At 71.6% G+C, this 109,677-nt stretch carries 116 protein-coding genes and 1 pseudogene (2 of these 117 cut by a window edge); 64 read left to right on the forward strand and 53 right to left on the reverse strand.

Annotated elements, in window-relative coordinates:
• A protein-coding gene (locus ABZU76_RS12130) for an AMP-binding protein (protein ID WP_354868420.1) crosses the window boundary here: on the forward strand, positions 1-562 show its final stretch. The gene continues 995 nt to the left of window position 1, outside the view; 562 of the gene's 1,557 nt are visible here — the last part of the coding sequence; its start codon lies off the left edge, out of view; its stop codon occupies positions 560-562.
• A 4-nt stretch (positions 563-566) separates the two neighbouring features.
• Here ABZU76_RS12130 and ABZU76_RS12135 read toward each other — a convergent pair whose 3' ends face one another.
• From ABZU76_RS12135 to ABZU76_RS12155, 5 genes are all read right to left on the reverse strand, one after another.
• Entirely contained in the window at positions 567-1,616 is a 1,050-nt protein-coding gene (locus ABZU76_RS12135) for a methyltransferase domain-containing protein (protein WP_354867900.1), read from the reverse strand.
• Positions 1,617-1,702: 86 nt separating this feature from the next.
• The gene (locus tag ABZU76_RS12140; protein WP_354868422.1) at positions 1,703-2,929 is read right to left on the reverse strand and encodes a glycoside hydrolase family 18 protein; all 1,227 of its coding nucleotides are present in this window, start codon (positions 2,927-2,929) and stop codon (positions 1,703-1,705) included.
• 208 nt (positions 2,930-3,137) lie between these two features.
• Positions 3,138-3,452 (reverse strand): hypothetical protein, encoded by a 315-nt coding sequence (locus tag ABZU76_RS12145; RefSeq protein WP_354867903.1) that lies wholly within the window; start codon positions 3,450-3,452, stop codon positions 3,138-3,140.
• An 86-nt stretch (positions 3,453-3,538) separates the two neighbouring features.
• Complete coding sequence (locus tag ABZU76_RS12150) at positions 3,539-4,156, reverse strand: hypothetical protein (protein ID WP_354867906.1); 618 nt, start codon at positions 4,154-4,156, stop codon at positions 3,539-3,541.
• The gene (locus ABZU76_RS12155; protein ID WP_354867909.1) at positions 4,153-4,485 is read right to left on the reverse strand and encodes a helix-turn-helix transcriptional regulator; all 333 of its coding nucleotides are present in this window, start codon (positions 4,483-4,485) and stop codon (positions 4,153-4,155) included. Before ABZU76_RS12155 ends, ABZU76_RS12150 begins: the two co-directional genes overlap by 4 nt.
• A gap of 141 nt (positions 4,486-4,626) precedes the next feature.
• Here ABZU76_RS12155 and ABZU76_RS12160 point away from each other — a divergent pair, with 141 nt between their 5' ends.
• Complete coding sequence (locus tag ABZU76_RS12160; protein WP_354867912.1) at positions 4,627-6,399, forward strand: glycoside hydrolase family 18 protein; 1,773 nt, start codon at positions 4,627-4,629, stop codon at positions 6,397-6,399.
• 89 nt (positions 6,400-6,488) lie between these two features.
• A complete protein-coding gene (locus ABZU76_RS12165; RefSeq protein ID WP_354867915.1) occupies positions 6,489-7,238 on the forward strand; it encodes a short-chain dehydrogenase/reductase in 750 nt (249 codons plus the stop codon).
• A 1-nt stretch (position 7,239) separates the two neighbouring features.
• Here the strand turns inward: ABZU76_RS12165 and ABZU76_RS12170 are convergent, their stop codons facing one another.
• On the reverse strand, positions 7,240-7,899 hold the full coding sequence (locus tag ABZU76_RS12170) for a helix-turn-helix domain-containing protein (protein ID WP_354867918.1): 660 nt from the start codon (positions 7,897-7,899) through the stop codon (positions 7,240-7,242).
• A gap of 134 nt (positions 7,900-8,033) precedes the next feature.
• Between ABZU76_RS12170 and ABZU76_RS12175 the strand changes: the two genes are divergently transcribed.
• Entirely contained in the window at positions 8,034-8,849 is an 816-nt protein-coding gene (locus ABZU76_RS12175; protein WP_354867921.1) for a class I SAM-dependent methyltransferase, read from the forward strand.
• Between the two features lie 119 nt (positions 8,850-8,968).
• Here ABZU76_RS12175 and ABZU76_RS12180 read toward each other — a convergent pair whose 3' ends face one another.
• Together ABZU76_RS12180 and ABZU76_RS12185 are read right to left on the reverse strand one after the other, a co-directional pair.
• Positions 8,969-10,927, reverse strand: a complete 1,959-nt coding sequence (locus ABZU76_RS12180; protein ID WP_354867924.1) for a hypothetical protein — start codon at positions 10,925-10,927, stop codon at positions 8,969-8,971.
• Positions 10,928-11,010: 83 nt separating this feature from the next.
• Positions 11,011-11,835, reverse strand: coding sequence for an oxidoreductase (locus tag ABZU76_RS12185; RefSeq protein WP_354867927.1), 825 nt, complete (start codon positions 11,833-11,835; stop codon positions 11,011-11,013).
• A gap of 69 nt (positions 11,836-11,904) precedes the next feature.
• Here ABZU76_RS12185 and ABZU76_RS12190 point away from each other — a divergent pair, with 69 nt between their 5' ends.
• Complete coding sequence (locus tag ABZU76_RS12190; protein WP_354867929.1) at positions 11,905-12,444, forward strand: MarR family transcriptional regulator; 540 nt, start codon at positions 11,905-11,907, stop codon at positions 12,442-12,444.
• A 7-nt stretch (positions 12,445-12,451) separates the two neighbouring features.
• On the opposite strand, the gene ABZU76_RS12195 is transcribed toward ABZU76_RS12190, so the two are convergent.
• Together ABZU76_RS12195 and ABZU76_RS12200 are read right to left on the reverse strand one after the other, a co-directional pair.
• The gene (locus tag ABZU76_RS12195) at positions 12,452-12,628 is read right to left on the reverse strand and encodes a hypothetical protein (protein WP_354867932.1); all 177 of its coding nucleotides are present in this window, start codon (positions 12,626-12,628) and stop codon (positions 12,452-12,454) included.
• 46 nt (positions 12,629-12,674) lie between these two features.
• Positions 12,675-13,439 (reverse strand): annotated as a pseudogene (locus tag ABZU76_RS12200) (aldo/keto reductase); the annotation flags it as partial.
• Positions 13,440-13,529: 90 nt separating this feature from the next.
• Between ABZU76_RS12200 and ABZU76_RS12205 the strand changes: the two are divergent.
• Positions 13,530-13,931: a MerR family transcriptional regulator gene (locus tag ABZU76_RS12205; protein WP_354867935.1), complete on the forward strand. Its 402-nt coding sequence runs from the start codon at positions 13,530-13,532 to the stop codon at positions 13,929-13,931.
• 47 nt (positions 13,932-13,978) lie between these two features.
• Here the strand turns inward: ABZU76_RS12205 and fdhA are convergent, their stop codons facing one another.
• Positions 13,979-15,193, reverse strand: a complete 1,215-nt coding sequence (gene fdhA / locus ABZU76_RS12210) for a formaldehyde dehydrogenase, glutathione-independent (RefSeq protein ID WP_354867937.1) — start codon at positions 15,191-15,193, stop codon at positions 13,979-13,981.
• Positions 15,194-15,395: 202 nt separating this feature from the next.
• Here fdhA and ABZU76_RS12215 point away from each other — a divergent pair, with 202 nt between their 5' ends.
• Both ABZU76_RS12215 and ABZU76_RS12220 read left to right on the forward strand, forming a co-directional pair.
• Positions 15,396-16,394 carry an acetamidase/formamidase family protein gene (locus ABZU76_RS12215; protein WP_354867940.1) on the forward strand — a complete coding sequence of 333 codons (999 nt, stop codon included), beginning with the start codon at positions 15,396-15,398 and terminating at the stop codon, positions 16,392-16,394.
• Between the two features lie 11 nt (positions 16,395-16,405).
• Positions 16,406-17,167 carry an SDR family oxidoreductase gene (locus ABZU76_RS12220; RefSeq protein ID WP_354867942.1) on the forward strand — a complete coding sequence of 254 codons (762 nt, stop codon included), beginning with the start codon at positions 16,406-16,408 and terminating at the stop codon, positions 17,165-17,167.
• Between the two features lie 3 nt (positions 17,168-17,170).
• Here the strand turns inward: ABZU76_RS12220 and ABZU76_RS12225 are convergent, their stop codons facing one another.
• The 4 genes from ABZU76_RS12225 to ABZU76_RS12240 form a co-directional block, all read right to left on the reverse strand.
• Positions 17,171-18,109 (reverse strand): alpha/beta hydrolase, encoded by a 939-nt coding sequence (locus tag ABZU76_RS12225; RefSeq protein WP_354867945.1) that lies wholly within the window; start codon positions 18,107-18,109, stop codon positions 17,171-17,173.
• A gap of 139 nt (positions 18,110-18,248) precedes the next feature.
• Positions 18,249-18,524 carry a YggT family protein gene (locus ABZU76_RS12230; RefSeq protein ID WP_354867948.1) on the reverse strand — a complete coding sequence of 92 codons (276 nt, stop codon included), beginning with the start codon at positions 18,522-18,524 and terminating at the stop codon, positions 18,249-18,251.
• A gap of 88 nt (positions 18,525-18,612) precedes the next feature.
• On the reverse strand, positions 18,613-20,907 hold the full coding sequence (locus ABZU76_RS12235; RefSeq protein ID WP_354867951.1) for a glycoside hydrolase family 3 N-terminal domain-containing protein: 2,295 nt from the start codon (positions 20,905-20,907) through the stop codon (positions 18,613-18,615).
• Entirely contained in the window at positions 20,904-21,923 is a 1,020-nt protein-coding gene (locus ABZU76_RS12240; RefSeq protein ID WP_354867953.1) for a LacI family DNA-binding transcriptional regulator, read from the reverse strand. Before ABZU76_RS12240 ends, ABZU76_RS12235 begins: the two co-directional genes overlap by 4 nt.
• A 133-nt stretch (positions 21,924-22,056) precedes the next feature.
• Between ABZU76_RS12240 and ABZU76_RS12245 the strand changes: the two genes are divergently transcribed.
• The 4 genes from ABZU76_RS12245 (at position 22,057) to ABZU76_RS12260 (ending at position 26,940) form a co-directional block, all read left to right on the forward strand.
• Positions 22,057-23,349, forward strand: a complete 1,293-nt coding sequence (locus ABZU76_RS12245) for an extracellular solute-binding protein (RefSeq protein ID WP_354867955.1) — start codon at positions 22,057-22,059, stop codon at positions 23,347-23,349.
• The gene (locus ABZU76_RS12250) at positions 23,349-24,314 is read left to right on the forward strand and encodes a sugar ABC transporter permease (protein ID WP_354867958.1); all 966 of its coding nucleotides are present in this window, start codon (positions 23,349-23,351) and stop codon (positions 24,312-24,314) included. The genes ABZU76_RS12245 and ABZU76_RS12250 overlap by 1 nt, the downstream gene beginning before the upstream one ends.
• 1 nt (position 24,315) lies before the next feature.
• Positions 24,316-25,140 (forward strand): carbohydrate ABC transporter permease, encoded by an 825-nt coding sequence (locus ABZU76_RS12255; RefSeq protein ID WP_354867961.1) that lies wholly within the window; start codon positions 24,316-24,318, stop codon positions 25,138-25,140.
• Positions 25,141-25,206: 66 nt separating this feature from the next.
• Positions 25,207-26,940, forward strand: a complete 1,734-nt coding sequence (locus ABZU76_RS12260; protein ID WP_354867963.1) for an IlvD/Edd family dehydratase — start codon at positions 25,207-25,209, stop codon at positions 26,938-26,940.
• Positions 26,941-26,969: 29 nt separating this feature from the next.
• On the opposite strand, the gene sigJ (ABZU76_RS12265) is transcribed toward ABZU76_RS12260, so the two are convergent.
• The 4 genes from sigJ (ABZU76_RS12265) to ABZU76_RS12280 form a co-directional block, all read right to left on the reverse strand.
• Entirely contained in the window at positions 26,970-27,863 is an 894-nt protein-coding gene (gene sigJ / locus ABZU76_RS12265; RefSeq protein ID WP_354867965.1) for an RNA polymerase sigma factor SigJ, read from the reverse strand.
• A gap of 149 nt (positions 27,864-28,012) precedes the next feature.
• Positions 28,013-28,501, reverse strand: a complete 489-nt coding sequence (locus tag ABZU76_RS12270) for a cupin domain-containing protein (RefSeq protein WP_354867967.1) — start codon at positions 28,499-28,501, stop codon at positions 28,013-28,015.
• Positions 28,498-29,415: an NADP-dependent oxidoreductase gene (locus ABZU76_RS12275; RefSeq protein WP_354867970.1), complete on the reverse strand. Its 918-nt coding sequence runs from the start codon at positions 29,413-29,415 to the stop codon at positions 28,498-28,500. Before ABZU76_RS12275 ends, ABZU76_RS12270 begins: the two co-directional genes overlap by 4 nt.
• A 123-nt stretch (positions 29,416-29,538) precedes the next feature.
• On the reverse strand, positions 29,539-31,704 hold the full coding sequence (locus ABZU76_RS12280; protein ID WP_354867972.1) for a LuxR C-terminal-related transcriptional regulator: 2,166 nt from the start codon (positions 31,702-31,704) through the stop codon (positions 29,539-29,541).
• A gap of 159 nt (positions 31,705-31,863) precedes the next feature.
• Between ABZU76_RS12280 and ABZU76_RS12285 the strand changes: the two genes are divergently transcribed.
• The 7 genes from ABZU76_RS12285 to crcB (ABZU76_RS12315) all read left to right on the forward strand — a co-directional run bounded on the left by ABZU76_RS12285 (position 31,864) and on the right by crcB (ABZU76_RS12315) (position 37,051).
• Positions 31,864-33,204 (forward strand): alginate lyase family protein, encoded by a 1,341-nt coding sequence (locus tag ABZU76_RS12285; RefSeq protein WP_354867975.1) that lies wholly within the window; start codon positions 31,864-31,866, stop codon positions 33,202-33,204.
• Between the two features lie 109 nt (positions 33,205-33,313).
• Complete coding sequence (locus ABZU76_RS12290) at positions 33,314-34,339, forward strand: 4Fe-4S binding protein (protein ID WP_354867977.1); 1,026 nt, start codon at positions 33,314-33,316, stop codon at positions 34,337-34,339.
• 95 nt (positions 34,340-34,434) lie between these two features.
• Positions 34,435-34,716: an isoamylase gene (locus ABZU76_RS12295; RefSeq protein WP_354867980.1), complete on the forward strand. Its 282-nt coding sequence runs from the start codon at positions 34,435-34,437 to the stop codon at positions 34,714-34,716.
• A 60-nt stretch (positions 34,717-34,776) separates the two neighbouring features.
• The gene (locus ABZU76_RS12300; RefSeq protein ID WP_354867982.1) at positions 34,777-35,415 is read left to right on the forward strand and encodes a helix-turn-helix domain-containing protein; all 639 of its coding nucleotides are present in this window, start codon (positions 34,777-34,779) and stop codon (positions 35,413-35,415) included.
• Between the two features lie 14 nt (positions 35,416-35,429).
• Positions 35,430-36,101: an enoyl-CoA hydratase/isomerase family protein gene (locus ABZU76_RS12305; RefSeq protein ID WP_354867984.1), complete on the forward strand. Its 672-nt coding sequence runs from the start codon at positions 35,430-35,432 to the stop codon at positions 36,099-36,101.
• 120 nt (positions 36,102-36,221) lie between these two features.
• Positions 36,222-36,689: a fluoride efflux transporter CrcB gene (crcB, locus tag ABZU76_RS12310; RefSeq protein ID WP_354867986.1), complete on the forward strand. Its 468-nt coding sequence runs from the start codon at positions 36,222-36,224 to the stop codon at positions 36,687-36,689.
• A complete protein-coding gene (gene crcB / locus ABZU76_RS12315) occupies positions 36,686-37,051 on the forward strand; it encodes a fluoride efflux transporter CrcB (protein ID WP_354867989.1) in 366 nt (121 codons plus the stop codon). Before crcB (ABZU76_RS12310) ends, crcB (ABZU76_RS12315) begins: the two co-directional genes overlap by 4 nt.
• Before the next feature lies 1 nt (position 37,052).
• On the opposite strand, the gene ABZU76_RS12320 is transcribed toward crcB (ABZU76_RS12315), so the two are convergent.
• The 3 genes from ABZU76_RS12320 to ABZU76_RS12330 form a co-directional block, all read right to left on the reverse strand.
• Positions 37,053-37,649, reverse strand: a complete 597-nt coding sequence (locus ABZU76_RS12320; protein ID WP_354867992.1) for a class F sortase — start codon at positions 37,647-37,649, stop codon at positions 37,053-37,055.
• Positions 37,650-37,653: 4 nt separating this feature from the next.
• Positions 37,654-38,526 (reverse strand): hypothetical protein, encoded by an 873-nt coding sequence (locus tag ABZU76_RS12325; protein WP_354867994.1) that lies wholly within the window; start codon positions 38,524-38,526, stop codon positions 37,654-37,656.
• Between the two features lie 257 nt (positions 38,527-38,783).
• Entirely contained in the window at positions 38,784-40,019 is a 1,236-nt protein-coding gene (locus ABZU76_RS12330) for an alpha/beta fold hydrolase (protein ID WP_354867996.1), read from the reverse strand.
• A 662-nt stretch (positions 40,020-40,681) separates the two neighbouring features.
• Here ABZU76_RS12330 and ABZU76_RS12335 point away from each other — a divergent pair.
• Complete coding sequence (locus ABZU76_RS12335; RefSeq protein WP_354867998.1) at positions 40,682-41,278, forward strand: nucleotide disphospho-sugar-binding domain-containing protein; 597 nt, start codon at positions 40,682-40,684, stop codon at positions 41,276-41,278.
• A 5-nt stretch (positions 41,279-41,283) separates the two neighbouring features.
• Here ABZU76_RS12335 and ABZU76_RS12340 read toward each other — a convergent pair whose 3' ends face one another.
• Complete coding sequence (locus tag ABZU76_RS12340) at positions 41,284-41,586, reverse strand: hypothetical protein (RefSeq protein ID WP_354868000.1); 303 nt, start codon at positions 41,584-41,586, stop codon at positions 41,284-41,286.
• Between the two features lie 229 nt (positions 41,587-41,815).
• Here ABZU76_RS12340 and ABZU76_RS12345 point away from each other — a divergent pair, with 229 nt between their 5' ends.
• Positions 41,816-43,642: a coagulation factor 5/8 type domain-containing protein gene (locus ABZU76_RS12345; protein WP_354868002.1), complete on the forward strand. Its 1,827-nt coding sequence runs from the start codon at positions 41,816-41,818 to the stop codon at positions 43,640-43,642.
• Positions 43,643-43,708: 66 nt separating this feature from the next.
• On the opposite strand, the gene ABZU76_RS12350 is transcribed toward ABZU76_RS12345, so the two are convergent.
• Entirely contained in the window at positions 43,709-44,326 is a 618-nt protein-coding gene (locus tag ABZU76_RS12350; protein WP_354868005.1) for an RraA family protein, read from the reverse strand.
• 101 nt (positions 44,327-44,427) lie between these two features.
• Positions 44,428-45,081, reverse strand: coding sequence for a GPR1/FUN34/YaaH family transporter (locus tag ABZU76_RS12355; protein ID WP_354868007.1), 654 nt, complete (start codon positions 45,079-45,081; stop codon positions 44,428-44,430).
• 404 nt (positions 45,082-45,485) lie between these two features.
• Here ABZU76_RS12355 and ABZU76_RS12360 point away from each other — a divergent pair, with 404 nt between their 5' ends.
• Genes ABZU76_RS12360 through ABZU76_RS12370 form a run of 3 tightly spaced genes read left to right on the forward strand, consistent with a single transcriptional unit; the run spans position 45,486 to position 47,872 of the window.
• Positions 45,486-46,790 (forward strand): histidine kinase, encoded by a 1,305-nt coding sequence (locus tag ABZU76_RS12360; RefSeq protein ID WP_354868010.1) that lies wholly within the window; start codon positions 45,486-45,488, stop codon positions 46,788-46,790.
• A complete protein-coding gene (locus ABZU76_RS12365) occupies positions 46,787-47,410 on the forward strand; it encodes a response regulator transcription factor (protein ID WP_220241784.1) in 624 nt (207 codons plus the stop codon). The genes ABZU76_RS12360 and ABZU76_RS12365 overlap by 4 nt, the downstream gene beginning before the upstream one ends.
• Before the next feature lie 48 nt (positions 47,411-47,458).
• Positions 47,459-47,872, forward strand: coding sequence for a hypothetical protein (locus ABZU76_RS12370; protein ID WP_354868012.1), 414 nt, complete (start codon positions 47,459-47,461; stop codon positions 47,870-47,872).
• Positions 47,873-47,879: 7 nt separating this feature from the next.
• Here the strand turns inward: ABZU76_RS12370 and ABZU76_RS12375 are convergent, their stop codons facing one another.
• From ABZU76_RS12375 to ABZU76_RS12385, 3 genes are read right to left on the reverse strand one after another with little or no spacing between them, the layout of a single operon-like run.
• Complete coding sequence (locus tag ABZU76_RS12375; protein ID WP_354868015.1) at positions 47,880-48,383, reverse strand: chromate transporter; 504 nt, start codon at positions 48,381-48,383, stop codon at positions 47,880-47,882.
• Positions 48,373-48,999: a chromate transporter gene (locus tag ABZU76_RS12380; RefSeq protein ID WP_354868017.1), complete on the reverse strand. Its 627-nt coding sequence runs from the start codon at positions 48,997-48,999 to the stop codon at positions 48,373-48,375. Before ABZU76_RS12380 ends, ABZU76_RS12375 begins: the two co-directional genes overlap by 11 nt.
• A 41-nt stretch (positions 49,000-49,040) precedes the next feature.
• The gene (locus ABZU76_RS12385; protein ID WP_220241780.1) at positions 49,041-49,436 is read right to left on the reverse strand and encodes a VOC family protein; all 396 of its coding nucleotides are present in this window, start codon (positions 49,434-49,436) and stop codon (positions 49,041-49,043) included.
• Between the two features lie 128 nt (positions 49,437-49,564).
• On the opposite strand from ABZU76_RS12385, the gene ABZU76_RS12390 reads away from it, so the two are divergent.
• The 5 genes from ABZU76_RS12390 (at position 49,565) to ABZU76_RS12410 (ending at position 54,955) form a co-directional block, all read left to right on the forward strand.
• Complete coding sequence (locus tag ABZU76_RS12390) at positions 49,565-50,341, forward strand: IclR family transcriptional regulator (RefSeq protein WP_354868020.1); 777 nt, start codon at positions 49,565-49,567, stop codon at positions 50,339-50,341.
• 115 nt (positions 50,342-50,456) lie between these two features.
• On the forward strand, positions 50,457-50,996 hold the full coding sequence (locus ABZU76_RS12395; protein ID WP_220241778.1) for a tripartite tricarboxylate transporter TctB family protein: 540 nt from the start codon (positions 50,457-50,459) through the stop codon (positions 50,994-50,996).
• 22 nt (positions 50,997-51,018) lie between these two features.
• Positions 51,019-52,572: a tripartite tricarboxylate transporter permease gene (locus tag ABZU76_RS12400; protein WP_354868023.1), complete on the forward strand. Its 1,554-nt coding sequence runs from the start codon at positions 51,019-51,021 to the stop codon at positions 52,570-52,572.
• The gene (locus ABZU76_RS12405) at positions 52,572-53,567 is read left to right on the forward strand and encodes a tripartite tricarboxylate transporter substrate binding protein (RefSeq protein WP_354868026.1); all 996 of its coding nucleotides are present in this window, start codon (positions 52,572-52,574) and stop codon (positions 53,565-53,567) included. Before ABZU76_RS12400 ends, ABZU76_RS12405 begins: the two co-directional genes overlap by 1 nt.
• A complete protein-coding gene (locus ABZU76_RS12410) occupies positions 53,564-54,955 on the forward strand; it encodes an MmgE/PrpD family protein (protein ID WP_354868029.1) in 1,392 nt (463 codons plus the stop codon). The genes ABZU76_RS12405 and ABZU76_RS12410 overlap by 4 nt, the downstream gene beginning before the upstream one ends.
• Before the next feature lie 6 nt (positions 54,956-54,961).
• Here ABZU76_RS12410 and ABZU76_RS12415 read toward each other — a convergent pair whose 3' ends face one another.
• Complete coding sequence (locus ABZU76_RS12415) at positions 54,962-55,873, reverse strand: DMT family transporter (RefSeq protein ID WP_354868032.1); 912 nt, start codon at positions 55,871-55,873, stop codon at positions 54,962-54,964.
• A gap of 70 nt (positions 55,874-55,943) precedes the next feature.
• On the opposite strand from ABZU76_RS12415, the gene ABZU76_RS12420 reads away from it, so the two are divergent.
• Positions 55,944-56,828: a LysR family transcriptional regulator gene (locus ABZU76_RS12420; protein ID WP_354868034.1), complete on the forward strand. Its 885-nt coding sequence runs from the start codon at positions 55,944-55,946 to the stop codon at positions 56,826-56,828.
• Between the two features lie 54 nt (positions 56,829-56,882).
• Here ABZU76_RS12420 and ABZU76_RS12425 read toward each other — a convergent pair whose 3' ends face one another.
• The 5 genes from ABZU76_RS12425 to ABZU76_RS12445 form a co-directional block, all read right to left on the reverse strand.
• Positions 56,883-57,737: an LLM class flavin-dependent oxidoreductase gene (locus ABZU76_RS12425; RefSeq protein ID WP_354868037.1), complete on the reverse strand. Its 855-nt coding sequence runs from the start codon at positions 57,735-57,737 to the stop codon at positions 56,883-56,885.
• Positions 57,738-57,844: 107 nt separating this feature from the next.
• Complete coding sequence (locus ABZU76_RS12430; protein ID WP_354868040.1) at positions 57,845-59,275, reverse strand: alpha/beta fold hydrolase; 1,431 nt, start codon at positions 59,273-59,275, stop codon at positions 57,845-57,847.
• A 104-nt stretch (positions 59,276-59,379) separates the two neighbouring features.
• Positions 59,380-60,636 (reverse strand): bifunctional 3,4-dihydroxy-2-butanone-4-phosphate synthase/GTP cyclohydrolase II, encoded by a 1,257-nt coding sequence (locus ABZU76_RS12435; protein ID WP_354868042.1) that lies wholly within the window; start codon positions 60,634-60,636, stop codon positions 59,380-59,382.
• Positions 60,637-60,743: 107 nt separating this feature from the next.
• On the reverse strand, positions 60,744-61,649 hold the full coding sequence (locus ABZU76_RS12440; protein ID WP_354868044.1) for a hydroxymethylglutaryl-CoA lyase: 906 nt from the start codon (positions 61,647-61,649) through the stop codon (positions 60,744-60,746).
• 9 nt (positions 61,650-61,658) lie between these two features.
• Positions 61,659-62,876 (reverse strand): CoA transferase, encoded by a 1,218-nt coding sequence (locus ABZU76_RS12445; protein ID WP_354868046.1) that lies wholly within the window; start codon positions 62,874-62,876, stop codon positions 61,659-61,661.
• Between the two features lie 161 nt (positions 62,877-63,037).
• Between ABZU76_RS12445 and ABZU76_RS12450 the strand changes: the two genes are divergently transcribed.
• A complete protein-coding gene (locus tag ABZU76_RS12450; protein ID WP_354868049.1) occupies positions 63,038-63,544 on the forward strand; it encodes a flavin reductase family protein in 507 nt (168 codons plus the stop codon).
• 7 nt (positions 63,545-63,551) lie between these two features.
• On the opposite strand, the gene ABZU76_RS12455 is transcribed toward ABZU76_RS12450, so the two are convergent.
• Positions 63,552-64,559: an AraC family transcriptional regulator gene (locus tag ABZU76_RS12455; RefSeq protein WP_354868052.1), complete on the reverse strand. Its 1,008-nt coding sequence runs from the start codon at positions 64,557-64,559 to the stop codon at positions 63,552-63,554.
• 313 nt (positions 64,560-64,872) lie between these two features.
• On the opposite strand from ABZU76_RS12455, the gene ABZU76_RS12460 reads away from it, so the two are divergent.
• The 3 genes from ABZU76_RS12460 (at position 64,873) to ABZU76_RS12470 (ending at position 68,541) form a co-directional block, all read left to right on the forward strand.
• Positions 64,873-66,363 (forward strand): aldehyde dehydrogenase, encoded by a 1,491-nt coding sequence (locus tag ABZU76_RS12460; RefSeq protein WP_354868054.1) that lies wholly within the window; start codon positions 64,873-64,875, stop codon positions 66,361-66,363.
• A 30-nt stretch (positions 66,364-66,393) separates the two neighbouring features.
• A complete protein-coding gene (locus ABZU76_RS12465) occupies positions 66,394-67,572 on the forward strand; it encodes an LLM class flavin-dependent oxidoreductase (RefSeq protein ID WP_354868057.1) in 1,179 nt (392 codons plus the stop codon).
• Between the two features lie 120 nt (positions 67,573-67,692).
• Positions 67,693-68,541: a helix-turn-helix domain-containing protein gene (locus ABZU76_RS12470; protein WP_354868060.1), complete on the forward strand. Its 849-nt coding sequence runs from the start codon at positions 67,693-67,695 to the stop codon at positions 68,539-68,541.
• A gap of 3 nt (positions 68,542-68,544) precedes the next feature.
• Here ABZU76_RS12470 and ABZU76_RS12475 read toward each other — a convergent pair whose 3' ends face one another.
• Positions 68,545-70,008: an amidase gene (locus ABZU76_RS12475; RefSeq protein WP_354868063.1), complete on the reverse strand. Its 1,464-nt coding sequence runs from the start codon at positions 70,006-70,008 to the stop codon at positions 68,545-68,547.
• Positions 70,009-70,183: 175 nt separating this feature from the next.
• Here ABZU76_RS12475 and ABZU76_RS12480 point away from each other — a divergent pair, with 175 nt between their 5' ends.
• The 3 genes from ABZU76_RS12480 to ABZU76_RS12490 are packed head-to-tail and all read left to right on the forward strand — an operon-like array spanning position 70,184 to position 71,771.
• On the forward strand, positions 70,184-70,684 hold the full coding sequence (locus ABZU76_RS12480) for a methylated-DNA--[protein]-cysteine S-methyltransferase (protein ID WP_354868066.1): 501 nt from the start codon (positions 70,184-70,186) through the stop codon (positions 70,682-70,684).
• Positions 70,681-71,175, forward strand: a complete 495-nt coding sequence (locus tag ABZU76_RS12485) for a sigma-70 family RNA polymerase sigma factor (protein ID WP_354868424.1) — start codon at positions 70,681-70,683, stop codon at positions 71,173-71,175. Before ABZU76_RS12480 ends, ABZU76_RS12485 begins: the two co-directional genes overlap by 4 nt.
• Positions 71,172-71,771 carry a methylated-DNA--[protein]-cysteine S-methyltransferase gene (locus ABZU76_RS12490; protein WP_354868069.1) on the forward strand — a complete coding sequence of 200 codons (600 nt, stop codon included), beginning with the start codon at positions 71,172-71,174 and terminating at the stop codon, positions 71,769-71,771. The genes ABZU76_RS12485 and ABZU76_RS12490 overlap by 4 nt, the downstream gene beginning before the upstream one ends.
• Positions 71,772-71,781: 10 nt before the next feature.
• Here ABZU76_RS12490 and ABZU76_RS12495 read toward each other — a convergent pair whose 3' ends face one another.
• Complete coding sequence (locus ABZU76_RS12495) at positions 71,782-71,964, reverse strand: hypothetical protein (protein WP_354868072.1); 183 nt, start codon at positions 71,962-71,964, stop codon at positions 71,782-71,784.
• Positions 71,965-72,483: 519 nt separating this feature from the next.
• On the opposite strand from ABZU76_RS12495, the gene ABZU76_RS12500 reads away from it, so the two are divergent.
• On the forward strand, positions 72,484-72,705 hold the full coding sequence (locus ABZU76_RS12500; RefSeq protein WP_354868075.1) for a hypothetical protein: 222 nt from the start codon (positions 72,484-72,486) through the stop codon (positions 72,703-72,705).
• A gap of 147 nt (positions 72,706-72,852) precedes the next feature.
• Positions 72,853-73,158: a hypothetical protein gene (locus ABZU76_RS12505; RefSeq protein ID WP_354868078.1), complete on the forward strand. Its 306-nt coding sequence runs from the start codon at positions 72,853-72,855 to the stop codon at positions 73,156-73,158.
• A 6-nt stretch (positions 73,159-73,164) separates the two neighbouring features.
• Here ABZU76_RS12505 and ABZU76_RS12510 read toward each other — a convergent pair whose 3' ends face one another.
• Positions 73,165-73,557, reverse strand: a complete 393-nt coding sequence (locus ABZU76_RS12510) for a hypothetical protein (RefSeq protein ID WP_354868080.1) — start codon at positions 73,555-73,557, stop codon at positions 73,165-73,167.
• 107 nt (positions 73,558-73,664) lie between these two features.
• Here ABZU76_RS12510 and ABZU76_RS12515 point away from each other — a divergent pair, with 107 nt between their 5' ends.
• Entirely contained in the window at positions 73,665-74,315 is a 651-nt protein-coding gene (locus ABZU76_RS12515; RefSeq protein WP_354868428.1) for a response regulator transcription factor, read from the forward strand.
• 229 nt (positions 74,316-74,544) lie between these two features.
• On the opposite strand, the gene ABZU76_RS12520 is transcribed toward ABZU76_RS12515, so the two are convergent.
• Positions 74,545-75,381 (reverse strand): hypothetical protein, encoded by an 837-nt coding sequence (locus ABZU76_RS12520; protein ID WP_354868083.1) that lies wholly within the window; start codon positions 75,379-75,381, stop codon positions 74,545-74,547.
• A 134-nt stretch (positions 75,382-75,515) separates the two neighbouring features.
• On the opposite strand from ABZU76_RS12520, the gene ABZU76_RS12525 reads away from it, so the two are divergent.
• The 5 genes from ABZU76_RS12525 (at position 75,516) to ABZU76_RS12545 (ending at position 80,722) form a co-directional block, all read left to right on the forward strand.
• Complete coding sequence (locus tag ABZU76_RS12525) at positions 75,516-77,066, forward strand: GAF domain-containing protein (protein WP_354868085.1); 1,551 nt, start codon at positions 75,516-75,518, stop codon at positions 77,064-77,066.
• Positions 77,067-77,330: 264 nt separating this feature from the next.
• A complete protein-coding gene (locus ABZU76_RS12530; RefSeq protein ID WP_354868088.1) occupies positions 77,331-78,866 on the forward strand; it encodes a DUF4389 domain-containing protein in 1,536 nt (511 codons plus the stop codon).
• Complete coding sequence (locus tag ABZU76_RS12535) at positions 78,863-79,462, forward strand: hypothetical protein (RefSeq protein WP_354868090.1); 600 nt, start codon at positions 78,863-78,865, stop codon at positions 79,460-79,462. The genes ABZU76_RS12530 and ABZU76_RS12535 overlap by 4 nt, the downstream gene beginning before the upstream one ends.
• A gap of 64 nt (positions 79,463-79,526) precedes the next feature.
• The gene (locus ABZU76_RS12540; protein ID WP_354868093.1) at positions 79,527-79,811 is read left to right on the forward strand and encodes a hypothetical protein; all 285 of its coding nucleotides are present in this window, start codon (positions 79,527-79,529) and stop codon (positions 79,809-79,811) included.
• 140 nt (positions 79,812-79,951) lie between these two features.
• On the forward strand, positions 79,952-80,722 hold the full coding sequence (locus ABZU76_RS12545; RefSeq protein ID WP_354868095.1) for a GAF and ANTAR domain-containing protein: 771 nt from the start codon (positions 79,952-79,954) through the stop codon (positions 80,720-80,722).
• Here the strand turns inward: ABZU76_RS12545 and ABZU76_RS12550 are convergent, their stop codons facing one another.
• Both ABZU76_RS12550 and ABZU76_RS12555 read right to left on the reverse strand, forming a co-directional pair.
• Entirely contained in the window at positions 80,723-80,941 is a 219-nt protein-coding gene (locus ABZU76_RS12550; RefSeq protein ID WP_354868097.1) for a hypothetical protein, read from the reverse strand.
• A 186-nt stretch (positions 80,942-81,127) separates the two neighbouring features.
• Complete coding sequence (locus ABZU76_RS12555; RefSeq protein WP_354868099.1) at positions 81,128-81,745, reverse strand: helix-turn-helix domain-containing protein; 618 nt, start codon at positions 81,743-81,745, stop codon at positions 81,128-81,130.
• Positions 81,746-81,836: 91 nt separating this feature from the next.
• Here ABZU76_RS12555 and ABZU76_RS12560 point away from each other — a divergent pair, with 91 nt between their 5' ends.
• Entirely contained in the window at positions 81,837-82,676 is an 840-nt protein-coding gene (locus ABZU76_RS12560; protein WP_354868102.1) for an SDR family NAD(P)-dependent oxidoreductase, read from the forward strand.
• A gap of 3 nt (positions 82,677-82,679) precedes the next feature.
• Here the strand turns inward: ABZU76_RS12560 and ABZU76_RS12565 are convergent, their stop codons facing one another.
• Positions 82,680-83,246, reverse strand: coding sequence for a helix-turn-helix domain-containing protein (locus ABZU76_RS12565; protein WP_354868105.1), 567 nt, complete (start codon positions 83,244-83,246; stop codon positions 82,680-82,682).
• A 95-nt stretch (positions 83,247-83,341) separates the two neighbouring features.
• On the opposite strand from ABZU76_RS12565, the gene ABZU76_RS12570 reads away from it, so the two are divergent.
• Positions 83,342-84,295: an SDR family NAD(P)-dependent oxidoreductase gene (locus ABZU76_RS12570; protein ID WP_354868107.1), complete on the forward strand. Its 954-nt coding sequence runs from the start codon at positions 83,342-83,344 to the stop codon at positions 84,293-84,295.
• A gap of 54 nt (positions 84,296-84,349) precedes the next feature.
• Here the strand turns inward: ABZU76_RS12570 and ABZU76_RS12575 are convergent, their stop codons facing one another.
• Positions 84,350-85,186 (reverse strand): alpha/beta hydrolase, encoded by an 837-nt coding sequence (locus ABZU76_RS12575; RefSeq protein WP_354868110.1) that lies wholly within the window; start codon positions 85,184-85,186, stop codon positions 84,350-84,352.
• A 156-nt stretch (positions 85,187-85,342) separates the two neighbouring features.
• Positions 85,343-85,855, reverse strand: a complete 513-nt coding sequence (locus ABZU76_RS12580; protein WP_354868112.1) for a hypothetical protein — start codon at positions 85,853-85,855, stop codon at positions 85,343-85,345.
• 196 nt (positions 85,856-86,051) lie between these two features.
• Between ABZU76_RS12580 and ABZU76_RS12585 the strand changes: the two genes are divergently transcribed.
• The 5 genes from ABZU76_RS12585 to ABZU76_RS12605 all read left to right on the forward strand — a co-directional run bounded on the left by ABZU76_RS12585 (position 86,052) and on the right by ABZU76_RS12605 (position 91,366).
• Positions 86,052-87,161 (forward strand): zinc-binding dehydrogenase, encoded by a 1,110-nt coding sequence (locus tag ABZU76_RS12585; RefSeq protein ID WP_354868115.1) that lies wholly within the window; start codon positions 86,052-86,054, stop codon positions 87,159-87,161.
• 34 nt (positions 87,162-87,195) lie between these two features.
• A complete protein-coding gene (locus ABZU76_RS12590) occupies positions 87,196-88,485 on the forward strand; it encodes a Rieske 2Fe-2S domain-containing protein (protein ID WP_354868117.1) in 1,290 nt (429 codons plus the stop codon).
• A 29-nt stretch (positions 88,486-88,514) separates the two neighbouring features.
• Positions 88,515-89,030 (forward strand): hypothetical protein, encoded by a 516-nt coding sequence (locus tag ABZU76_RS12595; protein WP_354868120.1) that lies wholly within the window; start codon positions 88,515-88,517, stop codon positions 89,028-89,030.
• Entirely contained in the window at positions 89,027-89,995 is a 969-nt protein-coding gene (locus tag ABZU76_RS12600; protein ID WP_354868123.1) for a PDR/VanB family oxidoreductase, read from the forward strand. Before ABZU76_RS12595 ends, ABZU76_RS12600 begins: the two co-directional genes overlap by 4 nt.
• Before the next feature lie 93 nt (positions 89,996-90,088).
• On the forward strand, positions 90,089-91,366 hold the full coding sequence (locus ABZU76_RS12605) for an MFS transporter (RefSeq protein WP_354868126.1): 1,278 nt from the start codon (positions 90,089-90,091) through the stop codon (positions 91,364-91,366).
• Here the strand turns inward: ABZU76_RS12605 and ABZU76_RS12610 are convergent.
• Entirely contained in the window at positions 91,341-92,099 is a 759-nt protein-coding gene (locus ABZU76_RS12610; RefSeq protein WP_354868128.1) for an IclR family transcriptional regulator, read from the reverse strand. The two genes, ABZU76_RS12605 and ABZU76_RS12610, sit on opposite strands and share 26 nt — an antisense overlap.
• A 114-nt stretch (positions 92,100-92,213) precedes the next feature.
• Between ABZU76_RS12610 and ABZU76_RS12615 the strand changes: the two genes are divergently transcribed.
• The 4 genes from ABZU76_RS12615 to ABZU76_RS12630 all read left to right on the forward strand — a co-directional run bounded on the left by ABZU76_RS12615 (position 92,214) and on the right by ABZU76_RS12630 (position 95,201).
• Positions 92,214-92,804: a helix-turn-helix domain-containing protein gene (locus ABZU76_RS12615; RefSeq protein WP_354868131.1), complete on the forward strand. Its 591-nt coding sequence runs from the start codon at positions 92,214-92,216 to the stop codon at positions 92,802-92,804.
• A 910-nt stretch (positions 92,805-93,714) separates the two neighbouring features.
• Positions 93,715-94,083, forward strand: coding sequence for a roadblock/LC7 domain-containing protein (locus ABZU76_RS12620; protein WP_220247833.1), 369 nt, complete (start codon positions 93,715-93,717; stop codon positions 94,081-94,083).
• A 52-nt stretch (positions 94,084-94,135) separates the two neighbouring features.
• Positions 94,136-94,507 (forward strand): hypothetical protein, encoded by a 372-nt coding sequence (locus ABZU76_RS12625; RefSeq protein ID WP_326835412.1) that lies wholly within the window; start codon positions 94,136-94,138, stop codon positions 94,505-94,507.
• Between the two features lie 25 nt (positions 94,508-94,532).
• Positions 94,533-95,201, forward strand: a complete 669-nt coding sequence (locus ABZU76_RS12630) for a hypothetical protein (protein WP_354868134.1) — start codon at positions 94,533-94,535, stop codon at positions 95,199-95,201.
• Between the two features lie 12 nt (positions 95,202-95,213).
• Here ABZU76_RS12630 and ABZU76_RS12635 read toward each other — a convergent pair whose 3' ends face one another.
• Complete coding sequence (locus ABZU76_RS12635) at positions 95,214-96,188, reverse strand: zinc-binding dehydrogenase (protein ID WP_354868136.1); 975 nt, start codon at positions 96,186-96,188, stop codon at positions 95,214-95,216.
• A 55-nt stretch (positions 96,189-96,243) separates the two neighbouring features.
• Between ABZU76_RS12635 and ABZU76_RS12640 the strand changes: the two genes are divergently transcribed.
• Complete coding sequence (locus tag ABZU76_RS12640; RefSeq protein ID WP_354868138.1) at positions 96,244-97,044, forward strand: helix-turn-helix transcriptional regulator; 801 nt, start codon at positions 96,244-96,246, stop codon at positions 97,042-97,044.
• Positions 97,045-97,092: 48 nt separating this feature from the next.
• On the opposite strand, the gene ABZU76_RS12645 is transcribed toward ABZU76_RS12640, so the two are convergent.
• Positions 97,093-97,272 (reverse strand): hypothetical protein, encoded by a 180-nt coding sequence (locus ABZU76_RS12645; RefSeq protein WP_354868140.1) that lies wholly within the window; start codon positions 97,270-97,272, stop codon positions 97,093-97,095.
• A gap of 119 nt (positions 97,273-97,391) precedes the next feature.
• Here ABZU76_RS12645 and ABZU76_RS12650 point away from each other — a divergent pair, with 119 nt between their 5' ends.
• Positions 97,392-97,871 (forward strand): hypothetical protein, encoded by a 480-nt coding sequence (locus ABZU76_RS12650; RefSeq protein ID WP_354868142.1) that lies wholly within the window; start codon positions 97,392-97,394, stop codon positions 97,869-97,871.
• A gap of 74 nt (positions 97,872-97,945) precedes the next feature.
• Here the strand turns inward: ABZU76_RS12650 and ABZU76_RS12655 are convergent, their stop codons facing one another.
• On the reverse strand, positions 97,946-99,211 hold the full coding sequence (locus tag ABZU76_RS12655) for a heavy metal translocating P-type ATPase (RefSeq protein ID WP_354868144.1): 1,266 nt from the start codon (positions 99,209-99,211) through the stop codon (positions 97,946-97,948).
• 317 nt (positions 99,212-99,528) lie between these two features.
• On the opposite strand from ABZU76_RS12655, the gene ABZU76_RS12660 reads away from it, so the two are divergent.
• Both ABZU76_RS12660 and ABZU76_RS12665 read left to right on the forward strand, forming a co-directional pair.
• Positions 99,529-100,968, forward strand: a complete 1,440-nt coding sequence (locus tag ABZU76_RS12660; RefSeq protein ID WP_354868146.1) for an aldehyde dehydrogenase — start codon at positions 99,529-99,531, stop codon at positions 100,966-100,968.
• Positions 100,969-101,057: 89 nt separating this feature from the next.
• Positions 101,058-102,365, forward strand: coding sequence for a helix-turn-helix domain-containing protein (locus ABZU76_RS12665; protein ID WP_354868148.1), 1,308 nt, complete (start codon positions 101,058-101,060; stop codon positions 102,363-102,365).
• 4 nt (positions 102,366-102,369) lie between these two features.
• Here ABZU76_RS12665 and ABZU76_RS12670 read toward each other — a convergent pair whose 3' ends face one another.
• Positions 102,370-103,005: a TetR/AcrR family transcriptional regulator gene (locus ABZU76_RS12670; RefSeq protein ID WP_354868151.1), complete on the reverse strand. Its 636-nt coding sequence runs from the start codon at positions 103,003-103,005 to the stop codon at positions 102,370-102,372.
• Between the two features lie 44 nt (positions 103,006-103,049).
• Positions 103,050-104,237, reverse strand: coding sequence for an oxygenase MpaB family protein (locus tag ABZU76_RS12675; protein WP_354868153.1), 1,188 nt, complete (start codon positions 104,235-104,237; stop codon positions 103,050-103,052).
• A 250-nt stretch (positions 104,238-104,487) separates the two neighbouring features.
• Here ABZU76_RS12675 and ABZU76_RS12680 point away from each other — a divergent pair, with 250 nt between their 5' ends.
• Complete coding sequence (locus tag ABZU76_RS12680) at positions 104,488-105,894, forward strand: PLP-dependent aminotransferase family protein (RefSeq protein WP_354868155.1); 1,407 nt, start codon at positions 104,488-104,490, stop codon at positions 105,892-105,894.
• Between the two features lie 207 nt (positions 105,895-106,101).
• On the opposite strand, the gene sigJ (ABZU76_RS12685) is transcribed toward ABZU76_RS12680, so the two are convergent.
• Both sigJ (ABZU76_RS12685) and ABZU76_RS12690 read right to left on the reverse strand, forming a co-directional pair.
• Entirely contained in the window at positions 106,102-107,001 is a 900-nt protein-coding gene (sigJ, locus tag ABZU76_RS12685; RefSeq protein WP_354868157.1) for an RNA polymerase sigma factor SigJ, read from the reverse strand.
• Between the two features lie 40 nt (positions 107,002-107,041).
• A complete protein-coding gene (locus ABZU76_RS12690) occupies positions 107,042-107,371 on the reverse strand; it encodes a cupin domain-containing protein (RefSeq protein WP_354868159.1) in 330 nt (109 codons plus the stop codon).
• A 371-nt stretch (positions 107,372-107,742) separates the two neighbouring features.
• On the opposite strand from ABZU76_RS12690, the gene ABZU76_RS12695 reads away from it, so the two are divergent.
• From ABZU76_RS12695 to ABZU76_RS12705, 3 genes are read left to right on the forward strand one after another with little or no spacing between them, the layout of a single operon-like run.
• A complete protein-coding gene (locus tag ABZU76_RS12695; RefSeq protein ID WP_354868161.1) occupies positions 107,743-108,303 on the forward strand; it encodes a hypothetical protein in 561 nt (186 codons plus the stop codon).
• 11 nt (positions 108,304-108,314) lie between these two features.
• Positions 108,315-108,791: an Rrf2 family transcriptional regulator gene (locus tag ABZU76_RS12700; RefSeq protein ID WP_354868163.1), complete on the forward strand. Its 477-nt coding sequence runs from the start codon at positions 108,315-108,317 to the stop codon at positions 108,789-108,791.
• Between the two features lie 59 nt (positions 108,792-108,850).
• Positions 108,851-108,979, forward strand: a complete 129-nt coding sequence (locus tag ABZU76_RS12705) for a hypothetical protein (protein WP_354868165.1) — start codon at positions 108,851-108,853, stop codon at positions 108,977-108,979.
• A gap of 202 nt (positions 108,980-109,181) precedes the next feature.
• Here ABZU76_RS12705 and ABZU76_RS12710 read toward each other — a convergent pair whose 3' ends face one another.
• Positions 109,182-109,677: the 3' end of an FAD-dependent monooxygenase gene (locus ABZU76_RS12710; protein ID WP_354868167.1), read on the reverse strand. Its footprint extends 1,295 nt past the window's final position; only the last 496 of its 1,791 coding nucleotides appear in the window; its start codon lies beyond the right edge, outside the window; its stop codon occupies positions 109,182-109,184.

The following is a 109,677-nucleotide window of genomic DNA, read 5'->3' on the forward strand; positions in this document are numbered from 1 at the left end:
CCAGGGCGTGGGCAACATGATCTCCTGCACCGCCCGCGTGATCGCCGACGACGGCACCGACGTCCCCGCCGACGGCGCCACCATCGGCCAGATCGCCTTGCGCGGCAACAACGTCATGCTCGGCTACCTCGACGATCCCGAAGCGACGCGCGCCGCCGTGCCCGACGGCTGGTTCCGCACCGGCGACCTCGGCGTCGTGCACCCGGACGGCTACGTCGAACTGCGCGACCGCAGCAAGGACGTGATCATCTCCGGCGGTGAGAACATCGCGTCGGTGGAGGTGGAACAGGCGATCGCCGAGCACCCGGCCGTGCTGGAGGTGGCCGTGGTGGCCGTGCCGGACGAGCGCTGGGGCGAGGTGCCCGCCGCGTACGTGACCTTGCGCGACGGTGAGAGCGCCACGGAGGCGGAGATCGTCGAGTTCGTGCGCGAGCGGCTGGCACGGTTCAAGGCGCCGAAGTCGGTGACGTTCGGGGACCTGCCGAAGACGTCGACCGGGAAGATCCAGAAGTACGTGCTGCGCGAGAAGGCCTGGGCCGGCGTGGAGCGGCGTATCCAGTGAACGCTCAGCCCAGCCGGTAGAAGCGCCACATGTCGTGGTCGATCGGCAGGGTCTCGACGCGGTCGAACCCGGCTTCGCGCGCATAGGCCTCGACGGTCGAGCGGCGGATCGCGGTGCCGGTGGCGGCCGAGCTCGGGCTGCTCATGCTGTCGGGCAGGCAGATCGACACGCTGAACCCGTACATCAGCCGCTCGACGGCGTCGCCGGGTGCGGTGAACTCGTCGGCGACCTTCATGTCGGCCACGAGCACCGTCCCGCCGAGGCCGCGCATCGCCGCGAGCGCTTGGACGGGGTAGGGCAGGTCGTGGAGGCATTCGAAGGCCATCACGAGGTCGTACGGCTCGGCCTCGACCGTGCCGATGTCCTGGCGGTGCACGGTGATCCGGTCGGCGAGGCCGGTTTCGGCGACGTTGGTCCGGGCGAGATCCACCGAGGCTTGGTCGAGGTCGTACGCGTCGACGTGGGTCTGGGGGAATGCGCGCGCCAGGGCGATCGCGGCCCAGCCGCCACCGCAGCCGATGTCGGCGACGCGCGACGGTCCGTCGGCCAGGCGTGCGAGCACGTCGGGCATCGCGGGCAACCACTGGGGTGCCAGCAGGTGCAGGAAACCCGGACGGTTGAGCGCCGCCTGAGATTCGCGCATGTCGGCGCCGTAGCCTGCCCACGGGAAGCCGTGGCCGGTGCGGAACGCCTCCGCGACCTCGGGCACGTGCCCGGCAGCGCTCACGAGCTGGCGCGCGAGCGGGCTGAGGTAGGCGAGTGAGTCCTCGTCGGCGAGCACCGTCTCGGCGCCGGGGGCGAAGCGGTAGTGCCGTTCGGTGTCGGTGCCCGTGACCTCCAGGAACCCCGACACCGCCTGCTGTTCGAGCCATTCGCGGGCGCATCGCTCGTCAGTGCCGGTCGTCTCCGCGAGCTGGGCGGGCGTGCGGTCGCCGCCGGCGAGGGAGCGGTAGTAGCCGAGGCGGTCGCCGAGCGCGATGGCGATGACGTCGGAAGTCGCGACGGCGGCGTCGAACACGCGCGCGGCCATGACTTCGGCGGGGTCTTCGGGCATCACCCAGTATTTGCAGAGCCGCCCGAACCGGACAACGACGGGCTTTTCACCGGGGCCCGGGCTCGTGGCCCGGGCCCCGGCGGCGATCAGCGGGCGATCGCGGTGAGCAGTTCGGCGTTCGTGGTGTCGCCGGAGAGCTCCCACGCGAAGACGCCACCGAGCCCCTGTGACTTCGCGTAGCCGGCCTTGGCCGACGCCGTCGCGGGAGTGTCGTAGCTCCACCACTGCGAGCCGCACTTCGCGTAAGCGGTGCCGGCGACGAGACCGTTGGACGGGCACGTGGTCTTGAGGACCTTGTAGTTCTCCACGCCGTCCTCACCCGTGGTGGTGCCCTTCACCGGGCCGGTCGCGGTGCCGCCGGGCTGCTTCTGCGTGACGCCGTCCCAGCCGCGGCCGTAGAACCCGAGGCCCAGCAACAGCTTCGCCGACGGCACGCCGTCACGACGCAGCTTCTGGACGGCGGCGTCGGCGTAGAACCCCGCGGTGGGGATGCCGTAGTACGACCGCAGCGGCGAATGCGGCGCCGTGGGACCGGTCGGGGTGGCGCCGGCGACGAAGTAGTCGTAGGTCATCACGTTGTACCAGTCGAGGTAGCGGCTCGCGCCCGCGTAGTCGGTGGCGTCGATCTTGCCGCCGGGCGTGCCGTCCGCGGTGATCGCCGCGGTCACGAGCTGCTTCCCGAACTTGGCGCGCAGCGCCTGGACGACCTTGGTGAAGGCGTCCGGGCCGCTGGCGTCGCACTCGAGGCCGCACCCGTTGGGGTACTCCCAGTCGACGTCGATGCCGTCGAAGAGCCCGGCCCAGCGCGGGTCGTTCACGAGGGCGTAGCAGGAGTCCGCGAACTTCGCGGGGTCTTTGGCCGCCTCGGTGAAGCCGGGGGAGAACGTCCAGCCGCCGAACGACCACAGGATCTTCAAGTTCGGGTGCAGCTTCTTGAGCTGCAGGAGCTGGTTGAAGCTGCCGTGCAACGCGCCGGGTTCCGCGCTGTCGGCCTGCCCGTCGACGCTCGTGGCGGCGTCGTAGGGCTGATCGGCGTCGGCCCACTCGTCACCGAACGCGCACTGGCCCGCGGAGACGGTGCCGAACGCGTAGTTGATGTGGGTGAGCTTCGCGGCGGAGCCTGAGGTCTCGATGTCCTTGACGTGGTAATTGCGGGCGTACACGTCCCAGTCGGCGAAGTAGGCCATGACCTTGTGGTCTTGCCCGTGGTTCGCCGCGGCTGGGGTAGGTGCCAGTGTGGTCGCCGAGCTCGGCGCCGCGAGCGAGGCGAGCACCAGGGCCACCCCGGCCCCGGCCGTGACCAGACGTCTCAGCACGATCGTTTTCCCTTCGACGGGGGAAGAAGACCGCCGGACGCTAACAGGTCCAGACCAATGGGGACAGGGTTCGCCGTGAGAGCGGGCAGCAACGCGGCCCGTTTTGACCAGGCCGACGCGTGGGCACGGGTGGGGCTCCTGGTTCTGGCCCCGCTCGGGAACAGGCCGCCGCTCGAACGTGCCGCGGACGACTCCCCGGCTCGGATCAGGCGGGCTTGACCTCGCAGCGCCACGCGCCGCCGGCGCCGCGGGTGCACGTGAGCTGCTGCTCGTCGGTCGCGCCACCGGGCCGGAGCCACGGCATCACGGTGTCGCCGGCGATGAGCGCGTCGAGCGTCTGCAGCTGCGGGTCGCGCGGCTCGGGGTGGTGCTCGTACCCGGCCCGCCCGAGCGCCAGCGCGATGGCCATCCCGAGCAGGTTGACGTCGTTCGCGTCGGTCGGTAGCTCGCCGCCCTCGGGGCGCAGCCGCACCCCGGCCTCGGGCGAGGGGACGATCGCTGCGGTGTAGCTGTCGGACATCAGCCGGCACTCTCCGTTCGTGGACCTTCGGACGGGGTTCAGCCTATTTCGCCCGCTCACCGGTGTCACCGGCGACCCGCCGGGGCTCAGCCCAGCGCGCGCCGCAGCCGGGGTGCGCGCACCAGGACCCGGCACGCGTAGCGGATCTGCGCCCAGCGGCCGCTCCTGGTCCGGGCGAGGTCGTGTAGCTCCGAGAGGAACAGCTCGGCGTACTCGGCCCGGCTCCCGGCCGGCAGCAGCGCCGCCGCGCACGTGGCCGTCACGCGGGAGAACGCGATCACCTGCGCCGGGCTCGCCGCCGGTCCCGCCCACCCGCGCCAGCGGGGACTCCACGAGCCGAACCCGTGGTCGCAGAGCACGGCGGCCACGTCCGTGCGCGCCGCGCAGAGCTGGTCCACCACCTCGATCACGCAGCGGCGCGCAAGGTCGTGGTCGTCGCGCCCGCTGCCCTCGCCGACCAGCGCCAGCGCGCGCCACGCGTAGGCGCGGGCGTTGCCGAGCGCGGGTCCCAGCTCGGCGGCGCCCGCGAGGTCGCCCGTCACGTCGAGCTCGCGGCACAGGTCGTCCAGCCGCCCGCCGACGAGCGGCAGGTCGATCACGCGGTGCGAGCTGCTCAGGTGGGGGAGCAGCGTCGCCGCGACGCGATCGTGGGTCCGGCCGAGCATCCGGTCCAGCCCCAATAGCAAGTCGAGCGGCGGGTTCACCGCGCATCCCCGGCCAGGCCCGGGCGCAGCCGCGTCAACGCGCGCGCCGAGGTTTCCGCGCGGTGCAACGCTTCCCGCGCGGCCTCGAGGCCGTCGGGGTCGAGCCGGTAGTAGCGCCGCCGCGGCCGGCCCGCCTCCGACGGATCCGCTTCCTCCCACCGCGACCGCAGCCAGCCCGCCTTCTCAAGGCGCGCGAGGATCGGGTGGATCGTGCCGCTGGGCAGCCCGGCGGCAGCGCAGATCTCGAGCCCGTACAGCTCCTGGGCGGGTTCCCGCAGCAGCGCGTGGAGCACCAGCTGGGTCGGGAGGGTCATCCGGGGACCGGCCATGCAAGAACTCTACCTAGCCCCCGTGCCCGGGGGAAGCCCCGGCCGCGGCTCGGCGTCCGGGTGGGCTTCGGGAAGTGGTCTGGACATTTCGCACATTGGTCCAGACAATAGGCATCTCCCCGCCGAAGCCGGAGGTACGCGATGAGGCGTTCCCGACTGTCCGTGTTCCTGGCCGCGTTCGCCGTGGCCCTGGGTGGGCTCGTGGCCGTGCCCGGCAGTGCCGGGGCCGCGAACCTGCTGGTCAACCCCGGGTTCGACGCCGGGTCGACGGCCGGGTGGGAGTGTGCGGGCGGGGCGGTCACCGTGGCCTCGCCGGTGCGTTCGGGGGCGGGGGCGTTGGCCGTGACGGCGTCCGCGGCGGACACCGGGCAGTGCAGCCAGACGGTGTCCGTGCGGCCGAACATGACCTACGCCGTCGAGGCGTGGGTGCGGGGCAATCCGGTGTACCTGGGGGTCACCGGAGGGCCTTCGACGTGGACGGGCTCGGGTGACTACACGCGCCTGGCGCTGTCGTTCACCACAGGCGCGAGCCAGACGTCCGCGCAGCTCTACCTGCACGGCTGGTACGGCGGCGGCACCTACTACGCCGACGACGTCAGCCTCGACGGCCCGGGCGGCGGGACCCCCGGCGCACCCGCCGCGCCGGCAGCGCCCAAGCTCGGCGCGGTCACCAGCACGTCGATCGGCCTGACGTGGACCGCGCCGGCGGGCACCGTGACCGGCTACCGCGTTTATGAGGACGGCACGCTGCGCACGACCGTCACCGGCACTTCGGCGACGTTGACCGGGCTGTCGCCGTGCACCTCGCACAGCTACACGATCGCCGCGTACAACACGGCGGGGGAGTCGCCGCGCAGCGCCACCGTTTCGGGCAGCACCGGAGGCTGCACCAACGCCGGCCTGCCGAAGCACGCCCTCATCGGCTACCTGCACGCCAGCTTCGCCAACGGCTCCGGCTACGTCCGCATGGCCGACGTTCCCGACGCGTGGGACATCATCGACCTCGCGTTCGGCGAGCCGACCACGCCCACGTCCGGCGACATCCGATTCAACCGCTGCCCGGCGACCGAATGCGCCGGCGTGGAGAGCGACGCCGACGTCATCGCGGCGATCCGCGCGAAGCAGGCGCAGGGCAAGAAGGTGCTCATCTCCATCGGCGGCGAGAAGGGCCAGGTGCAGCTCACCACCACGGCCGCGCGCGACGCGTTCGTCAGCTCCGTCTCCGCGATCATCGACAAGTACGGCCTCGACGGGCTCGACGTCGACTTCGAGGGCCACTCGCTGTCGCTGAACGCGGGCGACACCGACTTCCGCAACCCGACCACCCCCGTCGTGGTCAACCTGATCTCCGCCCTCAAAACGCTGAAATCCCGCTACGGCAGCGGGTTCGTGCTCACGATGGCGCCCGAGACGTTCTTCGTGCAGGTCGGCTACCAGTTCTACGGCGGCTCGTCGGCCGGTGACCAGCGCACCGGCGCGTACCTGCCGGTGATCAACGCCCTGCGCGACTCGCTGACCGTGCTGCACGTCCAGGACTACAACTCCGGGCCGGTCATGGGCCTGGACAACCAGTACCACACCATGGGCGGCGCCGACTTCCACATCGCGATGACCGACATGCTCAAGGCCGGCTTCCCCGTCGCCGGCGGTGCGTTCTTCCCCGGCCTGCGCGACGACCAGATCGCGCTCGGCGTCCCGGCGACCGTCAACGCGGGCAACGGCTACACCGCCCCCGCCGACGTGCAGACCGCCCTGACCTGCCTGGCGAAGGGCACGGGCTGCGGCGGCTACACCCTGCGCGGCGGCACCGTGCCGGGCCTGCGGGGGCTCATGACGTGGTCGATCAACTGGGACCACTTCTCGGGCTGGGCGTTCCAGAACGCGCACGCGCCGTTCCTGGACACGCTCCCCTGAGACACCCTGCCTGAGACGAACGAGACATGGCAGGCCGCCGGCGATCTTCGGCAGACTGGGAACCACCCCGAAGATCGTGAGGACAACCGATGGACCTGAAACTCCGCGGCAGGCGCGCCCTGGTGACCGGCGCGTCGAAGGGCATCGGCGCGGCCGTGGCCGAGGTGCTCGCCGCCGAGGGCAGCCACCTGCACCTGGCCGCGCGCAGCGGCGAGGCGCTCGAAGCCCTCGCCCGGAGGCTGCGGGAGGCGCACGGGGTCGAGGTGACCGTGCACGTCGTCGACCTGCGCGAAACGGCCGATCTCGAACGGCTCGCCGAGGCCACGGCCGACGCCGACATCCTCGTGAACAACGCCGGCGACATCCCGGCCGGCACGCTCGACCAGGTCGGCCCCGACCGGTGGCGGCACGCGTGGGACCTCAAGGTCTTCGGCTACGTCGACCTCACCCGGCTCGTCTACGCGCGGCTTCGTGAGCAGGGCCGCGGTGTGATCGTCAACGTGATCGGTGCCGGCGGTGAGCGGCCGAAGCCGGAGTACATCGCCGGCGGCGCGGGCAACGCGGCGCTGATGGCCTTCACCCGGGCGCTCGGCGCCGAGGGCCCGCGCGACGGCGTGCGCGTGGTCGGCGTGAACCCCGGTCCGGTCGCGACCGAGCGGATCACCACCATGCGCGCGGCCAACGACGACGTCGACGCGAGCTTCGCCGCGCTGCCCTCGCGCCGGGTCGCCGAGCCGGGCGAGGTCGCAGACCTGGTGGCGTTCCTGGCCTCGGCCCGCGCGGACTACATCAGCGGCACCATCGTGACCATCGACGGCGGGATGTCCGCCGCGTCCTGATTCACCCCGCGGCGAAGACGTGCCGCCACCGTTCGGCCGAGTCGGCGAGGTCGCGGCCGACGTGGTCGAAGTAGTCGCCCATCGCGGCCAGCCGCGCGGCGGCGGGGGAGCCGGCCAGCAGGCCGGCGCCTTTGCGCGCCGAGGTGGCCCACGCGGTGCAGATGTCGGCTTCGCGGCGGCACGAGCGGTACCACGCGTCGTCGTCGACCCGGTAGTGCTCGCGGCTGCCGGGCTCGCTGACGCGGCGGACGAGCTCCAGTTGCTCCAGGTACGCGATCGCCTTGGACACCGACGCCGGGCTCACGCGCACGCGCGCCACGAGGTCCGTCGCGGAGAGCGTGCGCCGGTCGCTGGTGAGGAGCGTGGCGAGGACGCGGGCCGGCATGCGCGGGAGTCCGGTGTGGACCATCATCTCCGTGAACCGCTCCTCGAACCCGCTCACCGCCGGCGCGCCCGCGGGCACGCGCCGGCCCCGCTCGTGCGTGGCCTCCTGGGCGTGGTCGGCCCGGTAGCCGCGCGGGCCGCCGTTGCGCCGGACTTCCCGGCTCACGGTCGACGTCGGTCGCCCGAGCAGCCGCGCGATCTCGGCGTAGGAGAGCCCGGCTTTCAGCCCCTCGGCGACGCCTTGACGGTCCTCGTGGGTCAGACGGCTTCCCGGCATGCGCCCGAGCGTACCCCGTCATTGCAACAAAGGTGCCCCGTTGCACTCGTGCCAGCCATTGCAACACAAGGAAAACCCGAGTTGACGGACCCGGTGATCAGTCGTAGTTTCCGGATCGGGAAAAGGGGGTCACCATGGACACGACGGCGTTCACCGCGGTGGAGAACAGCCTGTACCTCACGCTCGACGGCCGCGCGCTCGACGCCCGCGCACCCCGCCCGGTGCTCGGCGACCCCACGGCCGCGGGCGTCGTGGCGGCGCTCGGGCACGACCCCGCCGCGGGGCCGCTGGTGAAGAGCCAGGTGTTCGACATCGCCGTGCGCTCGCGCATGCTCGACGACGTGGTGCGCTCGTTCGTCGGCCGCCACCCCGACGCCGTGGTGCTGGAGCTCGGCTGCGGCCTCGACGGCCGGATCGAACGCGTGCGGCCACCCTCCACAGTGGACTGGTACGACCTCGACCTGCCCGCCGTCGTCTCGGTGCGCGAACGGCTCCTGCCGCCGCCCGCGAACGTCCACCCGGTGGCCGCCGACCTCACCGACCCGGCGTGGCTCGAGCGGATCCCGGCCGACCGGCCCGCCGTCGCGGTCGCCGACGGGCTCGTCGCCTTCCTGCCGCAGGACGCGTTCGTCGCCCTGCTCGCCGGGATCGCCGGGCGCTTCCCGACGGGCGAGATCGCGTTCAACAGCTACACGCGCTTCCACGTCTGGGCCATCAAGCACTACCGCGGCACCGGTTCCATCGCGGGCGTCGTGACCAACCCCGGCTTCGACGACCCGCGCGCCCCGCAGCGCTGGGTGCCGCAACTGGAGCTGGTCGACGAGCAGTTCGCGTCCCGCGCGCCCGAGGTCGCGTTGCAGCCGCCGGCGCTGCGCTGGTTCACCCGGCTGGCGGCCCGCAGCACGGCGGTGGCCAGGCGGGGGACGTGCGTGCTGCGCTACCGCTTCTGACTCACGCGTCCGGGGTCGATGTGGCTCTGCCCGATGGTGGTTCGGATCATGGCCATGCTTCTGACCGGGTGATCTGGGGCTCTGGTGGGAGGTTGCCGGCATCGGGGCGAGGCCCTCGATCAGGCGAGCATCGGTTCGATCAGGAACGGCCGGTATCCAGCGATCTCGGGCAGGTCGAAGTGCTCGAACGCCTCTCGCCGCAGGTGCCACCGGATGATGCGGCGGGTCGACGCGTGGTGTGGCTGGGAAAAGACGAGCGTGTCGGGGGTTTCCCAGATCGGGGCGGTCGGCGGGATTTCGCCGACCTCGCAGCCCTCGGGGAGCGGGTGTTCGGTGATGGTCCCGGTGGTCAGGTCGAGCAGCATCAAAGTGAGCGGGTTGTGCTGGAACGAATACATGCTCGCGCCACCCGGGACGAAGCGGCCGCGCGGGGTGTCCACCGTCCGCTGCCGCTCGCCCGACGCGGTGAACACCGCCAATCCCTGCGCGTCTTCGCGCACGTCGGCGCCAGACAGAGGATCGAGTCGATGCACCGGCGAGGCGAGATCCACGGGTTCTCGGCCCGGAACCCAGCGAGAGGTGGTGAACACCGCTCCGCCCGACCTGGTGAAGAAGTAGACAGCGCCGTCGTGGATGCCCAGGACGTGGCGCGTGAGGTTTTCCGATCTCGGCAGGCTCCACGCTTCCTCCGTTGTCACGTCGAAGAAGTGCACTTGATCCCACGGTTGCCGGCCGGTGTGCATCTGCACTCCGGCCAAGTGCTGTCCGTCCGCGCTGCGAACGGGCTGGAAGCCCAGGTCCACCGGAAGCCGGGTCCCGGCCCCGGCCCAGGTCATCAGTTGTCCTTGCCCGGCTGAGGCGGTGACGTAGATGCCTGCCGGGGTCTCGAACGCGCGGTAGCGGTAGTCGCTGTCGACCCGGCCCAGGACGACAGGTTCCCCGGCGCGCCACACGACGACCGTGCCATCGGCGGCGATGAACCCCGCACGCGGCGGAGCACCGGCCACGGTCACCGGTTCTTCCCTGCGAACGCTCCGGGGGGCGACCCGCGGTACCAGCCCGGTTCGCAGCGGCGGGCGAGGAAGTGCTGTGACAGTGCCGTTTCCCCGTCGGATCAGTTTGTCTTCGGCCGCGTACTCGAGTAGCGGTTCGATCGTTTCCCCAGGGACAGCCAGCAATGCGGCCAGGTCCTCGATGCGCGCCGGATTCGACCAGGCGGCGATGCCGGTGACATCGGCGGCGAGCCAGATGTACGCGCTGCGCACCGCGTCGGCATTCACCCGGGCCGCCAGTTCACCTGGTAAGTCGAGCGCTTCCGTGGCCCGCCGTGGCGCGCCCGGGGAGAATCTTCCGGCACCGTCGTCCACGATCAGCCCCGCGGCGACCAGCAGCGGGATCGCGTCCCGGCGCGTGCGCGGCGGATCGACACCCAGCTGGGCGCACACCCCGGCCGACCGCCGTGGCTCGTCGGGCAGCGGTTCGTCGAGCCAGCCGTCCGGACGTTGCATACCGGCGAGCGTGAGGAACCACGACACCTCGATGACGTGATAACCGAGCACCTGCTGCCACCCCGGGTTCGCCGAGCGAACCGCCGCACGTGTGCGTTTCAGCCACCGCGGTGCCTCCGGGGTGCCCGGCACCGGCCAGGACTGGATCAGCCAGACGTCTCCTTCTTCGCCGCCGTCCGCGGCTTTTCGGCACACCCGGACGCGAAAGAGTCCCTTCGCACCGAGACTCAGTTCGTCGCCGAAGGTCCCACCCGTCAGCGTTCCCAGGCTCACGACCCCCGAGCGGCTGTGAAACGGCGTCTCGACGATGTCTTCCCAGTCCCCGAGCCGCACGTCGGGCGGCTCGTCGTGCGCTTCCCAGCGAACCGCTTGGTAGGGATCGCCGGCCGTGCCGTGCAGCCACCCGTCGCCCGCAGTCGCGACCGTGCCGGACAACGCGTTGGTCGCGAGCTCGCCGAGCAGCTCGGTGCTCAGCGAGGGCAGACCGTCCTCGCGGTACACGTCGCGGAACACAACGGTCCCGTATTCGGGCAGGTACTCGTCGTCCTCACAGAACCCCAGAATCGTCACGCCGGGCACGTTAGCGCCCGGCACCGACAATTCCGGTGGCGATCGCTTTCACCGGAAGTGCGCGGCTCGGCAGAAGGAACGACTCACGCGTCCGGATAGCGGGTGTCGAGTGCCAGAGCCTCCCACTCCGCCAAGTCCGCCAGCTGTTTCTCCAGCTTCGCCCTGATTCGCGTGACCGCTTCGGGCCCGAGTGGCAGCCGCAGCGGTGCGTCGGGGGTGTCGACGAGCTTCAGGATGGCCGCGGCGGCGCGGGCGGGGTCGTTGGGCTGGTGGCCGTCCTGTCCGGAGAACTGCGAGCGCAGCCGGCCGGCAGGGGTGTCGGCGTAGTCGGCGATCGGGTCGGCGAACGTCATGGACCGGCCGGCGAACTCGGTGCGGAACGGGCCCGGCTCGACGATGCTGACGCGGATCCCGAGCGGCCCCACCTCGCCGGCGAGGGCTTCGGACAGGCCTTCCAGCGCGAACTTCGACGTCGCGTAGATCGCGTGGCCCGGGTTGCCGACGACGCCGCCCACCGACGAGAGCTGCACGATGTGCCCGCTGCGCCGCGCGCGCAAGTGGGGCAGGGCGGCGCGCGTCACGGCGAGCACGCCGAACACGTTGGTCTCCATGACCTTGCGCGTCTGCTCGTCGGTGAGCTCTTCGAGCGCGCCGATGAGGCCGTGGCCCGCGTTGTTCACGAGGACGTCGATCTGCCCGTACTCGGCGAGCGCGGCGTCGACGGCCGAGCGGATCGACGCGGGGTCGGTCACGTCGAGGCGCGCGACGAGCGCACGGTCGGCGAAGTCCTTCACCGACTCGACGTCTCGCGCGGTGGCCACGACCCGCTCGCCCCGCGCGAGCACCGCCTCGGCGAGCACCCGCCCGAAACCGGCGCTCGTGCCCGTGATGAACCAGACCCGGCTCATGTCCGTCTCCTCGATTCGCGGTATCTTGATACTCAAACCAAACTACCTTGAGACTCAAGGGAGTGTCCAGTGGACCAGGACTCGGTCGGCGCCGGCCTCGCGGCGTGGCTGCGCGTGATGCCCACCGGGGTCGACGCGGACGTCGAGGCCGCGCGCCAGCGGATCGGCCGGCTGTCGCGGCAGTTCGAGCAGGTGCTGGGCCGCGCGGCCGCCGCCCACGACCTCACCCCCGGCGACTGGCAGGCACTCTCGGCCCTGCACCGCTCCGGAGAACCGCCGGTGCTCACGCCCAAGGAGCTCGGTGACCTGCTGGGGGTCACGTCGGGCACCGTGAGCGTCCGCATCGACCGGCTCGCCCGCGCGGGGCTGGTCGAACGCGTCGCGGCCGCCGACGGACGCAGCCGCCCGATCCGTCTCACCCGCAAGGGCCGCGCCCGCTGGGCCGCCGCCACGAAGCAGCGCACCGACGACGAACGCGGCCTCTTCGCCGGCGCACTCGAACCCGACCGCCTGACGGCCCTCAACACGCTGCTGGCCGATCTCCTGGCCCGCTTCGAATCGGAGTTCGGACCGGCGTCCACAGTGGACCGGATCGGCGGCGAGGGCTGACCGGCCCTTACGAAAACCGGGCGAGGATGTTGTGCGGGAACGGCAGCTCGGGCGCGCTCACCTCCGTGAGCCGGTCGAGCACCGCGGCCGGCAGGTCCAGCGCCAGCGCCCCGAGCGTGTCCGTGAGCTGCCGCGCCGAGCGCGCCCCGACGAGGGTGCCCGCGATTCCGGGCCGCCGCAGCACCCCAGTGCAGCGCGACCTGCGCCGGCGTGTGGCCGGTCTCCGCGGCGACCTCACGGACAGCGTCGAGCACCGCCCAGCGCCGTTCGGAGTGCTTCGTGCCGTCGAGCCGGCCGGACCCGGCGCCGTCGCGAGAGTACTTGCCGGTGAGGAAGCCGCCGGCCAGCGCGCTCCAGGGCTGTACCGCGATGCCGAACTCCGCGGCGAGCGGGAGGTGCTCGGTCTCGATCGCGCGCTCCACCAGCGAGTACTCCAGCTGCATCGCCGTGATCGGCGGGCCGCCGAGCATCGCGGCCTTCGTGGCGTACCACGCGGGCACATCGCTCAGCCCCACCGCGCGGATCATGCCCGCGCGCACGAGGTCGTCGAAAGCCGCGACGACCTCCTCCGCCGGGGTGAACCCGTCCCACACGTGCAGCCAGTACAGGTCCACGTGGTCCACGCGCAGGCGCCGCAGCGACCGCTCCAGCGACGCGATCATGTTCTTGCGCCCGTTGCTGCGCCCCAGGACTTCGCGCACCGGCTCGCCGTCGACGAACCGCGGGCCCGAGTACTTCGTGGCCAGCACCAGCTCGTCGCGGTCGGGCACCTCGCGCAGGAACTCGCCGACGAGCTCCTCGCTGCGCCCGTCGCTGTAGTTGTCGGCTGTGTCGACGTAGTTGCCACCGGCGCCGACGTAGGTGCGGAACACGTCGCGCGAGGTCGCGTCGTCGGAGGAGAGGCCGCTCGGGCCGAACGTCATCGCACCCAGGGCCAGCGGCGAGACCCGCAGCCCGGAACGGCCCAGGGGCCGGTAGTCGTCCAAACCAGTCATGCCCCGAGCGAACAACCCGGACCGAGGTCCGGGTCAAGTCCCGGACCCGGAGCTTGACCTGGAGCGCGCTCCAGGTGGGAGTCTGGACGGGTGGATTCCTACTCACCCTCCGAAGTGACCGCCCGGACCGGCTTCAGCATCGACACGCTCCGCTACTACGAACGCATCGGCCTGCTGCGCGACGTCCACCGCACCGCGGGCGGGCGCCGCCGCTTCACCGAGGACGACCTGCGGTTCCTGCACCTGCTGCGCTGCCTGCGCGACACCGAGATGCCGATCGCGCAGATGCTGCGTTACGTGGAGTTGCTGCGCGAGGGCGACGACACCCAGGCCGAACGCCTCGCCGTGCTGCAGGACCACGAGACGCGCGTGACCGAGCAGATCGACCGGCTGCGCGGGCACCAGGAGCACATCCGGATGAAGATCGCCTTCTACGGTGCCGCGGTCGACCAGACGCCGCTGGAACAGACCGAAAACCTGGTTAAGGTCTGAGCCGAGCCGGTGGAGCGGCGTCGCGACGCCACCCCACCGGATGGTGCTCAGTTGAGCAGACCGTGCGGGTCCAGCACGTACTTGCGCGCCGCGCCCTGGTCGAACTCGTGGTAGCCGCGCGGCGCCTCGGTGAGCGCGATCGGTGTCGCGTTCACAGCCTTCGCGATCTGCACGCGGTCGTTCAGAATCGCCATCATCAGCTGCCGGTGGTACTTCATCACCGGGCACTGGCCCGTGGTGAACGAGTGCGATTTCGCCCAGCCAAGCCCGATCCGGATCGACAGCGAGCCCTGGCGCGCTGCCTCGTCGGCGGCACCGGGATCGCCCGTCACGTACAGGCCGGGAATGCCCAGCGCCCCGCCGGCGCGCGTGAGGTCCATCAGCGAGTTGAGCACCTCCGCGGGGTGCTCGGTGGCCGACTCCCGGCCGTGCCCCCGCGCCTCGAACCCGACGGCGTCGACCGCGCAGTCGACCTCCGGCTCACCCACGATGGCGGCGAGCTGGTCCTTCGGATCGCCCTGCGACACGTCGACGGTCTCGCAGCCGAAGCTGCGCGCCTGGGCGAGCCGCTCGGCGTTGAGATCGCCCACGATCACGACCGCGGCCCCGAGCAGCTGCGCCGACGCGGCGGCGGCCAGCCCTACCGGGCCGGCTCCCGCCACATAGACCGTCGAGCCCACCGTGACACCCGCCGTGACGCAGCCGTGGAAGCCGGTCGGGAAGATGTCCGACAGCATCGTGAGGTCCAGGATCTTCTCCATCGCCTGGTCACGGTCGGGGAACTTCAGCAGGTTCCAGTCCGCGTACGGCACCATCACGTACTCGGCCTGGCCGCCGACCCAGCCGCCCATGTCGACATAGCCGTAGGCCGAACCCGGCCGGTCCGGGTTCACGTTCAGGCAGATCCCGGTCTTGCCCTCCTTGCAGTTGCGGCACCGGCCGCACGCGATGTTGAAGGGCACCGAAACCACGTCGCCCTGCTTGATGAATTCCACGTCGCGACCGACTTCGACCACTTCGCCGGTGATCTCGTGGCCCAGTACCAGTCCCTGCGGTGCCGTCGTGCGCCCGCGGACCATGTGCTGGTCGGAGCCGCAGATATTGGTCGCGATGTTCTTCAGGATCACCCCGTGCTGGGTTTCTCGGCCCACGTTGGCCGGGTTCACCCCGGGCCCGTCCCGGAGCACGAAGCCGGGGTATTCGATCGACTCGACCTCGACCTTGCCCGGTTCCACGTAGCTGACCGCTTTGTTGCCTGCCATGAATTTCTTGCCGCCTTTCCTTGTTCGCCGGTGAACAGGTGGCGCGGCGTGGGACGTTCCCCCCGTCACGTCAGGCGGTCCATGCTAGGAAAGCGAACCATCTGCGTGAAGGGCCCGGCGCGCTGACTTGCCTGCGGACGCCCGGGTGGGCAAGATCGACCGCGGCGGGGGGCCGGGAATGCCACTGTCTTGAGGAGCCGCGGTGGAGATCGTCGAGTTCACCCCCGAACGCGAGCAGTACGCGTGGACTTTCGGTGGGGCGCAACCAATTCGCCGGGTCAAACCCGGCACTCTGATGAAGCTCTGGACGGAGGACGCGTTCAGCGGCCGGTTGCAGAGCGCGTCGGACAAGCCGAGTGAAAAACTCGACATGCGGGAGGTCAATCCGCAGACGGGACCGTTCTTTGTGGACGGCGCGGAACCCGGTGACACACTGGCGCTGCACTTCGTGGACCTGGAACCGGCGCGCGACTGGGCCGCGTCGGCGACCATCCCGTTCTTCGGCGGGCTCACCGCCACCGACCGCACGGCGATGCTGCACGAGCCGCTGCCCGAGCTGACCTGGATCTACCAGCTCGACCGCGAGAAGCAGGTCGTGGTGTTCGAGGCGCTGCGCGGCGACTTCCGCGTGGACCTGCCTGTGGAGCCGATGCTCGGCACGGTCGGCGTCGCCCCGGCGGGGCGTGAAGTGCGCACGTCGTTGGTGCCGGACATGTTCGGCGGCAACATGGACACGCCCGAGATGAAGGCGGGCGCCACCTGCTACCTCGGCGTGAACGTGCCGGGCGCGCTGTTCTCGGTCGGCGACGGGCACTACCGCCAGGGCGAGGGCGAGGCTTGTGGCACGGCCGTGGAAGGCGCCATGAACGTGACGCTGATCGTCGAGCTGATCAAGGGCGGTGCGCCGGTGTGGCCGCGCATCGAGCAGGACGAGAACTACGTGGTGGTCGCTTCCTCACGCCCGCTGGAAGACGCGTGGCGCTCGAGCCAGCACGGCATGATCGGCTGGCTCGGCGAGCTCTACGGGCTCGACCCGCTCGACGCCTACCAGCTGCTCACGCAGATCAGCCAGGCCCCGCTGGCCAACGTCGTCGACGCGAACTACAGCGCCGTCACCAAGATCGCCAAGCGCTTGCTGCCCACGGGCGAGGCGTACGGCGGAATGCACCGGTACCTGCGCGAGCAGGCCGCGAAGCTCTAGGAGGAAAACGCATGGATCTGCGGCTGGCCGGGCGCAAAGCCCTGGTGACCGGCGGTACCAAGGGGATCGGGCGCGCGGTCGTCGCCTCGCTCGCGGGTGAGGGCGCCGCGGTGGCGTTCTGCGCGCGTACCGAATCCGAAGTGCGCGCCACGGAGAAGGAGTTTCGCGACGCCGGCGCGACGGTGTCGGGCGAGGCCGTGGACGTCGCCGACGGCGCGGCGCTGACCGCGTGGGTCGAGCGTGCCGCGGCCGACCTGAACGGCCTCGACATCGTCGTGGCGAACGTCAGCGCCCTGGCCATCGGCCCGACCGAGGAGAACTGGCGCGCCAGCTTCGAGGTCGACCTCATGCACACGGTGCGCGTCGCCGAGACCGCGCTGCCGCACCTGGAACGCAGCGAGGCCGCCTCGATCATCGCCATCTCGAGCGTCTCGGGCCGCGAGATCGACTTCGCCGCCCCCGCGTACGGGACGATGAAGGCCGCCGTCGTGCACTACATCCAGGGCCTGGCGCTGCAGCTGGCGCCGAAGGGCATCCGCGCCAACACGGTGTCGCCCGGCAACACCTACTTCGAGGGCGGCATCTGGCACAGCACCGAGAGCGGCAACCCGGAGCTGTTCAACCAGGCACTGGGCCTCAACCCGATGGGCCGCATGGGCACGCCGGAGGAGATTGCCTACGCGGTGACCGTGCTGGCGAGCCCGCTGGCCTCGTTCATCACCGGCACCAACCTGGTGGCCGACGGCGCTCTCACGCGGGGTGTGCAGCTGTAGGTCTCAGTTCTGTCCGGCGCTGTGGTGTTCGGCGCTCCGCGTCCTCGGGCTCGGAGCGCCGAGCCGTTCGCGGAGGAAGTCGATGCCCGCGGTGGTCATGGTTTCGCGGGTACCGAGACCGTAGATGTGGCCGGCGTCCTCGAGCCACTTGAACTCGGCATCGGCGCCTGCCTGCCAGTACGTGGCGACGAGGGTTTCGCTCTGGGTGATGGGCACGACGTCGTCGGCGGTGCCGTGCACGACCAGCAACGGCGCGGCGGACTCGCTCACGTGCGTGAGCGGGCTGGCCGCGGCGGCGAGCGCCGGGTGCTGCGCGGGCGCGCCTCCGAGCAGCCACGCGTGCGGGTCTTCGCCGGTGGCGTGGAACGGTGAGCTCGGCGGAGGCGGCGGCAGCCGCGTGAAGTCCGACGGCGGGCTCCACGCCACAGCCGCCTGAACGTCGCTGTCCGGGCCGAGCACGCCGATGTCGCCTTCCAGCTCCGGCCGGCCGCCGGTCACGGCGAGCATCACCGCGAGGTGCCCGCCCGCGGCGTGGCCCCAAGCGGCGAACCGCTCCGGGTCCAGCGCCAGCGCCGGGTGATGGTGACGCAGCCAGCGAACCGCGGCCTTCACGTCGTGCAGCTGCGCCGGGTACACCGCTTCGCGGCTGTGTCTGAAGTGGACCAAGGCCACGGCGAACCCGGCCGCGGGCAAGCGTTCCGCGAGGTACCGCCCGAGCGGCGCGTGCTTGGGCGAACCCACGGCGAACGCGCCGCCGTGCACGAACACGACCACCGGCCACCCGGTGGGCGGCGGCGGACCGGCCGGCACGGCGAGGTCGAGCAGCAGCGGCCGGTAGCCGAGCAGGGGAGCGACCACGGCGTCGCGGTAGAGCACCCGGCCGGCGGCAGGCTCGGGGTCCGGCGGGGCCGTCTGCGGGAGAACGGGGAGCACCTGGGTCACGAGCCGACTATCACCCACCCCGGCCCCCGACCGGTAGCCGTACCAGGAAGCGGGACGAGGTGGTGTTTTCCCGGCATCCGGACCGATTTCGCGCAGGCCGTGAGGTGCTGCCCCTCGCCCGGGCGGTGAGGGGCAGCCGTCACAGGGCGAACGCGATCGACCGCACGATCACCGCCGCGAAGAACACCACGGTGAACGCGAGATCGATCGACAGCCCGCCGGCGCGCACGGGCCGCAGCACGCGGCGCACGGGCGCGATCACGGGCTCGGTCGCGCGGTGGCTGTAGTAGCGCGCTTTCCCGAGCCAGGGCGGCCCGGTCGTCGCCAGGCGCGTCCAGTCCAGGATCATGCGCGCGATCAGCAGCAGGATGAACAGGGTCAGCACGTACCCGACCAGCGTTCCGATCAGGCTCATCACACACTCCTCAGGGTGGGTCGTTCACCTGGTTCAACGCCGGGCAGGCCCAAGGAGTGTCCCGTTTGCCGGACTTCTCAGCGAGTTATCAGCCGGGGACCACCGTGACCAGCGGTTGGAGCACGCGGTCGAATCCCACGAGCCTTCGCGCGCCCGTGATCGGCACCGTCAGCACGGAGTGCGCGACGGCGCTCGACGGCCCCACGAGCAGCTCCACCGGCCCGGTGTCGACGATCCGGTCGCCGGCCCGCCCGGTGTAGGAGGCGAGGTCCGCGTGCAGGTCCAGGTGCACCACGCGGGTCTGCCCGGGCGGGAGCGTCAAGCGCGGGGCGGCGATCAGCTGCCGCAGCGGGCGCGCGACCTCGGCGACCGGATCGTGGAGGTAGACCTGCACGACTTCCGACGTCTCCGTGTCGTGCGGGTTGTACAGCGTCACGCTCACCCGGCACAAGCCGTCGGCCGGCCACACGGGCCCGCCGGCCACCGAGACCCACGTGGCCGGGTGGTAGGTGAGACCGTGCCCGAACGGGAACACGGGCGTGGGGTCGACCGAACTGACGTCGCTGCGCGCGGCCAGCGCCGCGCCGAGGTAGGTCGACGGCTGGCTCGCCCCGGCGGCGGGGAAGCTCACCGGCAGGCGGCCCGACGGCTCGATCCGGCCCGTGAGCACCCCGGCGAGCGCCGCCGCGCCCTCTTCACCCGGGTAGAACCCGCACACGACGGCCGCCAGGCGCTCGACCTGGCGCGAGAGCTCATAGGGCCGGCCGGACAACAGCACCAGCACCACGGGTGTGCCCGTCGCCAGCACCGCTTCGAGCAGTTCCTCCTGCCGGCCGGGCAGCCGCAGGTCGGCAGCGTCGCAGCCTTCGCCGGACGTGCCGCCGCCGAACAGGCCCGCCCGGTCGCCGAGTACGGCGACGCAGACCTCCGCCGCCGCGGCCGCCTCGACGGCCGCGGCGAGGTCTTCGTCCGTGCCGCCGGTGACGCCGCAGCCCTCGGCGAAGGTGACGTCGAACGACTCCCGCAGTACCTCGGCGACGGTGGGCACGTCGAGGCCGAACGGCACGTCCGGGTGGTGGACGCCGACGTGCATCGGGAACGAGTAGCAGCCGAGCATCGCGCCCGGTTCGTCCGCGCGCGGGCCCACGACCGCCAGCCGAACACCGGAACGCAGCGGCAACGCTCCGGTGTTCGACAGCAGCACCACCGACCGCTCGGCGAGCTCTCGCGCGAGCGTCCGCGACTCGGCGTCGTCCAGCTCGGTCACGGCCGGGTGGGGCGACCACTCGGGATCCAGCAGGCCCAGCTCGAACTTCTGCGTCAGCACGCGGTGCAGTGCACGGTCCACAAGAGACTCTTCGACGCTGCCGTCGGCCAGCGCGGCCAGGAGCGGCGTGCCGTAACAGTCCACTGTGGGCAGTTCGACGTCGATGCCCGCGCTCAGCGCCTGCCCCGCCGCGTCCGCCGCTCCGGTGGCGACGTGGTGCAGGGCGTGCAGGAACGCCACGGAGAAGTAGTCGGACACCACCGTGCCGGTGAATCCGTAGCGCTCGCGCAGCAGCGTGGTGAGCAGTTCCGGGTCGGCCGCGGCCGGCAGCCCGTCGAGGTCGGTGTAGGAGTTCATCACCGACCGCGCCCCGGCGCGCAGCGCGTGCTCGAACGGGGGCAGCAGCACGTCGGCGAGCTCGCGTGGCCCGACCGACACCGGCGCGAGGTTGCGCCCGGCCTTCGACGCGGAGTAGCCCGCGAAGTGCTTGAGCGTCGCGACGATCCCGGCCGACTCGAGCCCGGCGACGTAGGCCGCGCCGATCGTGCCCACGAGGTACGGGTCCTCGCCGATGGTCTCCTCGACGCGGCCCCAGCGCAGGTCCCGCGTGACGTCCAGCACCGGCGCCAGCCCCTGGTGCACGCCGAGGGCCCGCATCGTCCGCCCGATCTTCTCGGCCATGCGCCCCACGAGGTCCGGGTCGAAGCTCGCGCCCCAGCACAGCGGCGCCGGATACACCGTGGCCTGCCACGCCGCCAGGCCCGTGAGGCACTCCTCGTGCACCACGGCAGGGATGCCGAAGCGCCCGCGCGCCACGATCTCCTCCTGCGTCCGCGCGAGTCCCCGCGCGCCGATCTCCGGGTCGACCGGCCGCGTGCCGAACGCACGGGTCAGCTGCCCGACCCCGTGCGGCACGAGCGCGTCCCAGTCCGGCGGGTCGTGGGCGAAGTCGTGCTGGTGCGGCGCGACCTCGCCACCGGAGTCCATGCCGACCCAGATTCCCGACAGCTGCGCCACTTTCTCGCGCGTGGTCATCCGGGCCACGAGATCGCGGACCCGCTCGGCCACAGGCAGCCGCGGGTCGCGCCAGGGCTCGGGCGCGGTCTCGGTCGTCACGAGCCGGCCCGCGGCGCGGCGCTCGACGAGCGCACCACCAGTTCCGTGTCGAGCACCACGGGCTCACGCTCCTCGGGGTCGCCGTTGATGAGTCCGATGAGGACGGTGATGGCGCGGTGGCCCATCTCGCGGATGGGCTGTTGCACCGTGGTGAGCGGGGGAGTGCACAGCGCCGACTCGGGGATGTTGTCGAAGCCGACCACCGACACGTCGTCCGGTACGCGCAGGCCCAGTGCCGCGGCGGCGGCCAGGGTCGCGATCGCGGAGGTGTCGTTGGCGGCGAACACGGCCGTCGGCCGGTCGGGGCGGGTCAGCAGCTCCCTCGCCGACGTGGCCGCCAGCTCGCCGTCGTAGTCACCGGCCACGACGAGGGATTCGTCCACCTCGACGCCGGCCGCGGCCAGCGCGCGCCGGTAGCCGGTTTCGCGCAGCTGGGCGGACTGCAGGTCCGGCCGGCCCGCGAGCAGCGCGATCCTCCGGTGCCCGAGCTCCAGCAGGTGCTCGGTCGCCAGCTGCGCGCCGCGCAGGTTGTCGGAGACGATCGCCGGCAGCGGCGAGCGCCCGGTGTGCGGATCGACCGCGACGACCGGAGTTCCGGGCAGGCCTTCGAGTTCGGCCGCGGGCGTCACGAGCACCGCGCCGTCGACGAGCGTGCCGCTCAGCCGCGACAGGTACCGGCGCTCCCAGCCCACCGGGTCGCCGGTGCGCCCGCCCGCGGAGTACACGACGAGCTCGAACCCGGTGCCGCGTATCGCGTCGGCCGCGCCCTTGAGCAGTTCGGTGCTGAACGGCTCGAGGTCGGCCACGAGGATGCCGATCACGTTGGTCTTGTGGTTGCGCAGGCTCTGCGCCACGAGGCTCGCTTCGTACCCCAGCTCGTCGATCACGGCGCGGACGCGCGCGAACGTGTCGGCGGCGACGCCGTAGCGCTGGTTGATCACCTTGGACACCGTCGCGACCGATACTCCGGCACGGGCGGCGACGTCACGGATCGTGACACGGGAACGGGGCTGCACCGGCTCAGCCTAGCGATGTAAAACGTTATCGACAACGATTGACACGGGAATTTCGGGCGCGCAGACTCTTCGCCATCCCGGGTGCCGTCACGCCCCGTCCAACTCGGCCGAAGTCGTCAGGAGTGGATTCGTCATGCGTCCCAGCCGGAGATTTCCCCTCGCCGCGCTCGTCGCGGCAGCCGCGCTCGTGCTGTCCGCGTGCGGGGGAGGTGGCGACGAAGGCCCGGCCGCCGCGTCGGGACCGGTCACACTGACCTGGTGGCACAACGGCACCGCGGAACCCGTGCGGTCGCTGTGGCAGCAGGTCGCCGACGACTACCACAAGGCGCACCCCGACGTGTCGTTCACGGTGCAGCCGATCCAGAACGAGGAGTTCCCGACGAAGGTGCCGCTGGCGCTGCAGTCGAACACGCCACCGGACCTCTACCAGCAGTGGGGCGGCGGGGACGAGGCTTCGCAGGTTGACTCGGGTCGCGTGGCCGACCTGACGTCGTCGGTGCAGAGCTGGATCGGGAGCGTCGGTCCGACGGCGCAGGGCTGGCAGGTCGGCGGGAAGCAGTACGGCGTGCCGTACGTGCAGCACGTCGTCGGGTTCTGGTACCGCAAGGACCTGTTCGCGCAGGCCGGGATCACGGCTCCGCCGACGACCATGGCGGACTTCAACGCCGCCATCGGCAAACTGAAGGCCGCGGGCATCGCGCCCATCGCGCTCGGGGGCAAGGACCGCTGGCCTGACGCGTTCTACTACGACTACTTCGCCGTGCGCGCGTGCTCCGCGCAGGTGCTCAAGGACGAGATCACGGCCGTAAAACTGCAGAACCCGTGCTGGGTCAAGGCCGGCCAGGACCTGCAGGGCTTCCTCGCGACGCAGCCCTTCCAGACCGGCTTCAACGGCACGCCGGCGCAGCAGGGCGCCGGCAGCTCGGCCGGGCTCGTCGCCAACGGCAAGGCCGCGATGGAGCTGCAGGGCGACTGGGACCCGAGCACGATGTCCTCGCTCACCGACGACAAGGACCTCGACTCGAAGCTCGGCTGGTTCCCCTTCCCGTCGGTGCCCGGCGGCGCGGGTGACCCCGCCGTGCTGCTCGGTGGCGGCGACGGGTTCTCGTGCACGACGCGCGCCGCGGCCGCGTGCGCCGGGTTCCTGCAGTACCTCACGAGCACGCCGGTGCAGCAGAAGATCGCCGAGGCCGGCTCGGGCCTGCCGGTGAACGCCGACGCCGTGGCGTCGTTGAAGAGCGAGTCACTCAAGGCCGTGGCCGAGCAAACGCGCAAGGCGTCGTACGTGCAGATGTACTTCGACCGCGCGTTCCCGACCGCCGTCGGGCAGGCGCTCAACGACGCCGTCGCGAACCTGTTCGCGGGGCAGGGCAACCCGGAAGCGGTGGTGCAGGCCGTGAACCAGGCCGCCACCGGGAACAAGTGATGGCGGCTCCCGCTCCGCCGCGGCCGCTCGCGCGGACCGTCCACAGTGCACCCCGGCGCCCGTCGCGGCGCCGGGGCCGCACCCGGCTCGAGCTGGCGCTGCTGCTCGGCCCCGCGCTGGTGCTGTTCGCCGGGTTCGTGCTCGTGCCGATCGGCATCGCGGTGTACTACAGCTTGTACTCGTGGAACGGGTTCGGCCCGCTCACGGACTTCGTCGGGTTCCAGAACTACGCCGACGCGTTCGGCGGCGCGGTGTTCCGTGGCGCGATCGCGCACAACGTGGTCATCGCCGTGCTCTCGATCGTGATCCAGCTGCCGCTGAGCATCGGCATCGCGCTGCTGCTGGACCGCAAGCTCAAGGGCCGCACGTTTTTGCGGATGGTCGTGTTCGCGCCGTACGTGCTGTCGGAGGCGATCACCGCCGTGATCTGGCTGCTCATGCTGCAGCCCAACGGGTTCGTGGACGAGCTGCTGCGCGGCGTGGGCCTGGGCGGGCTCGTGCACCAGTGGCTCGCGGACCCGGGCATCGTGCTGTACACGCTGTTCGTGGTCATGACCTGGAAGTACCTCGGCTTCGGCATCATCCTGCTGCTCGCGGGCCTACAGGGCGTGCCGCCGGAGCTGCGGGAAGCCGCCGCGCTCGACGGTGCCACCGCGTGGCAGACCACGCGGCACGTGGTGCTGCCGCTGCTCGGCCCGACGATCCGGATCTGGGTGTTCCTGAGCGTGATCGGTTCGCTGCAGCTGTTCGACCTCGTGTGGATCATGACGCTGGGCGGTCCGGCCAACGCGTCGACCACGATGGCCAGTTATCTGGTGGACCACGGGTTCAAGCGCTACGAGTTCGGCTTCGGCAGCGCGGTCGCCGTGGTGCTGTTCGCGGTCTGCTTCGTGTTCGCGTTGCTGTACCAGCGGTTCGCGCTTCGCCGTGACACCGCGGGTGCGCTGACCAGGGTGGTGGGCTGACGTGGCGGGGCGGCGCTGGGGCCTGGTCGCGGGCTACGCGGCCGCGGTCGTCGTCGTGGTGGTCACGGTGGTGCCGCTGCTGTTCGTGGTGCTCGGCGGCTTCCGCACCAACGGCCAGCTCAACACCGACCCGGCCGGCCTGCCGGGGCCGTGGGTGTGGAACAACTACCGCAGTGTGGTCACCTCCCCGGACTTCTGGCGGTTCCTCGGCAACAGCGCGCTGATCGCGGTGATCGCGACGGTGCTGGCCGTGGGCCTGGGTTCGATGGCGGCGTTCGCCTTGTCCCGCTACGCCTTCAAAGGCCGCGAAGTCGTGTATGTCCTGTTCACGCTCGGCCTGCTGTTCCCGCTGGGCGTCGCCACGCTGCCGCTGTACCTGTGGTTGCGCCAGCTCGGGCTGCTGGAGAACCCGCTGGGCGTCGCGATCCCGGAGGCGGCGTTCTCGCTGCCGGTGACGATCGTGATCCTGCGGCCGTTCATGCACGCCGTGCCCGGGGAGCTCGAGGACGCGGCCGTGCTCGACGGCGCGAGCCGGCTCGGGTTCTTCTGGCGGATCATGCTGCCGCTCTCGGCGCCCGCGCTGACCACGGTGGCGGTGCTCGCGTTCGTCACGAGCTGGAACGCGTACCTGCTGCCGCTGCTGGTGTTCAACGACAGCGCGCACTTCACGCTGCCGCTGGGCGTGGCGACGTTCCAATCGCAGTATTCGCAGGACACAGCGCGGGTGCTGGCGTTCACCGCGCTGTCGATGGTGCCGGCGCTGGGGTTCTTCGTGGTGGCGCAACGCCGGATCGTCGGTGGGCTGACCGGGTCGGTCAAGGGCTGATCACTTGCCCCCGCCGCGTGGTCTGCGGTGGAGTGGGGGTTCGGGCACCGGGCACGGGAGGTTCGTGTGGAGCAACGGCAGGGCGAGCGACGCAGCGCGGCTTGGTTCGGCGCGTCGGGCCGCGCCGGGATGATCCACCGGTCGTGGATGCGGTCGCAGGGCTTCGGCTCGGACGTGTTCGACGGCCGGCCCGTGATCGGGATCGCGACGAGCGCGTCGGAGCTGGCGCCGTGCAACGTGCACCTCACGCGCGTGGCCGAGGCGGTGAAGCGCGGCGTGTGGCAGGCCGGTGGGTTCCCGTTGGTGTTCCCGACGATGGCCACCGGCGAGACGCTCATGCGCCCTACCGCCATGCTCTACCGCAACCTGATGGCGATGGAGGTCGAGGAGCTCATCCGCGCCAACCCGCTCGACGGTGTGGTGCTGCTGTCCGGTTGCGACAAGACCACCCCGGCGATGCTGATGGGCGCGGCGAGCGTGGACCTGCCCGCGGTGATGGTGACCGGCGGGCCGATGCTCAACGGCAAGTTCCGCGGTGAGGACGTGGGGTCCGGCACGCACGTGTGGAAGTTCGAGGAGGAGCTCAAGGCCGGGCGGATGAGCCAGGAGGAGTGCTTCTTCGCCGAGGGCTGCATGGCAAGGTCCAACGGCCACTGCATGACCATGGGCACCGCGTCCACCATGGCGTGCCTCGCCGAGGCGCTCGGCATGCAGCTCCCCGGCTCGGCGACGTGGCCGGCCGTCGACGCGCGCCGCTTCGAGACGGCGCAGGCGGCGGGGCAGCGGATCGTGGCGATGGTGGACGAGGAACTGCGCCCGTCGTCGATCCTGACCCGTGAGGCGTTCGAGAACGCGATCCGGGTGAACGCGGCCATCGGCGGCTCCACCAACGCGATCATCCATCTGCTGGCGCTCGCCGGCCGCGTCGGCGTGCCGCTGGAGATGGCGGACTTCGACGCGCTCGGCCGCGACGTGCCGACGCTCGTGAACCTCATGCCGTCGGGCAAGTTCCTGATGGAGGACTTCTGCTACGCCGGCGGCCTGCCCGTCGTCGTGCGGCGCTTGGCCGAAGCCGGTCTGCTGCACCGCGGCACGGTCACGGTGACCGGGAAGTCCTTGACCGACAACGTGTCCGACGCCGAGTGCTGGAACGACGAGGTGATCACCCCGGTGGCCGAGCCGTTCCAGCCCACGGGTTCGGGCACGGCCGTGCTCACCGGGAACCTCGCGCCCGACGGCGCGGTGATCAAGCAGTCGGCCGCCTCACCGGAGCTGCTCACGCACACCGGCCCGGCTCTGGTGTTCGACACCGCGGAGGACTACCACCGCGTCGCCGACGACCCGGATCTCGACGTCACGGCCGACACCGTCCTGGTGATCCGCGGCGCCGGCCCGAAGGGCTACCCGGGCATGCCGGAGGTCGCCAACGTGCCCCTGCCGGCCAAACTGCTCAAGGACGGCGTCACCGACCTCGTGCGCATCTGCGACGGCCGCATGTCCGGCACCGGCTACGGCACGGTCGTGCTGCACGTCAGCCCCGAGTCCGCCGCGGGTGGCCCACTCGCCCTGGTGCGCACGGGCGACCGGATCACGCTGGACACTCCGGCGCGTTCACTGACGCTGCACGTGTCGGACGAGGAGCTGGCGGCCCGGCGTGCGGAGTGGTCGGCGCCGGAATCGCCTTACGTCAGCGGGTACACGTGGCTGTACACGCACCACGTGACCCAGGCGCACCAAGGTGCGGACTTCGACTTCCTGCACGGCTCCCGCGGCCCGGGTGTGCCGCGCGATTCGCACTGAGATCCACGCCCGCGGGTACGACGCCGAGCTCAGACGTGAGAAAGCTTGTCGGGGTTGATCACCCTGCGGTACGCGGTGATCAGGCCGTCGGTGATCTGCACGGTGTCGACGGAGTAGACGCGGCCCTGCCAATGGCACACGAGGGCGAGCTCGCCGCCCACCTCGATGAACCCGATGTGGTCCGGTCGCCACATCCGGCCCACTCGCACCATCACGTCGGCCATGCGCTCGGCACCGCGGAGGATCTTGCGTGCCGCCGTGACCTTGCCGCCGCCGTCGGTGATGTAGACGGCGTCCGGGTGCAGGAGCCGGACCAGGCCGGTCAGGTCGCCGGATTCGTAGGCGGTGCGAAAGGTCGTCAGCAGCCGTTCGCGTTCCTCCTTCGGTGCGTCCGGAGTGGACTGCTTCGCCTGGGCCACTCGCCGTCGCGCCCGGGAGGCGAGCTGGCGGGAGCCGGGTACGGAGACGTCGAGCACTTCGGCGATCCGGCCGAACTCGAAGCCGAAGACGTCGTGCAGGACGAAGGCCACCCGCTCCGGTGGGCTCAGCTCCTCCATGATCAGCAGCATCGCCGTGCTCACGGACTCGTCGACGAGCACCGGTTCCGAGGCGTCCGGCCCGGTCAGCAGCGGTTCCGGCAGCCACGGCCCCACATAGGATTCCCGGCGCGACCGCGCGCTCTTGAGGATGTCGTACGACCGTCGTGCGGCGACTGTGACCAGCCAGGCCCGCAGGTCGGCGACCTCGTGCAGATCCGCCCCGGCGGCGGCCCGCAGCCACACGTCCTGGGCCACGTCCTCGGCATCGGCCACGCTCCCCAGCAGCCGGTAGGCCACGCCGAAGACCGCGGGCCGGTGCGTCTCCCACTCGGCAGCGAGCGTGTCCTGTTGTCCGGACCTTCGGGACGCGTGCCCGTCACCCATGCAGATCGCATCCTCCTCCGTACGGGTCCAGCGTAGGGCCGCGCAGCGTCGCCGGCATCCGTGCGTGGCGCACGTCCCGCGACCGTGGACGACCCGGCTGTCCCGCCGCTTCGAGGCACGCGAACCTCGTGCTGCGCGTGGGGAACTCGTCAGTGCGGGTCGTCGGTCTTGAGCGGGTCTCCGGTGTTGGAGACGGAAACCGTGAGGAGCTTGGCGGGTGACGTCGCGCTGGTGTTCTCGGCGAAGACGTGGTGGGAGCCCGGCGGCTCGACCCAGCCCTGGCCCTGCTGGTAGGTCTGCATGGGCTGGCCTTCGAGCTGGCTGCGGATGGCGCCCTCGAGGACGTAGGCGTAGATGAACGCCGCACCGTGCCGGTGTGGCACGCCCTTCCCGTTGGGCGGGAAGTCGACGACGGCCGAGGTGAACGTCTTGCCCGGCACGTCCGGCAGGGCCTGCTCGATCAGCGGCGTCAACTTGTCGGTGGGACGTTGCGCCGCGCCGGAATCGGCTGCCGCGGAACTGGCCGGCGGGGGCGTCGACGTGGCGCCCGCGGCGGGCCGGTCCGAGTTGCCGCAGGCGGTGGCCCCGGCCAGCGTGACGACGGCCAGCACAACACCGGCGATCTTGGCGTGCTTCATGATTGCTCCTCGGTGACGCGGATGATCGTTTTGCCGGGTCCGCGCTTGGAGCCGAACGCCTCGGGCGCCTCGGCCAGCGGGCGCACTTCGCCGACGGCCACCTCGAGCCGGCCGTCGCGGACCCGCTGCGCGAGGTCGGTGAGCCGTGCTCGGTCGGCCTCGACGATGAAGAACAGGGCCCGGCCGTCCACGGGCTGGATCTCGGGTGGTGTGGCGATGGAGACGAGCGTGCCGCCGGCGCGCACCAGAGTGGTGGAGCGGTCGAGGATCTCCCCGCCGAACACGTCGAACACCACGTCGACCTCACCGGCGTCCTCCAGCCGGTCCGTCTCGAGGAACGTGTCCACGCCGAAGCCGAGGGCGCGTTCGCGGTCGCGGGCCCGGCCGGTGCCGATGACCCGGGCACCCGCCTCGCGGGCCAGCTGCACCGCGAGGGAGCCGACCGCTCCGGCGCACCCGTGGATCAGGATGGTCTGCCCGGCGGCGAGCCGCGCGTGGTCGAACAGGCCCTGCCACGCGGTCAGCCCGGAAATCGGCAACGCGGCCGCCAAGGTGTGGTCGAGGTCCGCCGGCAGTGGTGCGAGGTTGCGGGCTTCCACCGCGATGTACTCGGCGAGCGCGCCGTCGCGGGTGTCGTCGGCGAACCCGAACACCCGCTGGCCCACGGTCAGGCCGGTGGTGCCGTAGCCCAGTTCGACCACGACACCCGACACGTCGTGGCCCGGCACGCTCGGCGTCCGATCCCGGCCGGCACGGTCGTTCCACGTGCCAGGCCAATCCAGCTCGCCGGTGGTGAAGCCGGCCGCGTGCACCCGCACGAGGACGTCGTTCTCCGCCGTGCGTGGGCAAGGTATGTCCTCAACGGACAGTCCGGTGACACCGGCGTCACGTTCGCGGACGGTGATGGCCTGCATGGGGGTCCTCATCTGGTAGCCCGGTTGTCGTCAGGGAGACGAGGCAGCCCCGGCGCGTGTGACAGCCAGAGAGGTCCGAGTTGATCACCCGATCGTGGGCACGCTCTCCACCCGACACGCGCTCTAGTAGTCGGTTTCGGCTGTCGTGCGGGTGAACCACGCGGCCAGCGCCGAGCGGGGGCGCACGCCCAGTTTGGCCCGGATGCGTTCCAAGTGGGTGGCGACCGTGCGGGGCGCGATGCCGAGGCGGCGCGCGATCTGCTGGTTGGTCAGCCCGTCGGTCACCAGGGCGGCGACGGTGTGCTCCTGGGGGGTCAGCCCGCCGTGGCCCGTGGCGTGGAAGTGCGCGCTCGCGTCGAGGGCGTGGGCGACGGCGGCGGCGAGGGAGACGCGGGCGCCCGCGCGGGTGGCCGCCCGAACACGGCGCGGGTCCAGACCAGCGGTCGCGGTGTCCAGGGCGTCGCGGACCCGCCGGCGCCACGCGGGTTCCGCCACGGCGCCCAGGCTCCGGCGGACGGCGTCGGCGCAGGCGAAGAGGCTCAGGGCGCGCTCGTGTTCGCCTCGGGTCGTGAGGACGACGGCGACGCCTTCGGTGAAGTAGGGCACTTTGAGGCCGTCCGTGGGATTCGTGACGAGCAGAGCCTCCACGAACCGCGCCTCGGCCGTGGCGTGGTCGCCGGCGGCGAGGGCGACGGCGCCGGCGGTGTGCAGCACGCTCGCGAGCCGGCCGGGTGTCGCGTGGGTGCGGGCGAGGGGCAGGCCTTCGGCCAGCACTTCGCGGGCCCCGTCGAGGTCGCCCGATTCCAGGGCGCTCCACGCGAGGTCGTTGAGCAGCAACGAGATCACGGCCGGATCGGCGAGGTCACGCGCGATCGCCAAGGCCTCGTGGTAGCGCGCGGCGGCGTCCGCTCCCGACGCGCGCAGCCCGGCGGCGAGCAGGTCGAGGACCGAGGCGAGCCGAGCAGGGCGGTCCAGTGTGGACTCCAGCGCCAATGCCGCTTCCCCGAAGCGCAGCTGCTCGGCGTACCGGCCGGCGCGGTGCGCGGCCTTGCACAGCCCGGCCAGCAGTGACGCGGTGAGGTCCGGCCGATCGGCGACGTGCGGCAGTGCTTCGCGCAGCAACCGTTCGCTGTCGGCGAGGTTGCGGCCCAGCGCGAGCCACGACCTCGCGAGCCCGCACGCCAGCACCGCGAGCCGGGCGTCGCCGCGGCCGGTGAGCCGGCGGATCACCGCGAGCACGGGCTCGGCGCGCGCGACGAGCCGCCGGCAGAGACCGTCGGGCAGGAGGAACGCCGGCAGGTGCGGCTCGACCTGCGCCACGAGGTGGGCCGTCAGCAGTTCGAACGCGGCGTCGGTGCCACCCTCGGCGTCGAGTGCCTCGCGGCCGAACGCGCGCGCGGCCGCCCACAGCCGCAGCCCGGTCGTGCCGTCGGCGGCGGGGTCGGGCACCAGCAGCGACACCGCGACCAGCCGCTCCAGCACCTCGGGTCCGGCGCCCAGTACGGCCGCCAGCTCCGGGTCGAACGGACCGGGCAGCACCGAAAGCCGGTGCCACGCCTCGCGTTCGGCGGGCGAAAGCCGCCGGTGATCGCTCTCGAGATCCGCGCGCACCTTGCCCGGGGCCAGGTCGAGGGCGGTCGCGAGCCCTTCGGCCGCCCCGGCCACGCCCAGAAGCCGCACGCGCGGCGCGGCCAGTTCCAGCGCCGCCGGCACCCCTTCGAGCACGCGGCACAACTCCGTGACGTCGGCCGGCGCAACGGTGAGGAACGGGTCCAGCAGGTGGATCCGCTCCACGAGCAGCTGGGCCGCGTCGGCGGGGGAGAGGCCGCGCATCGGCAGCACCTGCTCACCCTCGACCCCGAGCGCGACGCGGCTCGTGGCCACCACCCGCAGGCCCGGGCGCTCACGCAGCAGCCGCGTGACTAGCGCGGCGCACGCGTCGAGCCCGCCTTCGCAGCCGTCCAGCACGAGCAGGTCCCCGAGCTCGGCCGGAAGCTCCACAGTGGACGGATCGACGCGCACCGCGCCCGTCAGCTCAGCCGCGAGCCGCGTCTTGCCGACGCCGGCCGGGCCCGTGATCGTCACGAGCCGGTGGCTCGTGAGCAGCCGGCGCAGCGTCGCCGTCTCAGCTCGCCGGCCGGTGCACCCGGCCCCCGGCCGACGCGCCCGCACCCGCCGCCGGTACGCGCGCTGGCGGCAAGCGCCGGAGCAGAACCGCGGCCGTCGTCCGCCCTGGCGCCCGGCCGCTGCCGGCAACGGTGCACCGCAGGTGAGGCAGAGCGTCGGCATGGCGGAAGCCTAGATGTAACGCAACCAGTGGCCAATTGATGCGCCTGCAGCTGTGGTTTCGTAACGTGAGGCCGTGCTGCCGACTGGGCTCCCCGTGTTCGACTCCCTAAGTTGAATTCACATATCTGCTAGGTATTCAGATACTTGAACGGAGTTGCGGTGCTGCCTCCTTCACGGTCCCGTTTCCGGCTGGGTCGGATCTCCCTCGTCTTCGCCACCGTCGCCGGCCTGCTCACCACCACCGCGGGCGCGGCCGGAGCCGCCCCGGCGCAGCAGCCACCGAAGTCGGTGTGCGACCTGCCGATCGTCTCGCTCGCTTGCCGGCCCGACACCGTCGTGCTCGACGGGGCGCGGCTGACGAAGAACCGCGTCGGGTTGCTGCTCGGCGACAGAACCCTGCGCACGTCCCTGACCGACCTCCTCGAGCAGGCCGACACGGCGCTCACCAAGGGCCCGTGGACGGTCGTCGACAAGGAGCGCGTGCCGCCGAGCGGCGACAAGCACGACTACCTGAGCCTCGCGCCGTACTGGTGGCCCAGCCAGCCCGCGACGGCCGACAACCCGCAGGGCTGCCCCTACGTCCAGCGCGACGGCGTGCTCAACCCCGAGACCACCGCTGTGCCCGACAAGGCCGAGCGGCTCACCGCGTTCAGCTCGATCTACCAGCTCTCGCTCGCCTGGTTCTATACGCGTAAGCCCGAGTACGCGCAGCGCGCGGCACTCGACCTGCGCACCTGGTTCCTCGACGCGGCCACGAAGATGAACCCGAACCTGAACTTCGCCCAGGGCATCCCGTGCAAGAACGACGGCCGCGGCATCGGCATCATCGAGTTCGCCTACACCTTCACCCAGGTCCTCGACGCGGCGCGGATCCTCGACGCGGGCGCGCCCGGCTGGTCGAAGACCGACGCCACGGCGATGAAAGGCTGGTCGGGCGACTTCCTGACCTGGCTGCGCACGAGCAAGAACGGCACGGACGAAGCCGCCGAGACCAACAACCACGGCTCGTTCTACGACATGCTCTCCGCCGGCATCGCGCTCTACACCGGCGACAAGGCGCTCACGAAGCAGATCGTCGTCGGCGCCGAGAAAACCCGCCTTGACCACCAGATCGCGGCCGACGGCAGCCAGCCCGAGGAGTCGACGCGCACGCGCAGCTTCCACTACCACACGTTCAACCTCGTCGCGCTGACCCGCCTCGCGCAGATCGGCCGCCACGTCGGCGTGGACCTGTGGGCCTACCGGACGCCGGAGGGCGGCAGCCTGTTCAAGGCCGTCGACCACCTGCTGCCCGCCGCGACTGGTGGGGCGTCGCAGTGGCCGCTGCCCGACCTGAACTTTCTGCAGTACGCGGCGCTCGACAGCGTCCACGCCGCCGCCGACGCGGGTGACGCCCAGGCGAAGGCCGCGCTCCCGCACATCCCCGCCCCGCCGGGAGGTGATCTCTACCCGGTCCGCCCGGCCGCCGAGCAGCTCGACGACATCTCGGTCACCGGCTGAGCCCGGCGCCGCGGCGGGGGTGCGTTCCCGCCGCGGCAGGCTCGGTCTTGTTATCGGACTCAGCACGTGGGACCGTTGGTTGGAAATTCCTACCGATGGAGGACTCCTCGTGACCGAGCTGCCGCGCAAACTCGCCGCCCACCCGTCGGTGCGGGCCGTGCTGGAGCGCGGCACCCGGCCGAAGCCCGGTCCGATCGACGCCGCGTGGCTGCGCGAGCTGGCGCTGGCCGCGGGCGCCGACGACGTCGCGGCCGTGTCGCTGGAGCACCCCGACCTGGCGGGGGAGCGTCCGCACGTGCTCGCCGCGCTGCCCGGCACGCGCAGCCTCGTCTCGCTCGTCGTGCGGATGAACCGCGACAACGTGCGCACGCCGGCACGCAGCGTCGCGAACCAGGAGTTCCACCGCAGCGGCGAGATCATCAACGAGGCGGCTCGCACGATCACCCGCGGACTGCAGGACGCCGGCTACCGCGCGCTCAACCCGTCGGCGACCTTCCCGATGGAGATGGACCGCTTCCCCGGCCGGATCTGGGTGGTGGCGCACAAGACCGTCGCGGTCGCGGCCGGCCTCGGCGTGATGGGCCTGCACCGCAACGTCATCCACCCGAAGTTCGGCAACTTCGTGCTGCTGGCCACGCTGCTCGTCGACGCCGAAGTGACCGGCTACGGCGAGGCGCTGGACTACAACCCCTGCGTGGAGTGCAAGCTGTGCGTGGCCGCGTGCCCCGTCGGCGCCATCGCCAAGACGGGCGAGTTCGACTGGGCCGCCTGCTCCACGCACAACTACCGCGAGTTCATGGGCGGGTTCACCGACTGGGTGGAAACCGTGGCCGACAGCGCCGACGGCGCGGAGTTCCGCGAGCGCGTCACCGATTCCGAGAACGCGTCGATGTGGCAAAGCCTTTCCTTCAAGGCCAACTACAAGGCGGCCTACTGCATGGCCGTGTGCCCCGCGGGCGAAGACGTGCTCGGGCCGTACCTCGAAGACCGTCGCGAGTTCATGCGCACGGTGCTGCGACCGTTGCAGGACAAGGAAGAAACGATCTACGTGACCCCGGCATCGGCCGCGAAGTCCCATGTGGAACGCCGGTTCCCGAACAAGACGGTGAAGGTCGTCCCCGGCCGCACGCCGTGAGTTCACCCGGACGGGCAGGCGGTTCTCACGCCCGTGAGCCCGAACGCGTGGAACGCTTTTCGGCGGAATCAGCCGGAAAGTGAAGGGAAGCGCTCGTGATCAAGACCAGCCGAGGTGGCGGCGGAGTGCGGAAGGTGACGTTCGTCCTCCCGCTCGACACCCCGCCGGGGCCCGTCAGCGTGGTCGGCGACTTCAATGACTGGCAGCCCGGGTGCCACGAGCTGCGCAAGCGGTCCAACGGCATGCGCTCGGCCGCCGTCGAGGTGCGGCCCGGCGTAAAGCTGCGCTTCCGCTGCCTCGCGACGGGCGGACAGTGGCTCGACGACCCCGACGTGACCATCCGCGACGGGCACGACTGCGTGTTCGTCGCCGAGTAGAGGAACGTGTGCTCCACAACACCGTTGTAGTGGAGCGCGTGTTCCTTTACTCTCGGGTTCGTGCCCAGGCCTCGGATCCACGACCCCGAACGGCTGCTCGACGTCGCCGAGCGGCTCGTCGCCGACCGCGGTCCCGAAGAGGTCACCGCGCGCGGGCTCGCGCTCGCCGCCGGCGTGCCCAACAGCGTGATCTACCACAGCTTCGGCTCGCTGCCCGCGCTCGTCGGGCGCGCTTGGCTGCGGGCCGCGACCCACTTCGTCGACGTGCAGGAGGGCCTGGTCGACGCCGCGCTGTCCGAGGCCGGCCCGGTCGCGGCCGTGGTCGCCGCGGCCGACGCGCCGGCCGTCGTGGCTGCGCGGCGCCCCGACGCCGCGCGCCTGATGATCACCGTCTCACCCGACCGCGTGCTCGGCCCGCAGCTGCCCGACGAGGTCGCCGAGGCCTTGCACGCGCTGGACAAACGCCTGGTGCGCCTGCTCGTGCACCTCGCGCGCGAGCTGTGGCAGCGCGGCGACGGCGTGGCCGTCGAGGTGATCACCACGTGTGTCGTCGACCTGCCGAGCGCGATCTACCGCCGTGAGCTGGCCGAAGGCCGCGTCGGCGAGGACAGCCGCCGCCGGCTCGCCGCCGCCGTCCGCGCGGTCCTCGCTCTGCCGCCGCCGAAGCGGCGTTCGTCCCGTACCGCAACCACCGTCTGAAAAGGACTCTCGCGATGCCCGCACTGACCAGCCATGATGCCGTCCACGTCCTCGACTTCGGCGCCGACGAGAACCGGTTTTCACCCGCGTGGCTGGAGGAGGTGAACACCCACCTCGACACCGTCACGGCTGGCTCCGCGCCCGCCGCGCTCGTGACCACGGGCAGCGGCAAGTTCTACTCCAACGGCCTCGACCTCGAGTGGCTGACCACCCACGGTGACGAAGCCGTCAAGTACGTCACCGACGTCCACGAACTGCTCGCCCGCGTGCTCGCGCTGCCGGTGCCGACCGTCGCGGCCGTGAACGGGCACGCGTTCGGGGCCGGCGCGATGCTGGCGATGGCCCATGATTTCCGAGTGATGCGCACTGACCGTGGGTTCTTCTGCTTCCCCGAGGCCGACATCAACATCCCGTTCACGCCCGGCATGGCCGCGCTCATCCAGGCCAAGCTCACGCCGGCGACGGCGGTCGCGTCGATGACCACCGGGCGCCGTTTCGGCGGCCCGCAGGCCAGGGAGCTGGGCCTGGTCGACGCGACGGCCGACGAGGCCGCGCTAGTCCGCACGGCGACCGAGGTCGTCGCGCCGCTGGCGGGCAAGGACCGCGGCACGCTCGGGGCGATCAAGTCCACCATGTTCGCGCCCGCGTTGACGGCCCTGCGCGCGCCGGCGGATCTGGTCCGCTAAGCTGCCCGCGCGGCGGTGGGGCTCGCCGCTCCGGGCATTCCGGACAACCGCAGCACTCGCTGCCAACAGTCCCTACTCGAACCGAGGGCGTTAGCATGCCCACGTGGAGTAGGAGACGCTGTGCCCGAATCACCTGGGTCTTCCCAACGGACGCCGCTGTGGCGTCGCACGGCCGTGCGGGAGAACGCGCCGGTCCTCGCCGTGGTCGCCCTCGGCGGCGGCCTCGGCGCGCTCGCCCGGTACGGCCTCGCGGTCCTGCTTCCGACCGCACCCGGGCACTTCCCGCTGGCGACGTTCCTGATCAACGTCACCGGCTGCTTCCTCATCGGGGTGCTCATGGTCGCGGTCACCGAGGCGTGGACCGCGCACCGGCTGGTGCGGCCGTTTCTCGGGATCGGGATCCTGGGCGGCTACACCACGTTCTCGACCTACGCCGTCGAGATCCACGGGCTCCTGCGGCCGGGCACGGTCGGGCTCGCGTTCGGCTACCTCGCGGGCACGCTCGTGGCGGCGCTGCTCGCGGTCGTGGCCGGCATGGCGCTCGCGCGAAGACTGTTCATCCGTCCGGAAAGGACGGTCGAGGCGTGACGGTGCTGCTCGTTTTCCTGGGCGCGGTGGTCGGGGCACCGCTGCGGTACGTCACCGATCGCTTCGTGCAGGCGCGCCACCACAGCGTGTTTCCGTGGGGCACGTTCACGGTCAACCTGGTGGGATCCTTGGTGCTAGGCTCGCTCGCCGGCGCCGGGTCGGCGTTGCCCGGTACCGTCTCGATTCTGGTGGGCACCGGGTTCTGCGGGGCGCTGACGACGTACAGCACTTTCGGCTACGAGACCGTGCGCCTGCTGGAGCGGCGGGCGTACGGCGCGGCGGTGGCCAATGTGGTGCTGAGCGTGGCCGCCGGGCTGGGGGCGGCCACGCTCGGGTACGTGGTGGTCCACGCGCTCGTCTGAGTTACGTGGCGAGGTTGGCGTACACCACGATGTTGTCCTCGTAGCTGTGCTCGGCGTGATCGAATACCCCGCCGCAGGTGATCAGGCGCAGCTCGGGTTTGGTGCTGTTGCCGTAGACCGCGTCCTGGGGAAACTGGTCCTTGGGGACCTGAGTGAGGTGGTCGACGGTGAACTTCAGCTTCTTGCCGTCGCTGCGGTCGATGTCCACCTCGTCGCCGGGAACGAGATCCTTGAGCTTGTAGAAGATGCCGGGCTTTTTGTCGCCGTCCACGTGGCCGAGGACGATGGCCGGACCGACCTCGCCGGGGACGGGGGAGAGGCGGTACCACGCGGCCTGCATCGGCGTTTTCACCGAGGGCACGGAGATCTTGCCCTCGAGGTTCACCGCGACGGAGACCAGGCTGGACTGCGCCCCGATCTTCGGGATGCTGACGGAAGTCGGGCGCAGGCCCTTGAACGGCTGGGTGACGGGGACGCTGCTCGGGACCGGCTTCGCCGCGGCGGCCGGCGCCGGGGTGGGAGAAGAACTGCAGCCGGCCAGCACCGCGGTGACGGCCAGCACGGTGGCTGCTGTCGCCACGAGTTCGATGCGCTTCATCGGCTCAGAACCAGAACCGCGCGGTGCCGCCGAAACCGGTCTCGACGCCGCCCTGGGGCGCGTAGCGGACCTGGACCGCCGGGCGGGTGACGACGGGGCCGGGGGTGGCCTTCGGGGTGGCCTTCGTCGTGTCCGAAGTGGACGCCGAAGTGGTGCTGCTGGTCGGGTTGTCATTGCCGGTCGGGGTGTCGCTGGTGGTGGGGGTTTCGCTGGTGTCCGAGGTGGGCGGTGCGACCTGCTCGAAGGTCACGTCGCCGTGCCCTTCCTGACCGTCGCAGGTCCAGCTGAACGGCGCGGTGGTGCCCGTGAATCCGTCGATCACGCGCACGTCGTAGTTCCAGTAGCGGCCGTCGGCGCCGTCCTGGTCCGGGCCGGCGGTCACGGTGAGGCCGACGGTGGCGACGTTCCCGGGCGCGCCGGACGCGCAGGCGATGACCAGCACGCCTTCACCGCCGAGGCCGACGAAGCCGTGGCCGGCGTTGTCGGTGTACGGGTCGCTGGGGGCGGTGGTTTCGGTGGTCTCGTCGGCGTTCTGGCCGTCTTCGGAGTCTTTGGCGTCTTCAGCGGCGCGGGGCTTCGCGGCGGCCGGGGCGCGGCGGCCTTCGGTGGTCTGCACCTCGGGGTCGGCAGGCGTCGCGATGTCGCCGGTCGTGCTCGGCGGAGTGGCGGACGTCGGGGTGCTCGAGTCGCTGGTCGGGGTCTCGGAGGTGCTGGAGTCCGATGTGGTCGGTGCCGGCGAGTCCGTCGACTCGGACGTCACCGTGGTCTCGACCGGCGCGGTGGGGTCGTCCTGTGCGAAGGCGGCCGGCGCGGACGCGAGCGTGAGGGCGGCGCCGGCGAGCACGGCACCTGCGAGACGGCCCAGCGGTTTCTTCAAGATGACTCCCTGCTGCGACAGTGCCCGACGTTGGGCAATGGCGGGATTCTGCCGCAGAAAAGCGTCGAAGGGAAATGATTCCCGGGTGGGGAAAACCACGCTCGAATTCTGTAACGTTCCGCGTTTCCGGGCCGATGGAATTGATCCGGTGTGGCCCTCAGGAAACGACCTGATAACGAAGCTGGTGGGCGTGATAACGAAACCGATCGTAACACGCCCACCATTCCCGTGGGCTATCCGGCACTTCTTTTCGATCTTCAGGCGCGGCCGCGGACGAGGTCGATCAGCCGGCCGAGCACGTGCTCGCCCGCCGCGCGCAGGCCGTTGTGCTCGTACTCGTTCGTGACCCACGGGCGCATCGTCGGGATCAGCCCTGCGGTCTCTTCGGAGAACCGGCGGTCCACATACGCGTCCTCGGCGTAGATCGCGGCGGCGCACGGCACTTCGCAGCTTCGCAGCACGTCGGCGTCGTAGAGCCGCGGCCACTCGCGCTCCGCGAGCAGCTCGGCGGCTTCGCGCAGCGGGGCGAGGCCGGGCAGGTCGCTGAACACAGAGGGGAAGACGTGCTCGCCGGTGAAGAGCGTGACGTCGTCGTCGTACTCCGCCGGGCGCGTGCGCTCGGCCGACCAGCGGGTGGCGTGGCCGTCGGCGTAGCAGGCCTCGTGGATCACCGCGTAGAGCGGGTTGCGCGCCGAGAACGGCAGCGTCGCCGCGACGTCGTGCGCGAAGGCCGGGGAGTCGGGGTCGCGCTCCAGCAGGTAGTGCAGCGTCTCGGCGCCCTCGCTCGACCCGAGGACGTTGCCGAGCTGGCGGAACAACCGGGACGTGATCGGCGTGCCGTCGGGCAGCGCGAGCTCGCCGGCGTCGAGGCGCGTGTGCAGCTTCCGCACGCGCTCGCGGTCTCCGGGGTAGCGCCGGTAGTAGCGGCGGTTGCGCTCCAGCAGCGTCGCGTACGTCGCCTTGTACACCTCGTCGGGGTGCCGCTCGACGGGAGGCAGGCCACCGGTGAAGAACGCTTCCCTCAGGCCCTCCGGCGCTTGCGAGAGGTAGGCGAGCGAGGTGAACCCGCCGAACGACTGGCCCAGCACGCTCCACCGCTCCACACCCAGCCGCTGCCGGATCAGCTCCGCGTCCCGCACGATCGAGTCGGCGCGGAAGTGCGAGAGGTATTCCGCCTGCTCGGCGGCCGTGCGCCCAGGCAACGTGCCGACGGGGGTGGAGTTGCCGGTGCCCCGCTGGTCCAGCAGCAGCACCCGGTAGTCCTGCAGCGCCCGCCCCAGCCACCCCGCGGCGCGACCCGCGGGCCGCGCCGCCTCGTGCCCGGGCCCACCCTGCAGGAACACGAGGAACGGCCGCTCCTCCCCGCCACCCGGCTCGGCGACCTCCCGCGCGAACACGGTGATCTGCTCGCCCTCGGGCCTGCCGTGATCCAACGGGACATCGAACTCATGCTCGGTGAGAACCAGACCGGGGACGCGCACGGAGGTAGGCATGGGGTCGATCAAATCACGCCGGGGCCGGCTGGGTGGGGTGGTTTTCGGCGGGTTCTTCCGTCCGGGTCTCGGCGGGCGCGGGTTGGGGTGCGAGTGGTCCGTTGGCGCTGTTGCTGTGGCGCGAGTGGTCCGGTGGTGGGCTTCGTCGGTGTGCGGTTGTGCCGTTCGCGCAGTAATTTCGGCGCGGCGGGACCGATCGTGGCGGGGCTTGGGCGCGACGGGGTCGCCGGCGGCGCATCGGATGAGCGGTCCGCTCGCTCTGCTGCGGGGGCGCGCGAGTGGCCCCGCAGCGGGGGTGGTGTGTGAGTGGGCGGTTTCGTGCGGGTTGGTGCCGCGAGTGGTCCGCTCGCGTTGCCGCTGCGGTGCGAGTGGTCCGTTCGCGTCGGCAGCCGAGGAGTGCCGACGCGCCACGGGGCGCCGCTCCGCGTGCAGGCAGGACGAAGCGGTTCCTGTGTTGGGTCGGCTCCTCGGGCGGTGCGAGTGGTCCGGTCGCGCCGGGCCGGCGGCGTGCGGGGTCCGTTCGGCCGTGCGGCCGAGCGGCCGGCGCCGGCGAGAGGGTGTCGATCCGGGTGGTGCGCGGTGGTCGAACGGGAAGCGTCCCGCCTGAACGCCCCCGGGCGCGGTTACGGTGATCTTGTCCGGACTGCGAGGGGAAACCACCTGTGGGCGGAGACCTTCGACGAGACCTACCGGTTCGTGGGCCCGACCGTACGTGGCGGCGAGTGGGAGCCGCCGGCCGGAAAGCCGGTGCTGCTCGGTCGCTGGGTACGGCGTTCACCGACCGGCCGGACGTGTTCCGCGTGTGCGCGCAGGCGTTCGCCGGCACGGAGTGGCACGTGGTGATGTCGCTCGGCCGCACGGATCCCGCGCTGCTGGGGGAGCTGCCGCCGAACGTCGAGGCGCTGCCGTCGGTGCCGCAGCAGGCGGTGCTGGGCCACGCGACCGTGTTCGTCTCCCACGCCGGCATGAACTCGATCATGGAGGCGGTCTCGCGGGACGTGCCGCTGGTGACGCTGCCCCAGGTGCCCGAACAGGCGCTCAACGCCCGCCGCGTCCGGGAACTCGGCCTCGGCGAGGTGCTCGACTCCGAGGCTCTCACCCCGGAGCTCGTGCGCGAGACGGTGCTGCGCGTCGCCCGCGACCCCGTCGTGCACGACCGGCCGGCCTGGCTGGCTGGCTGGCCAAGGAGATCACGGCCGCCGGCGGCGCGAAGCCGCGGCCGACGCCGTGCTGGACCTGCTGGGCTGACCGTCCACTAAGGACGTTACTGCTTGCCCATCGATCGGCGGATCTCGGCGAGCTTGTCCTTCGCGGCCTTGTCTCGGTCGGCGATCTTCTTGTCGAGCGACTCGATCGTCTCCGGCCCGCCGATGCCCGCGAGCTCCTGCGCGCCCACCGACGTGTTGTAGCGGTTCTCGATGCGGTCGCGGACGAAGTCGAACGACGGCACACCGCCCTCGCTGTAGTCGGGCTCGGGCAGGTCTGCCGCCGGAACGCCAGGGGTCGCCGGGCTCTCGACGATCTCGGCGTCCAATGGCTCCTGGTCGCCGGGCTGGTTCGTGGTCATGTGGCACTCCTGTCGTCGCGGTCCCCACCCCCGACCCTAGCCGTTTCCGCAACCTGTCGGCTTTGCCCGGTACCGCCACGGCAGGGGCGTTCCGGACTTTCGGCTGTCCCGGTCACCGACAGGCGCCTTGACACCGGTGAGCCCGGCTCGGAAATGTCGGTGCCGCACGGATTCCTCGGCCCGCACACGCCGCCACGTGTCGTGTCGTGTCGAAAGGACGGTCTCCCCGTTGCCAGCACAGTCCGAACACCCCGACCAAACCCTCGCGAGAAGAAGCTTCCTCGCGCTGGGCTCCGGCGCCGCCCTCGCGGCGACGTCCGCGCTCACCCTCGCGAGCCCCGCCGCGGCGGCACCCGCGACGGAAACCCCGAAAGTGGCGAAAACCCCGAACCAAGCCCCACCCCCGGCCACCCACGCCGCAGGCCAGCCCGACTTCGGCCCCAACGTCCACGTCTTCGACTCGAGCACCGCGAACATCCAGGCCACCCTCGACGCCATCTACGCCCAGCAGCGCGGTAGCCAGTTCGGCGAGGGCCGCTACGCGCTGCTGTTCAAACCCGGCGCCTACGCCGTCGACGTCAAGCTCGGCTACTACACCCAGGTCGCCGGCCTCGGCCTGCAGCCCAGCGGCGCCAGCATCACGGGCTCGCTCGGCGTGGAGGGCGACGCGCACGGCAACGGCACGCTCGTGAACTTCTGGCGCGGCGCCGAGAACCTCAACGCGGTTCCGAAGAGCGGCGTCGACACCTGGGCCGTCTCGCAGGCCACCTACTACCGTCGCATCTACCTGCTCGGCGACCTCAAGCTGTCCGACGGCGGCTACTCCAGCGGCGGGTTCATCGCCGACTGCCAGCTCACCGGCCAGGTCAACTCCGGCACCCAGCAGCAGTGGCTCACGCGCAACTCGGTGGTCGGCTCGTGGGTGGGCTCGAACTGGAACTTCGTGTTCGTCGGCTCGCCCGGCGCGCCGGCGACCTCGTTCCCGACGCCGCCGTACACGTCCGTCGAGCGCACGCCGGTGATCTGCGAGAAACCGTTCCTGTACGTGGACGGCGCCGGTGCCTACCAGGTGTTCGTGCCCGCCGTCCGCACCGACGCGGAGGCCACCAGCTGGGAGGCGCGCAAGCCCGAGGGCACCTCGCTGCCCATCGACGCGTTCCACATCGCCAAGCCGACGGAGTCCGCCGCCGATCTCAACGCCGCCCTCGCGCAGGGCAAGCACCTGCTGCTCACGCCTGGCATCTACCACGTCGACCAGCCGCTCACCGTCACGCGCGCCGACACCGTCGTGCTCGGTCTCGGCTACGCCACGCTGATCCCGGACAACGGAGTCACCGCGCTGGACGTCGCCGACGTGGACGGCGTACGCGTCGCCGGCCTGCTCGTGGACGCGGGACCGGTCGCGTCCGACCCGCTGATCCGCTTCGGACCCGACGGGTCGCGCCGGGGCCACGCGCGCAACCCGAGCTCGATGCACGACGTGTTCGTGCGCGTCGGCGGTGCCGGCGTGGGCAAGGCCAAGCGGTGCGTGGTCGTCAACAGCGACGACGTGCTCATCGACAACATGTGGCTGTGGCGGGCCGACCACGGCGCGGGCGTCGGCTGGGACGCCAACACCTCCGACGTCGGCCTGGTCGTGAACGGCTCGGGTGTGATCGCCTACGGCCTGTTCGTCGAGCACCACCAGAAGACCCAGGTGCAGTGGAACGGCGAGGGCGGCCGCACCTACTTCTTCCAGAACGAGATGCCCTACGACCCGCCGAACCAGGCCGCGTGGATGGACGGGACCCACCGCGGCTTCCCCGCCTACGCGGTGGGCGACAACGTCCGCACGCACGAAGCGTGGGGCTTGGGCAGCTACTGCATCTTCTCGCGTGACCGCACGATCGTGTCCGACCGCGCCATCGCCGCGCCCCACCGGCCGGGCGTGCGGTTCCACAGCATGATCACGTTCTCGCTCGGTGGCGGCCAGGGCACGATCGCCCACGTCGTCAACGACACCGGTGGCCCGTCGGACGCCGTCACCGGGCTGGCGATGCTGAAGGCGTACCCGTAACACCCGACCCGGGCGAAGAAACCCGCGCCGCGACCGTCCATTCACGACGGTCGCGGCGCGGGACCCTCAGCCTTCGAACCCGCGCTCCTTCAGGATCGCGTCGATCCGGGCCTCGTGGTCGGCGTCCCACTCGTCGAGCGTCTGCGCCTCCTCCTTGGCCAGGCGCGCCTGCGCGGCCAGGAGGATCCGCTCCGCGTCGGCGGCCGGCGTGACCACGACGCCCTCCTCGTCGGCGGTCACGATGTCACCCGCGTGCACGGTGACCCCGCCGCAGCTCACGGGCTGACCCAGCGGCGCAACCGCCGCCTTCGTCCCGGGGATCGGAATCAGCCCGCGCGCGAACACGGGGAACCCCAGTTCGCGCACCTCGGCGAGGTCGCGGATCACGCCGTCGAGCACGAACGCCGCGATCCCGTTGCGCTGCGCCACGGCGCAGACGTTGCCGCCTGCCAGCGCGTAGTCCAGGTCGCCGGACTCCACCACGACGATCGAGCCCGCAGGGGCGCGGTGAATGGCCGCGTGCAGCATCAGGTTGTCGCCCGCCGGGCACTGGACGGTGTAGGCCGGGCCGGCGACGCGCGGCACCGGGCCCCACAGCGGGCGCACACCGATGTCCATCACCTGGTCGCGGCTCAGCAGGTCGGCGAGGGTCGTGGTCGGGATGTCGCGGAATCCGTCGGGCATGGTCCTCCTGTCACGTCTTGGTGTCCCCTGGACGAGACCGCGATCGTCGCAGGAAAGTGCCCCGGAGTCGCGGACTCCGGGGCACGTGTGACGCAGTTCGCTCAGTGCATGATCGGCGGGCCGAGCGGGAGCGCGGACCCGCCCGTGGCCGTCGAGGCCGAGCTGAAGAACAGGTACACACCGACGGCGGCGAACACGAGCACGACGTACCCGGCGACCTGGAGGATGCCGGCCGAGCCCTGGAGCGTGCCGACCAGCACGAGCACGAGCGCGACCTCGATGAGGACGAACAGCAGCGTGTAGGCCACCGGCAACCGCAGGGTCGCGAGCGTCAGCATGCCGACGATGACGAGCCAGGAGATGAGGAACAGCCCCTGGGTGTCGACGGCTGCTGTCGCGTCGATCCCGAACCAGTTGTGGGTCAGGCCGAGCACGAGCAGCGCGTAGCTCAGCCAGAACCCGGAGAAGATGGCGAACACACCCGCCACCGCGCTCTGGCCCACGGCGGCGGCCCAGCCGGCTGCGATGAGCAGGCCGATGCCGGTCGCGGCGATGATGACGGCGAGTGACGCGCCGACGGCGGTCGCGGGCACGTAGCCGATGAGGACGAGCCCCAGCGCGACGGATCCGACGACGAAACTGGGCAGGCCGATCATCATCGGGTCGGCGGCCGGGGGCGCTTCAGGAGCGGCCTCCGCAGTGTGCTGGGCAGGTACTCGGGGAACACTTTCGGCACTGGTATCGAAGGTGGTCATGAGCGGGCTCCCTGGTCGGGCATCCGGAATGTGCCTGGTCGTGTGCCTGGTCGTCGCGGTGGCACATCGCTCGGTATACGCCTGTCCCCGCAGGGCGGGAGTCTCATTTAGAGACGCTGACGACCAGGTGGAAACCGGGGCACACCGCCCACATCCGGCCCGTACGCTGCGGTGATCGCCCTCACAAGCCCCGGCCGACCGCGCCCCGTGGCGCTTCACGCGGAGCAACGACTGGGCCACGAAACGGCCTAGCTCCGGCTACGCCGAGTGGATCCGGCGAAATGTCACGCAGGGTGACCGACGGAGTGCTCCGGCCGGGGAGCCGTTTCCCGCCCGCGTGGCCCGGAGGTCGTAGTCCGGTCGGACAGGTCCGAACCGGGCGCCCGGGCCGATACCGTGCTCGCATGTCGCCGGTGCGAAGCCCGTCCACGGCCGGGCTGCTGGCCCGGTTCACGATCGCCGGGGTGGTCGTGCTCGCGGTGCTGGCCGGTCTCATCGCCTACCTCGCGCGCGAAGCGGGCACGGCACAGGCCACGCAGTCGGCGGTGCAGACCACGTCCGTCACAGCCCGCGGCGTGGTCGAACCGCGGCTCGACGCGGCGGTGGTGAACCGCGACCCGGCCGCGCTGACCGCGTTCGACGCGGCCATCCGGCGCTACGTGCTGCAGGGTTCGCTGGTGCGCGTGAAGGTCTGGGCCGCGGACGGCACGATCCTCTACTCCGACGCGTCCGCGCTCATCGGCGAGCGCTACCCGCTCAGCGGCCAGGAGGCCGAGGCGCTGCGGGTGCAGGGGAGCGTGTCCGAGGTCAGCGACCTGACGCGCCCGGAGAACCGGCTCGAGACGTCGTTCGGGAAGCTGCTGGAGGTATACGTCGGGATCCGAGCGGCCGACGGGCGCCCGCTGCTGCTGGAGGCCTACTACCGCTACGACGCCGTGACGCAGGCCGGGCAGGCCGCGTGGGCGCGGTTCGCGCCGCCTTCCCTGGGCGCGCTGGTGGTGCTGGAGGTCGTGCAGGTGCCGTTCGCGTGGTCGCTGGCGCGGCGCGTGCGGCGCTCGCAGCGGGAGCGGGAACGCCTGCTGCAGCACGCCGTGGACGCCTCCGCCGCCGAGCGCCGCCGGATCGCGCGCGACCTCCACGACGGGATCGTGCAGGACCTGTCCGGGCTCACGTTCAGCCTCGACGCCGCCCGGCTCGGTTGCCCGGACGAGGTCCGCCGCGCCGAAGTCATCGCCGACGCCGCGGGGAGGCTGCGCACGAGCGTCGGCGCGCTGCGCTCGCTGCTCGTGGACATCTACCCGCCGAACCTCGCCGAGGAGGGCCTCGGGCCGGCTCTGGCCGAGCTGGCGGGCGGCCTGGAACGCACGGGCGTGGCGGTGGACCTCGACGCGGACGACGCCGACGGCCTGCCCCCGGCCGCGTCGGCGCTGCTGTTCCGCACTGCGCAGGAGGTGCTGCGCAACGTCGTGGCCCACAGCGAGGCCCAGGCGGTGCTCGTGCGCGTGACCAGGGCGGAGTCCACCGCCACCCTGGTGATCGACGACGACGGCCGCGGCTTCGACGGCGACCGGCTCACCGAGCAGGCGCGCGACGGGCACTTCGGGCTGCGGGCTGTCGGCGACCTGCTGGCCGAGGCCGGTGGCAGGCTGTCGGTGCGCGCCGCGCCCGGCCGGGGCACGCGGGTGGAGGCGGAGGTGCCGCTGTCATGATCCGAGTGCTGATCGCCGACGACCACGCCATCGTGCGGACCGGCCTCACCCAGCTGCTGAGCACCGCGGGCGACCTGCAGCTGGTCGGCGCCGCGGGCGACGGCGAGGAGGCCGTGGCGCTCGCGGCGGAGCTGGGTCCGGACGTGGTGCTGATGGACCTGTCGATGCCCGGCACCGACGGGGTCGCGGCCACGGCGCGGATCGTCGAGGCCAACCCCGAGACGCACGTCCTGGTGCTCACGTCGTTCTCCGACCAGGCGCGGATCCTCGACGCACTGCGCGCCGGTGCCGAGGGCTACCTGCTCAAGCACAGCGAGCCGGAAGCGATCCTGGCCGGCATCCGCGAGATCGTCGCCGGCGGCTCGCCACTGGACCCGAAGGCGGCTCGGGTCCTGCTGAGCGATCGGCGGGCCGCGCAGCCCGCGGCGAAGCTGACCGACCGCGAGCGCGAGGTGCTGCGCATGGTCGGCGAAGGGCTGCCGAACAAGTCCATCGCACGCCGCCTCGGGATCACCGAGCGGACCGTGAAGGCGCACCTGACCAACGTCTACCAGCGGCTCGGCGTCACCGACCGGACGCAGGCGGCGCTGTGGGCGCAGCGGCACGCCGACCGGTACTAGGACCACCGGACAATGGCGCCGCACTAGGGTGATCGCGAGGATGGGGCCGTGACCGATCCCGCCGCCGACGCCCGGCCCGTGGTGTTCGAGACCCGTGCCGACGCCGGCCCTCGCGCGCCCCGGCGGGGGCGGCAGGCGCTCGGCGCTCTCGCCGGAGCAGTGGTGGCGGCCGGCGCCGCGGCCGGGATCGTGTGGGGCGGCACGGCCGTGTGGTCGCTCGTGGATCCGGGCAGCACGGCGAACGCGCCGGCCCCGTTGTGGATCTCGCCGCCTCCGCTCGTCACGGCGGTGTCGACCCCGCCGTCGGACGACAACCCGCACGCCGGCGACAATCCTGGCGCGGGCGAGGGGCATCGCGACGAGGACACCACGACCCGCGCCTCGGAACCCGGCGACGATCACGGCGGTGGCCGCGGTGTCGATGACAATGGCGGGCGTGGCCGGGGTGGTCCGGGGCGCTGAACCGCCGTCACGTGAGGAAGAAACCCAGCCCCACCGCGAGAAGCACCCCCACCAATGATGGCACGCGCGCGAGCAGGAGCGCGGTGCCCGCGGCGACCAGGGCGCCCGTCAGCCAGCCGGTGGTCGCGTGGACGGCGAGAGAGCCGCTGGACACCGTCAGCAGCGCGATGACCATGAGGCTGAGCGATTGCAGCACGGCGTGGAACCGTCTGTTGTGGACCAGGCGGCTGCGCACACGCTCCAGCACGAGCACGAGCATCGGCGGTAGCAGCACCGCCGCGAACGCCACCAGTGCGCCCACCGTGCCGTGGGTGAAGTACCCGATCACCACGAGGTAGAGCCCGTTGGGGCCGGGGCTGATGTTGCCCACCGCGAGCGACTGCAGGATCAGCGTGTCGGGTGCGACGCCGGCCGCGGTCAGCTGGCCCCGCAGCACCGGCAGGGAGCCGAGCCCGCCGAAGCCGAGCAGGCTCGCCAGGAACACGGCGACGAAGAGCTGGTCAATCCGCATCGCCGTGCGCGCCCTCCCCGTCGCCGTCCGGTCCACTGTGGCCGGTCGTGAACACCTGGGGTGCCGCGAGCGCGGCCAGCACCGCGATGCCCATCAGCACCAGCGGGTTGTCGATCAGCAGTGCGAGCACCAGGAACGCGCCGTAGCAGAGGAAACCGCGCAGCAGCCGGCCGCGGCGCAGCACGTCGCGAACCAGTTGCAGTGCCAGGGCGATCGCGAACCCGGAGGCGACCGCAGCCACAGCCGCGAGCGGACCGGCCGCGCCGGGCAGGTCCGCCACGCGGGTGTAGCACCACGCGAGCGCGATCGTGATGGTGATCGACGGCGCCATCAGCCCGAGCATTGCCGCCGCCATGCCGGCGAGCCCCGCCACGGCGCGGCCGATGAGCAGCACCTGCGCGAGGATCGTGATGCCGGGTGTCAGCCTGCTCAGCACCACGGTGTCGAGGAACTCGTCCTCGGTGAGCCAGCCCCGCCGCAGGCTCGTGCGCCGCATGGCGGCGATGGTCGCGCTGCCCCCGCCGAACGACGTCGCCCCGATCCTCGCGAAGGCGAAGAACACCGCCGGCCAGCGCCGATCGGAGGACCGACGCCGTGCGCGTCCGGTCGCCGTCATCGATCCCCCGATCGCGTCGTCGGCCTCTACTGCTGATCCGGTCAGAACTTCCAGCTACGGTCGGGCGTCGCCACGTCGATCTCGACGCCGTCCGGGTCGAGGAACTTGAAGAACCGCGGCGGCCACTGCTCCTTGTCCTCGCCGTAGATTTCGATGCCGAAGTCCTTGAGGGAGTCGACCACGGCGGCGGTGTCGGCGATTTCGACACCGATGTGGTTGGGGCCGAGGGTGCCCTGCGCCCACGGTGCCGTTTCGACGCGCTCGTCCGGGCAGAGCAACGAGTAGTTCACCTCGCCGTCGGACAGGTCGAGTGCCTTGCCCGGGTAGTGTCCGGGTGTCCGCACGTCACCGAGGCGCTTGAAGCCGAAGACCTTCTCGTAGAAGGTCGCCGTCTTCTCCAGGTCCTTGGTCACGATGCCCATGTGCCGGATCCTCATCGGTCCTCCATGTCCTCATGTAAGAAACTATGTCCATAGAGCGGACAGTTGAGGACATTAGGCGGGTCTGTGGCACGGGTCAAGGGAACATGTCGCGTTAGTAGAAGAACATCCTTATGATGTCTGCTATGGAGAAAGATGAGGCGACTTCCGCGCCGAGCTACCCGATCTCGTCGGTGGACAACGCCCTGCGACTGCTGCTGCTCTTCCGGGAGCGCAAGTCCGTGCGGCTCACGGAGGCGTGCGCCTACCTCGGGGTCGCGCACTCCACCGCGCACCGGCTGCTCGCGATGCTCGTGCACCACGGTTTCGTGCGCCAGGACAAGGGAAGCCGCACGTACCGGCCGGGTCCGACGCTCGTCGAGATCGGCCTCGCCGTGGTGCAGAACATGGACGTGCGCGCCGAGGTGCGGCCCTTCCTCGTGCGGCTGTCCGAAGAGTTCGAGGAGACCATCCACCTGGTCGCGCTCGAGGGCAACCAGGCGAGGTTCCTCGACTCGGTCGAGTGCGACCGGGCCCTGCGCGTCGCCGCGCGCACCGGGAAAGCGCTGCCCGCGCACTGCACGTCGGCTGGCAAGGCGCTGCTCGCGGCGTTGTCCGAAGACGAGGTGCACGCGCTCTATCCGGACGGCGAGCTCGCCGCGCAGACCGGCCAATCGCTGCGCTCGATGCGCGCGCTCGACGCCTCTCTGGACGAGGTGCGGGCCCGCGGATACGCCACCAACTCCGAAGAGAGTGAAGAAGGTGTCGGGTCTGTCGCGATCGCGCTGCTCAACAAGGCCGGGCACGCCGTGGCCGCCATCGCCGTGGCGGTGCCGGTGAGCAGGCTCAACCCCCGGATCGAGACCCATATCGTGCGGGCGCTGCGGGAAGTCCGCGACGAGTTCCGCGAGGTGTCGGACTGATCCTCGTGCCCCGCCGGCGGCTTCCGCGCGCCGCCGCAGTGGTCTTGACCGCTTGGAGACCGGCTCCTAGTCTGTGCGTCTTGCAGACATCATTTCTGTCCAATGGAGGACTGAAGTGCGCAGAGTCGAAGTTGTCTCCGGTGTTGTCGTCTCGATAGTCGGTGTCGGTGCCTTGATCCCGGCGCTCGGCATGGGTTTCTTCGGGCCCGACGGCGGACTCGGCCCGGGGTTCTTCCCGGTCACGTTGTCCGCCGCGCTCATGGTGCTGGGCGGTGTCCTCGCCGTGCAGGGCACCCGCCCGCAGCAAGTGGAAGTGCGAGCCGTCGGCGGGGCGGTGAGCCAGGTGGAGAAAGCCGCGAAGGCCGCCGTCGCCGAGGACGACGGCCCACCTCCGACGGGGCTGCGAAGGATCCCGAAACCGGCGCTGGTCTGGCTTTCCTTCGCCGCGGCCGCGGCGGTGATGCCGTTGTTCGGGTTCGTGGTCACCGCCGTGCTCCTGCTCCTGGCCCTCTTCTTCGGCATCGAGCGCCGGCGCGGTGTGCTCCCGCTCGTGGCCGCATTCGCGGTGCCGATCGCGCTGTACGAGCTGTTCGTCGACCTCCTGGCCATCCAGCTGCCGGTCGGCCTGCTCGACACCGGCGTGCTCGGGATCTGACGGCGGACCGAAGGGACCTCGCATGTCCGTGTTCTCGAACCTCCTTGACGGGTTCGCCTCCGCGCTGACCCCGATGAACCTGCTGTGGGTGATCATCGGCGCGATCCTCGGCACGATGATCGGGATCCTGCCCGGCCTCGGCAATCCCGCGGCGACACTCGCGGTGCTGCTCCCGCTCACCCTCCAGCTCCCCGCCACGACCGGCCTGATCACGATGGCCGGGATCTACCACGGCGCCAAGTTCGCCGGTGCCACCACCGCGATCCTGCTGAACATCCCGACCGAGACGTCGTCGGTCGTCCTCTGTTACGACGGCCACGAGCTCGCCAAACAGGGCCGCGCGGGGCCCGCGATGGGGATGTCCGCGATCTCCGGCTTCATCGCGAGCACTGTCGGGGTGATCGCCTTGACCTTCGCTGCCCCGGCCGCGGCGGCCGTGGCCGTGAAGTTCGGCCCGCCCGAGTTCGCGATGCTGATGCTCTTCGGTCTGCTGCTCGTGGTGACCATGGCGGGCAAGTCGCCGGTGAAGGGCCTCATCTCGATGGTCGCCGGCCTGCTGGTCGCCACCGTCGGCGTCGACCTGTTCACCGGCACCCAGCGCTACACGTTCGGCAGTATCGATCTCTACGACGGCATCGAGTTCCTCACCCTCACCCTCGGCCTGTTCGCCGTGGGCGAGGTTCTGGTGAACCTGCAGCGCAAACGCGGGGCCACCATCTCGTTCGTCGCCCCGAAGCGGCTGCGTGACTACTTGCCGAACCGGGAAGACTTCCGCCGCTCGCGCGTGGCCATCGCGCTCGGCTCCGTGATCGGGTTCTTCGTCGGTGCGGTGCCCGGCGGCGGGTCGACCATCGGCTCGTTCGTGTCCTACGCGCTGGTGAAGAACACCTCCCGGCGCAAGCACCTGTTCGGCAAGGGGGCGATCGAGGGTGTCGCCGGGCCGGAGGCGGCCAACAACTCCGAGTCGGGCGGCGCGATGATCCCCTTGCTGAGCCTCGGGCTCCCCGGCAGCGCCAGCACGTCGGTGATGCTCGCAGCGCTGGTGCTCTACGGCGTGCAGCCCGGTCCGCTGCTGTTCACCGACCACCCGGAGATCGGCTGGCCGGTGATCGCGAGCCTCTACCTCGGCACGATCGCGCTGCTGGTCCTCAACCTCCCGCTGATCCCGATGTGGGTGCAGATTCTGCGGATCCCGTACTGGCTGCTGTACCCGGTGATCCTCGTGCTCGCCATCGTCGGCGCCTACAGCGTGCGCGGCTCGATGTTCGACATCTGGCTGCTGCTCGGGTTCAGCGCGCTCGGCTACGCGTTCCGCAAGCTCGACATCCCGAGTGCACCGATGCTGATGGCGTTCGTGCTCGGGCCCCAGGCCGAGCTCACCCTCCGGCAGTCGCTGACGCTCTCGGACGACAGCCCGCTCATCTTCGTGCAGCGCCCGGTATCCGCCGCGATCCTCGGGGTGACCGTCGCGGTGGTGCTCTTCGCGGTTGTCAGCCGGCAGCGCAAGCGCCGGGCCGCCCTTGCCGTCGCCGCCCCCGGCGCGGAGCTCGTGACCGTCTCGGAAGGAGAACGCTGATGCACGTCCGCAAGCCGGTGACGGCGGTGCTCGGCCTGGCCCTCGTGGCCGGCGCGGTGGCCGGGTGTCACGTCGGCGCCGCGAGCGGCGGGACGCCGGTGAACATCCAGTTCGTGGTGGACACCGGGCCGGGCGGTGGCAGCGACGTGTTCGCCCGCGAGCTGGTGAAGATGGCGCAGCAGGCCAAGCTGATCGACGACAACTGGCCGGTGATCAGCAAGCCGCAGGGCGGTGGTCTCGGTGCCATGGCGTACATGGCGGGCCGTGGCTCGAAGACCAACGTGGTGGCCGCGTTCACGTCGAAGTGGGTCGTGAGCGGGATGGCCACCGGGGACGCACCGGCCACATTGGACGATCTGACGCCGATCGCCGAGCTGGCCGAGGAGCAGCAGGTGGTGGCGGTGCCGTCGAACTCGCCGTACCGCACCTTCGCCGAGTTCGTGGCCGACGCCAAGCGCAAGCCCGGCAAGCTCGTCCAGGTGGGCGGGGCAAGCTCGTCCGTGGACAACCTGGTGGCGCTGAAGTACGAAAAGGATGCCGGTACCACGTGGAAGTACCTGTCGTTCGCCGACGGCGGGCCGCGGATCACCGCATTGCTGCGCGGCGACGCGCAGATGATGATCGGCGCGGAGTCCGACTTCTCCGAGCAGGTGGCAGCGCACCAGATGAAGATCATCGGCGTGCTCGGCTCGCACCGGTCGCTGACCTACCCGGACGTGGCGACGCTCACCGAGCAGGGCCTGTCCGCCGACGGGTTGCCCCCGCAGTTGCAGTTCCGCGGCATCGCCGGGCCGCCCGGCATGTCCAAGCAGGCCGTGGACTACTACGTCGGGATCTTCGCCAAGCTCGTCAAGACGCCGGCCTGGGCGGCGTACATGCGCAGCGAAGGCAACGCGACCCGGTTCATCACCGGGGAAGCGCTGAAGAAACAGATCGCGACGTTCACCGAAACCATGAAACCGCTCGTCGCCCGATTGCCTCAGGGGAGCAAGTGACCACCACCGAACCAGTACTGACCCGTTCCCGCGAACTCGCGGCGTTCGGCGCCTCGATCACCGCGGACGCGCTGCCCGAACCAGTGGTGCACAACGCCCGGCGCGCGTTCGTCGACTGGACGGCCGCCGCGCTGGCCGGGTCCGGTGAGCCGGCCGCGGCGAAGCTGCGCGGTGTCGTCGCCGCGGTCGGCGGAGACGGGCCGTGCACCGTCGTCGGCACCACGCTGCGCACCAGCCCGCCGTTCGCGGCGCTGGCCAACGCGTATACCTCCCACCTGCTCGACTACGACGACGTCTACAACCCGAGTGCCACCACCATCCACCTCGGCTCGTGCGTGTGGCCCGCCGTGCTCGCCATCGGCCAGGCGCGCGGGCTGGCCGGGCCCGCGCTGGTCGCCGCGTACGTGGCCGGGTTCGAGGTGGGCGCGCGGGTCGCCTGCGCGGCCGGGCCGCAGCACTACGAGAGCGGCTGGCACGTCACCGGCACCGCGGGCCACCTCGCCGCCGCGGCCGCCGCGGCCAACGCGCTCGGGCTGTCCGCGGAAGCGACGACCCACGCGCTCGGCTGCGCGGCCACGCAGGCCGCGGGCGTGCGCGAGGTGTACGGCAGCGACACGAAGGCGATCCACCCCGGCAAGGCCGCGATGGACGGGGTGCTGGCGGCCCTGCTGGCGGAGAACGGGTTCACCTCCACCGACACCGCGCTGGAGGGGGAGCGCGGGCTGCTGCGCGCGATCACGCCCCGGCCGTACCCGGAACTGCTCACCGAGGGACTGGGCACCGACGGATCGGGCACGCACTGGCACGTGCTCGACAACGGCCACAAGCTGTACCCGAGCGCGTCGCTGACCCACCCGGCGATCGACGCGGTGCTGGCGCTCGAGCCCGTCGACCCGGCCGAGGTGGCGGCGATCGAAGTGCGGATGGCGGGGTTCGCCGCGGCCGTCACCGCGCTCGCCCAGCCGGAAACGGGGGCCGCGGCGAAGTTCAGCACGGCGCACTGCGTCGCCGCCGCGCTGACCCGCCGGCACGCCGGACCGGCAGAGTTCACCGACATCGTGGTGGCCGACCCGGTCGTGGCGGCGTTGCGGGACAAGGTCACCGTGCTGGCCGACGAGGCGGTGACCAAACGCGGCTGTCTGCTCCGGATCACCCTGCACGACGGGACCGAGCTGCGGTCCACCGTCGAACAGAACAAGGGGACTCCCGCCGCCCCGCTCACCGACGCCGACCTGGAGGACAAGCTCGTGACTGCGGGCGACGCCACGCTGGGCCACCAGACGACCGACCTGCTGGTCAAATCGTGCTGGGCACTCGACCGGCTGGCGGGCCTCGACGAGCTGATGGCCTACGTGACTCCGGTGTCCCCGGTGTCCCACGCGGGCTGACCGGCCTCAGCGCGACTCGGCGACCGGCTCCTGCACCGGGGCGGTCGCCGAGCCGCGGCGGGCCTTACGCCGCGCGGTGATGAGCACGACTCCGCCCACGGCGATCGCGCCGCCCGCCAGTTCGACGGGCGCGGGGATCTCGCCGAGCCAGACGTAGGCGACGGCCAGCGCCACCACCGGCACGAGGTAGAGCGCCGACGTCGCCGCGGTGACCGTGTTGCGCGCGACGCCGTAGCCCCACAGCACGAACCCGAGCGCGGACGGCAGCAAACCCAGGTACAGCACGGCCGCGTGCGCCGAAGCGGGTGCTGTTTCGAGGCCGTGCCAGGCCGCCGGAGCCAGCGGCAGCGAGAAGAGCGTGCCGGTCCACATCGCGTAGCAAGCGACTTCGAGGCCGGAGTAGTGGCGCAGCAACGGTTTGCTGCAGAAGTGGTACGCGCCCTGCACGAGCGCGGCGGCGAGAACCACCCACGCGGCGGTGGAGTACTGCACGTCTCCGCCGGACAGCGCGATGAGCGCCGAACCGCCGAGCGCGACGGCGCTGCCGAGGATGCCGCGCGCGCCCAGCCGTTCGCCGAGGAACGCGGCGGCCAGCACCGCGCTGAACACCGGCGCCGTGGCCACCAGCAGGCTCGCCGTGCCCGCGGGCACGTGCACCTCGCCCCAGTTGAGCAGCACCTGGTAGGCCGCCATGCCTGAGAGCCCGCACAACGCGATGAGCGGCAGGTCCTTTCGCCGCGGCAGCCGCACGCCCAGGAACGGCGCCGCGACGGCCAGCGCGACCGAGGCCACGACGAGCCGCGCCAGCGACAGCCCGAGCGGGCCGTAGCCGTCGAGCCCCACGCGGATCGAGGGGAAGGCGGACGCCCACAGGACGACGGTGCCGCCGATGGCCAGAACGGGTTTCGAGGTGCTCACCGGGCCAGTGTGGGCGTTAGAATGCGGTAGATCCAGTTAGTCTTTGCTTCGAGATCGGGAAGTTCGGCTTATGTTGGAAGTCCGCCGCCTGAGGCTGTTGCACGAGCTCGCGCACCACGGCACCGTCGCCGCGACGGCCGAGGCGCTCAACCTGACCGGTCCCGCCGTGTCGCAGCAGCTCGCGGCCCTGGAACGCGAGGCGGGGACGCCGCTGCTGGAACGACGCGGGCGCACGCTCGCGTTCACCGCCGCCGGTGAGCTGCTGGTGTCGCACGCCGACGTGATCCTGAGCGACCTCGCGGCGGCCGAGTCCGCACTGGCCGCGGTGCGGTCGGACGGCGCGGGCACCGTCCGGGTCGTCGCGTTCCCGTCCGCGGCCAGGACTCTCGTCGCTCCACTGTGGACCAAGTTGCCCGGGGTGTCGCTGCGGCTGGTGGAACAGGAGCCGGAGTCGGCGATCGGCACGCTGCTGCACCAGGAGGCCGACGTCGCCGTGGTGCACAGCTACAGCCTGCTGCCGCGCGAAACCCCGGCCCGGTGCGAAGAACACCACCTCGCCGACGACCCGGTTCTGCTCGCCGTGCCGCCGGCACTGGCCGAGGCGCGGGCGCTGGCGGACGGCCAGAAGGTGCGCCTGGCGAGGTTTTCGACGGAGCCGTGGCTGGTGCCGTCGAAGGAGTACTCGTGCCACGAGATGATCCAGCGCGCGTGCGGCGCGGCCGGGTTCGTGCCCGACGTGGTCGCCGAAGCCACCGATTTCGCCGTGCTGACGGCGCTGGTGGCGGCCGGTGCCGGCGTCGCGTTGATTCCGCGCATGGCGCTGCCCGCCTCGCACGCGCCGGTGAGCCTGCACCCGCTCGCGAACCCGGTGTCGCGCAAGGTGTACGCGGTCACGCGGCTGGGCACGGGACGGCGGCCGGACGTGCGGGCCGTGCTCACCGGCCTCGGCGCGTAACAGCGTGGCGCGTGAGGGCACGGCGCGCCCCTCGGCCGCGCCGTGCCCGCCGCGTCAGAGGACGATCTCGGCCAGCCGCGCGACGTCGTCGACGTCGTCGGTGGTCGGGTGGAAGATGAGCTCGTCGGCGCCGATGTCCTGGAAGGACTTCACGGTTTCGCGCAGCACGTCGGCGCTGCCGTTCACGCCCGCGGACACGAGGTCGGCGTACTCGGGGCCGGCCACGGAGTAGTAGTGGTGGGCGTTGCCGCGGCCCTTCTCGACGTCGCCGAGCGCGAAGTAGGCGATGGCGACCAGCCGCGGCTCACCGTCGCGGCCTTCCGCCCGCCAGGCTTCCCGCGCGGCGTCGAACACGGGCACCACCTGCGGCGCCGGCATCGCGCCCGCGACGTACCCCTCGCCCCACCGGGCCATCCGGCGCAGCGCGGCGGGCGCGAACCCGCCGAACAGCATCGGCACCTCGACCGAACCACCCGGCACGCCCGCGTTGTCCCCGCCGCCGACGAGCTTGCCCGACCACAGGTCGCGGTACGCCTCGAGCGCCGCGTCCATCCGCTTGCCGAGACCCTTCGTGCTCGTGCCCTCGACCACGAAGTCGTCGGGCCGCCCGCCCACGCCGACGCCGAACGTGAGCCGCCCGCCCGACACCGCCTGGATGCCCGCGAGCTCCTTGGCCAGCAACGTCGCCGGCCAGACCGGCGCCAGCATCACGGTGCTGAGCAGTCCGATCGTGTGCGTGGCACCCGCGGCCGCGGCCAGCGCGACAGTGTCGAGCACCGCAGGGTAGGCGATGCGCCCGACCGTGCCGAGCGTCGAGAACCCCGCTTCCTCGGCCTTCGCCGCCCACGCCGGGATCACCGTCGCGTCGACTTCGCGCACCTGGCTGGGCAGGCCGATACCGATTTTCATGCAACTCCTCGTGGTCGTGGTGGAACCCCCGGTGACCATGATCGAAGTCCGCCCGAGGGCCCTGCCACTCCACGTCGTGGGTACCCAGGTGCCGGGTCCACAAAGGACTATCCGGAACAGGTGCCGTTCGACGTCGCCCCGGTGGTGAAGAACTCGACGCCCGTCGCGGCGCACGGGAGGTGCGCGAACGACGAGTGCACGTCGTCGGCCACGGTCAGGAGCGCGCCGCCGACCTTCGCCTGCATCTCGCGCGCCCACGGGAACGGGGTGTTGGTCTCGAACTCGTGCCCGACGAGCTGCAGCGGGCTGGAGCCGCGCGAGAGCTCGGTGGGCTTCGGCGCGAAGGGCCAGCCGGCGCACCGCGCGTCGCCACCCGGTTCGTAGGCGGCGACCGGGTACCGGGCGGCGAGTTCGCGGCCGTGCTCCCACGCCTGGTCGATGTCGCGGGCGCCGGGGGAGTCGTTGCAGTTCACGGCGGCCAGGACGAACCCGATCTCCCCGTCGCGGTAGCCGACGTCGAACCCGTTGCCGGCCGGCGCGAACGCGGGCGCCGCGGTGGTCGTCGGCGGCTTCCCGTCCCGGGCGGCGGCGAGCGCTTGCGCGGCGGTGGCCCACTCGGCACGCGGGGCGAGCAGTTGCCGGTTGGCCCAGTGGTCGTCGCGGTCGGCCAGGGGCTGGGCCGCGAGCCGGCTGCGCAGCGCGAGCACGGCCTCCGAGACGGCCGGGCCGGTGCTGCCGAACCCGTACATCGCGTCGCGCTCGGCGAGCCAGCGCGTGAAGTCGTCGAAATGGGCTTCGGAAGCGGCGGTCTGGTCATCGGACCGCGCGACGGCCTCGCCCGGCGCGAGCACGGAGTCCAGCAGCATCCGGTCGACGTGGCCGCCGAACAGGCTGCGGTAGGTGGCGCCGAGCGCCGTGCCCCACGAGTTGCCGAAATAGCCGATCTTGTCCTCGCCCAGCGCCTGGCGGATCACGTCCATGTCGCGGGCGACGTTGGCCGTGGACATCGACCGGGCCAGGTCAGGGTCCTTCTCGGCGCACGTGCGCACCCGGTCCGCGACGGTCTTCGCCTGGATCTTGAAGCGCTGCTCGGCGGCGGCGGTAGCGGGCGGGCGCGGCACGTTCGCCGGATCCAGCTCGGGGCAGAGGATCTTGTCGCTGTAGTCCGAACCGCGGATGTCGAACCCGATCAGGTCGTGCGTGCGGCCGATTCCGGCCAGCTCCGTCCGGGTGAGCTCGTCCGGGAAGGTCGTGCCCTGCTCGCCGGGGCCGCCCGGGTTGACGAGCACCACGCCTTGCCGGTGCGCGGGATCGCTCGCGCGGACCCGGCTGACGGCGAGGGTGAGCTGCCGGCCGCCGGGCTGCCGGTAGTCCAGCGGTACGCGCACAGTCGCGCACTCGCTCGCTTCGCCGTTCGCCCACCCTTCGGCGATCTTCGCGCATTGCTGCCACTGCAGGCCTTGCGCCGGCGGTGGCGCCACCGCCGTCGTGAATGGCACCGCCAGAACCGCCAGCACCACGGCCGCACCCTTGGCCACGTTGTCCGCCTTCCCGTTGTCTGCACCGTCGATCTTCGTCGGGACCGACGGTGCCGGGCGGGTGTGCGCGGGCTGTCCGCGGCGCGTACTGGTTCGGTAACGGCTCAGCCGGTGCTCTCGTCGACGTCGAGGGTGTGGCCGAGGCGCTGCTGCTTGGTCCGCAGGTAGCGCAGGTTGTGCGCCGTGGCGGCGGCGGGAAGGCCGACGCGGTCGACGATCTCGAGGCCGTAGCCGTCGAGGCCGCCGTATTTCGCCGGATTGTTGGTGATCAGGCGCAGGCGGGTGATGCCGAGGTCGGCGAGGATCTGGGCGCCGACGCCGTAGGAGCGGGAGTCGACGGGCAGGCCCTGTGCGGTGTTGGCGTCGACGGTGTCGAGGCCGGTCTCCTGCAGGGCGTAGGCGCGGATCTTGTGCGCCAGCCCGATGCCGCGGCCCTCGTGGCCGCGCAGGTAGACCACGGCGCCCGCGCCCTCGGCGGCGATGGCGCGCAGCGCCTGTTCGAGCTGTGCGCCGCAGTCGCAGCGCAGGGAGCCGACGATGTCGCCGGTGAGGCATTCGCTGTGCACGCGCACGAGGGCGCCGCGCGGGCTGCGGCTCGCGGCGGCCGCGTCGCCGTGGACGAGGGCGAGGTGCTCGGTGCCGTCGGTCGTCGAACGGTAGGCGACGGCGCGGAACTCACCGAAGACGGTGGGCATCGCGGAGGTGGCGACGTGCTCCACGAACCGTTCCGTGGCCCGCCGGTAGCGCACGAGGTCGGCGATCGCGAGCACCGGCAGGTCGTGTTCGGCCGCGAACCGCGTGAGCCGTTCGCCGCGGCACATCGAGCCGTCCTCGGCGACGATCTCGCCGATCACGCCCACCGGTTCCTGCCCGGCCAGGCGCAGCAGGTCGACCGCCGCCTCCGTGTGCCCGGCGCGCACGAGCACCCCGCCTTCCCTGGCGCGCAACGGGAAAACGTGCCCGGGCCGCCGCAGCTCGCCGGGCCGGGTGCCCGGCGCGGCGAGCGCGCGCAGCGTGGTGGCCCGGTCCGCCGCCGACACGCCGGTGCCGCTCCCGACGTGGTCGACGGTGACGGTGAACGCGGTGCCGTGGGCGTCGGTGTTGTCCTCGACCATCGGCGGCAGCCGCAGCGCGTCGGTGCGCTCGGCGGTCATCGGCGCGCAGACGATGCCGGTGGTGTGACGCACGACGAACGCGAGCCGCTGTGCGTCGGCGACCGCCGCGGGCAGGACCAGATCACCCTCGTTCTCCCGGTCGGCCGCGTCCGTCACCACGATCATCCGGCCCGCCGCGAGCGCCGCGACCGCGCGCTGCACCGCGAGCGTCGAGGGCAGGCCGGCCGGGGTGGGGGGCTGGGTCATCGTCGGCTCCTGGGAGGTCGGTGGTCGCGGGCGTGGCGTGAGGCTACGAGGACCACGGCGGCCGGGATAGCCGTAACCCGCAGCGGAATGGCCGTTGTGCGTAACGGTCAGCCGCGCCCGCGGGGCCGGTTCGGCCCGCCCGCGCGATAGAGGTTGCTCGGCAGGCCGTGTCCCACGGCGCGTTCCACCACGACGGCGGCTTCGAGCACCTTGCCGAGGTCGACACCGGTGTCCACACCGGACTCTTCCAGCAAGTACACCACCTCCTCGGTGGCGATGTTCCCGCTCGCTCCCGGCGCGAACGGGCAGCCGCCGAGCCCGCCGACCGACGCGTCGATCTTCGTGACACCCGCCTGCAGCGCGGCGAGCACGCACGCGAGCCCTGAGCCGCGGGTGTTGTGGAAGTGCACGCCGAGCTCGACGTCCGGGCACGCCTCGCGCACCCGGCCCAGCAGCTCGGTGACCCGCCCGGGCACGGTGGTGCCGATGGTGTCGCCGAAACACAGCTCGTCCGCGCCGAGGTCGACGGCCCGCCGCGCGAGGTCCACGGTGCGGCTCACCGCCGTGCGCCCGTCGAAGGGACAGTCCCACGCCACGGCGAGGATCGCTTCCAGCCGTCCGCCGGCCTCGTGCGAGAGCTTCGCGATGTCCGGCACCGCGGCGACGGCCTCGTCCGTGGTCCGGCGCGCGTTGGCGAGGCTGTGCCCGTCGGACGCGGAGATCACGTACTCGAGGTCGGCCATCCCGGCGGCCACGGCCCGGCGCGCACCGCCGCGGCCGGCCACCAGCGCGGAGAACGCGAGGTCCGGCCAGCGGCCGAGCTCGGCCGCGAGCTGCTCGGCGTCGGCGAGCGCGGGCACGGCGGAAGGGGAGACGAAGGACGTCACCTCCACGCGCCGCACCCCCGTGGCGGCGACGGCGTCGAGGATGTCCAGCTTGGCGGCGAGCGGGATCGGTGTTTCGAGCTGAAGACCGTCGCGCAGCCCGACTTCACGCAGGTTCACGGAGCTCATGCTTGCCTCTCAGACGATTCCGGCTTCGGTGAGCTCGGCCAGCTCGGCGCCGGTGAGGCCGAGCAGTCCGGTGTAGACCTCCGCGTTGTGCGTGCCCGGCTGAGCGGGCCCGGCCCAGCGCACTGCGCCCGGCGTACCGCTCAGCACCGGCATCACCCCAGGCCCCAGTACTTCCTTGCCGATCGCATCGTCGAAGTGCGGCAGCAGCATGTCCCGCGCCTGGAACTGCGGGTTGGCGACCACGTCGGCGACAGTGGCGACCGGACCGACGACGACGCCGGCGGCTTCGAGGATCGAGGTGAGCGTGGCGGAATCGTGGCGGGCGGCCCATTCGCCGACGAGCGCGTCGATCTGGTCCTGGTTGCGCCCGCGCGCCACGTGGGTGGCGAACCGCTGGTCGGTCACGAGGTCCTCGCGCTCCATCGCCGTGCACAGCCGCGCGAACACCGTGTCCTGGTTGGCGGCGATGACGATCCAGCGATCGTCGGCGCAGCGGTAGAGGTTGGACGGCGCGAGCCCGTCGAGCCGCGTGCCCGACGGTTCGCGCACCAGCCCGGTGGCGTCGTAGTCGGGGATCACGGACTCGAGCATCGCCAGGCACGCCTCGGCCAGCGCGACGTCCACGACTTGGCCGCGCCCGCTCGTCCCGCGTGCGTGCAGGGCGGCGAGCACCCCTTGCGCGGCGAACATCCCGCCGAGCGAATCACCGAGCGACAACGCCGCGCGCGGCGGCGGGCCACCCGGGAACCCGTTGAGATAGCGCATTCCGCCGATCGCCTCGGCGACTGACGCGTAGCCGGGTCGCTCGGCGTGCGGGCCGGTCTGCCCGTAGCCGGACACGCGGGCGAGGATCAGACCGGGGTTGCGCGCGGCGAGCACGTCGAAGCCGAGACCCCAGCGTTCGAGCGTGCCGGGCCGGAAGCTCTCGACCACGACGTCGGCGGTGTCGACCAGGCGCAGAAACAGCTCGCGTCCCTCGGGCCGGCGCAGATCGAGCGTGACGCAGCGTTTGTTGCGGGCGTGCACGGTCCAGAAGAAGTGGTGCCCGTCGAGCTCGGCCTGGCCCCACACGCGCAGCGGGTCGGGCCGGTCGGGGGCTTCGAGCTTGATCACGTCCGCGCCGTGGTCGGCGAGCAGCCGGCCGCAGAACGGGCCGGCGATGAGCGTGCCGAGCTCGAGAACGCGGATCCCGGCGAGCGCGCCGGCGGGGAGGTCGGTGGCAGACACGACGCACACCGTAGGAACGCGGGCGCGCGGCGAGATATCCGATCGCGGTGGCGGGTTATCCGTCCTGTGCGCCGCCGGGGAAAGCCGGTCCGCGCGCCGCGGCTATTCGCCCGCGGTTGGCGGATGGTGCCGGGACAGAACTGCTCTTACCGTTGCGGCGCATGGACAACCGGACACGCACCGAGCCGCCGCAGGTCGAGCCCACGCACATGCGAGAGGTCCTCGGGCACTTCGCCTCCGGCGTCGTGGTCGTCACGGCGCTGGCGCCGGGCGGCCCCGCCGGGTTCACCTGCCAGTCGTTCAGCTCGCTCTCCCTCGACCCGCCGCTGGTGTCGTTCGCGCCCGCCCGCTCGTCCACGAGCTGGCCGAAGATCCGCGCCGCCGGCCGCTTCTGCGTCAACGTCCTCGCCGAAGACCATGCCGAACTGAGCAGCGCGTTCGCCCGCTCGGGCACCGACAAGTACGCCGGCGTCGAGTGGCGCCCGGCCCCGTCCGGCTCGCCCATCCTCTTCGGCGTCGCCGCGTGGATCGACTGCACGCTGGAACACGAATACGCGGGCGGGGACCACACGATCGTCGCCGCCCGTGTGCAGGCGCTGGGCGCGGATCCCTCGCGCACACCGCTGCTGTTCCACCGCGGCGCCTACGGGATCAGCGCGAAGAGCTGATCCCGGCTCAAGCCGACACCGCGCGCAGCGTCTCGCGCGGCAGCTCGCCGAAGCGTTCCCGGTACTGCTGCGCGAAGCGGCTCTGGTGGAAGAAACCCCAGCGCAGCGCGATGTCCGTGACACGCGTGAGGGCGGGGTCGCTGCGCAGCAGCTCGGCGCGCACGTGGTCGAGGCGGATGCGGCGCAGGTGGTTCATCGGCGACTCGCCCAGGACCTGCTGGAACGTGGCGTGCAGCGTGCGCACGCTCATGCAGCCGACCTTCGCCAGCTCCTGCGGCGTGAGGGGCTCGTCGGCGTGGGCCTCCATGTACTCGATCACCGGGCCGAGGCGGCTCTGGCGCACGGGGTCGTCGGGCGCCGCGAGGTCGTCGGCGAACTGGTGGCGCCCGGCGTGCAGCAGCTGCGTCATCACGAACGCCTCGAGCTGCTCACGCGCGATCGGCATGTCGGCGAGGCCGCCGGGCCGTTCGAGCTCGCGGGCGAGGAACTCCACCGACGAGAGCAGGGTGCTACCGGCGGGCGTGGTGAAGTCGATGCCGAAGTCGAAGTCGAGCACCTCGTCCACGGGGCGGTTGAGGTGCTCGCCGAGGTGGGTCTCCAGCGTCCGGCGCCCGATCTTGAGAATGAGCTGCTCCGCGTCCGGCGACCAGCGCACGGTGTTGACCTGGTCCGGCAGCAGCACGACCCCGCTGGTGCGCGCCCGCGTGGTGGCGCGGCGGCCGTCGGTGCGGTCGGCGTCGGTACGGCCGGCGATGGTGAGATTGACGTGGTAACAGTCCTCGGTCGGCGGCATCACGAGCTTCGCGCACGACCGGTAGCTGAGGTAGCCGACGGTGAACATCCGGTCGGCGGTCGAGTTCAGCGTCATGTCGAGCTCGTTGCCGGGCACCGTCAGGTCGTGGTCCAGGTAGATCCTGGTGACCGCGTCGCGGGCCTCCTCGAGCGAGCGGGTGCCGAGCACCCGGTAGCGCGAGAGCGGCGCCTCGGCCTGGACGCCCTCGGGACGGGCAGCCATCCGACACCTCCTTGTGTCGTCTCTGCTCAGTGTCGGTTCTCCTCCGGTGGCCTCGAGCGGCGAGGCCGGTGCTCCGGGCGAGCTCGACAGTAGGTGGTCGCCGTGGCCCCTTACTAGCCCGAAAGCGCGTGGCGCTATCCGCTGAGTGCAGCACTGCCCGGCTGCGTGTGCTTCTCGTCTCGCCGGGTGGGACGGGTGCCGTCGCGCTGAGCGGATCCGAGGCTGCCGTCCGGGGATATCGGCGGGCCGCCGCCGATCCCTAGCGTTTCCCGGCATCCCCAGGCGCCAGCCCCCTGCAACGAAGGAGAGGTCGATGACGACCACCTCAGCGCCACCGCTGGAGGAACTCAAGCTCTTCATCCACGGCAAGTCCGTCGATGCCCGCTCGGGCCGGACCTTCGAGTCGCAGAACCCCTACGCCGGCAAGCCGTGGGCCCGGCTCGCGGACGGCGGTCCCGAGGACGTCGACGAGGCCGTCGCGTCGGCCCGGGCGGCGTTCGAGGGCGAGTGGGGCGCGATGACCGGCTTCCAGCGCGCCGCGATCATCCGCCGCTGCGGCGACGCGATCGCCGCCAACGCCGAGCGCCTCGCCCGGCTGGAGGTCAACGACTCGGGCAAGCTGCTGCGCGAGATGCTGGGCCAGCTCAACAGCCTGCCGCAGTGGTACTACTACTTCTCCGGCCTGGCCGACAAGATCGAGGGCCGCACGGTCCCGCCGCTCAATCCGAACTACTTCGGCTACACCCGCCGTGAGCCGGTCGGTGTCGTCGGCGCCATCACGCCGTGGAACTCGCCGCTGCTGCTGCTCACGTTCAAGCTCGCCCCCGCGCTCGCCGCGGGCTGCACGATGGTGGTCAAGCCGTCGGAGCACGCGCCGGCCTCCACCGTCGCGTTCGCCGAGGTGCTGCACGAGGCCGGGCTGCCCGCGGGTGTGCTCAACGTCGTCACCGGCTGGGACCGTGCGACCGGCGAGGCCCTGGCCAAGCACCCGGGCATCGACAAGGTCGCGTTCACGGGCTCGTCGGCGACCGGCGCCAAGGTCGCGCAGGCCGCGGTGGCGAACTTCAACCGCGTGACGCTGGAGCTCGGCGGGAAGTCGCCGCAGGTCGTGTTCCCCGACGCCGACCTCGACGCGGCCGCCAACGGCCTCGTCGCGGGCGTGTTCGCGGCCACCGGGCAGACCTGCATGGCCGGCTCGCGCCTGATCGTGCACGCCGACGTCCACGACGCGCTGGTCGAGAAGGTCGTCGCGCGGGCCAACGCCATCAAGCTCGGCGACCCGACCGACGCCGCCACGGAGATGGGCCCGGTCGCCAACCGGCCGCAGTACGAGAAGGTGCTCGGCTATCTGCAGGGCGCGGCCGCCGAGGGCGCCACGTTCGCCTGCGGCGGTGAGCCCGACGCCGCGCGCGGTGGCCTGTTCGTGAAGCCGACCGTGGTCACGGGCGTGACGGCGGAGAACACCATCGTCCGCGAGGAGGTGTTCGGCCCGGTGCTCGCCGTCTACCCGTTCCACGACGAGGACGAGGCGCTCAAGCTCGCCAACGACACGCCCTACGGCCTGGCCGGCGCCGTCTGGACGAAGGACGTGCACCGCGCCCACCGCGTCGCCGCGAAGCTGCGCGCCGGCACCGTGTGGATCAACGCCTACCGCGTGATCGCCCCGAACATGCCTTTCGGCGGCTACGGCGCCAGCGGCATCGGCCGCGAGAACGGCGTCGACGCGATCAACGAGTACACGGAGAACAAGTCCGTGTTCGTCGAGCTCACCGGCGGCACCCGCGACCCGTTCCAGCTCGGCTGAGCCACCCCCCATTCCGCGAAGGAGACCCCCATGACGATGACCGCCAACGAACGCCTCGGCCTCGCCCCGACGGACCCGCGCCCGGCGGACGAGACCCGGCCGCTGGTGGACCGGGCCGAGACGAACCCGCTGTTCGGCGACCAGAAGATGAAGCTGGGCCTGTTCGGCACCAACTGCTCCTACGGGCTGATCATGAGCCACGCCCCGAGCACCTACAAGATCACCTGGGAGCACACGCGCGAGATCGCCCAGCGCGCCGACGGCCTCGGCTTCGACGTGCTCGTGCCGGTCGCGCGCTGGAAGGGCTTCGGCGGCTCGACGAACTTCAACGGCAACTGCTTCGAGACCTACGCGTGGGCCGCGGGCCTGGCCGAGGCGACGGAGCGGATCGCCATCGCGTCGACCTCGCACCTGCCGACCGTGCACCCGATCGTCGCGGCGAAGGCCGCCACGACGATCGACCACATCTCGGGCGGCCGCTTCGCGCTCAACCTGGTGATGGGCTGGGTGCCGCCGGAGATGGAGATGTTCGGCGGCGAGCAGCGCCAGCACGACGAGCGCTACGCGTTCGGCCAGGAGTGGATCGATTACGCCATCCGGCTGTGGACCGAGGAAGGTTCGTTCGACGTCGCCTCGAAGTACTTCCAGGGCAACGACGTCGAGGCCTACCCGAAGCCGCACCAGGCGCCCCGCCCGGCGCTGCTCAACGCGGGCAACTCGCCCGCGGGCATCGAGTTCTCCGCGCGCAACGTGGACATCAACTTCGCCTCGCTCGACACGCTGGAGAACATCAAGGCCTACACCGCGAAGGTGAAGGCCAAGGCCCACGACGACTACCAGCGCGACATCAAGGTGATGACCTACGGCCTCGTCGTCTGCCGCGACACCGAGGAGGAGGCCAAGCGCGCCTTCCAGCAGGTCGTGGACGAGGGCGACTGGGGTGCGGCGGGCAACGTCATCAAGATCGCCGGGTCGGGCGCGAGCCAGTCGTTCGACCACGCGGTGAAGGAGATGCAGGAGCGCTTCATCGCCGGCTGGGGTGGCTACCCGATCGTGGGAACTCCGGAGCAGGTCACCGAAGAGCTCGGCGCGCTCAACGAGGCCGGGATGGAGGGCATGATCTTCGGCCTCATCGACTACAACGAGGAGCTGAAGTACTTCGGCGACAACGTGATGCCGCTGCTGAAGCAGGCCGGTCTGCGCCACTGAGTCCTGCGGCCGGACGTGCGGTTCCGGGCGGGTGGCGGACCCGTCCGGAGCCGAACGCCTTTCCAGGCTTGCGAAAAGCGGCGGTAGGATCACCGGCCGCGATTTGCGAGGATGGGTGGTGTGAACAGCCCGGACGAGCTGGCGTCGACGCTGCGGGGCTGGCGGGAACGGCTGGTACCCGGCCGGGCCGGCCTGCCGGTGCACGGGCCGAGACGGGCGCGCGGGCTGCGGCGCGAGGAGCTGGCCGTGCTGGCCGGGCTTTCGGTCGACCACGTCGTGCGCCTGGAACAGGGCCGCGCGCCGGCTCCCGGGGTGCAGGTGTGCGTCGCGCTCGCGCGGGCATTGCACCTGTCCGACGCCGAGCAGGAACGGCTGTTCCGGCTCGCCGGTCACGAGCTGGGCGGCGGCCGCGTCGGGCGGCTGGTGCCCGAGAGCACCCGGCGGCTGCTTGAACGCCTCGACGACCACCCGATCGCCGTGCACGACGCGATGTGGACCCTCATCGCGTGGAACCGGCCCTGGGTGGGGCTGCTGGGCGAACCGGCCGCACGCGAAGACGAGCGCAACGCCGTGTGGCGCCACTTCACCGGCTGCCCGACGCGCACGGTGCTGAACGCGGCCGAGCGCGAGGACTACGAGTCGGCGCTGGTCGCCGACCTGCGGCTCGCGCAGTCGCGCTACCCGCGTGACCCGGACCTGTCGGCGCTTCTCGGGCGGGTGGGCTCGGTGAGCGAGGGGTTCCGCAGCCGGTGGGACGCGCCCGGCGTCGACGACCTCGCGCGCCAGCCGACGTGCCTGACCGTGGTGCACCCCGACGTCGGGCGGCTCGACCTGGACCGCGACGTGCTCGCCAGCCGCCACGGCGATCTGCGGATCGTCGTCTGCACGGCGCGGCCCGGCACGGAGTCGGCCGCGCGGCTCGCGTTGCTCGGCGCGCTCGAGTTCGAATCCATGGCCCCGCCGGGTTAGGAACTATCGGCGTTCGAGGTCCGGTGCGGTGAACCCGCCGATCTCCCGCTCCAGCAGCTCGGCCAGGCGCAGGGGGGTGCGGTCCTCGAACATCGGCCCGACGAGCTGGACCCCGACCGGCAGTCCCGCGTCGTCGAGGCCCGTGGGCACGACCGTGGCCGGCAGTCCCGGCAGCGTGGCGAGGCCGGCCCACACCAGCTGTTCGCCGTAGCCGTGCTCGACGCCGTCCACGAGGACGCGCCGCAGCTCCTGCTGCGGTGAGTGGTCGTGGGCGAACGCGGGGGTCGGCGAGGCCGGGCAGAGCACCACGTCGTACTCGGCGAACACGGCGCGCCAGGCGTGGCGCTGCCGTTCTCGGGCGAGGTCGGCCGCGAACCAGTCGCGGTAGCTCTGCCGGGCCCCGCGCACCCGAGCGGCGTGGAGGCTGTCGTCGCCCGGTGGGAGGTCCGCCAGCAGCTTGCCGAACCGTTCGTAGACCTCGGCGGGGAAGTTCGTGCCGAAGGTGGCGAACAGCAGCCGCAGGTACAGCCGCGCCGATTCGGCCAGGTCGGGCACCAGCCCGTGGCCGGGGTCCACACGGGCGCCGGCCGCGGTGAGCGCGTCGGCCACTCGGGTGAGGCCGGCGCGCACGCTCGCCGACGTCGGGATGTCCGGGTGGTCTTCGAGCACGAGCACGCGGAACTCCGCCAGGCGCTCGTGGCGGGCCTGCGGCAGGCGCAGCTCGTAGGCGACCCCGAGCGTGAGCGGATCCGGCTCGGCGAGCAGGTCGAGCAGCACGCTCAGGTCGGCGGCGCTGCGCGCCATCGGGCCGATCACGGCCAGGTCCACCTCGGTCGGCAGCGCGGGGGCCGGCGGCGGCGTGTGGCCCCGAGACGGCAGCAGCCGGTACGACGGTTTGTGCGCGTAGACGCCGCAGAAGTGTGCGGGGGTGCGCAGCGAGCCGCCGATGTCCGAGCCGATCGACAGCGCGCCGAACCCCGCGGCCAGCGCGGCCGCCGAGCCGCCGGACGAACCGCCGGGCGTGCGGGCGAGGTCGAACGGGTTGGCGGTGGTGCCGTAGATGTCGTTGTAGGTCTGCAGATCGCCGAGGGCGAGCGGCACATTGGTCTTGCCCAGCAGCACCGCGCCGGCCGCCTTGAGCCGGGCGACGGGCAGCGCGTCCTGGGTCGGGACGAAGCCCGCGAACGGCGGCAGACCCCACGTGGTCGGCAGCCCGGCCACGTTGAACGACTCCTTGACCGTGATCGGCACGCCGAGCAGCGGACCGTCCGCACCGCGGGCGCGCGCCGCGTCGGCCGCGCGGGCGGCGTCGAGCGCACGGTCGAAATCGGGCACGCAGATCGCGTTGACGGCCCCGTCGTACTTCCCGATGCGCTCGATCGCCGACTCGGCCAGCTCGACGGCCGTCACCTCGCCGGCGCGCAGGGCCGCGGCGAGCTGCCCGGCCGAAAGCAGGTTCGGGTCCATGCGTTCCTCCCGCGACGTCGACGTTCGAGGGCGACGTTAGCGGTTCGTCCGACCGGTCGTCCCGGACTTCGCCGGACTATCGTGGCGCGGCGGGAAGTCGCTCGCCTCGCGGATCTCACATTCCGGCGTGCCCACGCGTCTACCTGCTGAGAGGCGAGCAGAAGGGAACGGGGACATGGGCGTTCGGCACACGGTCACGGCGTCGCCGGTCGGCGACCTCACGCTGGTCGCGGACGGCACGGCGCTCGTCGGGCTCTATTTCGAGGGCCACAAGCGCGAACCGCGGCTCGCGAGCCTGGGGCCGCGCTCGGACGAGGGCTTCGCCGAGGCGATCCGGCAGCTGGGGGAGTACTTCGCGGGCGAGCGCCGGGAGTTCGACCTCGAGCTGGCGCCGCGCGGGTCCGGGTTCGAGCGCAAGGTGTGGGGCCTGCTCACGAAGATCCCGTACGGCGAGAAGCGCACGTACGGCGAGCTCGCCGCCGAACTGGGCGACCCCGGCGCCGCGCAGGCGGTGGGCAATGCGAACGGCTGGAACCCGATCAGCATCGTGGTGCCGTGCCACCGGGTGGTCGGCGCGAGCGGCGGCCTCACCGGATACGCGGGCGGCGTGGACCGCAAGCGGTTCCTCCTGAGCCTGGAGGAGCCGCCCGCCGAGGACGACGGCAGGCTGTTCTGAGCCCGCGCCCGTTCGACGAGCTCGTCGCGGACCACGGGGCAATGGTGCTGCGGGTCTGCCGCGCGGTGGTGGGCCCGCACGACGCCGAGGACGCGTGGTCCGAGACGTTCCTGGCCGCGCTCAAGGCCTACCCCGATCTGCCGGCCGGCGCCAACGTGGCGGCGTGGCTGGTCACCATCGCGCACCGCAAGGCCGTGGACATCACCCGCGCCCGCGCGCGCCACGCCGTGCCCGTGGAGCGGACCCCCGACGAGCCGAGCCGCACCGGCCGTCCGGAGGACTGGGACGGCGACCTGTGGGACGCACTGGCCGCGTTGCCGGACAAGCAGCGGGCGGCCGTCGCGTACCACTACCTCGCCGGGTTCCCGTACGAGGAGGTCGCCGCCATCACGGGCGGCACCGCGGCCGCGGCCCGCCGCGCGGCCGCCGACGGGGTCAAGGCCCTGCGCGCGGCGTCGCGCCGAGGAGAGCTGGAAGGAGCAGCGCCATGACCGCCGATCTGTTCGCCGCGCTGCCAGCGGACGACGAGGCCGCGCAGGACCGCCTGCGCGCCCGGCTGCTGGCCGCGGCCGAACGCGACGGTCTGCTCGACGTCGCGTACCGCACGGTCGACTCGCCCGTCGGCCCGCTGCTGCTGGCCGCGACCGGCGCCGGGCTCGTGCGGGTCGCGTTCTCCGTGGAGGACCACGGTTCCGTGCTCGCCGAGCTGGCCGCGGCCATCAGCCCGCGGGTGCTCGCCGCGCCGGCCCGTCTGGACGCGGTGTCTCGTGAGCTCGACGAGTACTTCTCCGGCCGGCGCCGCACGTTCGACGTCGCGGTGGATCTGCGGCTGGCCAAAGGTTTCCGTCGCGAGGTGCTGCGGCGGCTCGGCGAGATCCCGTACGGCAGCACGCGCAGCTACTCCGAAGTCGCCGCCGCAGCCGGCAGTCCCCAGGCAGTGCGCGCCGTCGGGACGGCGTGCGCGCGCAATCCGGTGCCGCTGGTCGTGCCGTGCCATCGCGTGGTGCGTTCCGACGGCAGCTCCGGGCGCTACCGCGGTGGCGAGGAAGCGAAACTGGCGCTGCTGGCCTTGGAAACGACCGCCTGACGCGGATTCGTCAGCGGTGGTCCTGGGCGAGGCCGTCGGCGGCGTCGAGACCGAGGATCGCCAGCAGCAGCGCGCAGTCGTCGACGTCCTCGGCCGCGGAGGCGACCAGGCGGACCACGTGGCGGCGCTGGTCGTCGGGGAGCTCGTGGGCGCTGTGCAGGTCGGCGACGGACGGCACCGTCGTGCGCTTCACGGCTGCCCGCCAGGGGTGCCGGCGCAGGTGTGCAGGGCAGAGGCCCATCGGGCAGGGGCGCACAGGGCAGAGGCGGTCATCGGGCCCTCCGTTCTTACGGCCGCGGGTGCTGCCGCCGGGGGCCGGGGCGGACCCTTCAGCATATCCCGATCCGGGCTCGCCCGGTGGGGTGACGGGCGCCGGGAAAACGCTTCCCCGTGGAGCTCCGAAGAGGTTTCGGTCCACTATGGATCTTCGATTCGGACACGGACCGTACCCGGCCGCTCGCCGGAACCACCCGGGTGGCCGAGCGACCACCGGCCTGCACGGGCCTAATCTGTGAACTTCTTGCCCAGGACCCCGGCGACCGGAGATGTTTTTCACGCGGGATCGGGGTGACCGGCGGTGTTGGGGGACGACAGTCCGCGCGATCCGTCCGTTGAGGGCGGCGATCTGAAGACCGGAAGCGCTTTCCCTGGCTGGCCGCTTCGCCACGGTGGCGGATATCCGCGGGGCTGGCAAGTGCGATATCGGTGCCGGGTGCGCCGTGCTGCCCGGGAATCCGCAGAACCGTCGTGGCAGGAGAAGACGGGCACGATCGCGGGCCGCAGCCTGCGCGACGAGCACACCAGCACCACGTGGGTCCCGGTGCGTCCGCGCGGCGCGGCCGCCGACACCCCGGTGAGCCTGGTGCGGGCCACGGACATCCTCGACGCCTGCCCGCCTTCCGGGAAGGCGAGCCGCGCCGGGGAAACGCCTTGACCGCCCTGATGATCCACTGAGGACGGTGCGACTGTTCGGGTGAAAAACCCGGAAACCGGAAATCATGAGGTAGATTCGCGACGAGGGCGTCAGCCCGCCCCCGGAACCGGCTTCCGCAATCCTGGGGCCGGTGAAGGGTGGAGGCGGATGACCAACGGAATCGAGACGGAAACCGGGCCGTTCGCGGTGGGGCGGAAGTTCGCCTATCTGGCTCGGGAAGACAATGGCGTAACCGTGCGGACCGGGGTGGTCGCGGGCGAGTGCGTCGACGCGGCGGCGGTTTCGCACGTGCCGATCGTCGACGCCGAAACCCCGGATCCGAGTTCCAGCAAGCTGGTTCCGGTCACGGACGTCACCGACGTCGCATTGGGCCGTAACCGCCATTCGGCGGGAAACCGGCCGCGTTCGTTGCCATGGCGGGTTTTTCACGTCGGGCGCCACCGGCGCGCCTGAGCGGGTTCAGCGTGCGGCGCCGGACCGGATGACGGTCGTCGGGCCGGGCGGGGGAGATTCCACGGAGTCGTCGGGGGCTTCGTGGACGATTCCCGCCCTGTCGAGGACGGTTGTCACATCGGGGTTTCCGGCGCGCACGCGGAACCGGTCGCCGGCGAGCGCGGCCACCGACTCCGGGCCGAGGGCGGTGCACGCCGTCAGGTCCACCACCACGTCCGCGGCGCGCAGGGCCACGGCTTCGGCGAGGTGCGCGGCGAGCACGGCGTCACCGGCGGGACTGAGCGCGCCGGACACCTCGACGGTCACGCGCCCGGCGCTCACGAGCGTGCGCACCCGCGAAACCCCGGGCGGCGCAAGGGCTTGCGGTACGTCGGCCTTCGGCTGGTTCTCCACGGACATCCCGCGCCTCTCCCCAAATCCACGGTGACCGGGGGCTGGGGTCCACAGTGTTCGGTCAGTCTAACCGGCCGGGCGGGGCGTAACCTCGGTCCGTGGCCGGACCGCGGGTGATCACCGTCTTCCTCGTCGACGACCACGAGCTGGTGCGCCGCGGCGTGGCCGACCTCGTGGAGGACGAGGACGACCTCACGGTGGCGGGCCAGGCCGGCTCCGTCGCCGAGGCGCTGGCCCGGATCCCCGCAGTGCGCCCGGACGTCGCGGTGCTCGACGTCCGCCTCCCCGACGGCGACGGCGTCCGCCTGTGCCGCGACCTGCGCGACACACTGCCCGGCCTGCGCTGCCTGATGCTCACGTCCTTCACCGACGAGCACTCGATGGTCGACGCGGTTCTGGCCGGCGCCGACGGCTACGTCATCAAGGACATCAAGGGACTCCAGCTCGTCGACGCCGTCCGCCGCGTCGCGGCCGGCCACAGCCTGCTCGACGAACGCGCGGTCGCCGCCCTGATGGCGAAGCTGCGCGAGAGTACCCGAGGCCCCGGCCCGCTCGCCGCGCTGACCGACCAGGAACGCGTGCTGCTCGACCTCATCGGCGAAGGGCTGACCAACCGGCAGATCGCCGAACGGATGTTCCTGGCGGAGAAGACGGTGAAGAACTACGTTTCCCGCCTGCTCGCCAAACTCGGTGTGGAACGCCGCACCCAGGCGGCCGTTCTCGTCACCGCGCTCCACGACGAGGAACGCCGCGCCGAAGGCTGATCACCGCTGCGGGAGAATAGTCGTTCCCCTCAGGAAGCCGCGATTTCGCCGGGTGCGGCATGCGAGGTCACCGAAACCGGTGTAGTGGTGCACCTGCACTACCCGGGCCGCCGTGCGGCCGACCGCGCTGCCCTACGAGAAGTGTTGTGCGGGAGGGTGATCGCTGCCGATGTTGAGAGAACGGTCGTTCTCCGTGTGTGGTGGTGGGTTCGGCTCGGGGCCGGGGCGATCACGGCCAGCCGCGGGAGAACGGGCGTTCGTCGCTGGTCACCACGGCGTCGAGGCCGATGTGGGGTCGCAAGGGGACGGGCGCTCCGTGGCCGAGGCGCAGCAGGGCCTGGGGCCACATGCCGCCGCCGAGAAGGCGGCGCAGATCGCGGCGGCGGGCGGGGGTGAGGGTGTCGGACCAGTGGGCGGCGGACAACCCGGCGGCCGCCGCCGTGAGCAGGACTCGTTGCACGGCTTGGCCTGCCTGCAGCTGGGCGAGCGGGGTGTCGTGCAGCGAGCCGACGGCGACCAGCAATCGTCCGGGCGCCGCGGCGAAGTCGGTGCACGTGGCGCCCCCGGGAAGCATGATTTCGCACAGCTGCGGCAGTTGTGCGTCGCCGATCGTGGCGAGCCAGGCGCGTTCGAGCTCGGCCGCCTTGCGAAGTTCGCGTTGCACCGCCGGTGGCACCAGGGCCGCGCTGAACGGGCTGCGGTTTCCGCGCCTGAGCCGGATGGCTTCGACGAAGCGGCGATCGACCGGTGTCACCGGTTCTAGTCCGCGCGGGCGCACCACGGCGAGCAAGTCGGGCCGCGTGGCGGCGGGCAGCAGCCGCACGTCGGGGTGGCAACCCTGGGCCTTCACCGCGAGCCGGAGGTTCAGCAGGGCCGCGCCGCAGTCCAGCAGCTGCCCGCGGCGACCGCCCGCGGGCGGGCCGGCGTGGAGTTCGATGGACCCCGGCGTGCACAGGAACCGCCACGGCCGGGTGTCGTGCAGGGGCGGCGGGGTCGTCGCGGCGAGAAGCACGGACCGGACCTGGCGCGCGCTCAGCCGCCCGACGGGTATGACTCCGGCCTTCATGGGTCACCTCCGCCCTCGATCCCACCCTGCGCCCGCGCGCCGGGCCGGGCTAGTGCCGAACGTCCCGCGCGCCGGGTCCAAGGTCGCCGTTCACGGGTGACCCCGGGCCGGGATCGGTGTGCCACAGTGACGGGATGCCGGAGGTCGACCGGGTCCGCGCGACCGCTCCGGCCGGGGAACGCGACCGGCTGGACGCGCTGCTCACGGCCGTCCTCGGGCTGTCGGCCGGTCTCGAGCTGGACGGCACGCTGCGCCGGATCGTGGCGACCGCCGCGGACCTCGTCGACGCGCGCTACGGCGCGCTCGCGGTGCTCGACGCCGACGGCGCCACCACCGGCTTCGTCGTCACCGAGCTCGACCACCTCGACCGCGCGTGGACCTGTCGAGCCGGCCGCACTTCGCTTCGCGTCGCGCTGCGAGCGCGCGGCACGCTGCTGGGGCGCCTTTATCTCACCGGAAAACGAAGCGGCACAGGGTTCACCGACGACGACGAGCAAGCGCTTGCCGCGCTCGCGGCAGCGGCCGGCATCGCCGTCGACAACGCGCGGCTCTACGAAGAAACCCGCAACCGCCAGCGCTGGCTCGAAGCCACGGGCGAGATCTCCGCCGCGCTCCTCGGCGGTACCGAGATCAGTGAAGTACTGCGCTTGATCGCGAGCCGCGCCGCCGGCCTCACCGGTTCCGTCGACGCGCTGATCGCCGTGCCCGCCACCGAAGACGCACTCGTGGTCACCGTCTGCGCCGGTCCCGATTCCGACGCCCTCACCGGCCGCCGGATTCCCGTTGCCGGGTCCACGTCCGGTGCCGTGCTGCGCGACCACGTGCCGCGCAGCGTCTCCGGGCTCGCCGTCGACCTCGCCGACGGCCCGCGCGTCGACCTCGGCCCCGCGCTCGTGGTGCTGCTGCGATCCGGTGAGTCGATCGCCGGCGTCCTGCTCGCCGTTCGCGCTCCCGGCGCGGCGCGCTTCGACGAGCAGGAGCTGCAGATCGTGTCCGCGTTCGCCGACCAGGCCGCGCTCGCGCTGCGCGACGCCGGGAACCAGGCCGCCCGCCGCGAGCTGGACGTGGTGACCGACCGCGACCGGATCGCCCGCGACCTGCACGACCACGTGGTGCAGCGGCTGTTCGCGGTCGGGCTGCAGATGCGCGACACGCTGCGCCGGGCGGGGACGCCGCCCGTCGCGTCGCGGCTGAGCCGGCACATCGACCAGCTGCAGGAGGTCATCGAGGAGATCCGCAGCGCGATCTTCCAGCTGCACGCGGCCCCGAGGCGCCGCGGTGGCCTGCGCGCGAGCCTCCAGCACGCCGTCACCGAAACGACGGGCGACTCGGCGATCCGCACCACCGTGCGGCTGTCCGGCCCGCTCGAACGGGTGCCGCCGATCCTCGCCGAACACGCGGAAGCCGTGGTTCGCGAAGCCGTGAGCAACGTGCTGCGCCACGCCCGCGCCGGCGAGCTGGCCGTCACCGTGACGCTCGGCGACGCTCTCGTCGTCGAAGTGTCCGACACGGGGGTGGGGCTCCCGGCGGGCGTAGCGCGCAGCGGCTTGCGCAACCTCGAGCAGCGCGCGACCGAGTCGGGTGGCACGTTTCGCGTGGAGTGCCCGTCCTCGGGCGGCACCCGTCTCGTGTGGACGGTCCCCGTGCGCCCGGCTCACGCGGTGGTCTCCGGAGGGTCACGGTGAACCGCCCGCGGGCCGCGGCCCTGGTGGGTGCGGTCACAGCGTGCGACACTCGAAGCCTGTCCTTCCCCTTGGGGCGCGGCCCGGTGCCGGCTCCGGACCTCGGCGAGGCGGAACTCCGCCACCGAGCACCCGGAGATTCCGCACGGGTCGCACCCGCAGTGCGCCACCCGCCGACCTCCGGCGGTTCCCGCGCAGCGGAGTCCACTTCGGACCGAAGCGGGCACCCGCGGCCTCGCCGGTGGCCGAGGTGAAGGAGGTCCGACCGTGAACCCCGTCTATCCCGTCTATCCCGTCCGAGTCGAGGCCGACCTGGACGAACCGTTGTCCCGCTGGCTCTGGCTCGTGAAGTGGCTGCTGGCGCTGCCGCACTACCTCATCCTGGCGGTCCTGTGGTTCGCCTACCCCTTCGTGGGCATCGCGGCGTTCTTCGCGATCCTCGTGACGGGCCGCTATCCGCGCTCGCTGTTCGAGTTCACCGTGGGCGTGTTGCGGTGGAGCTTCCGCGTGCAGTACTACTCCTACGCCGCGCTCGGCACCGACCGGTACCCGCCGTTCACGTTCGGCGACGTGCCCGAGTACCCGGCGCGGCTGCAGGTCGAGTACCCGCAACGGCTCTCCCGCGGGCTCGTGCTCGTGAAGTGGTGGCTGCTGGCGCTGCCGCAGCTCATCATCGTGGGGTTGTTCGTCGGCGGCGGCACGTGGCTGTTCACGCGGTCGGGCCGGTACGACTTCACCTGGGCGGCCGGCGGTCTCGTCGGCATCCTGGTGCTGATTGCCGCGATCGTGTTGCTGTTCACCGGAAAGTACCCGCGCCCGCTGTTCGACTTCATCCTCGGGCTCGACCGCTGGGTGCTGCGGGTGGCCGCCTACGTGTCGCTGCTGACCGACCGGTACCCGCCCTTCAGGCTCGACCTCGGCGGCAGCGAGCCGGGCGGACCGGCGCCCTCGCCGGAACCGCTGACGCAGCCGCCGCCCGGTTACGCGACCGAGCCCAGGACCGAGCCTGAGACACAGCCGTTCGCCCCGCCTCCCACACCACCGGAGAGCGGATCCGGCCCGGCGGCCACGGGCTGGACGGGCGGCCGCATCGCCGCCGCCGTCTGCGGCGCGGTGCTTGTGCTGTTCTCGACCGGTCTTCTCTCGGGCGGCAGCGCGCTGATGTGGGCCGACCGCAACCAGCGCGACGCCGACGGCTACTTCTCCGCGTCGGCCCCGTTCAGCGCTTCGGGTTACGCGCTCGCGAGCGACCCCGTGCAGCTGCACGGCCTGGGCACCGGCGGGCCGGACCTCGCGGGGATCGTCGGCGACACCCGGATCCGCGCCACCGCCGTCGACGCCACGCAGGGCGTTTTCATCGGCATCGCGCCCGCCGCGAGCGCGGCGCGGTATCTCGCCGGCGTCGAGCACACGACCGTGACCGATTTGGGCGACCGCGGCACGGTCGGCATCGACATCCCGGGCGGCGCGCTCACGACCCCGCCGCAGCAGGCCGGCATCTGGGCCGGCCAGGCGTCGGGCCCCGGCACGCAGTCCGTGGCGTGGCCCGTGCGCGGCGGGGACTGGACCGTCGTGGTGATGAACTCCGACGGCTCGCGCGGCGTCGCCGTCGAGGCGGAGGCCGGCGCGACCGTGCCGGCGATCGGCTGGCTGTCGGTGCTGCTAGTCGTGGTCGGTGTGGTGTTCCTGGCCGGTGGCGTGGCGTGCATCTGGCTCGCGGCCCGCGGCGCTTCGGCGCACCGCGCGCGCACGCCTGTGCCGGTGGCCGAAGGAGGTCCCGGCGACAGGGGGCGAGCACCGTGAACCGTTCGGCCGACTGGTTCAAGCGGATGTGGCACGCCCTGTTCCCGCGGGGCGGCGTGGTGGTCCGGCCGTCGGACCGGTTCCAGGCGGCGGTGCTCGCCGCCTTCGTGGTGCTCGCGCTGGTGGCGGTCCCGTTCGCCGGCGTCTTCGGGTCGGAAACCGCCGCGCAGCGCGGAAAACAGGCCGTCGAGGAAGCGGCGAACCGCCACCGCGCCGACGCGACGCTGCTCGTCGACGGGCCGCCGCAGCAGGCCGTCGGCCCCGACGGCGTGCCGGCCGGACCCCAGCCGCGCGACGCCCGGTGGCGGTTGCCCGGCGGCGGTTTCCGCGTGGCGCAGGTCGACGCGGACCCGCTGACCAAGGCCGGCGACACGGTTGTGGTGTGGCTCGATCAGGCCGGCAATCCGGTACCGCCGCCGCTCGACCCGCGCACGGGGCCCGTCGAGGGTGTGATGACGGGATTCGGGGCGTGGGCGGGGTTCTGCGCGGTGCTGAGCCTGCTCTACGGAGTCCTCGTGTTCGGGCTCGACCGCATGCGGCTCAAGCACTGGGAGCGGGAGTGGACGCAGGCGCTGGACGGCAAGACGAGGCACTGACCGGCCGGACACGAAGCAGGACCGGAGAAACGACCGGAGGAAGGCGGGATGGCGGATGCTCACCATGACCCGATCGGCGATCGCGGCGATCGACCGGATCACCGAGGCCCACCAGGTCGGGCGGCGCGGCGGCTGCCGCCTGGTCCTCGACGGGCCGCCCCGGGAGGGGACGGCGGTCGAGGTGGAGGTGGCGACGTGTCCGGGCAAGGGCGATGACGTCGTCGCGATCGACGACACACAGGTGTTCCTTTCGCGCGAGGCCAGGGTCGGGCTCGCGGAGAAGGTCCTCGACGTCCGGGAAGACCTGGAGGGCCACTACACCTTCCTGATCGAGAACGCCGGCCGGTGACGTCGGCGGGACACCGGCCGCGCCGCCCGCGACGACGAACACCGCGGTGCCCTTTCACAACTGCGGTTCTCGCTAGGTGAGGCATCGGCGCGATGATCGCCCGACTGGAGGTTGGACTCGTACGAGGAAAAAGGGCCAATATGAGTACTACGCGCGAGATCGGGGAGGTGACCGCCGTGGCCGACCGGGAACGGCTGGTGATCCGGGCGTTCGTCACGATGGCGGACACCCTGGTCGAGGGGTACGACGTAGCCGAATTGTTGCAGAGCCTGACGCAGCGGTGCGTCGAGCTGCTCGAGGTCGGGGCCGCCGGGCTGACGTTCGCCGACGAGCAGGGGAGCATCCAGGCGCTGGTGTCCCCGGCGGAGCAGGACGGGCTGCGGGAGCTGGTCAAGCTCGGAACCGACGAGGGCCCGGGCGTGGACTGCTTCCGGTCCGGGGCCGCGGTCCACGCGGCCTCGATCGGCGCGAACACCCAACGGTGGCCACGGTTCGCCGCGGCGACGCTGCGGGCGGGGTTCGCCTCGGTGCACGCGCTGCCGCTGCGCCTGCGCGGGCTGACGATCGGTGCGCTGAACCTGTTCGGCCGCACGGCGGTACCGGTCGAGGACCTCGCGCTGGCGCAGGCCCTCGCGGACACCGCCACGATCGGGATCCTGCAGGCACGCGCCATCCGCGGCGGCGAGGTGCTCTCGGGCCAGCTGCAGTCGGCGCTGAGCAGCCGCGTGATCATCGAGCAGGCGAAGGGTGTGTTGTCGGTCAGCGGGCGCCTGTCGATGGCGGACGCGTTCACGGTGCTGCGCCGGTACTCGCGCAGCAACAACGCCCGGCTCAGCGAAGTCGCCCGCTCGCTGGCCGAACGCGAACTCGACCCGGCCGTGGTGCTGATGCGGGCGGACCGAGGGAACTGATCACGGGCTCGCCCGCTCCGCCGGAGCTTTCTCCCCGGCGGCCGGTTTCAGTCCGGACCCGACCGTCCCTTGTGGACATTCCGGGCCTCGCACCCGGACGCGGTCGATCATCCTCTGTGCCTCGGCCTCGGTGAACCGGCCCTGGCGCACGTAGCCGACGATGGCGGCCACGGTGCTCAGGTGCGGTTCGGCGATGCCCGTCAAGTCCACGGAATCCACGGCGGCCCCTCACCCCGTTGGCTCGCCGCCGGGGGCAGGGGCGGCTCTTCGCACCCTACGCGCTCGGTGTGCCGTTGTGCGGGACTCGGACACACCTTCTGCGGCAACGATTTCAGCGGTCCTCGGTCGCAACAGGGCAGCGCTGGCAGGAAAAATCCCTGCCGACGTGGGGGAAACCGGGACGGATCAAGCCTTCCCGGCGGGGGCGACGGCGGCCATCGCCCGGTCGAGGCACGCGGCGAACGTCTCCGCGGCCCCGCCGGCGAGCCACGCGTGCTGCGCGGCGAGCAGGCACGAGAACGCGGCGCCGGCGACGGCGGGAAGCGCCGGGTCGGTCGGGTCGGACGGCGTGCCACGGGTTTCGGCGCGTTCGCGCAGCACGGTCTCGGCCGCCGCCGCCATGCGGTGCAGCTTCTCGAGGTAGCTCGCCAGCAGGGCGGGCGTCGCGAAGACGATGCGTTGCATGGGTTCGGCGACCTCGTGCTTGCCGGGCGCGTCGACGTAGGGCACCAGCAGGTCGAACACCCGGCGCAGTGAGGTCCAGGCCGGTTCGTCGAGCGGGCGCTCGCGCAGCCGCTCGACCATCGTCTCGGCCAGCACCTCGAACTTGCCGACGATCAGGTCTTCCTTGGTGGGGAAGTAACGGAACAGGCTGCGCCGCGACAGGCCCGCGGCCTCGGCGACGTCGTCCATCGTCGTGTGCTCGTAGCCGTGCTCGACGAACAACCGCTGCGCGGCCTCGGTGATGTCCTGCTGAACGGCCCGGCGGGTCCGTTCGCGCAGGCCGGGGCGGTGGTCGGTCACCGGGCCACCCTAGCAGCGCCCGGCAGAGTTGGCACTGAGTGCCATAAGTGGCGTACAGTGCCGATTGAGCAACCCGAGAACGAGGAGCGTCATGTCCGAACCGAAGACGATCGTGATCACCGGTGCCAGTGACGGGATCGGTGCGGCCGCGGCCCGCCGCCTGCACGCCGACGGCCATCGAGTCGTGGTCGTCGGGCGCTCGCCCGCCAAGACCGAGGCCGTCGCCAAGGAGCTCGGGGTCGAGCACCACACCGCCGACTTCGCGCGCTTCGCTCAGGTGCGCGACCTGGCCGCCGCGCTCGACGCGGCCCACCCGCGCATCGACGTGCTCGTGAACAACGCCGGCGGCATCTTCGGCGACCGCGCGAAAACCGCCGACGGCTTCGAGAAGACCCTGCAGGTCAACCACCTGTCGCCATTCCTGCTCACCACGCTGCTGATGGACAAGCTGCTGGCATCGCGCGCCTCGGTGATCCAGACGTCGAGCTCCGGCGCCCGGCTCTTCGGCGACCTGCGCCTCGACGACCTCGGCCATGACGCCGCGTTCACGCCGCACAAGGCCTACGGCACCGCGAAGCTGGAGAACATCCTGTTCACCCGCGAGCTCCACACCCGCTTCCACGCGCGGGGCCTGTCCGCGGCGGCCTTCCACCCCGGTGCGGTCGCCACGGCCTTCGCGACCGAGAGCTCCAGCTTCTTCCGGCTGGTCTACACGAACCCGCTCGGCCGGATGGTCATGGTGAGCCCGGAGAAGGGCGCGCGACAGCTGGTCTGGCTGGCGACCACGGCGCCGGGTGTCGACTGGGAGTCCGGGGCGTACTACGAGCGCGGCAAGCCCGCCCGGCGCGTGAACCCGCAGGCGAACGACGACGACCTCGCGCGCCGGCTGTGGGACCGCTCGGCCGATCTCGTCGGGGTGAAGACCGCCTGAGGCTCAGTGGGGCCGGAGGCCGGCCACGACCAGGTCCAGCAGTCGCGACGCCAGCTCGCGCTGGTCTTCGTGGCCCGCGATGAGGGTGACGCCGCCGATCGCCATCATCACGTCGTCGGCTGGGACGTCGGCGCGCAGTGTCCCGGCCTCCGCTGCGGCGGTCAGCATGCGTTCGATCGCCGCGCGCAGCAGGTCGCGGCTGTGCGTGCGCAGGCCTTCGCGGGCGGCGAGGATGCCGGGCAGTGCTTCGGCCATCCCGTTCTTGGTGAGCATGTAGTCCACGAACCGCTCCGCCCACGCGCGGAGAGCGGCGTCGGGTGCCAGCTCGGCGAGCAGGTCCGCGGCGGATCCGGCCAGGCGTTCGGTCTCGCTGCGGTAGGTCGCCTCCACGAGGTCTTCCCGGGCCGGGAACCGCCGGTACAGCGTGGCGATGCCGACGCCGGCCTCCTTCGCGATGGCCTTGAGCGAGGTGTCCGCCCCCTGGTGGGAAAACGCGCGCGCCGCGGCCTCGAGGATGCGGTCCTGGTTCTCCTGCGCGTCGGCCCTCAGCGACCGTCCGGTGTTCGTCACGCCACTCCTTTTTGCTAAGTGGACCCGCATCCGATTATAGTCGTAAGTGGAACCAGCTCCACATACGAGACTAGCGGAGCAGAGAGGACAGCACCATGACCCAGCGAGTGACCACGCCCTTCGGCGCGACGTCCACGGCGGCCGAAGTGGTCGCCGGGGTCGACCTGAGCGGCCGGCGCGCCGTCGTGACCGGGGCGGCGTCGGGGATCGGCGAGGAGACGGCCCGCGTGCTCGCGTCGGCCGGCGCGGAGGTGACACTGGCCGTGCGCGACCAGGCAGCGGGGCAGCGGGTGGCGCGCGAGATCGTGGCGAGCACGGGCAACGCGGCCGTGCACGTGGCCACACTGGACCTGGCCGACCCGGCTTCGGTCAGCGCGTTCGTGGCGGCCTGGGAAGGGCCGCTGCACATCCTGGTGGCCAACGCCGGCGTGATGGCCACACCCGAGCGCCGGACGGCGCACGGCTGGGAGCTGCAGTTCGCCACCAACTACCTCGGCCACTTCCAGCTGGCGACCGGCCTGCACGGAGCGCTCGCCGCGGCCGGGCACGCCCGCGTGGTCGTGGTCAGCTCGGTGGGACACGTCAACGGCGAGGTCCTCTTCGACGACGTGTCCTTCGCCCGCGCGCCGTACGACCCGTGGGCGGCCTACAGCCAGTCGAAGACGGCCAACATCCTCTTCGCCGTCGAGGCCGCCCGGCTCTGGGCGGCCGAGGGGATCGCGGTCAACGCGCTCAATCCGGGCCGCATCTGGTCGACGAACCTCGGCCGGCACATGGACAACCCGCCTTCGGCCTTCGATCCCGCCGGTGCGACCGGCGTGTCCGTGAAGGACATCGCGCAGGGCGCCGCGACCTCGGTGCTGCTCGCCGCGTCGCCGCTCGTGGAAGGCGCGACCGGGAAGTACTTCGAGGACTGCCAGGAAGCCGAGCCGTTCACCGCCGGGGTGCGGCGCGGCGTCGCCGACTTCGCGCTCGACCCGGCGAAGGCGCGGCGGCTGTGGACGCTTTCGGCGGAACTGCTCGCCGAAGCGGGTTATCCGGTCGCGTGACCGGGACGCCGGTGTGGTGCCGGGTGCACGGATGCACCACACCGGCGCGGGCCGTCACTCGCGCAGGAACGTGAGCAGTTCGGCGTTGAAGGTGGCGGCGTGGGTGACGTTGAGGCCGTGCGGGGCGTCCTCGACCAGCACGAGCCGGCTGTCGGGAATGGCCTCCGCGGTCCGCTTCCCGCTGACCTCGAACGGCACGATCGCGTCCGAGTCGCCGTGGATGACCAGCGTCGGGATGGTGAAGGCCTTCAGGTCGTCGCGGAAGTCGGTCTTGGTGAACGCGGTGGTGCAGTCCAGCGTGCCCTTCGGGGAGGCGAACGCGGCGATCACCGTGTTGTAGGCGTGCACCGAAGGGCTGACCAGGTCGGTGCGGCCCTTCACGGAGAAGAAGTTCGTGACGAACCCTTCGACGAAGGCGGGGCGGTCGGCGCGGATCCCGTCGTGGAAGCCCGTGAGCGCGGCCTCGTCGAGACCGCCGTCGGGGTTCCCGTCCTCCTTGAACAGGTACGGCGGCACGGCCGCGGCGAACACGGCCTTGGCGACGCGGCCGGTGCCGTAGCGACCGACGTAGCGCGCGACCTCGCCGCCGCCCATCGAGAAGCCGACGAGCGTGACCTCGGTGAGGTCGAGCGCCGCGAGGAGCTTGTCGAGGTCGTCGGCCAAGGTGTCGTAGTCGTAGCCGTCCCACGGCTGCGACGACTGCCCGAATCCGCGGCGGTCGTAGGTGATCACGCGGTAGCCGTCTTCGACGAGCGCCGGCACCTGGCCCTCCCACGAACGGCTCGACAGCGGCCAGCCGTGGATCAGCACGACCGGGCGGCCCGCGCCGTGGTCTTCGTAGTAGAGCTCGATCGGCGCGCCGTTTTCTTCCCCGACTGTCACCTTGGGCATGAACTGTCCTCTCACTGGCGAAACGGAGTGGGTGCGGAGCCTCGGGTCGTGGCCTCGTTGCCGGGACCGGTGCTGCCGAGTGAACGGTATTACGGGGCGGTGGTGTCGCGGCAGTACCGCGGCCGGTGAACTTCCCCGAACGGCCTTGTGCGCTGCCTAAGTCGTCGCCGGCGTGCTCGGCGTGCTCGTCGAGCTGCCGCACACGGAGACGACGGCGCTGATCGCCGTGGCGACCTGCGTCGCGGCCGTGCGCAGCGCGGTGACGTCGAGCGGCTGGGTCGTCAGCACGTCCTGCAGCTGCTGGAGCGCCGTCCCGGCGGCGTCGAGGTCGGATTGCGCTTGCGGCCCGAGCTCGGCCTTGGCGGCGTCGAGGGACGAGCGCAGGTCGCGCGCCGCGGTAGTCACCTCGTCGCGACTCGCTTGGCCGGTGACGAGCGAGGCCGTCTTGGTCGCGAGGTTCTGGGCCGCCGTGGCGACCGAGGCGCACGCGACGCGCCCTCCGTCCGAGGTCGGCGCGGGCGAGGCCGGGGCGGACGCCGGCGGCGGCGTCTGTCCATTTTGGCCACCCGCGCACGCGGCGGTGATCGCGAGCGCGCCGAGCAGCGCCGCGACGGCCGCGACGGCCCGCCGCGCCCTGGGGTGGCGTCCGGCGCCGGTTTCCTCGGCCACGTCCGCCTCCTCGTCTGCGCCGACGGTGGTCTGCCCACCATCGTTGCGGCGCGGGCCGGTCGCCCGCCTCGCCCGGTCCGGGTGAGCTGCACTGCCCTTGACGTCTTCGGCGCACGCGACTTACTCTCCTATCACCAAATGATTTGTGGATATCGCACAGTGATAAATAAGCGGTGATAACAGTGGAGGTGGCGTGATGACGCGCTCGGACGACGCGGGGCTGCCCGCCATGGCGCGGGCGAGCGTGGCGCTGCCGGACGCGACGGGGGAGGTCCGCTCGTTCGACCTCGTGCCGGCCGGTCCCGGCGAGGGCTGGCTGGAGGTCATCGCGTCGGGGATCTGCGGTACCGACGTGGCGTTGTTCGGCCGGGGCGTCGCCGAGCCGACGGTGCTGGGACACCACGTCGTCGGCCGGGTGGCGGCGCTCGGTGCCGAGGCGGCGCGGCGACGCGACCTGGTCCTCGGCGATCGCGTGGTGCTGGAGGAGTACCTGCCCTGCGGCCGGTGCCCGACGTGCGCGACCGGGTCGTACCGGCTGTGCCCCGAGACCGACCTGTGGCGCGGCGGCCGGCGCGTGGGCCTGATCCCCGCGGCCGAGCGCCCCGGCCTCACCGGCGGCAACGCCGAGTTCACGTTCCTCCCGGCCAACGCGGTGACCCACCGCGTGCCGGCCGGGCTGAGCGACGCGCTCGCGGCCTGGGTGCTCCCGTACGCCAACGCGATCGACTGGGTGACCGGCGCCGGAGCGCTGCGCGGCGGGGAAACCGTCGTGGTCCTCGGGCCGGGTTACCACGGGCTCGCGGTCGCCGCGTCGGCGCGGCGTGCGGGTGCCGGCCGGGTGTTCGTGACGGGCCTGGCCCGCGATGCGCAACGGCTGGAGATGGCCGAGGCACTGGGCGCGCATCCGGTGGTCGTGGCGGACGAGACCGTCCGGTTCGGACACCTCCCCGAAGGCACGGCGGACGTCGTCGTCGACACCGTGGGCAGCGACCCGTCCGTGCTCGACCCCGCCGTCGCCCTGCTCGGCCACGGCGGGCGCCTCGTGCTGACGTCCCCGAAGAACCCGGCGCCCATCACCCTCGACTCGGCTTCGCTGTTCCGGCAAGGACTTCACGTCGCCGCCGTGCGCGGCCGCTCGCCGGAAGCCATCGCCGAAGCCCTCACCTCACTCACCGCCGGCGACTCCGGCCTCGACGCCGTGCCGACCGTGGAGGTCGACCTCGACGGCACGGCCGAGATGCTCGCGCGCCTGGCCGCCGGCACCGGGCCGGAGTCGCCCCACGTCGTCGTCCGGCCCGCCGCCTGACCCGAACCGCACCCACCACGAGAAGGAGTCTGTGTTGCTGACACGCGAGCAGAACGAGCGGCTCGTCCGCACGAACAAGGGCACCGAGATGGGGACCTTGCTGCGCCGCTACTGGATCCCGGCCCTGCTGGCCGAGGAGATCCCGGAGCCGGACTGCCCGCCGGTACGCGTGCAACTGCTGGGGGAGCGGCTCATCGCGTTCCGCGACACCGAGGGCCGGATCGGGCTCATCGACGAGTTCTGCAGCCATCGCACCGCGTCGCTCTTCTTCGGCCGCAACGAGGAATGCGGGCTGCGCTGCGCCTATCACGGCTGGAAGTACGACGTGGACGGCAACTGCGTCGACATGCCCTCGGAGCCGCCGGAGAGCCGCTTCCGCGAGAAGATCAAGCAGACCGCCTACCCCTGTGTCGAACGTGGTGGCGTGATCTGGGCGTACCTGGGCCTGCCCGAGCTCAAGCCGGACCTGCCCGAGCTGGAGTGGGCCACGCTGGCCGGCTCGCAGGTGTTCGTGTCGAAACGCTTGCAGGAAACCAACTTCATGCAGGCGATGGAGGGCGGCATCGACTCCAGCCACGTCTCCTTCGCGCACCGGTTCAACATGGACGACGACCCGATGCACGCCGGGACCGCCGGGCTGGAGTACCTCAAAGCCGACACCCGCCCCAAGTTCGAGGTCATCGAGTCCGACGGCGGCCTGCTGATCGGCGCGCGGCGCAACGCCGGCGACGACGAGTACTACTGGCGCGTCACGCAGTGGATCATGCCGTGGTACACGATCATCCCGCCGTTCGGCACGCACAACCCGCTGGGCGCGCACGCCTGGGTGCCGATCGACGACGAGACCTGCTGGGCGTGGAGCATCAACTACCACCCGACGCGTGACCTGCGCGAGGACGAGGTGGCCTCGATGCGCCGTGGCGAGGGCATCCACGCCAAGTACCTGCCCGGCACGTACCGCACGTTGGCCAACAAGGACAACGACTACCTCATCGACCGCGAAGCGCAGCGGCGCAAGCGCACGTTCAGTGGCGTCGAGGGCATCGCGGCGCAGGACTTCTCGCTGCAGGAGAGCATGGGCCCGATCGTCGACCGCACCAAGGAACGGCTCGGCACCAGCGATGCCGCGATCATCCTCGCCCGTCGCCGGCTGCTCGCCGCCGCCGAGGAAGCCGGCGAGAACGGCGACCCGCTGCCCGGCGACCGGGCCGAGCACCACCGTGTCCGTTCGGCTTCGGTGCTGCTGCCGAAATCGGTGCCGTTCAACGAGGGCGCGAGGGAAGCGCTCGTCGTGCGGCCCGGCGAAGAGTTCGTGTCCATCTGACCCCGCACCCCGGAAGGAGGGACCCGGCCATGGCCGAACCCTCGTGGCCCCGCCGGTCCTACGAAGCCGGCGTGCTGCTGATCCCGCTCGACGCCGCCGCCCGTGCGTGGGCCGATGCCCGAGCCGGAACCGGCCTGGCCGGCATCACCGTCGCCGACGAGCTGCTGCTGGACTCCCAGCAGCGTTTCGAACCCGAGCCGCTGCCCGCGACGGGCGAGGGCCGGGCCGTGAGCAGTCCCGTCGAGCGGGCAGTGCACGAAGCCGACGTCGTCGTGCTGCTGGCCCACGACCTGCCGGAGGTCGATCGCACCGCCGTCGGGGTGATCGGCGACGCGGCGCGGTCGGCCGGGAAGCTGCTCGGCGCGGTGCTCGTCAGTCCCGGGGCGCGATGGGAGGACCCCGCCGCGCATCTCGCCGTCGCCGCGATCCGGGAGTCGGCCGACAACGTGGTGATCCTCAAGGACGATGCCTTCGTGACCGCTTTCCTGCAAGTACTGCGCGGTGGTGCGCGCGACGGCGAGCTCACCGGGGGTGCCGCGCGATGACGGAGGAGACGACCCGCGCCGTGCGGGTGGTGCAGGCGCGCTGGGAAGCCGAGGGCGTGGTGTCGCTGCGGCTGCGAGCCGCCGACGACCGGCCGTTGCCGTCGTGGACGCCCGGCGCGCACCTCGACGTCGTGCTGCCTTCGGGGCTCGTGCGCCAGTACTCCTTGTGCGGGGAACCGGATTCGCCCGACTACACCGTCGCTGTGCTGCGCGAAGCGGCCGGGCGCGGCGGGTCGGCCGAGATCCACGACACGGCTCTGCTCGGGCGGGAGCTGCGGATTCGCGGGCCGCGCAACCGGTTCGAGCTCGAACCCGCCGGTCACTACGTCTTCGTGGCCGGCGGCATCGGCATCACGCCGCTGCTGGCGATGATCCGCCAGGCCGCGGACCACGGCGTGCCCTGGCAGCTGCACTACGGCGGACGGCGGCGCGACACCCTCGCCTTCGCCCTTGAGCTGACCGAGCTCGCGCGGCGCGGCAACGGTGAGATCCATCTGCGCAGCGACGACGTCGAAGGTCCGCTTCCCTTGCTGGACATCGTCCGCGCCGCCCCCACCGGGGCGATGCTGTACGCGTGCGGCCCCGGCGGGCTGCTCACGGCGCTGGCTGAGACCGTCGAGCGGGAGAACCCCGCTCTGCTGTTGCGGTTCGAGCGGTTCACCGGCGAACCCGCCGAACCGATCGGCGTCACCGCGCAGGAGTCCTTCGAGGTGGAGCTGGCGCAGACCGGCGAGACCGTCACCGTCCGATCCGGACAGTCCATTCTCGACGCGGTGCGCGTCAAACGGCCGGACATCCTTTCGTCCTGCGAAGAAGGGTTCTGCGGTACCTGCGAGACCAAGGTGCTCGCGGGGGAGCCCGTGCACCGCGACACCCTCCTCAGTGCCAAGGAACGCGCGAAGAACACCACGATGATGATCTGCGTCGGCGGCTGCGCGTCCGCCCGGCTCGTGCTCGACCTCTAGCGGAGACCGGCTTTCCCGGCCGGTTCCGCCTCTCCCCGACGGCGCGGGTGTTCCCGTCCGCGCCGCCCGGCACCCCACCACGGAGGCTCAACGATGAGCGTTGCCCCGGCGGCTCCCGTCGCCCTGTCCAAGTACCGCTGGCTCGTGCTGTTCGCGTGCTGGTTCTCCTTCACCCTCACCTCCATCGACCGCTCGACGTGGGGCCCGGCCGCGGTGTTCGTCGGGCAGGGCCTCGGCGTGCCGCTTGCGAGCCTCGGCGCATTCGCCACCGCGTACTACGTCGGTTACGTCGTGTCCAACGCCGTCGGCGGTGTGCTGTCCGACGCGATCGGCAGCCGCCGCACGCTCACCGCGTCGCTGTTCGGCGCCGGCGTGCTGATGATCGTCTTCGGCTCCACGACGTCGGCGGCGCTCGGCATCACCGTGCAGGCACTGGTCGGGCTGTTCGCCGGCGCCGACTACGCCGCCGGCATCCGCCTGGTCACCACGTGGTTCCGGCCGAACGAGCTCGGGCTGGTGATCGGCGTCTTCCTCACCGCGACGTCCATCGGCCTCGGCATCGCCAACGCGATCGTGCCGAGCCTGATCGCGTGGCACGGCTGGGAGACGAGCTACCACCTCTTCGGCGGGATCTCGATCGCCTTCTCGGTGGTGCTGTACTTCGTGCTCAAACCCGGCCCGCTCGGCACGCCGCCGGTCAGCCGGAGCACGTCGGCGCGCCGCCGGTTCCTGCCCGACTTCTCGCTCGTGCTGCGCAACCGCAACCTGCTGTTCGTGAGCCTCGCCGGGTTCTGCGCCTTCTGGGGCGTCTACGGGTTCGTCACGTGGGCCAACGCGCTCATGATCAAGGGCCACCACATCTCGCCGGGCACGGCGGGGCTGGTCGTGGTGATCTTCTCGGTCATGGCCGCGATCGCCAAGCCGTTGCTGGGGTTCCTCGCCGACCGGTTCTTCCCGGACAAGCGCAAGCTGCCGATCATCGCGCTGTCGGGCATCTTCGGCGTGCTGCTGATCGTGTTCGGCACCCTCGGCGCGACGTCGACGTTCTTCTGGATGGGCGCGATCCTGGGCCTGTTCGCCTACGCGGCGATCACCTTGCTCGTGGCGTTCGTGCCGACGCTGGTCCCGGCCACCGTCACGGGGACCGCGGCCGGCACGACCAACGCCTTGTGGCAGCTGGGCACCACCATCGTTCCCGTGGTGGTCGGCGCGGTGTTCGCCGGCACCGGATCGTTTCTCGCGGCGTTCGCGACGCTGGCCGCGGGGCCGCTGCTGGCGATGGTCCTGATGCTCGGGGTGCGCGAAGGTCGCGGAGAGCCCGAGCCGGCGGGGACGCCGGCCAAGGTCAGCGCGGGTCGAGCGCGTGGCTGAGGTTCGCCGCCGCCTCGCGCACGCGGTCGATCACGAGGGCCCGGCGTTCGTCGTCCATCCGGAACGCCGGGCAGGGTGCGGAGATTGCGGCCACGACCTGGCCCCCCTCGTGCACCGCGGCCGAAGCGGCCCACACGCCCTGGTCGATCTCCTCGTTGCTGACCGCCCAACCGCGTTCGACGTCGTGCTCCACCTCGCGCAGGAACTCGTCGCGACCGCGGGCCGGCGGCTGGGCGCCCGACTCGAGAGCGGAGTCGACGTAGGCCGCCCGCTCGGCGGGGGTCTTGGCGCCCAGCAGCAGGCGCGCGCTCGCGCCCCTCAGCAGGGGCAGCGGCTGGCCCGGTTCGAACGACAGCCGGAACCGGCTCGGCGTCTCGATCCGGTGGAAGCACACGGGCTGCCCGGCGACCATCCGCATGAGCAGCACGGCTTCGCCGATCTGCTCGGCCAGCCGGCGCATGTGCGGCTCGGCCAGGTCCACGATGGGCGTGGCCTGCCGGGCGGCCCGCCCGAGGGCCGCGACCCGCATCGACAGGTGGTACCGGCCGCGGTTGCCTTCTTCGATGAGGCCCATTTCGCGCAGCATGGCGACGTAGCGGTGCGCCGAGGGCACGGGGACGTCGACCTTCTCGGCGAGGTCCTTCACCGACGCCGTCGGGTGCTGCTCGGTGAACGCGAACAGCATCTCCAAAGCCCGCCGAGCGCTGTCCGCTCCGGTTTTCGCGCCTGCCACCCGAGTGTCCTCACCTGCCGTCGAGAGTCTCGCCGAAGCTGTTGCACCGGCGGGGCCTTGGCGGAAGTCTATCATCGAATGATTGCGAATTATCACAGGTTGATACAGGAGGGCATGGTGTCCCATCCCGGCGACGCGGTGAAGCGCGCGGTCTCGGCACGGATCTTCGCACTGCTGGACGTCGTCGCCGAAGCAGCCACGCCGCCGACATTGAGCGCGATCGCCCGCGACGCGCGCCTGCCGGTGCCGACCGTGCACCGGCTGCTCGGTGACCTCCTGCGCTCGGGCGCGCTCGTCCGCACAGCCGACGGCGGCTACCAGCTCGGGGAGCGCATCTGGCGCCTGGGTGTCGCGGCGCCGTGGGAACGCGAGTTCCGCGCGGCGGCCGCGACCCACACCCACGCACTCGCGCGGCGCACCGGCTCGGCGGTCGCGTTGAGCGCCCTGGACGGCACCCGCCTGATCTGCCTCGACTCCGTCGCGGGCCTCTGGGAGACGGTCGAGCTGAGCCGGTCGGGCGACTCCCTGCCGACGGCGGCCGCCAGCGCGGGGAAGATCCTGCTCGCCGGTGCGGCCAAGGACCGCGCGCCGGCCGTCCTGAGTGGACGGCTGCCGCGGTTCACGCCCTTCACCCCCGTCGAGCCCGGGCTGGTCCGGCCGCTGCGGGACGCGGCGGCCGCGATCGCCGCCGCCCTCAGCTCATGACGAACCGCGTTCCGGCCACTGCTCCTCCTTGAACACCCCGCGGAAACCAGGTGCCTCAGAAAACCTCGGGCGAGGGTGCGCGCCAAGCATTTCTCCCGCTTGGCGGAAAAGCCCGGTCGCGGGGTCAGCGAAAGGGCGGCGACGTGGTCCGCTCGGGGTGGCCGGGGGAGTACGAGCAGCTGATCGACTCGTGCGTCGCGCTCGCGATTCGAAGTGCATTAAGGCTTGCAGCTGCGGCCATTCGGCCTAACCGCGCCGTCACTGTCCGGCCGCGTCCACATCGGATTGTCGAACCGGCGCCGGGAGTTCATCGGCGACGCTGCGCCCGAACGCGAAGACGAACTCGCCGAAATGCGGCATTCGCGGCGGCCGAATGGGCGCAGTTTGCAAGTGCAGTGGCGTGTTTCACAGTTGTACCAGTCCTGCGTGATCCGTGAACCGACGCTCGCGCGGGCAGGTGAGCCGACGGCAAATCCAGAGCCGACGGCCGCGATTCCCCGGCCGTGTCGTGGCAGTTCGCGCCGGTGATCGAAGGCGGAAAACGGTCCGAACCGCGATTTGGTGATCTTTTGACCGCGACCAGACCATTCCCTCGGTTCTGGGCCGGAGTGACCGAATGTGGTTGGGCTGATCGTGTGGGCCTGGAAGTGATCTTGCGTGGCCCGTTGGCCGAGAGTGGTGGTGTCGGTAGTGTCTGCGCTCGCAAGGGTGACCCCAATGGGCGATGATCGAGTCGGCCGGCCGGGTTTCGCACCACGAAGTGAACTCGGAGTCATTGCTGGAACGTGATCATCGGACCGACTCCGAACGTGCTGTGCGCGGATCTTGCCCACCCGGTCACCGGGGTACACCGGGTCTTCGGAATTCCATCCGATCCGTTCGTCCTTTTTCGACGCAGGAAGATAGAATAGTGGATTTCGACGCGCTGGCCGCCGAGCTGAGAAAACTCCGGGAAAACGTCGCCGGCGTCACCGACACCGTGCTCGCGGCGGTCGACGGGATACCGATCATGGCCGACGCGGCCGACCACCTCGATCCCGCGAAGCTGTCCGCGCTGGCGGCCGCCGACCTCGGGATCGCCCGCCAGGCGTCGGAGGTGTGCGGGCAAGGCACGTTGAAGCAGACCGTGGTTTTCAGCAGTGACGGCTACATGGCCGTGTACGCCATCGGCCGGGTGGCGGTGCTGGTTGTCATGGGGGACAAGGGACTCAACGTCGGTCGCCTGCTGTTCGAGTCCCGCCCCGTCATCGAGCGGCTCGGCGCGATCCTGGCCGCCTAGCCGAACCCGGCACCCCGCCCACCACCAGTTCACAAGAGGAGTTCGAGTGATGATGAACATCGACACCGCGTTGAAGGAAGCCATGTCCATCGCCGGCGCCATCGGCGTCGCCCTGGTCGACTACGACAGCGGGATGTCGCTCGGCACGAGCGGCGGCGGCGACTGGCTGGACCTCGAGGTCGCCGCGGCCGGCAACACCGAGGTGGTGCGGTCCAAGCTGCGGGTGATGGCCTCGCTCGCGCTCAACGACAGCATCGAGGACATCCTGATCACCCTGCACCGCCAGTACCACCTGATCCGCCTGCTGAACTCGGTCGGTTCCCGCAACTCGCTGTTCCTCTACCTGGTGCTCGACCGTGAACGCGCGAACCTGGCGCTGGCGCGGCACTACCTCAAGCGCATCGAAGCGGACCTGCAGGTCTAGCTCCACCCCCACAGAGGAGGCGGTGATGACCGGAGGCGGGTCCAGCGTCGCTCTCACCATCGGCTCGGCGTTCATGACCGACCTCGGGTCCCCGTTCCCGGCGAAGATGAACCTCGCGGGTGACGAGCTGGAGTTCACGTTCGTGCTGTCGGGCCACCCGCCCGGCGACGTCTCGGAGTGGGTGCGGCTGCGGTCCGGCGTCGGCCTGGCCGGCCGGGTGCCCCGCTTCACCGCCGACGCGGGCGGGCGCCGGCTCCGCGTCGAGCTCACCGGGACCGCGATCGGTGCGTTGATCGTGCCGTTGGCGGACCTGGCGCCGGCCGGGGTCAACGCTCCGCACCCCGGCCCCTGGCAGGACCGGATGACCACCATGGTGCAGCTCGCCGTGGACGAGATCGCGCGAATGCTGTCGAGGTGCCGGCACCGGGCCGGGGGTGCCGAACCGCTGATCGACCTGGAACTGTCCTACGAGCCGGACCGCGAGTACCGCACCCGCGTCACCGAGGTCCACGAGCAGGTGCGCGCCTTCGTGTCCCCGGTCCGGCCCGTGCTGGAACTGCGCTGGCGCGCGGTGACCCCGGCGCAGCGCAAGGCCCTGCTCGACGAGCTGCCCGACATCGCCCCGGCCCGCAGGTGGTTCCGCCGCAGCCGCACCACGACGATCATGGGACTCGAAGTGGAGCTGCCGTCCTGAGTGGACACTCCACTAGGGCAGCACGACGAGTTTCCCGATGGCTCGGTCGTTTTCCAGGTAGCAGTGGGCCGCGACGATATCCTCGAGGCCGAAGACCCGGTCGAGGCTGGGCCGGTAGACGCCGGCCTCGACCCCGTGGACGATCCGCTGCATCACGGGTGTGCTGCCCTTGAGGTTGTCACTGTGGAACGCCGTGAGCTTGGTGCCGGAGGGGATCATCGCGATCGGTTCGAGGTCCGGGATCACCCACCCGCTCAGCGAACCCGCCACGCACACCGTCCCGGTCCGCCGGACCAGGTTCAGCGAGTCGATCGCCGTGCTCGCCCCGACGAGGTCCAGCACGTGGTCCGGTCCTGCGGGCCAGAGCGCGTGCACACTCGCCGCCAGCGAGCCACCGGGGTCGACGAGCACGTGGTCGACACCGGCGGCCTTCAAAGCGTCGACCTTGTCCGGACGCCGGGTCGTGGCCGCGACCTCGACCCCGCGGGCGGCCGCGATCGACGCGGCCGCCAGCCCCACCGACGACGTCCCGCCGCGGATCAGCAGCCGGCCCCGCGTGGCCGCCAAGGTGTCCAGCGCGCCCTGCGCGGTCAGGTACGTCTCCGGCAGCGCGGCCAGGACGTCCCACGGCAACGTGGTCGTGATCGGCATCAGCAGCGGGTTCGGCACCAGGGCGTACTCCGCGTAGCCACCGTCGAATTCGCGGCCCAGCTCACCCATCACCGCCGCGACTGTCGTGCCCTCCGACAGCAGGGGATCGGTGGAGACCGCCACGGTTCCCACGCACTCGATGCCCAGCACCCGTGGGAAGGTGACATTCGGGGAGTGCCCCTGGCGCGTCCTCAGCTCCGACCGGTTCAGGCCCGCGCCCCGCACTCGCACCAGGCTCCAGCCCTCCCGCACCGCCGGCACCGGCACCTCACGGATCTCCAGGACCTCCGGCCCGCCCGCCCGGACGCAGACCGCCGCTCGCATCGTCGTACCCATGCCCTGCACTCTCGCCCGGACGCGCGCTGACCGGCCACCGGTAGAATGCCAACTCATGCCCGACGGCCGCCAACCTGCCCGCTCGCACGTCTGGCCGTCCGGCGGCGCGCACTTCTGGCCGTCGGGCGGAACGAGCCCCGTGCAATCCCACCCGCGCGGCCACCTCGTGTACGCCGCCCGCGGCGTCCTGTCGGTCCACACTGGACAGGGCACCTCGATCGTCCCGGCCAACCGCGTCGCCTGGACGCCCGCCGGTGCCACCCACCACCACCGCGCCCACGGCGACACGGACATGCGGATCGTCTTCCTGCCGCCGTCCCTCGCCCGGCTCGTGCCGGACCACCCCGCCGTGTTCGCGGCCTCCGATCTCGCCCGCAGCGCCCTGCTGACCCTCACCGGGCCCCGCAACTACGACCCTTCCGCGCGCCCCCTCGACCCCGCGGCGCGCGCCCGCCTCCGCCGCGTGCTCGTCGACGAACTCCACGAGGCCCCCGAACAACCCCTGCACCTCCCGCAACCCCACGACGACCGCTTGCGCGCCCTCGCCCGCGCCCTGCACGAAACCCCCGCGGACAACACCCCCCTCACCGACCTCGGCCGCACCGTCGGCGCCAGCGCCCGCACCCTCAGTCGCCTGCTCCACGACGAGCTCGGCATGACCTTCTACGAGTGGCGCACCCAGCTGCGCGTCTACCACGCCCTGATCCTTCTCTCCGAAGGCCACGACACCACGCACGTAGCGCACGCCTGCGGCTGGGCCAATCCGAGCCACTTCATCGCCGCGTTCACCAAACTCGTGGGCACGACACCGGGGCGACACCGGGCCGGTCGGCAGGGCCGGGAGCCGGGCTTCTAGGAGCGACAAAGGCACCATTCGATTCGGTGCCCGGCAGCGCGGGCACAGTCACGCCGGGGCGGAGCCGCGCAGAGCGATCCGCCAGATGTCGCCTGGCTGCCGGTGCATGATGATGGTCGAGCCCGGGGCGCTGTCGGGGTTGAGCCACACGCGGCGTTCCGTGGGCAGACCGACCGGCCAGTGGATGTCGGCGATGACGTAGCGGCCCTCGTAACTCGTGCCCCGCATCGGCTCTCGGTTGTCGCACGCCCTGCTGTTATATTGACACGTGTCATCTTTTGGGTTCCCGGTCGCCCGAAGAAGGTCGATCCGGACCTCGGATGACCGGGTATACGGGAGGAAGAACCTTGCGAGCCATCACCATCAGCAACGACACCCGGATCAGCCGGAGCCCCGAGGAGGTCTACGACTACGTGACGAAGCCGGAGAACTGGGTGGGTACCCACCCAGTCACCGTGGCGGTCAGGGACGCGCCGGAGGGCAGCGCCGTGGCGGGCACCCGCTGGATCGAGGTCATCGGAGCTCCCGGCACGCTCGACGAGGGCGGCTACGACACCGAATGGCTGGCGACCACTTCGGTGCCCGGCCACACCTGGGTGATCGAGACCGATCGACTGCGCTTCGACGGGGTCCGGTGCCAGATCGTCTACACCCTCATGGCCGAGGGCAGTTGGACGTACTTCCGGCGTGACATGACGGTTCTGGTGGCGGCGGGAGCCGATCTCGATCCGGTCCTCGAGAAGAAGTTCATGGAGGACTCCGCTCATCCCGGCGACTCGGTGCACGCCGGCTACCTCGCCGCGGTCAAGGCGGCACTGGAACGCTAGCCGGGCCGAAGCCAAGGGGGGCGCACTCAGGCGTGGTGCGCCCGCTTTCGTGAGGAGTCGCGGTGATCCGGAACTCAGCCGATGTCCTGGTCCATTGTGGAGGTATCCCGGGCCGGTTGAGTGCCGTGAGGGCTGAAGGAACGCAACCGCATGCTGTTCGACACCACGAGTACCGAGGACAGCGACATCGCGGCGCCCGCGATCAGCGGGTTGAGCAGGCCGAGCGCGGCGAGGGGCAGCGCGGCGACGTTGTAGGCGAACGCCCACACGAGGTTTCCGCGGATTGTGGCGAGGGTGCGTCGAGCCAGCCTGACGGCGTCGGCGACCGCGTGCAGGTCCTCGCGGACCAGGATCACGTCGGCGGCTTTCATCGCCAGGTCCGTGCCGTCGGCGACGGCCAGCCCGAGGTCCGCCGAAGCCAGGGCCGCGGCGTCGTTGATCCCGTCGCCGACCATCGCCACGCAGCGCCCGGCTTCCCGCAGTTCGCGTACGATCCGCGCCTTGTCGGCGGGAAGTACTCCGGCCCGGACCTCGCCGATGCCGAGGCGTTGGGCGACCGCCCTCGCGGCGCCTTCGTGGTCACCGGTCAGCAGCACCGTCCGCAAGCCCAGCCGGTGGAGCTCGGCAACCGCGGCCCGCGCGGAGTCGCGGAGCTCATCAGTGAGGTCGACGGCTCCCAGGACTTCGCCCTCGCGGGCAACGAAGACCGTGGTCGCACTGTCCACAAGGGAGCTTGACAGGCCGGGCGGGATAGTGAGCCCGTCTGCTTCGAGCAGCGCGGCGCGGCCGACGGTGATCGCGGACCCGGCCACGACGGCGCGGACGCCCAGTCCCGCCAACGTCCGGAAGTCGCCGGCGGGAAGCACGTCGCCGGCGGCCGGCACCAGGGCGGAGGCGAGCGGGTGCTCGGAACCCGACTCGGCTGCTCCCGCCAGCCGGAGCAGTTCCTCATGCGACGTCCCGGCCACCGGGCGCACATCGGCGACGGCCATCCGGCCGGTCGTCAAGGTGCCGGTCTTGTCGAGAACGACGGTGTCGACCGCCCGGCTGGCTTCCAGCGCGCCGATCCCCTTGACCAGGATCCCGAGCTGGGCCCCGCGACCGATCCCCGCCATCAGGGCGGTGGGCGTCGCCAGCCCGAGCGCGCAGGGGCACGCGATGATCAGGACCGACAGGGCCGCAGCGAAGCCGTGGCCCCAGTCGTCGCCGGCCAGTGCCCAAGCCACGAGCGTGACGGCCGCGCAGCCGAGCACGACCAGCACGAACACCGCGCAGACGCGGTCGACGAGACGTTGCACGTTCGCCTTGTCGGCCTGGGCCCGGTCCGCGAGCGCGGCCATCCGGGAACCAGCTTGCCCATCATGCCGGTGCCGCCGGCGACTGCCACGCGCATCGTTGCCTCTTCCTCCGGGTCTCGGCGTTTTCGTCAACCAGACTGAGATGCCCGGCAGGACGTGACACCGTGCGTTGCCCGTCACAACGGATCGTGGCCACGCCGGCGGAAGGGCGATCGGAGGTGGTGCGGCGTGCCTTCGCACCGCGAGTGCAGGGCGCTGCTGCCGATTTGCGCTGTCGGCGCAGGCAACAGCGTCCGGCCGCGTGTGATCGTGGCTTCGGCGAGAAGCCCGGCCCGAGCCGGACGAAAGGTGATCCGACCATGCAGGTACACGAAAGTCTTTACCTCGGCGGCGAGTGGCGGCCGGCCTTGGACAACGCGGCGATCGAAGTGCGCTCGCCGAGCACCGAGCAGCTCATCGGTTCCGTGCCGGCGGCCGGCCGGGCGGATGTGGACGACGCGGTCGCGGCGGCGAGGCGGGCTCTGCGCTCGGCGGAGTGGGCCGACCTGAACCCGGACCGGCGGGCCGCCCTGATCGACCGGTTCGCCGACGAGCTGGTCGCCGATCTGGCCGACCGCGCGCGGTTGACGAGCGAGCAGAACGGCATGCCGATCTCGATCGCGCTTCCCGCGGAAGGACAGCTGCCGGTCGGTCTGCTCCGCTACTACGCCGAACTGTGCCGGACCCGGCCGGTCGAGGAACGCCGGCCGCGGCTCGACGGCCGGGGCAGCACGCTGGTCCGCCGGGAGCCGGTGGGGGTGGTCGCGGCGGTCGTGCCGTGGAACTTCCCGCAGACGCTCACCATGTTCAAGCTCGCGCCCGCGCTCGCGGCCGGATGTCCGGTGGTGCTCAAGCCGTCTCCCGAGACCGTGCTCGACGCGTTCGAGCTCGCCGCCGCGGCCGACCGCGCGGGTATCCCGCCCGGCGTGCTGAACGTGGTTCCCGGAGGCGCCGACGTCGGTGAGTACCTCGTGGCGCACCCCGGAGTGGACAAGGTGGCCTTCACCGGGTCGACTACGGCGGGGCGCGAGATCGGCGAGGCGTGCGGCCGGTTGCTGCGGCCGGTGACGCTGGAGCTCGGCGGGAAGTCGGCGGCGATCGTCGCCGACGACGCGGACGTGGCGGCCCTGGCACAGCGGCTCGCCGGAGTGTCGCTGCTCAACAGCGGTCAGACCTGCTACGTCTCGACGAGGATCCTGGCGCCCCGGCGCCGTTACGACGAGGTCGTGGACGCGGTGGCGGGAGTGGCCGGCTCCTTGACCGTCGGAGACCCCCTCGACCGGGCGACACAGATCGGACCGATGGTCAGCAGCCGCCACCGCGATCGAGTCGAGGCCTACATCGAACTCGGCGTCGCGGAGGGCGCCAAGCTGGTCGCCGGCGGCGGCCGTCCCGAGACGGACCGGGGCTGGTTCGTGCGCCCCACGGTGTTCGCCGGAGTGGACGCCGATTCCCGGATCGCTCGTGAGGAGATCTTCGGCCCGGTGCTGGTCGTCCTGCCCTACGAGGAGCTCGACGAGGCCGTCGCACTGGCCAATGACTCGGACTACGGGCTCGGGGGCACCGTGTGGACGTCCGATGTGGAAAAGGGGATCGACCTCGCGCGGCGGATCGAGTCCGGCAGCGTGGGGGTGAACTTCTACTCACTGGATCCCGCGTCTCCCTTCGGCGGCTACAAGGACAGCGGAGTCGGGCGTGAGCTTGGGCCTGAGGGGCTCGCGGCGTACGAGCAGCTCAAGTCCATCTATCTGTCCCACTAGGCTGGTGGTGGTCCAGGAAAATCGAGACTTCGCGGGTCCAGGTCGTGGACCAGTCGTGGGCGAAGATCGCTGGGGCTACGGTCGGCCAGGTGGATTCCTCCGTGGATCGTTCTTGGCTGCGCGCACTCCGTCCCGACGACCAATACGTGCTCGGTGGCGCGGCGAGCCGGCCGGACCTGCTGGCCGAAATGGCCGAGATGATCGGCGAGGGTGCCGTCGGCTGGGCGGTCGAACGCAGTGAGGTGCTCTTCGAACGGGTGGGCTGGACGGCGCCCTTCGGGGACTTTTCCATGGCCCGCGCGGTTCCCGAGGCGATCGTGCTCAGCGCGGTGCTGTGCCTGTGCACGGGGCGACCGGTGACCGACGCGCTGCTGGCCGAGGCGACCAACGCGATTCGGCACGCGGTGCCGCGGGGGCTCACGATCGAGCAGATCATGCAGGGGCTGCAGCGGACGTTGAGCAACCTCACGGCGGAGCTGTTCGCGTTCGCCGACCGCACGCTTCCCGCCAACCGGATCACCGCCGCCGGACGGCAGGTCGTCGCCGATCTGCTGGCCTGGCTGGACGCGCTGACCGAGATCCTGGTCGAGAACTTCTCGGCGGAGCGGCAACGCTGGGTGGAGAGCGCCGCGTACGCCCGGCGCGACCTGGTCGAGGCGGTACTGGACGGCACCGAGGAGGGCGAGCGCTCGCTCGAGCGGCTGGGCTACGACCTCTCCCAGCACCACGTCGCCCTGGTGTTGTGGGGACTCGAGCGAGGCGAGCAAGATCCGCACCTGCTCGAGCGCGCCGCGGTGCGGCTGCTCGATCGGACCGGCTGCACCGCGCGCCTGCTGGTGTTCGTCGGTCCGGCGAAGCTCTGGGCCTGGGGCAGCCGCGCCCGCGAAGCACCCCGTCGGTTCGAAGAGGGGACTGAGTTCGAGGGCATCCGTGCGGCCGCCGGTCTGCCGGGCCGTGATGTGGCCGGGTTCCGCGAAAGCCACCGGCAGGCCGCGCTGGCCGAGCGGATGTCGAGGCAGGCCTCGCGGAAGCGGCACCTGTTCGACTTCGCGGACCTCGACCTGGCCCTGCTGCTGTCGGACGATCTCAGGCTGGCCCGCGACTTCGTGCGGCGGCACCTGGGGCCACTGTCCTCTTCGGACGACTCCTCGGCCGAGCTGCGCGCGACCGTGCGGGCGTACCTCGAGCACGCGCGCGGGGTCGGCGCGGCCGCGGAACAGCTGCACGTCGCGAAGAACACGGTCCTCTACCGGGTGCGCAAGGCCGAGCAGCTGCTCGATCGGTCGTTGAAGGACGATCATCTCAAGGTGCAGGTGGCCCTGCACCTGGCGGAGACGATCGGCGCCGAGGTGCTCGCGCCGTCGGAAGGCCCGGCGCGCACGAGCACCGGCCGGTGACCGGTCAGAGACCCGCGACCAGCAGGTCCGCGATGGCGTCGGCGTGCCGGCTGGTCGCCTCCGGCGTGAACGGCTCGTCGCCGAAGAGCCGCCGCGTCATGCCCTCGTTGGTGAACGGGGCCGCCCCGCCGGTGGTGATCAGGTAGTACAGCGTGGGGAGCGGGACCCGCTCGAGGTGCTCGTCGTCCACGAGCTCGCGGTACGCCGGGAGGAACGTGTCGAGCATGGGCCGGACGAAGTGGTCGAGGAGGTACTCCAGCCGCTCGCTCGGCCGGCGGGCTTCGTTGTTCATGATGCAGCCGAGATCCGGGTTGCTCGCGGCGAAGCCCACGAACGTGCGGATCATCGTCCGCAGCCGTTCCCGGGGCTCGGCACCGGGCACGTCGGCCGCGGCGACCTGGGCGACCGCGTTGCCGAATCCCCAGTCGACGGCCGCGTACCAGACCGCCTCCTTCGAGCCGAACCGTTGGTGCAGCACGTTGTGGCTGACGCCGAGCTCGCGGTTGAGGTCGCGGATGGACACGCCGTGGAAACCCTGGACCGCGAACGCGTGCAGCGCGGCGGCCAGGATGCGATCGGTCGACGCCGGGGCCGCCCCCTTGCGGGGACGGCCGGGACGCCTCGGACTTGCCTCGCTCACGGCCTGGATCCTACTGAGCGCCGCCGGAGGCTCCCCGTGGTCGGTCATTCGGCGGCGTGGTGTTCGTAACCGGTCCTGCCGTCCTGGTCGGCGACGCGTGTGCGGGCCGCCTCGACGTTCTCGAGCGTGGCGCTGCGCCACGCTTCCGGGTTCGCGCGCAGCCGGGCCCGGCTGCGCGCGACGACCGGAACGGCCGCCGCCAGCAGCTTGTCCGTCAGCGGGGTTGCCGGAATCGCCAGTTCCCGGCTGACCCCGGTCCCGTGGAAGCGGCGAGTCAGGGACCGAAGCACCGCGAGCGCGACGGGCTCCGGCAGCTTGAGCAAGGTGTGCAACCGGTCCGCCAGGGAGTTCAGGGAGGCTTCGGTGAGCACCGCGGACTCCGGGATCAGCGGGCCGGTGACGGTCTGCAGAAGGTCGTCGACGCGCTTGGCCTCTTCGTTGTTCGTGACGCCCTCGACCAAGCGCGGCTCGACACCCATCACGTGCCCGACGTACCACCAGTAACGGTAGAACGAGTTCTGCTCGGCGGAGGTGATGTCGAAACCCATCAGCTGCTCCGCGGTCAGCGACGTCAGCGTGAAGTCCATCCACGTCCGCGCCATGTCCACCTGGTTGATCGGAGCGCCGAGCGCGGCTTCGTCGTAGCCGCGGTCGTGGGCGAGCCGGCGCATCGCCGCGTGCAGCAGGCGGACTTGAAGCGTGCTGACGTAGCCGCGCGCGCCCCGGCGCATCGCCCCGGGCAGCATCGCGGTGTTGAGCCATTGCCCCGTTTCGTAGAGGCGCCGCGGAGCGCCCTCGACGAGCCGGCCGGTCATCGCCAGGACCGTCGAGATCGACGGCGACTGGTAGGACCGGACCAGCGCTCCGGCGGAGAGCGAGATCGCGGTCACCGCGGCGGGTTTGGTGAAGAAGGGGAGCGACGCGTCCTCCAGCAGGCTGTCGTCGACGTAGTCCGGTGTCGCCTCGACGTGCTTGAGCAGGGCGGCCACGGCGGGCGGCGGATCGGCCAGGGAGTCGAGGCCGTGTTCGATGCCGTTGTTCAGCGCGATCCGGACGTCGCGGCCGTGGTCGTGGATCTCGGCGATCACGTCGTCGGCCAGCGGGTCGCCCGTGGTCAGGGCGGACTGGATCAGATCGGCGCGGGTGGCGCCGAACTGCGCTTCCACCGTCGCGCGGCGGCTGCGGCCGGTCGGCCAGGCGAACTCGGAGGAGGTCTGCGTGGTGGTGGGCATGGAAGGAACCCCCGTCGGTGGATTAAATGGTCAAGTGTCAATATATCCCTGGCTGGAGAGGTCTGCGGCGTGGCTTGAACAATATTGTCAAATGTCAATAAAAGCGGTACCGTCGCGCGCTCGCGAGACTCGGTCGGGCGCCGGTTCGTGACGGGTGGCCGCTGTGATCCATCGCCGGAATGCCCGGATGGCCGATTCGGTCAGTCGGTTCTAGGCTTCGAATATCGATAGGAAAAATCCAGGATCTTCCATGTCCGAATCACCGGCCGGCGAAGGATCGTTCGCCGGGGGCGGGGACGGCCTGCACATCGAGGTCCGCGGGCCTCGCGTGCTCGCCGGTCTGAAGGAGGCATTGCGTGATGCGGTGCGGTCCGGGAGGTTGGCGCCGGGGGCACGGCTGCCGTCGTCCCGGGCGCTGGCCGCCGACCTCGGTGTCGCCCGGAACACCGTCGTCGCCGCCTATGCGGAGCTCACCGCGGAAGGGTGGCTCAGTTCGCGCCAAGGTGCTGCGACGCGGGTCGCCACCACGCTGTCTTCGCCGTCGTCCGGGCAACCCCGCGCTGCCGGGGGACCCGTCCCGCCGCTGCACGACCTGCGGCCGGGAACCCCGGACGTGTCGGCGTTCCCCCGGGCCGAGTGGCTCAGAGCCGCGCGGCGCGCCCTCGGCCGGATTCCGGACCGGGCACTCGGCTATCCCGACGTGCGCGGTGCGGAGGAACTGCGGATCGCGTTGGCCGCCTATCTGGCCCGCGCGCGCGGAGTCCGGGCCGAACCCGGGCGAATCGTGATCTGCGCGGGCGCGGCGCACGGACTGCGGCTGATCGCCGCGGTCCTGCGCGCGCGTGGTTCCGACACGCTGGTCACCGAGGGGTACGGCCTCGACGTCCACCGCCGCCTGCTCGCCGGCTCAGGGCTGCGGACGCCGTGCCTGCCGTCGGACGAACGCGGTGCGCGGACGGATCTCCTCACGAACACGGCGAACGCAGGAGCCGTTCTTCTCACGCCGTCCCACCAGTTTCCCTCGGGCGCGGTGCTTTCCGGCGACCGGCGGGCGGCCGTGATCGGGTGGGCGCGCCGCGCCGGCGGGCTCGTCGTCGAGGACGACTACGACGGGGAGTTCCGCTACGACAGCCCGCCGGTCGGGTCGCTGCAGGCGCTCGACCCGGAGCACGTGCTGTACCTCGGCACGGCCAGCAAGACCCTCGCACCCGGGTTGCGGCTCGGCTGGATGGTGGTTCCCGAGACGTTCGCCGACGAGATGGCCGGTGAACTCGGCGAGGTCGGGGTGTGCGGGACGCCGGACCAGCTCGTGCTGGCCGAACTGCTGGAATCCGGGGGCTACGGTCGCCACGTCCGGGCGATGCGCACGCGCTACCGCCGCCGTCGTGACCAGCTCACGGTCGCCCTCGCCGGCCGGGCGCACGCCCGCCTGTCGGGTGGGTCGGCCGGGTTGCACGCGATCGTCGAGCTGCCCCCGGGCCGAGAAGCCGTCGTCGTCGAAGCAGCTGCCGCGAACGGGCTCGCGCTTCACGGGATCTCCCGCTACCGGCACCCGCGGGCGAGCCAGGACCGCGATGCGATCGTGGTCGGGTACGCGACGCCGTCTCCCAGCGCCTGGCCGGGCGCCCTGGCCGCGCTCGAAGCGGTCCTGCGCTGACGGAACCAGCGGCGCGGAGCTCGCCGTGAACGTCCGGTGGCAGCGAGATCGAGCGGCCCGGCCTCGGCACCGAGTTCCGAGTGGACAGTCAACCGGCTCGGCCGGTGGAGGTGCCGGGGATGGGGGCACCTGCCGACCGGCCGAGCTCTCCCGGAGTGCAGGGCCAGAAGGCGTTCTGCGGCGAACAATTCCGGTGGGCGGCGGCTGTCACGACCGGCGTTCGGCCGCCGTTGTCAGTGCGGCGAGCTTCGCGGGGTTGACGACCAGGCAGACTTCGTCGATGCCGGAGGATGTCGCTTCGACCCAGCACGCGGCGATCGGTTCGCGGGCAAGGGACACCAAGACGATCTCCTGTCCGTTCGCCTCCACGACGGTGGTTCGCGCGTCCCTGCTGTGAGTCGCGATCGTGCGGTGGAGAAACCGGGCCGCCCGGTCGCGGCCCCGGACCGGCTTCCGCGCGGCGGTCACGACGCCGCCGCCGTCCGAGTGGACGACGGCGTTCGCGGTCAGCATGCGGCGGAGTTCTTCGACGTCGCCGCCTCGCGCCGCGGCCAGGAACGCCCTGAGCAGCCGGTTGCGTTCGCCGGGGCTGACGTGGCTGCCACGGTCGCGGTCGACGTGCCCTCGTGCCCGGTGGCCGAGCTGGCGAGCGTGGCTCTCGGCGATGCCGAGGAGCACGGCGATCTCGCGGTAGGGGTAGTCGAACGCCTCTTTGAGCACGTAGACGGCTCGTTCCTGCGGCGTGAGCCGTTCGAGCAGCCGCAGGACCGCCAGCTCGAGAGCTTCGCCCCGTTCGACGACGACCTGGGTGTCCTCCCCGGTCGGGACCGGTTCCGGCAGCCACGGACCCACGTACAGCTCGCGCCGGGCCCTGGCCGAACCGGCGGCTGTGAGGGCGAGCCGGCTCGCGGTGGTGACGAGGAACGCCTCCGCGTTGCGGACGGCTGCGCGGTCCGCACTCTGCCAGCGGATCCACGTGTCCTGGACGATGTCCTCGGCGTCGTCGACCGTGCCCAGCAGCCGGTACGCGACGCCGAACAGCCGCGGCCGGGCGGATTCGAACGCCGCCACGGCGCCGGGCATCCCGTCATCGGCCACTTCGGTCACTTCGCCGCTCCTCGTCCGCCGATCACCGGGAATCGGTCCGTCAGGACGACTTGCGGGCCGTCGGGTGACGAAGGTGGTCCCGCTCGCGGATCTCGTCCTCGTCGAGGAAGGTCAGCATCGGCACGTCGGGCGCGCACGCCATGCACACCACGAACTTGCTCGCGATGTCGTCGCGCAGGTTGCCGGCCTGGTAGTGCACGACCTCACCGCCCGGCTCCCAGAACGCTTCGCCCGCCTTGATGGGGTACGGCTCCTCGCCCTCGAGTTCGAAAAGGATCTCGCCCTCGAGCACGTAGCCGAATACCGGCCCCGAGTGCCGGTGCGGTCCGCTGCCCGCGTCGCCCGGCGGGACCGTGACGACTCCGACCATGAAATGAGCACCTTCGGGCAGGAAGGGAGGCGTCTGAGTGAGGAGGTTCTCGTACGTGGTTCCCGAGTCAGAGGAGAGAATCATGGCTCGACGCTACGTCAACCGGGCGGGATGAGTCCGGTCCGGTGGGCAGTCGATTTCCTGGACCGGTTGGCGCGACTCGCACTCCGGCTTTGCTTCGCGATTCATTGACATGTAACAACCAGGATGTCTACTATCCAGATTAGCGTGATCCTGGTGGAAGCAGGCACCACGCATGGTGCGCCTCGACGCGCGTCGGCTCCGGCCATTCCCTCTTGGACGCAGGAACAGCGCCGCCGAGGCCCCGCCTTCGGTGCGTCGAGCGCCGATTCACGAAGGGACTGGTGGACATGTCCGTTCAGATCGTCGGATCGCCCGCGAGCGCGGGGGACACGGCCGCACGACGCTGTGAGTACTACCGGCTGCAGTGCGGTCTGCCTGTCCGGCTCGTGGAGGACAACCGGATCGTGTTGCGGCTGGGCGGGGCGCTGGGCGCGGTCACGATGCCGGCGGAGCTGGGTGACGACGTCGGCCGGAGCCTGCTGCTGCGGTCCGCGGCCGCGCCCGCGATCGTTCACCCCGGCGGGAAACGGTGGACCTTTCTGACGGGTCCCGGCAGCGCCACGCTCGACCACGTCCAGGCGCTGGTTCCCCTGGGCCTGAGCGTCGTGGGCGACGGGGCCTGGGTGGTCTTGCCGTCGCCGGAAACCGAAGCGCTGGGGATGTGGGTCTGGGCTCGCGGATCGGCCTGGACGGAGCCACCCGCGCAAGCGACCGTGCTGGCCACCGCGTGCGCTCTGGCCGTGCAGAAGCAAGGCCGGCGGGGCCCCGAGGACCTTCCCCATCTCGTCCGTTCCCTGCCGCGACCGGAGACGACGATAACATTGATCTCAGATAACCAGGATGCGTAATATCCGGATTTATGAAGATGGGCCAGGGGGTGGAGTGGGCGATGCACGTGCTCCTGTCACTCGTCTGGGTCGACGACGACCGGCCCGTTTCCACGGCTCGACTGGCCGCGGGGCACGACTTGCCCCAGGCATACCTCACCAAGCAGTTGCAGGCGCTGGTCCGGGCCGGCCTTCTCGAGTCGTTCGCAGGGGCGCACGGCGGTTTCCGGCTCGCGCGGGCCGCCGGTGACATCACGCTGATGGACGTGGTCACGGCGATCGACGGGCCCGAACCGGCGTTCCGGTGCACGGAGATCCGCGAGCGGGCGGCAGGAGCCCCGCGCGGCGGGTTTCGCGATGCCTGCGCGGTGGACGCGTCCATGCGACGAGCTGATCTGGCTTGGCGCACAGCCCTGCAGGCGCAGACGTTGGCGGATGTCAAAGCCGAGGCCGAGCTGCACGCACCGGAGATCCCCGGTGTCACCCGCGGGGCCTACGGCCGTGTCTGAAGGTGCGAACCGTGGACCGAGCTTTCACTTCTCGTCCTGCGCGGAAGGGTGCGGATCTCATGAGCTCACCGACCACTCCCACCAAGGGAGAACCGAAAGCGCTCAAGGCCGCCGGCGCGGTGGCGAAGGCGGTCGACGACCGCTATCACGTGTCCAAGGGTCTGCGGCACCGGATGAACAAGGTGTAGCGGACACTGAGCGCGCCGGAAAGGGGCCGGTCCGGTCCCTTCTTGACTCGATCGGCGCCCACGGCAGGGTTCGGAAGGTCCGCGTCTGCGCCGTCGGTGGGGCGAGCTGACCGCTGTCGAGCGGTTCAAGCCTCTGGGGCCGCGTCGGGCTGCGACGCGGAGCGGGCCGGGTGCCGCCTGGCACCCGGCCCGTCCGCAGTGGTCACGCTGTGCGCGCGAGGATCCGGGTGAGCGCGTTCGTTATCTCGGCCGCGGGGTCGGTCGACTCGGCGGACGTCCGCCAGGCGACGAACCGGTCGGGCCGGACGAGGATCGCTCCCCGGTCGGTGATTTCGCGGTTGCGGGCCCAGGTCGAGTTCGGGTCGAAGTAGTCCCCGTCGAGGTGGCCGATCCGGACGGCGTCGAGGGTGACGCCCAGGTCCGTCGCGACCTTCTGGGCGGCCTCGACCCAGTCGTGGCCCTGCTCGCCGGCGATCAGCAAGAAGTGACCCGCCTGAACGAGGTCCATGACCGGCAGGCGATGGCCGGTGAAATCCTCGAGCCAGGCGTGCGGCAGGGGCTCCCCGGGCCGGGTGCCCGGCTGGTACAGCCGGATCGGGTCGGGGTTGTGCCGCTCGGGGCTGCCGTCGGCAACGATGGCCGAGGAGTCGTAGGTGTAGCCGTACTCGACGTTCAGCTCGTCGAACTCCATGGACTGG

This window comes from Amycolatopsis sp. NPDC005232, assembly GCF_040607795.1.
Lineage (GTDB): Bacteria > Actinomycetota > Actinomycetes > Mycobacteriales > Pseudonocardiaceae > Amycolatopsis.

Excerpts from the sequence above, each read along its gene's own strand:
- ABZU76_RS12575 (WP_354868110.1), bottom strand. The coding sequence starts at position 85,186 with ATGCCCAAGGTGACAGTCGGGGAAGAAAACGGCGCGCCGATCGAGCTC.
- ABZU76_RS12375 (WP_354868015.1), bottom strand. The coding sequence starts at position 48,383 with ATGCGGATTGACCAGCTCTTCGTCGCCGTGTTCCTGGCGAGCCTGCTC.
- ABZU76_RS12450 (WP_354868049.1), top strand. The coding sequence starts at position 63,038 with ATGGACAACCGGACACGCACCGAGCCGCCGCAGGTCGAGCCCACGCAC.
- ABZU76_RS12475 (WP_354868063.1), bottom strand. The coding sequence starts at position 70,008 with ATGGACCCGAACCTGCTTTCGGCCGGGCAGCTCGCCGCGGCCCTGCGC.
- ABZU76_RS12350 (WP_354868005.1), bottom strand. The coding sequence starts at position 44,326 with ATGCCCGACGGATTCCGCGACATCCCGACCACGACCCTCGCCGACCTG.
- ABZU76_RS12170 (WP_354867918.1), bottom strand. The coding sequence starts at position 7,899 with ATGCCGGGAAGCCGTCTGACCCACGAGGACCGTCAAGGCGTCGCCGAG.
- ABZU76_RS12660 (WP_354868146.1), top strand. The coding sequence starts at position 99,529 with ATGCAGGTACACGAAAGTCTTTACCTCGGCGGCGAGTGGCGGCCGGCC.
- ABZU76_RS12250 (WP_354867958.1), top strand. The coding sequence starts at position 23,349 with ATGGCGGCTCCCGCTCCGCCGCGGCCGCTCGCGCGGACCGTCCACAGT.
- ABZU76_RS12540 (WP_354868093.1), top strand. The coding sequence starts at position 79,527 with ATGACCCGATCGGCGATCGCGGCGATCGACCGGATCACCGAGGCCCAC.
- ABZU76_RS12420 (WP_354868034.1), top strand. The coding sequence starts at position 55,944 with ATGTTGGAAGTCCGCCGCCTGAGGCTGTTGCACGAGCTCGCGCACCAC.
- ABZU76_RS12220 (WP_354867942.1), top strand. The coding sequence starts at position 16,406 with ATGGATCTGCGGCTGGCCGGGCGCAAAGCCCTGGTGACCGGCGGTACC.
- ABZU76_RS12390 (WP_354868020.1), top strand. The coding sequence starts at position 49,565 with ATGGAGAAAGATGAGGCGACTTCCGCGCCGAGCTACCCGATCTCGTCG.
- ABZU76_RS12165 (WP_354867915.1), top strand. The coding sequence starts at position 6,489 with ATGGACCTGAAACTCCGCGGCAGGCGCGCCCTGGTGACCGGCGCGTCG.
- ABZU76_RS12635 (WP_354868136.1), bottom strand. The coding sequence starts at position 96,188 with ATGGGTACGACGATGCGAGCGGCGGTCTGCGTCCGGGCGGGCGGGCCG.
- ABZU76_RS12385 (WP_220241780.1), bottom strand. The coding sequence starts at position 49,436 with ATGAGGATCCGGCACATGGGCATCGTGACCAAGGACCTGGAGAAGACG.
- ABZU76_RS12480 (WP_354868066.1), top strand. The coding sequence starts at position 70,184 with ATGGGCGTTCGGCACACGGTCACGGCGTCGCCGGTCGGCGACCTCACG.
- ABZU76_RS12405 (WP_354868026.1), top strand. The coding sequence starts at position 52,572 with ATGCACGTCCGCAAGCCGGTGACGGCGGTGCTCGGCCTGGCCCTCGTG.
- ABZU76_RS12435 (WP_354868042.1), bottom strand. The coding sequence starts at position 60,636 with ATGACCCAGCCCCCCACCCCGGCCGGCCTGCCCTCGACGCTCGCGGTG.
- ABZU76_RS12305 (WP_354867984.1), top strand. The coding sequence starts at position 35,430 with ATGCCCGCACTGACCAGCCATGATGCCGTCCACGTCCTCGACTTCGGC.
- ABZU76_RS12700 (WP_354868163.1), top strand. The coding sequence starts at position 108,315 with ATGAAGATGGGCCAGGGGGTGGAGTGGGCGATGCACGTGCTCCTGTCA.
- ABZU76_RS12360 (WP_354868010.1), top strand. The coding sequence starts at position 45,486 with ATGTCGCCGGTGCGAAGCCCGTCCACGGCCGGGCTGCTGGCCCGGTTC.
- ABZU76_RS12145 (WP_354867903.1), bottom strand. The coding sequence starts at position 3,452 with ATGTCCGACAGCTACACCGCAGCGATCGTCCCCTCGCCCGAGGCCGGG.
- ABZU76_RS12505 (WP_354868078.1), top strand. The coding sequence starts at position 72,853 with ATGACCAACGGAATCGAGACGGAAACCGGGCCGTTCGCGGTGGGGCGG.
- ABZU76_RS12695 (WP_354868161.1), top strand. The coding sequence starts at position 107,743 with ATGTCCGTTCAGATCGTCGGATCGCCCGCGAGCGCGGGGGACACGGCC.
- ABZU76_RS12455 (WP_354868052.1), bottom strand. The coding sequence starts at position 64,559 with ATGGCTGCCCGTCCCGAGGGCGTCCAGGCCGAGGCGCCGCTCTCGCGC.
- ABZU76_RS12340 (WP_354868000.1), bottom strand. The coding sequence starts at position 41,586 with ATGACCACGAACCAGCCCGGCGACCAGGAGCCATTGGACGCCGAGATC.
- ABZU76_RS12645 (WP_354868140.1), bottom strand. The coding sequence starts at position 97,272 with ATGCGGGGCACGAGTTACGAGGGCCGCTACGTCATCGCCGACATCCAC.
- ABZU76_RS12615 (WP_354868131.1), top strand. The coding sequence starts at position 92,214 with ATGGTGTCCCATCCCGGCGACGCGGTGAAGCGCGCGGTCTCGGCACGG.
- ABZU76_RS12605 (WP_354868126.1), top strand. The coding sequence starts at position 90,089 with ATGAGCGTTGCCCCGGCGGCTCCCGTCGCCCTGTCCAAGTACCGCTGG.
- ABZU76_RS12510 (WP_354868080.1), bottom strand. The coding sequence starts at position 73,557 with ATGTCCGTGGAGAACCAGCCGAAGGCCGACGTACCGCAAGCCCTTGCG.
- ABZU76_RS12355 (WP_354868007.1), bottom strand. The coding sequence starts at position 45,081 with ATGACCACCTTCGATACCAGTGCCGAAAGTGTTCCCCGAGTACCTGCC.
- ABZU76_RS12135 (WP_354867900.1), bottom strand. The coding sequence starts at position 1,616 with ATGCCCGAAGACCCCGCCGAAGTCATGGCCGCGCGCGTGTTCGACGCC.
- ABZU76_RS12600 (WP_354868123.1), top strand. The coding sequence starts at position 89,027 with ATGACGGAGGAGACGACCCGCGCCGTGCGGGTGGTGCAGGCGCGCTGG.
- ABZU76_RS12490 (WP_354868069.1), top strand. The coding sequence starts at position 71,172 with ATGACCGCCGATCTGTTCGCCGCGCTGCCAGCGGACGACGAGGCCGCG.
- ABZU76_RS12155 (WP_354867909.1), bottom strand. The coding sequence starts at position 4,485 with ATGGCCGGTCCCCGGATGACCCTCCCGACCCAGCTGGTGCTCCACGCG.
- ABZU76_RS12280 (WP_354867972.1), bottom strand. The coding sequence starts at position 31,704 with ATGCCGACGCTCTGCCTCACCTGCGGTGCACCGTTGCCGGCAGCGGCC.
- ABZU76_RS12160 (WP_354867912.1), top strand. The coding sequence starts at position 4,627 with ATGAGGCGTTCCCGACTGTCCGTGTTCCTGGCCGCGTTCGCCGTGGCC.
- ABZU76_RS12465 (WP_354868057.1), top strand. The coding sequence starts at position 66,394 with ATGACGATGACCGCCAACGAACGCCTCGGCCTCGCCCCGACGGACCCG.
- ABZU76_RS12275 (WP_354867970.1), bottom strand. The coding sequence starts at position 29,415 with ATGCAGGCCATCACCGTCCGCGAACGTGACGCCGGTGTCACCGGACTG.
- ABZU76_RS12570 (WP_354868107.1), top strand. The coding sequence starts at position 83,342 with ATGACCCAGCGAGTGACCACGCCCTTCGGCGCGACGTCCACGGCGGCC.
- ABZU76_RS12245 (WP_354867955.1), top strand. The coding sequence starts at position 22,057 with ATGCGTCCCAGCCGGAGATTTCCCCTCGCCGCGCTCGTCGCGGCAGCC.
- ABZU76_RS12175 (WP_354867921.1), top strand. The coding sequence starts at position 8,034 with ATGGACACGACGGCGTTCACCGCGGTGGAGAACAGCCTGTACCTCACG.
- ABZU76_RS12185 (WP_354867927.1), bottom strand. The coding sequence starts at position 11,835 with ATGAGCCGGGTCTGGTTCATCACGGGCACGAGCGCCGGTTTCGGGCGG.
- ABZU76_RS12365 (WP_220241784.1), top strand. The coding sequence starts at position 46,787 with ATGATCCGAGTGCTGATCGCCGACGACCACGCCATCGTGCGGACCGGC.
- ABZU76_RS12595 (WP_354868120.1), top strand. The coding sequence starts at position 88,515 with ATGGCCGAACCCTCGTGGCCCCGCCGGTCCTACGAAGCCGGCGTGCTG.
- ABZU76_RS12585 (WP_354868115.1), top strand. The coding sequence starts at position 86,052 with ATGACGCGCTCGGACGACGCGGGGCTGCCCGCCATGGCGCGGGCGAGC.
- ABZU76_RS12440 (WP_354868044.1), bottom strand. The coding sequence starts at position 61,649 with ATGAGCTCCGTGAACCTGCGTGAAGTCGGGCTGCGCGACGGTCTTCAG.
- ABZU76_RS12560 (WP_354868102.1), top strand. The coding sequence starts at position 81,837 with ATGTCCGAACCGAAGACGATCGTGATCACCGGTGCCAGTGACGGGATC.
- ABZU76_RS12460 (WP_354868054.1), top strand. The coding sequence starts at position 64,873 with ATGACGACCACCTCAGCGCCACCGCTGGAGGAACTCAAGCTCTTCATC.
- ABZU76_RS12425 (WP_354868037.1), bottom strand. The coding sequence starts at position 57,737 with ATGAAAATCGGTATCGGCCTGCCCAGCCAGGTGCGCGAAGTCGACGCG.
- ABZU76_RS12230 (WP_354867948.1), bottom strand. The coding sequence starts at position 18,524 with ATGAGCCTGATCGGAACGCTGGTCGGGTACGTGCTGACCCTGTTCATC.
- ABZU76_RS12380 (WP_354868017.1), bottom strand. The coding sequence starts at position 48,999 with ATGACGGCGACCGGACGCGCACGGCGTCGGTCCTCCGATCGGCGCTGG.
- ABZU76_RS12270 (WP_354867967.1), bottom strand. The coding sequence starts at position 28,501 with ATGAAGCACGCCAAGATCGCCGGTGTTGTGCTGGCCGTCGTCACGCTG.
- ABZU76_RS12705 (WP_354868165.1), top strand. The coding sequence starts at position 108,851 with ATGAGCTCACCGACCACTCCCACCAAGGGAGAACCGAAAGCGCTCAAG.
- ABZU76_RS12680 (WP_354868155.1), top strand. The coding sequence starts at position 104,488 with ATGTCCGAATCACCGGCCGGCGAAGGATCGTTCGCCGGGGGCGGGGAC.
- ABZU76_RS12400 (WP_354868023.1), top strand. The coding sequence starts at position 51,019 with ATGTCCGTGTTCTCGAACCTCCTTGACGGGTTCGCCTCCGCGCTGACC.
- ABZU76_RS12655 (WP_354868144.1), bottom strand. The coding sequence starts at position 99,211 with ATGGCCGCGCTCGCGGACCGGGCCCAGGCCGACAAGGCGAACGTGCAA.
- ABZU76_RS12545 (WP_354868095.1), top strand. The coding sequence starts at position 79,952 with ATGAGTACTACGCGCGAGATCGGGGAGGTGACCGCCGTGGCCGACCGG.
- ABZU76_RS12525 (WP_354868085.1), top strand. The coding sequence starts at position 75,516 with ATGCCGGAGGTCGACCGGGTCCGCGCGACCGCTCCGGCCGGGGAACGC.
- sigJ (WP_354867965.1), bottom strand. The coding sequence starts at position 27,863 with ATGGGTGACGGGCACGCGTCCCGAAGGTCCGGACAACAGGACACGCTC.
- ABZU76_RS12675 (WP_354868153.1), bottom strand. The coding sequence starts at position 104,237 with ATGCCCACCACCACGCAGACCTCCTCCGAGTTCGCCTGGCCGACCGGC.
- ABZU76_RS12330 (WP_354867996.1), bottom strand. The coding sequence starts at position 40,019 with ATGCCTACCTCCGTGCGCGTCCCCGGTCTGGTTCTCACCGAGCATGAG.
- ABZU76_RS12520 (WP_354868083.1), bottom strand. The coding sequence starts at position 75,381 with ATGAAGGCCGGAGTCATACCCGTCGGGCGGCTGAGCGCGCGCCAGGTC.
- ABZU76_RS12320 (WP_354867992.1), bottom strand. The coding sequence starts at position 37,649 with ATGAAGCGCATCGAACTCGTGGCGACAGCAGCCACCGTGCTGGCCGTC.
- ABZU76_RS12625 (WP_326835412.1), top strand. The coding sequence starts at position 94,136 with ATGAACATCGACACCGCGTTGAAGGAAGCCATGTCCATCGCCGGCGCC.
- fdhA (WP_354867937.1), bottom strand. The coding sequence starts at position 15,193 with ATGGCAGGCAACAAAGCGGTCAGCTACGTGGAACCGGGCAAGGTCGAG.
- ABZU76_RS12640 (WP_354868138.1), top strand. The coding sequence starts at position 96,244 with ATGCCCGACGGCCGCCAACCTGCCCGCTCGCACGTCTGGCCGTCCGGC.
- ABZU76_RS12630 (WP_354868134.1), top strand. The coding sequence starts at position 94,533 with ATGACCGGAGGCGGGTCCAGCGTCGCTCTCACCATCGGCTCGGCGTTC.
- ABZU76_RS12690 (WP_354868159.1), bottom strand. The coding sequence starts at position 107,371 with ATGGTCGGAGTCGTCACGGTCCCGCCGGGCGACGCGGGCAGCGGACCG.